General features: G+C 57.9%; 92 protein-coding genes, 1 tRNA gene and 1 other RNA gene (2 of these 94 cut by a window edge). 49 read left to right on the forward strand and 45 right to left on the reverse strand.

Going from position 1 to position 115,343, the window contains the following annotated elements:
• Positions 1-28 carry the final stretch of an ABC transporter permease gene (locus tag M9Q49_RS17440; RefSeq protein ID WP_254510085.1) on the forward strand. The gene continues 1,085 nt to the left of window position 1, outside the view, so the window shows 28 of its 1,113 coding nt (coding positions 1,086-1,113); the start codon falls outside the window, past its left edge; its stop codon occupies positions 26-28.
• Positions 29-33: 5 nt separating this feature from the next.
• Here M9Q49_RS17440 and M9Q49_RS17445 read toward each other — a convergent pair whose 3' ends face one another.
• Genes M9Q49_RS17445 through M9Q49_RS17465 form a run of 5 tightly spaced genes read right to left on the reverse strand, consistent with a single transcriptional unit; the run spans position 34 to position 5,132 of the window.
• Complete coding sequence (locus M9Q49_RS17445; RefSeq protein WP_254510086.1) at positions 34-693, reverse strand: hypothetical protein; 660 nt, start codon at positions 691-693, stop codon at positions 34-36.
• 24 nt (positions 694-717) lie between these two features.
• Positions 718-1,299, reverse strand: a complete 582-nt coding sequence (locus M9Q49_RS17450; protein WP_254511892.1) for a hypothetical protein — start codon at positions 1,297-1,299, stop codon at positions 718-720.
• Positions 1,300-1,328: 29 nt separating this feature from the next.
• A complete protein-coding gene (gene surE, locus M9Q49_RS17455) occupies positions 1,329-2,102 on the reverse strand; it encodes a 5'/3'-nucleotidase SurE (RefSeq protein ID WP_254510087.1) in 774 nt (257 codons plus the stop codon).
• Between the two features lie 56 nt (positions 2,103-2,158).
• Positions 2,159-2,755 carry a VWA domain-containing protein gene (locus M9Q49_RS17460; protein WP_254510088.1) on the reverse strand — a complete coding sequence of 199 codons (597 nt, stop codon included), beginning with the start codon at positions 2,753-2,755 and terminating at the stop codon, positions 2,159-2,161.
• 10 nt (positions 2,756-2,765) lie between these two features.
• Positions 2,766-5,132 (reverse strand): CehA/McbA family metallohydrolase, encoded by a 2,367-nt coding sequence (locus tag M9Q49_RS17465; protein ID WP_254510089.1) that lies wholly within the window; start codon positions 5,130-5,132, stop codon positions 2,766-2,768.
• A gap of 202 nt (positions 5,133-5,334) precedes the next feature.
• Between M9Q49_RS17465 and M9Q49_RS17470 the strand changes: the two genes are divergently transcribed.
• The 4 genes from M9Q49_RS17470 (at position 5,335) to M9Q49_RS17485 (ending at position 8,743) form a co-directional block, all read left to right on the forward strand.
• A complete protein-coding gene (locus tag M9Q49_RS17470; RefSeq protein ID WP_254510090.1) occupies positions 5,335-5,928 on the forward strand; it encodes an anthranilate synthase component II in 594 nt (197 codons plus the stop codon).
• Positions 5,925-7,142 carry a molybdopterin molybdotransferase MoeA gene (locus M9Q49_RS17475; RefSeq protein WP_254510092.1) on the forward strand — a complete coding sequence of 406 codons (1,218 nt, stop codon included), beginning with the start codon at positions 5,925-5,927 and terminating at the stop codon, positions 7,140-7,142. Before M9Q49_RS17470 ends, M9Q49_RS17475 begins: the two co-directional genes overlap by 4 nt.
• Before the next feature lie 26 nt (positions 7,143-7,168).
• Complete coding sequence (locus M9Q49_RS17480; protein WP_254510093.1) at positions 7,169-8,191, forward strand: alcohol dehydrogenase; 1,023 nt, start codon at positions 7,169-7,171, stop codon at positions 8,189-8,191.
• Positions 8,192-8,269: 78 nt separating this feature from the next.
• Positions 8,270-8,743 (forward strand): FKBP-type peptidyl-prolyl cis-trans isomerase, encoded by a 474-nt coding sequence (locus M9Q49_RS17485; RefSeq protein ID WP_390844264.1) that lies wholly within the window; start codon positions 8,270-8,272, stop codon positions 8,741-8,743.
• 98 nt (positions 8,744-8,841) lie between these two features.
• Here M9Q49_RS17485 and M9Q49_RS17490 read toward each other — a convergent pair whose 3' ends face one another.
• Together M9Q49_RS17490 and M9Q49_RS17495 are read right to left on the reverse strand one after the other, a co-directional pair.
• On the reverse strand, positions 8,842-9,267 hold the full coding sequence (locus tag M9Q49_RS17490; RefSeq protein ID WP_254510094.1) for a hypothetical protein: 426 nt from the start codon (positions 9,265-9,267) through the stop codon (positions 8,842-8,844).
• Positions 9,268-9,294: 27 nt separating this feature from the next.
• Complete coding sequence (locus M9Q49_RS17495) at positions 9,295-10,860, reverse strand: AI-2E family transporter (protein ID WP_254510095.1); 1,566 nt, start codon at positions 10,858-10,860, stop codon at positions 9,295-9,297.
• Between the two features lie 188 nt (positions 10,861-11,048).
• Between M9Q49_RS17495 and M9Q49_RS17500 the strand changes: the two genes are divergently transcribed.
• Complete coding sequence (locus M9Q49_RS17500; RefSeq protein ID WP_254510096.1) at positions 11,049-11,645, forward strand: hypothetical protein; 597 nt, start codon at positions 11,049-11,051, stop codon at positions 11,643-11,645.
• Here the strand turns inward: M9Q49_RS17500 and fbp are convergent, their stop codons facing one another.
• Positions 11,646-12,641, reverse strand: a complete 996-nt coding sequence (gene fbp / locus M9Q49_RS17505; RefSeq protein WP_254510097.1) for a class 1 fructose-bisphosphatase — start codon at positions 12,639-12,641, stop codon at positions 11,646-11,648.
• Between the two features lie 132 nt (positions 12,642-12,773).
• Positions 12,774-13,286 (reverse strand): CinA family protein, encoded by a 513-nt coding sequence (locus tag M9Q49_RS17510; RefSeq protein ID WP_254510098.1) that lies wholly within the window; start codon positions 13,284-13,286, stop codon positions 12,774-12,776.
• A gap of 52 nt (positions 13,287-13,338) precedes the next feature.
• Here M9Q49_RS17510 and rlmN point away from each other — a divergent pair, with 52 nt between their 5' ends.
• Entirely contained in the window at positions 13,339-14,376 is a 1,038-nt protein-coding gene (gene rlmN, locus M9Q49_RS17515) for a 23S rRNA (adenine(2503)-C(2))-methyltransferase RlmN (RefSeq protein WP_254510099.1), read from the forward strand.
• Here rlmN and M9Q49_RS17520 read toward each other — a convergent pair.
• From M9Q49_RS17520 to M9Q49_RS17530, 3 genes are all read right to left on the reverse strand, one after another.
• Entirely contained in the window at positions 14,373-14,705 is a 333-nt protein-coding gene (locus M9Q49_RS17520) for a hypothetical protein (RefSeq protein ID WP_254510100.1), read from the reverse strand. The genes rlmN and M9Q49_RS17520 overlap by 4 nt on opposite strands.
• 144 nt (positions 14,706-14,849) lie before the next feature.
• The gene (locus M9Q49_RS17525) at positions 14,850-15,104 is read right to left on the reverse strand and encodes a hypothetical protein (RefSeq protein WP_254510101.1); all 255 of its coding nucleotides are present in this window, start codon (positions 15,102-15,104) and stop codon (positions 14,850-14,852) included.
• A 252-nt stretch (positions 15,105-15,356) separates the two neighbouring features.
• Entirely contained in the window at positions 15,357-16,739 is a 1,383-nt protein-coding gene (locus tag M9Q49_RS17530) for a bifunctional folylpolyglutamate synthase/dihydrofolate synthase (protein ID WP_254510102.1), read from the reverse strand.
• 137 nt (positions 16,740-16,876) lie between these two features.
• On the opposite strand from M9Q49_RS17530, the gene M9Q49_RS17535 reads away from it, so the two are divergent.
• From M9Q49_RS17535 to M9Q49_RS17560, 6 genes are all read left to right on the forward strand, one after another.
• Positions 16,877-17,299: a YbaN family protein gene (locus tag M9Q49_RS17535; protein WP_254510104.1), complete on the forward strand. Its 423-nt coding sequence runs from the start codon at positions 16,877-16,879 to the stop codon at positions 17,297-17,299.
• Positions 17,300-17,392: 93 nt separating this feature from the next.
• Entirely contained in the window at positions 17,393-18,886 is a 1,494-nt protein-coding gene (locus tag M9Q49_RS17540) for a sialate O-acetylesterase (protein ID WP_254510105.1), read from the forward strand.
• A 132-nt stretch (positions 18,887-19,018) separates the two neighbouring features.
• Entirely contained in the window at positions 19,019-19,474 is a 456-nt protein-coding gene (locus tag M9Q49_RS17545) for a hypothetical protein (RefSeq protein WP_254510106.1), read from the forward strand.
• A gap of 121 nt (positions 19,475-19,595) precedes the next feature.
• Positions 19,596-20,054 (forward strand): tetratricopeptide repeat protein, encoded by a 459-nt coding sequence (locus tag M9Q49_RS17550; RefSeq protein ID WP_254510107.1) that lies wholly within the window; start codon positions 19,596-19,598, stop codon positions 20,052-20,054.
• A 39-nt stretch (positions 20,055-20,093) separates the two neighbouring features.
• On the forward strand, positions 20,094-20,411 hold the full coding sequence (locus tag M9Q49_RS17555; protein WP_254510109.1) for a hypothetical protein: 318 nt from the start codon (positions 20,094-20,096) through the stop codon (positions 20,409-20,411).
• A complete protein-coding gene (locus M9Q49_RS17560; RefSeq protein ID WP_254510110.1) occupies positions 20,365-20,832 on the forward strand; it encodes a TA system VapC family ribonuclease toxin in 468 nt (155 codons plus the stop codon). Before M9Q49_RS17555 ends, M9Q49_RS17560 begins: the two co-directional genes overlap by 47 nt.
• Before the next feature lie 13 nt (positions 20,833-20,845).
• Here the strand turns inward: M9Q49_RS17560 and M9Q49_RS17565 are convergent, their stop codons facing one another.
• On the reverse strand, positions 20,846-23,338 hold the full coding sequence (locus M9Q49_RS17565) for an ammonia-forming cytochrome c nitrite reductase subunit c552 (RefSeq protein ID WP_254510111.1): 2,493 nt from the start codon (positions 23,336-23,338) through the stop codon (positions 20,846-20,848).
• Between the two features lie 196 nt (positions 23,339-23,534).
• On the opposite strand from M9Q49_RS17565, the gene M9Q49_RS17570 reads away from it, so the two are divergent.
• The 3 genes from M9Q49_RS17570 (at position 23,535) to M9Q49_RS17580 (ending at position 25,681) form a co-directional block, all read left to right on the forward strand.
• On the forward strand, positions 23,535-23,999 hold the full coding sequence (locus M9Q49_RS17570; RefSeq protein WP_254510113.1) for a hypothetical protein: 465 nt from the start codon (positions 23,535-23,537) through the stop codon (positions 23,997-23,999).
• Positions 24,000-24,149: 150 nt separating this feature from the next.
• Entirely contained in the window at positions 24,150-25,373 is a 1,224-nt protein-coding gene (locus M9Q49_RS17575; protein ID WP_254510114.1) for an exo-alpha-sialidase, read from the forward strand.
• Positions 25,370-25,681 carry a hypothetical protein gene (locus M9Q49_RS17580; RefSeq protein WP_254510115.1) on the forward strand — a complete coding sequence of 104 codons (312 nt, stop codon included), beginning with the start codon at positions 25,370-25,372 and terminating at the stop codon, positions 25,679-25,681. The genes M9Q49_RS17575 and M9Q49_RS17580 overlap by 4 nt, the downstream gene beginning before the upstream one ends.
• 29 nt (positions 25,682-25,710) lie before the next feature.
• On the opposite strand, the gene M9Q49_RS17585 is transcribed toward M9Q49_RS17580, so the two are convergent.
• Positions 25,711-28,338 (reverse strand): hypothetical protein, encoded by a 2,628-nt coding sequence (locus tag M9Q49_RS17585; RefSeq protein ID WP_254510117.1) that lies wholly within the window; start codon positions 28,336-28,338, stop codon positions 25,711-25,713.
• Between the two features lie 435 nt (positions 28,339-28,773).
• Between M9Q49_RS17585 and M9Q49_RS17590 the strand changes: the two genes are divergently transcribed.
• The gene (locus tag M9Q49_RS17590) at positions 28,774-29,070 is read left to right on the forward strand and encodes a transcriptional regulator (protein ID WP_254510119.1); all 297 of its coding nucleotides are present in this window, start codon (positions 28,774-28,776) and stop codon (positions 29,068-29,070) included.
• Between the two features lie 23 nt (positions 29,071-29,093).
• A complete protein-coding gene (locus tag M9Q49_RS17595; protein ID WP_254510120.1) occupies positions 29,094-29,399 on the forward strand; it encodes a hypothetical protein in 306 nt (101 codons plus the stop codon).
• A 10-nt stretch (positions 29,400-29,409) separates the two neighbouring features.
• Here M9Q49_RS17595 and M9Q49_RS17600 read toward each other — a convergent pair whose 3' ends face one another.
• Positions 29,410-31,248 carry an Nramp family divalent metal transporter gene (locus tag M9Q49_RS17600; protein WP_254510121.1) on the reverse strand — a complete coding sequence of 613 codons (1,839 nt, stop codon included), beginning with the start codon at positions 31,246-31,248 and terminating at the stop codon, positions 29,410-29,412.
• 193 nt (positions 31,249-31,441) lie between these two features.
• On the opposite strand from M9Q49_RS17600, the gene M9Q49_RS17605 reads away from it, so the two are divergent.
• Positions 31,442-31,762 (forward strand): hypothetical protein, encoded by a 321-nt coding sequence (locus M9Q49_RS17605; protein ID WP_254510122.1) that lies wholly within the window; start codon positions 31,442-31,444, stop codon positions 31,760-31,762.
• A gap of 78 nt (positions 31,763-31,840) precedes the next feature.
• Here M9Q49_RS17605 and M9Q49_RS17610 read toward each other — a convergent pair whose 3' ends face one another.
• On the reverse strand, positions 31,841-32,527 hold the full coding sequence (locus M9Q49_RS17610) for a Crp/Fnr family transcriptional regulator (protein WP_254510124.1): 687 nt from the start codon (positions 32,525-32,527) through the stop codon (positions 31,841-31,843).
• Positions 32,528-32,877: 350 nt separating this feature from the next.
• On the opposite strand from M9Q49_RS17610, the gene M9Q49_RS17615 reads away from it, so the two are divergent.
• Positions 32,878-33,108, forward strand: coding sequence for a hypothetical protein (locus M9Q49_RS17615; RefSeq protein ID WP_254510126.1), 231 nt, complete (start codon positions 32,878-32,880; stop codon positions 33,106-33,108).
• Position 33,109: 1 nt separating this feature from the next.
• Here the strand turns inward: M9Q49_RS17615 and M9Q49_RS17620 are convergent, their stop codons facing one another.
• A complete protein-coding gene (locus M9Q49_RS17620; RefSeq protein WP_254510127.1) occupies positions 33,110-35,662 on the reverse strand; it encodes a M1 family aminopeptidase in 2,553 nt (850 codons plus the stop codon).
• A 335-nt stretch (positions 35,663-35,997) separates the two neighbouring features.
• Between M9Q49_RS17620 and M9Q49_RS17625 the strand changes: the two genes are divergently transcribed.
• The 7 genes from M9Q49_RS17625 to M9Q49_RS17655 all read left to right on the forward strand — a co-directional run bounded on the left by M9Q49_RS17625 (position 35,998) and on the right by M9Q49_RS17655 (position 48,634).
• The gene (locus M9Q49_RS17625) at positions 35,998-39,399 is read left to right on the forward strand and encodes a PQQ-dependent sugar dehydrogenase (protein WP_254510129.1); all 3,402 of its coding nucleotides are present in this window, start codon (positions 35,998-36,000) and stop codon (positions 39,397-39,399) included.
• A gap of 528 nt (positions 39,400-39,927) precedes the next feature.
• On the forward strand, positions 39,928-43,335 hold the full coding sequence (locus M9Q49_RS17630; RefSeq protein ID WP_254510130.1) for a PVC-type heme-binding CxxCH protein: 3,408 nt from the start codon (positions 39,928-39,930) through the stop codon (positions 43,333-43,335).
• 135 nt (positions 43,336-43,470) lie between these two features.
• Positions 43,471-44,583: a c-type cytochrome gene (locus M9Q49_RS17635; RefSeq protein WP_254510132.1), complete on the forward strand. Its 1,113-nt coding sequence runs from the start codon at positions 43,471-43,473 to the stop codon at positions 44,581-44,583.
• A 379-nt stretch (positions 44,584-44,962) separates the two neighbouring features.
• Positions 44,963-46,468: a glycoside hydrolase family 88 protein gene (locus M9Q49_RS17640; protein WP_254510133.1), complete on the forward strand. Its 1,506-nt coding sequence runs from the start codon at positions 44,963-44,965 to the stop codon at positions 46,466-46,468.
• A 95-nt stretch (positions 46,469-46,563) separates the two neighbouring features.
• Entirely contained in the window at positions 46,564-46,755 is a 192-nt protein-coding gene (locus M9Q49_RS17645) for a hypothetical protein (protein ID WP_254510134.1), read from the forward strand.
• A gap of 424 nt (positions 46,756-47,179) precedes the next feature.
• Positions 47,180-48,214 carry a DUF1559 domain-containing protein gene (locus M9Q49_RS17650; RefSeq protein ID WP_254510136.1) on the forward strand — a complete coding sequence of 345 codons (1,035 nt, stop codon included), beginning with the start codon at positions 47,180-47,182 and terminating at the stop codon, positions 48,212-48,214.
• A gap of 33 nt (positions 48,215-48,247) precedes the next feature.
• On the forward strand, positions 48,248-48,634 hold the full coding sequence (locus M9Q49_RS17655; RefSeq protein ID WP_254510138.1) for a hypothetical protein: 387 nt from the start codon (positions 48,248-48,250) through the stop codon (positions 48,632-48,634).
• Positions 48,635-48,795: 161 nt separating this feature from the next.
• Here M9Q49_RS17655 and M9Q49_RS17660 read toward each other — a convergent pair whose 3' ends face one another.
• The 5 genes from M9Q49_RS17660 to M9Q49_RS35480 all read right to left on the reverse strand — a co-directional run bounded on the left by M9Q49_RS17660 (position 48,796) and on the right by M9Q49_RS35480 (position 53,843).
• Positions 48,796-49,626: a hypothetical protein gene (locus M9Q49_RS17660; RefSeq protein WP_254510140.1), complete on the reverse strand. Its 831-nt coding sequence runs from the start codon at positions 49,624-49,626 to the stop codon at positions 48,796-48,798.
• A 151-nt stretch (positions 49,627-49,777) separates the two neighbouring features.
• A complete protein-coding gene (locus tag M9Q49_RS17665; protein ID WP_254510142.1) occupies positions 49,778-51,313 on the reverse strand; it encodes a sugar ABC transporter ATP-binding protein in 1,536 nt (511 codons plus the stop codon).
• 12 nt (positions 51,314-51,325) lie between these two features.
• Positions 51,326-52,552, reverse strand: a complete 1,227-nt coding sequence (locus tag M9Q49_RS17670; RefSeq protein WP_254510144.1) for an ABC transporter permease — start codon at positions 52,550-52,552, stop codon at positions 51,326-51,328.
• Complete coding sequence (locus M9Q49_RS17675) at positions 52,549-53,673, reverse strand: substrate-binding domain-containing protein (RefSeq protein ID WP_254510145.1); 1,125 nt, start codon at positions 53,671-53,673, stop codon at positions 52,549-52,551. The genes M9Q49_RS17670 and M9Q49_RS17675 overlap by 4 nt, the downstream gene beginning before the upstream one ends.
• A gap of 47 nt (positions 53,674-53,720) precedes the next feature.
• Positions 53,721-53,843 (reverse strand): hypothetical protein, encoded by a 123-nt coding sequence (locus M9Q49_RS35480; protein ID WP_261365068.1) that lies wholly within the window; start codon positions 53,841-53,843, stop codon positions 53,721-53,723.
• 225 nt (positions 53,844-54,068) lie between these two features.
• Here M9Q49_RS35480 and M9Q49_RS17680 point away from each other — a divergent pair, with 225 nt between their 5' ends.
• Entirely contained in the window at positions 54,069-54,914 is an 846-nt protein-coding gene (locus M9Q49_RS17680; RefSeq protein WP_254510147.1) for a serine/threonine protein kinase, read from the forward strand.
• Positions 54,915-54,927: 13 nt separating this feature from the next.
• Here M9Q49_RS17680 and csrA read toward each other — a convergent pair whose 3' ends face one another.
• Entirely contained in the window at positions 54,928-55,128 is a 201-nt protein-coding gene (gene csrA / locus M9Q49_RS17685; protein WP_254510148.1) for a carbon storage regulator CsrA, read from the reverse strand.
• Between the two features lie 604 nt (positions 55,129-55,732).
• Here csrA and M9Q49_RS17690 point away from each other — a divergent pair.
• The gene (locus M9Q49_RS17690; protein ID WP_254510149.1) at positions 55,733-56,161 is read left to right on the forward strand and encodes a toxin-antitoxin system HicB family antitoxin; all 429 of its coding nucleotides are present in this window, start codon (positions 55,733-55,735) and stop codon (positions 56,159-56,161) included.
• A 69-nt stretch (positions 56,162-56,230) separates the two neighbouring features.
• On the opposite strand, the gene rnpB is transcribed toward M9Q49_RS17690, so the two are convergent.
• Positions 56,231-56,735, reverse strand: an RNA gene (rnpB, locus tag M9Q49_RS17695) — RNase P RNA component class A.
• A 285-nt stretch (positions 56,736-57,020) separates the two neighbouring features.
• Here rnpB and M9Q49_RS17700 point away from each other — a divergent pair.
• Together M9Q49_RS17700 and M9Q49_RS17705 are read left to right on the forward strand one after the other, a co-directional pair.
• A complete protein-coding gene (locus M9Q49_RS17700; protein ID WP_254510150.1) occupies positions 57,021-58,259 on the forward strand; it encodes a S1C family serine protease in 1,239 nt (412 codons plus the stop codon).
• A gap of 406 nt (positions 58,260-58,665) precedes the next feature.
• Positions 58,666-61,692 carry a PVC-type heme-binding CxxCH protein gene (locus M9Q49_RS17705; RefSeq protein WP_254510151.1) on the forward strand — a complete coding sequence of 1,009 codons (3,027 nt, stop codon included), beginning with the start codon at positions 58,666-58,668 and terminating at the stop codon, positions 61,690-61,692.
• Positions 61,693-61,776: 84 nt separating this feature from the next.
• On the opposite strand, the gene M9Q49_RS17710 is transcribed toward M9Q49_RS17705, so the two are convergent.
• From M9Q49_RS17710 to M9Q49_RS17750, 9 genes are all read right to left on the reverse strand, one after another.
• On the reverse strand, positions 61,777-62,871 hold the full coding sequence (locus tag M9Q49_RS17710; protein WP_254510152.1) for a protein-glutamate methylesterase/protein-glutamine glutaminase: 1,095 nt from the start codon (positions 62,869-62,871) through the stop codon (positions 61,777-61,779).
• Between the two features lie 9 nt (positions 62,872-62,880).
• On the reverse strand, positions 62,881-63,273 hold the full coding sequence (locus tag M9Q49_RS17715) for a response regulator (protein ID WP_254510153.1): 393 nt from the start codon (positions 63,271-63,273) through the stop codon (positions 62,881-62,883).
• A gap of 78 nt (positions 63,274-63,351) precedes the next feature.
• Positions 63,352-63,840: a chemotaxis protein CheD gene (locus M9Q49_RS17720; protein ID WP_254510154.1), complete on the reverse strand. Its 489-nt coding sequence runs from the start codon at positions 63,838-63,840 to the stop codon at positions 63,352-63,354.
• A 43-nt stretch (positions 63,841-63,883) separates the two neighbouring features.
• Positions 63,884-64,516: a chemotaxis protein CheC gene (locus M9Q49_RS17725; RefSeq protein ID WP_254510156.1), complete on the reverse strand. Its 633-nt coding sequence runs from the start codon at positions 64,514-64,516 to the stop codon at positions 63,884-63,886.
• A gap of 20 nt (positions 64,517-64,536) precedes the next feature.
• Positions 64,537-67,419: a chemotaxis protein CheA gene (locus M9Q49_RS17730; protein ID WP_254510157.1), complete on the reverse strand. Its 2,883-nt coding sequence runs from the start codon at positions 67,417-67,419 to the stop codon at positions 64,537-64,539.
• Positions 67,419-68,294, reverse strand: a complete 876-nt coding sequence (locus M9Q49_RS17735) for a CheR family methyltransferase (protein ID WP_254510159.1) — start codon at positions 68,292-68,294, stop codon at positions 67,419-67,421. The genes M9Q49_RS17730 and M9Q49_RS17735 overlap by 1 nt, the downstream gene beginning before the upstream one ends.
• Positions 68,295-68,367: 73 nt before the next feature.
• On the reverse strand, positions 68,368-70,242 hold the full coding sequence (locus M9Q49_RS17740) for a methyl-accepting chemotaxis protein (RefSeq protein ID WP_254510160.1): 1,875 nt from the start codon (positions 70,240-70,242) through the stop codon (positions 68,368-68,370).
• Between the two features lie 227 nt (positions 70,243-70,469).
• A complete protein-coding gene (locus M9Q49_RS17745; RefSeq protein WP_254510161.1) occupies positions 70,470-70,973 on the reverse strand; it encodes a chemotaxis protein CheW in 504 nt (167 codons plus the stop codon).
• A 210-nt stretch (positions 70,974-71,183) separates the two neighbouring features.
• Positions 71,184-71,984, reverse strand: coding sequence for a phosphoribosylformylglycinamidine synthase subunit PurQ (locus M9Q49_RS17750; RefSeq protein ID WP_254510162.1), 801 nt, complete (start codon positions 71,982-71,984; stop codon positions 71,184-71,186).
• Between the two features lie 181 nt (positions 71,985-72,165).
• Between M9Q49_RS17750 and M9Q49_RS17755 the strand changes: the two genes are divergently transcribed.
• Positions 72,166-72,239: transfer RNA gene (locus M9Q49_RS17755), tRNA-Val, on the forward strand.
• A 559-nt stretch (positions 72,240-72,798) separates the two neighbouring features.
• Here the strand turns inward: M9Q49_RS17755 and M9Q49_RS17760 are convergent.
• The gene (locus M9Q49_RS17760) at positions 72,799-73,254 is read right to left on the reverse strand and encodes a hypothetical protein (RefSeq protein WP_254510163.1); all 456 of its coding nucleotides are present in this window, start codon (positions 73,252-73,254) and stop codon (positions 72,799-72,801) included.
• A 159-nt stretch (positions 73,255-73,413) separates the two neighbouring features.
• Between M9Q49_RS17760 and M9Q49_RS17765 the strand changes: the two genes are divergently transcribed.
• On the forward strand, positions 73,414-74,541 hold the full coding sequence (locus M9Q49_RS17765) for a leucine-rich repeat domain-containing protein (RefSeq protein ID WP_254510164.1): 1,128 nt from the start codon (positions 73,414-73,416) through the stop codon (positions 74,539-74,541).
• A 236-nt stretch (positions 74,542-74,777) separates the two neighbouring features.
• Here M9Q49_RS17765 and M9Q49_RS17770 read toward each other — a convergent pair whose 3' ends face one another.
• On the reverse strand, positions 74,778-80,117 hold the full coding sequence (locus M9Q49_RS17770) for a dockerin type I domain-containing protein (RefSeq protein WP_254510165.1): 5,340 nt from the start codon (positions 80,115-80,117) through the stop codon (positions 74,778-74,780).
• Positions 80,118-80,276: 159 nt separating this feature from the next.
• Positions 80,277-81,761 (reverse strand): protein adenylyltransferase SelO, encoded by a 1,485-nt coding sequence (locus M9Q49_RS17775; protein WP_254510166.1) that lies wholly within the window; start codon positions 81,759-81,761, stop codon positions 80,277-80,279.
• Between the two features lie 114 nt (positions 81,762-81,875).
• Here M9Q49_RS17775 and M9Q49_RS17780 point away from each other — a divergent pair, with 114 nt between their 5' ends.
• Positions 81,876-82,448 (forward strand): GNAT family N-acetyltransferase, encoded by a 573-nt coding sequence (locus M9Q49_RS17780; RefSeq protein ID WP_254510168.1) that lies wholly within the window; start codon positions 81,876-81,878, stop codon positions 82,446-82,448.
• The gene (locus M9Q49_RS17785; protein WP_254510169.1) at positions 82,448-82,792 is read left to right on the forward strand and encodes an SdpI family protein; all 345 of its coding nucleotides are present in this window, start codon (positions 82,448-82,450) and stop codon (positions 82,790-82,792) included. Before M9Q49_RS17780 ends, M9Q49_RS17785 begins: the two co-directional genes overlap by 1 nt.
• Before the next feature lie 6 nt (positions 82,793-82,798).
• Here M9Q49_RS17785 and M9Q49_RS17790 read toward each other — a convergent pair whose 3' ends face one another.
• On the reverse strand, positions 82,799-83,929 hold the full coding sequence (locus M9Q49_RS17790) for a YcjF family protein (protein WP_254510170.1): 1,131 nt from the start codon (positions 83,927-83,929) through the stop codon (positions 82,799-82,801).
• Positions 83,930-84,241: 312 nt separating this feature from the next.
• On the opposite strand from M9Q49_RS17790, the gene M9Q49_RS17795 reads away from it, so the two are divergent.
• The 3 genes from M9Q49_RS17795 to M9Q49_RS17805 are packed head-to-tail and all read left to right on the forward strand — an operon-like array spanning position 84,242 to position 91,283.
• Positions 84,242-85,483, forward strand: coding sequence for a trypsin-like peptidase domain-containing protein (locus tag M9Q49_RS17795; RefSeq protein WP_254510171.1), 1,242 nt, complete (start codon positions 84,242-84,244; stop codon positions 85,481-85,483).
• Positions 85,484-85,485: 2 nt separating this feature from the next.
• A complete protein-coding gene (locus M9Q49_RS17800) occupies positions 85,486-86,676 on the forward strand; it encodes a hypothetical protein (protein ID WP_254510172.1) in 1,191 nt (396 codons plus the stop codon).
• Positions 86,673-91,283, forward strand: coding sequence for a hypothetical protein (locus M9Q49_RS17805; RefSeq protein WP_254510173.1), 4,611 nt, complete (start codon positions 86,673-86,675; stop codon positions 91,281-91,283). Before M9Q49_RS17800 ends, M9Q49_RS17805 begins: the two co-directional genes overlap by 4 nt.
• Before the next feature lie 34 nt (positions 91,284-91,317).
• Here the strand turns inward: M9Q49_RS17805 and M9Q49_RS17810 are convergent, their stop codons facing one another.
• Both M9Q49_RS17810 and M9Q49_RS17815 read right to left on the reverse strand, forming a co-directional pair.
• A complete protein-coding gene (locus M9Q49_RS17810) occupies positions 91,318-94,431 on the reverse strand; it encodes a M56 family metallopeptidase (RefSeq protein WP_254510174.1) in 3,114 nt (1,037 codons plus the stop codon).
• Positions 94,432-94,462: 31 nt separating this feature from the next.
• Positions 94,463-94,846: a BlaI/MecI/CopY family transcriptional regulator gene (locus M9Q49_RS17815; protein ID WP_254510175.1), complete on the reverse strand. Its 384-nt coding sequence runs from the start codon at positions 94,844-94,846 to the stop codon at positions 94,463-94,465.
• Positions 94,847-94,965: 119 nt separating this feature from the next.
• On the opposite strand from M9Q49_RS17815, the gene M9Q49_RS17820 reads away from it, so the two are divergent.
• Positions 94,966-95,412, forward strand: coding sequence for a hypothetical protein (locus tag M9Q49_RS17820; protein WP_254510176.1), 447 nt, complete (start codon positions 94,966-94,968; stop codon positions 95,410-95,412).
• A gap of 53 nt (positions 95,413-95,465) precedes the next feature.
• Here the strand turns inward: M9Q49_RS17820 and M9Q49_RS17825 are convergent, their stop codons facing one another.
• Positions 95,466-96,956 carry a hypothetical protein gene (locus tag M9Q49_RS17825; protein ID WP_254510177.1) on the reverse strand — a complete coding sequence of 497 codons (1,491 nt, stop codon included), beginning with the start codon at positions 96,954-96,956 and terminating at the stop codon, positions 95,466-95,468.
• Position 96,957: 1 nt separating this feature from the next.
• Positions 96,958-99,330 (reverse strand): type II secretion system protein GspD, encoded by a 2,373-nt coding sequence (locus M9Q49_RS17830; RefSeq protein ID WP_254510178.1) that lies wholly within the window; start codon positions 99,328-99,330, stop codon positions 96,958-96,960.
• Positions 99,331-99,642: 312 nt separating this feature from the next.
• Between M9Q49_RS17830 and M9Q49_RS17835 the strand changes: the two genes are divergently transcribed.
• Complete coding sequence (locus tag M9Q49_RS17835) at positions 99,643-100,581, forward strand: IS30 family transposase (protein ID WP_254508056.1); 939 nt, start codon at positions 99,643-99,645, stop codon at positions 100,579-100,581.
• Positions 100,582-100,738: 157 nt separating this feature from the next.
• Here M9Q49_RS17835 and M9Q49_RS17840 read toward each other — a convergent pair whose 3' ends face one another.
• A complete protein-coding gene (locus tag M9Q49_RS17840) occupies positions 100,739-101,218 on the reverse strand; it encodes a hypothetical protein (protein ID WP_254510179.1) in 480 nt (159 codons plus the stop codon).
• 328 nt (positions 101,219-101,546) lie between these two features.
• Here M9Q49_RS17840 and M9Q49_RS17845 point away from each other — a divergent pair, with 328 nt between their 5' ends.
• The 9 genes from M9Q49_RS17845 to M9Q49_RS17885 all read left to right on the forward strand — a co-directional run bounded on the left by M9Q49_RS17845 (position 101,547) and on the right by M9Q49_RS17885 (position 110,812).
• Complete coding sequence (locus M9Q49_RS17845; protein ID WP_254510180.1) at positions 101,547-102,383, forward strand: type II secretion system protein; 837 nt, start codon at positions 101,547-101,549, stop codon at positions 102,381-102,383.
• 201 nt (positions 102,384-102,584) lie between these two features.
• Positions 102,585-103,355: a type II secretion system protein gene (locus tag M9Q49_RS17850; RefSeq protein WP_254510181.1), complete on the forward strand. Its 771-nt coding sequence runs from the start codon at positions 102,585-102,587 to the stop codon at positions 103,353-103,355.
• Between the two features lie 117 nt (positions 103,356-103,472).
• Positions 103,473-104,066, forward strand: coding sequence for a prepilin-type N-terminal cleavage/methylation domain-containing protein (locus tag M9Q49_RS17855; RefSeq protein ID WP_254510182.1), 594 nt, complete (start codon positions 103,473-103,475; stop codon positions 104,064-104,066).
• 6 nt (positions 104,067-104,072) lie between these two features.
• Positions 104,073-104,924, forward strand: a complete 852-nt coding sequence (locus tag M9Q49_RS17860; protein WP_254510183.1) for a type II secretion system protein — start codon at positions 104,073-104,075, stop codon at positions 104,922-104,924.
• A gap of 2 nt (positions 104,925-104,926) precedes the next feature.
• Positions 104,927-106,339 carry a PilN domain-containing protein gene (locus M9Q49_RS17865; RefSeq protein ID WP_254510184.1) on the forward strand — a complete coding sequence of 471 codons (1,413 nt, stop codon included), beginning with the start codon at positions 104,927-104,929 and terminating at the stop codon, positions 106,337-106,339.
• Positions 106,336-107,016, forward strand: coding sequence for a hypothetical protein (locus M9Q49_RS17870; protein ID WP_254510185.1), 681 nt, complete (start codon positions 106,336-106,338; stop codon positions 107,014-107,016). Before M9Q49_RS17865 ends, M9Q49_RS17870 begins: the two co-directional genes overlap by 4 nt.
• A gap of 10 nt (positions 107,017-107,026) precedes the next feature.
• Positions 107,027-108,223, forward strand: coding sequence for a type IV pilus twitching motility protein PilT (locus tag M9Q49_RS17875; RefSeq protein ID WP_254510186.1), 1,197 nt, complete (start codon positions 107,027-107,029; stop codon positions 108,221-108,223).
• A 2-nt stretch (positions 108,224-108,225) separates the two neighbouring features.
• On the forward strand, positions 108,226-109,254 hold the full coding sequence (locus M9Q49_RS17880; protein ID WP_254510187.1) for a GspE/PulE family protein: 1,029 nt from the start codon (positions 108,226-108,228) through the stop codon (positions 109,252-109,254).
• Between the two features lie 19 nt (positions 109,255-109,273).
• Complete coding sequence (locus M9Q49_RS17885; protein ID WP_390844291.1) at positions 109,274-110,812, forward strand: Hsp70 family protein; 1,539 nt, start codon at positions 109,274-109,276, stop codon at positions 110,810-110,812.
• Positions 110,813-111,550: 738 nt separating this feature from the next.
• Here the strand turns inward: M9Q49_RS17885 and M9Q49_RS17890 are convergent.
• The 3 genes in view from M9Q49_RS17890 to M9Q49_RS17900 are tightly spaced (at most 53 nt apart) and all read right to left on the reverse strand, a layout consistent with a single transcriptional unit that may run on beyond the window.
• Positions 111,551-113,677 (reverse strand): hypothetical protein, encoded by a 2,127-nt coding sequence (locus tag M9Q49_RS17890; RefSeq protein WP_254510190.1) that lies wholly within the window; start codon positions 113,675-113,677, stop codon positions 111,551-111,553.
• Positions 113,678-113,684: 7 nt separating this feature from the next.
• Complete coding sequence (locus tag M9Q49_RS17895) at positions 113,685-114,809, reverse strand: hypothetical protein (RefSeq protein WP_254510191.1); 1,125 nt, start codon at positions 114,807-114,809, stop codon at positions 113,685-113,687.
• A gap of 53 nt (positions 114,810-114,862) precedes the next feature.
• Positions 114,863-115,343 carry the final stretch of a hypothetical protein gene (locus tag M9Q49_RS17900; protein WP_254510192.1) on the reverse strand. The gene runs 668 nt beyond the window's last position, so 481 of the gene's 1,149 nt are visible here — the last part of the coding sequence; the start codon falls outside the window, past its right edge; its stop codon occupies positions 114,863-114,865.

The raw sequence follows: 115,343 nt of genomic DNA on the forward strand, positions 1-115,343 counted from the left end.
CACGCTGCAAATGAAGAAACGGCTGTAATGCAACTAGCGGCGCATCACGCCCGGAGCACCCGGCGGTCCCTGCGTGCTCCACTCGGGCAGCAGGGCCAGAAAATCCGCCGCTGCGCCGGTCAGCCAGACGCAGTTCCCTTCCATCTTGCTGCAGCCCACAAGGTTGACTGAGCCCGCAGCGGCCATGTAGATCAAACCACCAAGACCGGTGAGCATGCCAAGCAAGGCGGGGATGCCGATGAGGTTGCTCAATTCTTGTTGACGCGGATCGAGCGACAACATCGCGACCAGGCTGAGCAGAAAAACCGCGCCGCCGCCCAAAGCAATGAATAATCCGCGCCGCGAGTGCTTTTTCTTTTTCGCGAGCCAATCGTTGCTGATCGGCAAGTTCAGCTGCAGTTGCCGGCCCATCGTGGCCTGCGCGATGGCGGCGCCGATCACGCCGAACATGAGTGTCCAAGCGATCGAATGCGGCACGAACTTTACCGTGTGCGCTTTGGGGACCAGGTTCTGGTCGCTGCCCGTCATTACGCAGCAGGGCGGAAAGACGAACTGATTTCCCACCACGACAATCTGCTTGCCGTCGCGAAAGAGATTCAGCGAGTTGAGCGGCTGAGCCTTCGTGGTGGCAACCGGCGTCGGGATGGCGCCACTGTAAGCGTAAGGATTATCAGCGAAAGGATTGTCAGGCATGACGTTCGTCTCGAGAAAGGAGAGCTAACTCTTTGGCCGTTTGACCATCAGTTGCTCCTCTTCCGCATTCCACTCGTAGGTGTGACCTGGCGGCAACGGCGGGAGCTTGATCTTGTTGGGATCGAGAATGTTCTGCTTGAACTCCTCGAAGGTTTGCGGCAGCGTGTTCTCGGCTTTGTAGAGTTGAATCGCTTGCGGAATCTGGATTTGAAAAACCACTTTTTCGCGCACGGCGAAATAGGCTTTCGCTGGCGTGACGAGCATTCCCTCGTGCTGATCGAGCGTGCGACCCGCGGCGGCGACCCCGGCTTGGGCCTTCACGGTTTCGGTGGGGGTGGCCGGTGGTTCTGGTGGTGAAGCGGGGAGCGCGATGGGCGCTGCGGGATCGGTTGGAGTCGCGGGCTGCGGAGTTTGCGGTGCGACTGCCGGCGGAGGGCCGGGTATAGTCGCCGGAGGTCCAGGAATCGTCGCAGGCGGGCCGGGCACGGTCGCGGGTGCAGGCGTTGGCGGCGCGGTCGCGACGGGCGGAGGCGATGAACCGCAGCCGCCGATCGCCAATAAACCGGCGACCAGCAAAGCTTGCGAGGACCAGGTTCGGCGATTCATCGGCGGATTTCCTTGGCGGTGATTCGAGCTTACGTCGGCGGCACTTGCAGCGGCCACTTTTCCATTTCGGCCAGCATGGCGTGCCGAGTCATATTGTATTGCAACGGAGTGAGCGTAAGAAAGCCTCGTTCAATTTCCGTGATATCGGTTTCGTACCCCTCGTGTCGCGGCGGCGGATCATTCGTCGCCCAGTAATACGTTCGCCCCTTGGGGTCGACTCCCTTGGCGAAATGCTCGCCGTAGCGCGCCACGCCCATCGGCACGACTTTGATTTCGTTCTGCTCGCGCTCGGTCGCTGCCGTGGGAATGTTCAGGTTGTACAGGACCGGCTCGGGGCCCTTGTTGGCGAGAATCTGCTCGATGACACCGCGGCACATGACGGCGGCCTTGCGATACTGCGCGTGCTCGTGGAACTCGAGCGAACAGGCAATGCTCGTGATGCCGAAGAAAGCCCCTTCGATGGCAGCCGCGACGGTGCCGGAATAGAGCACGTTGATGCCTGCGTTCAGCCCACCATTGATGCCGCTCACCACCAGATCTGGCGGCCGATCGCAGAATTCAAAAATGCCGAGCTTCACGCAATCGGCAGGACTGCCATCGACGGCCCAGCCGCGCAGGCGATCTTGAGCGTCATACACCTGCTTCGGCACGAGGGGCCGCAAGAAGGTAATCGAGTGGCCGACGCCGCTTTGCTCGGTCGCCGGCGCAACCACGCGGACCTCGGCAATCTTGAGCAGTTCTTCTTCGAGCGCTCGGATGCCCGGCGCGTAAATTCCGTCGTCGTTTGTCAGTAGAATAAGCATGCCGCCACAATATCGCCCTCTGCCATTTTGCGAAAGTACGCGGCGGTGATTGCGACTTATTCAGCCTTCAAATTGCTCGGGTCAACGCGTTTGTATTCGCCCCGATTCTCCTCGGCCAGCTGTCGGAGCGACTTTGTTTCGCCGGCCTTCTCGCTGGCGATGTCGATAACGTGAATCGCCGCGACATTGTCTTCGCGAATCTTTTTCAAATCCCGCGCCGAGATGCCAGGATCGCTGGCGTCGGTCAAAAAGAAGATCACATCGGGCCCGAGCCGCTTTGCCGCTTGCAACGCTTGTAGATGATCGGTCCCTCCGGTCGCGGTCATGCTCGCCACGAAGGTGCGAGCATCGGCGAGGCCGTTTTCATCCGCAAATGCCATGCGGGGCATCGAGCGCGAGCGCTCGTTGTAAAACACGATTTGAAACTGGTTGGTTCGCTTCAGCTTTTCGAGCGCGACGAGGACTTCGCGCTTGGCAGCAACCAGCGGAGCCCCTTCCATGCTCGCCGAGCAATCGACGACGAAGACGAACCGCGAGCCTTTAGCAGTCAAGCCGAAGAATTTGGTTTCGCCGGCGGTATTGATCTGCCCCGCAGCTAGCGCAGCCCAGCCGAGGAATAAACAACCGAGCAAGAGGATTTGGATGGATTTCATAATCTGTATTCTACTTCGCTCGATCGTCGTACGATTCTTTCAGGATCTTTTCATACGCCTTGCGTGCCACTGCGTAAGCTTCTTCGGCGGCAGCTTTTTCGCTATCGCGAATCTTCGGCGATTTCTGTTTCCAGCATTGCGCGACCGCGTCGATGCACCACTGCGCACTGCGCTGGCTGGCGCGAATCGGCTGTTTGTCGACTTCGACGAACACCGGATTCGTATGGCAGGCCGGGAAGATGCGAACGGCAACCCAGCTGGAGCGTTCCGGTTTGCAGTCGAACGTCACGTCACTCACATTACCATCGGCGGCGATTTCCTTCTTCTCGACAACTTGGCCGTTCACGATTAGCTCGACCGGCACTTTGTTCGAATCGCCGATGCGAGCCCGTTCGATGTGCCAGTAAGGCTTCGAACTGAGCGGCTGACGGCGAATATCTTCGCGCGGAGCATCCTCGAGCAAACCCGCCGCGCGACAACTAATTTTCAATGCTTCGCCGGCCTTGATCGCTAGGAAACTCTTTCGGCCGTTGTCGCCAACTTCGCCTACGCCCAGGTTATTCACTTTGAAATCGAGCAGATGGCTCAAGCCGTCGCAGCAATACGACCTGCCGTCCTTGATGCCATCGACCCAGCGATCGAAATCGAGTTGGCCTTGCGCGGCCTGCTGTTTGGCGACGATCGGATTCGTCAGGCCGAGCTTCACGGCCTCTTTCGTAAGTGGCGGCGGCCGATCCATCTTTACATAGACGCGCCCCAAGCCGACACGATCGCCGTAGATACACGGAAAATCCGTTTCGCCGCTGATCCGACAGGTGTAACCACAATTGAGCGTGTGATACCAAACGCTGAGTTCCCAAATGATGGGCGTGTCGACGGCGGAAATAAAATCGCAGACGTCGTGTACGACATCAACGACATACTCATTCGCGCCAATACCATCGAACGGCGGCAACGCGTAGTTCGGCAACTGATCGCCGGGAACCATCAGTCCCCAACCACTGTGCGAAAAGCCGACAACGCCACCCTGCTCCTTGCCCCATTTCAAAACCGGCAGATCCCAACTGGGCCAATCTTCGATCACCTTCGTGCCGGGATAATCGTCTTCTTTGAGTCGCAGCAGACAGAGGTGCCCGGCGTGCGAACTCGGGAAGCCGCTCACCTCGACGTCGTAGCGCATCAAATAGTCTTTGGTCGAGAGCTTGTTGATCGTCCCCTCGAAATATTGCTTCTGGTAATACCAGCAGGGACCCCAGGAGAGAACGCAACCAACGTTCAGATCCTCGCCGAGGATGTGCCGCATCATGTCTTCTGGTGTAACCCCTTCTGTCGGCGCTTCGTAATGTTTGCAACCGGCGGCATGCACATGATGATCGCCGCTGACCCAGCCGAGATCGCTGATCTTGATCCACCGTTTCAAGCGGAACGACTCGCTGTGCTCCTGCGTCTGCGGCACTTGAATCATTCGTTTCTGAATCCGGTATTCCGGCCCGCGCGTGTAAATCGCTTCGTAGCTGCCAGCCGGCAGTAACACTTCTTCGCCGTGATGACGATAGACCTGATCGTGGAAATAAAAGTCCGGCGCAAGTCGTCGCGCTCGCGCGGGATAAATCCGTCCTTGCGGATCTTTGAAAACAAACTGCCCGGTCGTCGGTTTGCCGTCGTCATCGAGCACATCGAGACGAACCCGCACGGCAGGCTCGCAAGAGAAGACAACGGCTAGTTCATTGCGGAAACCTAAATCCTGCGTTCCCTGGCCGATGTCGAACTGCAGCTTGGCTTCGCGTTTTCCTTTGTCGCGGCTGTAAACCTGAATGAGGCGATATTCGAGCTCAAGGCCGGTCAGCGTCTTTGTCAGCGGCTGCGAATCGTAGGCGACGAGATCCATCCACCGATCGGAAACGTCGTTGAGTGTGATTTTCAATTCGGGCTTGGGCGCACCCGTAGAAGTTTTCAACATCGCGGCCGCATTCGGACTATTCACCCGCAGCGCAGCCGTCACGCCCGCTTCGTTGTGAACCTTGATCAGAAACACGCTCCAGCCTTGCTCATTCAGTTCGGCCTTGGCAGCGCCACGAACAACGCTTACGCGACTTTCTGAATTGATATTCACGCCCACGAGCGCGCGGGCGTCGAAGACTTTTTGAATCGCTGCGAGCGACTTCGTGGCGTTCGTTTCGGCAAGGGCAGCGTCGAGTTGTTCCTGCTCGCTTTTTGTCAGCGGCTCGCCGAGAAATTTCAAAGCGTCGACGATTCGCTTCGCCTGCGATTTCACCGGCTGGATATCGACAGCCTTAACCAATTCCAGTTCATCCGCGAACGCCCAACTCCTCGCCAGCAACACAGAAATAACGAGAACTTGCATCAGCCGTCGCATGCTGAACACTCCTGTAGCCACGTCCTGCCCAAGCGCAGGTTGCTGGCCGGACCCACGGTCTGCCGACCGTGGCTACCTCGCCCCATTGAATGAATCGCCGTTTCACGCGAACCTATCATGTAGCTGGCTTGTCCCCCTTGGCAAGCAAAATACTCTCCCTGGCCCCCACTTCTGCGTTCTGCCATCTACTTTCTGCCTTCCCATGATTTTGCTGATCGATAACTACGACTCCTTCACCTACAACCTCGTGCAACGGCTGGGTGAGGTCGATTCGACGCTCGATATTCAGGTTCACCGCAACGATCAGATCACTTGCGACGAAATCGCTCGCCTCAAGCCGACGCACATCATTGTTTCGCCAGGTCCGTGCACGCCGACCGAAGCGGGCATTTCGGTGGAGTGCATTCAGCGGTTCATGGGGACCGTGCCGCTGCTCGGAGTTTGCCTCGGCCATCAATCGATGGGCCAAGCCACGGGCGGCGTCATTGTGCGGGCGAAGCGACTGATGCATGGCAAGACCGATCAGATTTATCACGACGGCCAAGGCCTGTTTGCCGGACTGCCAAACCCGGTCACGGCGACGCGCTATCACAGCCTGGTAATTCGGCCCGACACGCTCCATCCCGACTTCATTGTCTCGGCTTGGGCAGATGCTCCCGATGGCTCGCGCGAAATCATGGCCATTCGCCACAAGACGCTGCCGCTCGTCGGTGTGCAGTTTCATCCGGAGAGTTTTCTCACGGAATATGGCCATCAGATGTTGAAGCAGTTTCTCGACATGCGGGCCGCCCAATGATCAGCGTCGAGCAGGCTCTCGAGTTTGTATTGCGACATGCGCGGCCGATCACGCGCAGCATTCAAACCGAACTTTCTCACGCACTCGGTTGCACGCTGGCCGAAGACATCGCGAGCGACATCGATTCGCCGCCGTATGACAAAACGCAGGTGGATGGTTACGCGATTTGTGAAGCCGATTTGGCGAACCGCAAGCCATTGCGAGTGCTCGAGCGTGTCGTCGCCGGCGAAGTGCCGCAGCACAAGCTCACGCCCGGAACCGCCATTCAAATCATGACGGGTGCGCCCATCCCTGAGGGATGCGCTGCCGTGGTGATGGTCGAAAAAACGGAAGCGAGCGAAAACGGTGCTGCTGTGACGATCCTCGACGAGCGCGTGCGAAATGGCATGAGCATCATGCGCCGTGCCACTTCGATGAAGCGTGGCGAGGTGGTGCTGACGAAAGGAACCAAGCTCCGGGCCATCGAAATCGGCTTGCTCGCCGAAGTGGGACGGAGCTTGGTTTGGACAATGCTCGATCCTGCGGTTGCGATTTTGCCAACCGGCGACGAGATCGTCCCCTGCGACGAAGTGCCGACGGCGGGGAAGATTCGCAATAGCAACAGCAGTCTGCTCGGCGGGCTGGTGACGCAAGCCGGCGGTTATCCGACGGAATGCGACATCGTCCGTGATGAGCCGGAAGCCTTGCTCGCGGCGATTCGGGAGAATCTCGAGCACGATGTGATTCTGCTTTCCGGCGGCGTGAGCGCGGGCGTGCATGATTTGGTTCCTGCCGCGCTGGCCCAGGCCGGCGTGAAGCAGATTTTTCATAAAGTGAATCTCAAGCCCGGCAAGCCACTGTGGTTCGGCTTTTTCGACCGCGGCGAATTTTTGCCGCCGTGCCTGGTGTTTGGTTTGCCGGGCAATCCAGTGAGCGGCCTCGTTTGTTTTGAATTGTTCGTTCGCCCCGCATTGCAAAAGCTGCGCGGCGAACCGGCCGTGGGACTCGAACAACGCACCGCGACACTCGCGCAAGATCACCCGCACCGCGGCGATCGCCCTGCCTATTGGCCCTCTCAGTTCGACGCGACGACGAGCGAAGTGAAACCGCTGGCCTGGCAAGGCTCTGGCGATTTGCGGGCGCTAGCGCGCGCGAATGCCCTCGCCCACTTTCCCGGCGGCGACAAGATTTGGTCCCCCGGCGAAGAAGTGAACGTGTATCTGCTTCCCCATTGAAATGAACCAACAGCAGGAGCAACCACATGTCGACGATGCGTGCGATTCAGATTTCGAAAAAGAGCGGTCCGTTGGAGTTAGTTGAGCGGCCGATTCCCGAGCCGATTGCTGGAACCGTTCGGGTGAAGGTGCAAGCTTGCGGCATCTGTCACAGCGATCTGCTGACGAAAGAAGGTCAATGGCCAGGGATCACCTATCCGCGCGTTCCAGGACATGAAGTGATCGGCGTGATCGACGCGTTGGGCGCCAACGTGCCGCCCCGTTGGCAAGTCGGTCAGCGCGTGGGAATCGGCTGGCATTCGGCCCATTGCGGCTATTGCGATATGTGCCGTCGCGGCGAATATTTTGCCTGTCAGAACGGCGTTGGTATTACCGGCATTTCGATTGACGGCGGCTATGCCGATTACATGCTTGCGCCGGTAACCGCGCTCGCCATGGTTCCTCAAGAGCTGTCGCCACTCGATGCCGCGCCGCTGATGTGCGCAGGCCTGACCACGTTCAATGCTCTTCGCAACAGCGGCGCTGGTCCTGGCGAAGTGGTCGCCATTCTCGGCATCGGCGGGCTCGGTCATCTCGGCGTGCAATATGCAGCGAAGATGGGTTTTCAAACGGTGGCCATCGCGCGTGGGCAAGACAAAGCGCCGCTAGCCAAGCAACTCGGAGCGGTGCATTACATCGATAGCCAGAACAGCGATCCCGCCGAAGAGTTGCAGAAGCTGGGCGGCGCCAAAGCGATCATCGCGACGGTGACGCATGGTCCCGCGATGGCCGCGACGGTCGGCGGACTGGCTCCCTATGGCAAGCTGATGGTAATCGGCGCGGTGCAATCGCTCGAAGCCCAACCGATCTTTTTGCTGGCCGGTCGGCGGTCGATTACGGGTTGGTATTCCGGCACCTCGATCGATTCAGAAGACACGCTCGCCTTCAGCCAGCAAACGCAAGTGCGCTCGCACAACGAGGTCTTTCCGCTGGAGCAAGCCCCGGCGGCCTTCGAGCGGATGCTGAGCGGCCAGGCTCGTTTTCGAGTGGTTTTGTCGACCGGCCAGTGATAGCAGCCCCTTTGCTGTTATTTCGGCGTGCTTTAGAATCGCCCGTCTTGGTTTTCCCCTAATTCAAGGAGGGCATTTATGTCACGACGGAATTTGGCAACGGTTGCTGGTTTGATGTTCTTTTTTCTCTGCGGAGGAGTTTTCGTGAGCGCTCAAGATGTTCCCCTTCCCACGCTCCCCGCCGGCGCTGGTGCTGCCGACAAGGATGCGCCGAAGACCTTCACGGCGACCCCCTCGGGCCTGAAGTACCGCGTGCTCCGCAAGGGAACCGGCGTGCAGCCGAAGGCCACGAACAAAGTGACCGTGCATTACCACGGCTGGCTCGACAACGGCAAGGTCTTCGATAGCTCGTACGACCGCAAAGAGTCGATCGCCTTCGGCCTCGGCGAAGTCATTCCGGGCTGGACCGAAGGAATGCAGCTGGTCGGCAAGGGTGGCATGATCGAACTCGAAATCCCCTCGAACCTCGGCTACGGCGATCGTGGCGCTGGCGGCGTGATTCCGGGCAAGGCGACGCTTCACTTCCTCGTCGAACTGCTCGACGTGAAGTAAGCGATTGCAAAAATCTGATTTTCTCTCAGGGCGGCAATCCATTTGCCGCCCTGTTTCTTTTGGCGGATAGGTTTGCCGATGAAGAGGGCGGTAACGCTCTACATCAATGCTGCCGCCGCCAGAGCCGCTACACCGATGAACGCGACCGTCTCGATTTGAAAAACCACGAGGGAGGCGAGTAGCTTCCACTGGGTTCGACTGGATGCAACGGTTAGCACCATCGTGAAGGCCAGCAGTGCCAGATCGCGAACTGCTGCGTGAATGGCAAACGGCAGGAACCAAATCGCCAAGGCAACGAGCGCCAGCCAGGCTGGGGCCGCGCAACTCAGCAGTCCAATGAAGACGAGTCCCATGATCGAATATGCCAGCCGCCGTGCTAGGCTGGCAAGCTGTGGTTTCAGCTCAAGGTCAAATCCGAGAACACTGGCCGCGTGCATCCACCACGGACCAGAAACTGCTTTATCGTCGGCGCTACGCGGCGCGTCATTAATCGCATCTGGTTCTAGGTCTTCGTCGGTTTGCATAAAGACCCAATCCACAGCGTTACCGCCTTAACGTTTTTTCTTCGGCTTCGACCTTTGTACCGGCTTCGCTGGCGGCGAGCCATTCGATTTTGGTTCGGGGGCCGCTTCGATCGGAATGCCAGTCGCCGGATCGACAGGCGAGACGGTAATCTCAGTTGAAGTAGTTGCTTCCGCAGGCCTAGGACCAAATGCCGGCAGTTGCACGCCAATGGCGGCGGCGGCCGCGGTGAGCTTGTCCATGGTGATCAGTTCGCGTTGCAGAATTTTGAGCAGGGTCTGCAGGAACACGACGACCATCGGCCCGACGAGAATGCCGATCGGGCCGAGCGATTGAATGCCGCCGATAACGCTTAGGAGCGCCAGCAGCGGATGCAAATTGGATTGGCCGTGCAGCACCATCGGCTTGATAAAGTTGTCTGCCGTCGACACGATCAGCGCGCCGTAAATGGCCAGGCCGACCGCCGGACCGAACTGCCCCGCATAGAGCCAGATGTACAAACTGACGGGAACCCACACCGTGGCCGCGCCCGTGAAGGGAACCATCGCGAGGACCATCGTCAACAACATCAGCAGCGCAACGGATTGTTGCAAACCGGGGACATAAAAACCGGCGATGTAAAAACCAATGCCGGCGAGAATTCCCTGCGCGACGGCAGAGAGAAGCGTCGCGGCAACCACCGCGCGACAGACGCGATCAAACTCATTGACGAGTTCGCGCACGTAACGCTCTTCCAGCGGCGAAAGGCGAATAGCACCATCGAGAATGCGCGAGCCTTCGGCGAATAAGAAAAAGAGCGTGGCGATCACAACGAGAATGCCCAGCACGACTTTGCCGACCAGGACCGCGGTTTCTTTGCCGCGCGAAATGATCGGCTCGTAATAATCCTTCATCAGAGCATCGATTTGCTCATCCGAAGGATTCACGAGCTCTTTGACAAACGCTTGAAAGCCGCCGCCGAGGAGATCGCGTTTGTAGATGCGGAACTCAGCAATCGCATCGAGCAGGGCCTGGTCGGCTTCGGGGGAATCGGCATCGGCGGTTTGCAATGTTTCGAGTTGCTTTTGCAGCGATTCTGGAAAGGCGATCAAGCCGAGATCCTTACCCTTCCCAGCCGTCCGCCACTCTTCAATGGCGGCCAGGCGGGTGTAGGCATTGTGGATTCGTTTGTAGTTCGGCGTTTCGCCACGTCGCAGGAATTCTCGGTAGGAATTGAGAGTGGCTTCGATTTGTTGCAGGTGGTCGCGGCGAGGAATATCGAGCGAATATGCGGCCCGCAGTTCATCGAGCTTCTCTCGCACATTGGTGCCGCGAACTTGCGAAGCGAGCGAAGCCCCCTGAGCACCGGCGAGCGTGAACACAAGGGCAGCCGGCGCGAGAACGCACAGCATGACCATGATCGTGGTCAGCGTCGCCGCCACGTAACGCTGCTTCCAACAGCGTTCGAGCATCCAGGTGTAGAGAGGATGAAAAACGACGACGAGCAGCGCAGCCAGGAACAACGGCAGCATGAACGATGCCATCACGCGGAAGAACAACAGCGCGATGAGCACCAAGATCAGCAGTAGAACCAAAAAAGAAACCAGGCGTGCCATGCGATGCTCCAGCCTCCTGCATCATCGCGAAGAGGAGACGCCGAGACGTATCAAGATAAATCCATCCGCCCGCATTCTATCGGCAGCAAGCGGCTTCGCGTAGGTCAGCCGGGTATCGCCAGCTCGTGCGAAATCGCATCCAATGCTGACAGAAACAGAGGTATTTCGTTTTCTGCGAGAAAGTATTGATGAGTGCTAACCACTGGCAGGGGATCACCCGCACGTTTGCCGCGGCTGTGGCGATTTTTCTGATCGGGGCGGTTTCGCCAATCGCTGTGTGGGGACAAGGTGCGCCGGATTGGCGGAAACTCGACTTTGCGAAGGGCCGCAAGTTGACCAAAATCCGCGTCGTCGTTCAGGACATGGGCTTCGCGGCTTCCCCAAAAATCAAAGCGGATTTCTCGATCGATCAGCCAGAAATACTCGAACTCTTGCAGAGCGCACTCGCCGATTCGCATATGCCGGTGCCCAGGTCGGAAGGCGGCTTCGCCGGTGCACTGCCGAAGATGCGCATCGAGGCAGTCACCAATCAAGATCGCTTTGCGATCCAAGTGTTCGAACGCTCATTCAATTTGAACGACAAATCGGAGTCGTACGACAGCGACCGAGTGTTCTGGTCCCCCGGTCTGGCATGCCTGCTGGAAGTTCTCCTGGAGAAGAACTCGGAAATTCGCTTGCCGCCGGTAGAGGTCTCGGCCTTGGCTGGCGAGCGACACATCGCTGGGGACCTGAAGCAATTTCGGGAGAAAATCGCCAAGGTCCCTGCACTCCAGGACAAGCCTTGATTACTGCATGATCTTCGCCAGCAGCGCCATTTCCTCCCGGCTGCCGACGACCAGCGGTGTGCGCTGATGGAGCGTCGTCGGCTGGATTTCGAGGATTCGTTTTCGCCCGTCGGTGGCCATGCCGCCCGCTTGTTCGGCGAGCATCGCGATGGGGTTGGCTTCGTACAGCAGTCGCAGCTTGCCGGTCGAATGCGATTTGGTCGGCGGATAGATGAATACGCCACCCTTTAGCAGCATGCGATGAAAATCGGCGACCAGCGAGCCGATGTAGCGTGAGGAATAGGTCCGGCCCGTTTTGCCCGAGCGGAGAATCGAGAGATATTCTTTGTATTCGTCTGGAAAGCTGTCGTAGTTGGCTTCGTTGCAGCTGTACTGCTTGCCGCATTCCGGCATCGTGATCTTCTCGTGGCTGAGCAAGTACGCACCGATCGACGGATCGAGCGTGAAGCCAGCCACGCCGTTGCCGGCTGTGTAGACGAGCATCGTCGACGAGCCGTAGACGACATATCCCGCCGCGATTTGCCGATAGCCGGGTTGCAGTACGTCGCTCATGATGTCGCGCGTACCGGTCGGATCGGGCTCACGCTTCAGAATCGAAAAAATCGTGCCCACGCTGACGTTGACGTCAATGTTGCTCGAGCCATCGAGCGGGTCGAAGACGACCACGTGCTTGCCGTGCTTGCGATCGCGCTCGACGACCACCGGATCGTCATCTTCTTCCGAGGCCATGATCGCTACGTTGCCGCGATTGCCGAGAAACTTCATCAGCACCTGGTTGGCGATAACGTCGAGCTTCTGCTGCACTTCGCCTTGGACGTTTTCATTGTCCGTCGCTCCCAGCACATCGGCGCTGATCCCCGCTCGGCGAACCTGAGCCGCGATGATCTTCGTCGCCAGCGTGATGCCCGACAACAGCCAGGAAAACTCACCGCTGGCCTGCGGATGATGACGGCGTTGTTCTTCGAGAATGTGCTGCTGAACGGTTTGAAGAAGCATGGGGGGAAGGGGCTAGAGGTTAAGGGCCAGGGTGAGGGGTTGAAGCGGTTCGACTTGCTTTTGCACTTTCAGTTATCGTAGCGGAAGCAAAGAAGAGTGCAGAAGATGAGACTGGCCAAGTTTGAATTTCTTTTACCTGCCGCTCACTTCCAAATTGCTTGCCAGAAAGTCCAATGCACCCGCCACCGCCATTTGCTGTCGCTCAATTCGGGCCAGCGGCGGAAGGTGCAACTTTTTGGTCCACACTTCGGCTGATTCCTCTCCCTTGCGCGCTCCCACGGCCAGCCACACCACGCCATCGAGGTCGGCTGGCGCATTCGGGCCAAGATGCCCAGTAATGGCGATCGAGACATCGGCTTCCGGAATTTTTGTCAGCACGCGTTGGGCCATCTGTTGAGCGACAATTTCGCTGACGGGGCCCGGATCGGCGAGCAGTTGCTGGGAAATATCGAGCAGCGCGTGCTTCGTTTCGTTTCGATAAACAATCACGCCGCCGCACAGCCGGGCCGAAATTCCCGCCACGGCGGTAAGTGCACCGGCCACCAGTCCGCCGGTGCAACTTTCTGCCGTAGCCACTTTTTTTTGTCGCGTCGCCAAGAGTTGAGCAACACGGCGGGCCTGAGCGTTGATCTCGGAAGTATCCATCTCTTCAAGATACCACGTCTGCTTTTCCTGCCGTTGGCTACAATAGTGCGGAATGCATAATCTTTACGACCTCACGCCAAACGACCTGACGCAACTCCTCACCGAGTGGGAATTTGCTACTGCGCACGCGCGGCCGTTGTGGCGGCATTTGTATCGCGATCTGGCAACCGAGCTTGCCACGATCGCCGAGTTGCCGCCGAAGTTGCTCGCGCGATTGCAGGCCGAAGCGACACTGGGGCACCTTACCGCCGCGAAGAGTGTGCAGTCGCAGGATGGCCGCACGAACAAGTTTCTGCTGAATCTGCGCGATGGTGAACAAATTGAAACAGTGCAGATGGAGTACGGCGAAGGTCCGCAAACGCGCACGACGGCCTGCCTGAGTTCGCAGGTCGGCTGCGCGCTGGGTTGCGTGTTCTGTGCGACGGGGCAGATGGGATTTACACGCAATCTAACCAGCGGCGAAATTGTCGCGCAAGCTCTCTATGTAGCTCGTCGTTGTCGCGAGCAGGGGCAGCGGCTGAGCAACCTGGTGCTGATGGGAATGGGCGAACCGCTGCTGAACTACGAGGCGGTGATGACCGCACTCGAGATCCTGCACAACTCAGCCGGTCTCGCCATCGGCGCAAAGCAGATAACAATTAGCACGGTCGGCGTCATTCCCGGCATCGTGCGATTGGCCGATGAAGGACGAAAATATTCGCTGGCTGTTTCGCTGCATGCGGGAAATCAACCTGAGCGATTGGCGATGATTCCAGCAGCGCACCCTTGGCCGGTTGCGGAATTGTTGGCGGCCTGTCGCTACTACACCGAGAAGTTGCAGCAGAAGATATTTTTCGAATGGACGCTCATCGCGGGGAAAAATGATTCCACCGACCAAGCTCGCGAACTAGCCGAACTGCTGCAAGGAATTCCCTGTCAGGTGAATTTGATCCCGCTCAACCCGACCGTCGGTTTCGACGGTCAAGCCGGAGACACCGCGGCGATCGCAGCATTTCGAAACATTCTCGCAGAGCGGCAGATCCCCAGCAGCGTTCGCCAGCGTCGCGGCATCGAGATCGCAGCGGGCTGCGGACAGTTGGCCGTGACTTAGGCACTCTTCTTCTTGGCGGTCTTTTTCTTCGTCGCCCGTTTCTTGCGAGTGGCCGCGGCCTTTTTCGCTGATGCTACTCGCGCCGACTTTGGTCGAGCTGCCGATGCAGCGCCGCCGAGCTTGCCACCCTTCTTAGCCGGGGCTTTGTTCACTTTCTTGCCGCGGCCGGAGCCGGACTTCTTTCCACCGCCGCTCATCTTGTTGACCGTGGCCCAGGCCCGCGCCTCGGCGGTCTCTTCGGAGACGCCGCGGTCCTCGTAGCCTTCAGCGATATGCTCGGCCTGACGTTTTTGCTTATCGGTGTACTTGTCCTTGTCGCCGCGTGGCATGACTTCGCTCCAGAGTGAAGTGCAGAAACAGAACTACCCCGCGATGGACGAGGGATCGCCATCGCGGGGCAGCACGGTTTGCGTCACGCTCGGCACATTCTCGGGGAGGCGTGCCAAGTCGCATCGCGAATATTAATTGCCAGCTTACGGGACGGCCGGCGGCGGATTGGTCTTTTCGACTTCCTTGTTGATGGCGTCGTTGGCTTCGCGCTTCTCTTGGAGAATCTTCTTTCCTTCTTCCATCTTCGTGTCTTGGAGCTCGCGCTCCTTATCGGTGATCTTCTTGGCGGCGTTCTTCTCGGCGTCGTGCACGTCCTTGATCTCGCTGTTCACGCTTTTTTGACAGCCAGCCAAACCGAGCCCCGCGGCCAACATCAAACCTAAGATGATTTTCTTCATTGCATGTACTCCAACAGATTCAGCTGCCCGTTCGAGGCAGGCGCACAGCCGAGTAGGTAGTTGATCTATGCCTCGTCTGGTCGGGAGCGTTGAAGCTCACTAACCAACTGCGATGGCCTTAATGCAAAGTGCGGGCCAGACCTGCGAAAGATGCAAAAACAGCCTGTTTTCCAGCGAGAATCGCGGTTCGCTAGCCAGCAGCTGGTGCGAGCACAAGCAAGCTGCCCGCGCGACGATCAAGAAAGATGACAATCACGATACGCACTGCGAGCGCAACTCTGCAGCGAGAAAGAACGAGCCAGTGATGCAGATCAAGTCGTTGTCGCTGGCCAGTGAACGAGCCCGTTGCCAAGCCGCTTGCGGCTCGGCGGCGAGTTCCACTTTTTCTCCGGCTCCTAACGAGTGGGCAAGGTCGCACAGTTCTTCGGGTTCTACGGCGCGAGGATTGTTGACGTACTTCGTCACAATCACACGATCGAATTTAGGGAGCAGCAGTTTCAGCATGCCCGTGGGATCTTTGTCGCGACTGCTGGCGAAGAGCAGAATTCGACAACCGCCGTTTTGCTTCGCCGGAGGAAAACGCAAATCGAGCGCAGCGAGCAAGGCTTCGATCGAAGCCAGATTGTGCGCGACGTCGAGAATGACCGTCGGACTCTCGCGCACGACTTCGATCCGGGCAGTGCAGCAGGCTTCGGCCAGGCCGACGCGGATGTCGTCTTCGCTGATTCGGAATTCGCGTTGCGGCTGCAGCGCACGCACGACGGCGATGGCCGTCGCAGCATTGGTGGCCTGGTGTTCGCCGAGCATGCCGACCGGAAATGGCCCCAGCTTCGTTTTGGGCGATTCTGCAGGTTCGCGATACTCGACCTGCATCCTTCCCGCCGCATCGGTCTCCACGCTGAAATCAAAATCGATTCCCCGCTGCAGCAGCGGCGCTTGTTGCAGGATCGCTACCGATTCGATTGCGTTGCGCGGCTCTTCTTCGCACACGCCGCACACCACCGGTACGCCCGGCTTGATGATGCCCGCCTTCTCGCGAGCGATGGCAGCGAGCGTGTTGCCGAGCTGCTTGACGTGATCGAAGCTGATGCTGGTGATCACCGACAGCCGCGGCGTGCAAATATTCGTCGAATCGAGTCGGCCGCCGAGCCCAACCTCTAGCACGACCGCTTCCGCCCCCGAGCGGGCAAAGTGCAACAGCCCCATCGCCGTGGTGATTTCAAAAAACGTCGGACAACGATTGAGTGGCTCGCGCTCTTCCAGCTTGAGTGTCGCCGCTTCCAGATCGGCGGCGAGTTGCACGAACTCTTGTTCCGTACAAAGCTGACCGTTGATGACAAAGCGTTCTTCCAGTCGCTCGAGATGCGGCGACGTGTAGAGGCCCGTCTTGTATCCAGCCGCTTGTAGGATGCGGGCGATCATCGTCGCCGTCGAACCCTTACCCTTGGTGCCCGCGATGTGCACGATCGGATAAGCCCGATGCGGATCTCCGACCAGACGCAGCAGCGCTTGCATCCGTTCGAGCTTCAGCCCGCCGGTACGATACGGGATCTGCGTCGTCCGCTCATAATTGATGCGGCTGAAGAGAAATTCGAGGGCCGATGTACGATCGACAACGGCGAACGGGGCGGGCATGAATCACCGGAGCTAGGTCAAAAGCAAGGGTGTCATCCTACCTTTTCGGCCGCCCGTTGTGTCGGACCTGGACGCTGCCAGCACCAAGAAAAATAGTTTGCCTAGTAAAAATCGACCAACTGCCGATAATGGCAAGCATGAAGCGTGCGCTCCTGATCGTCGTCGGCTGGCTGAGTGTCGCACTCGCCGTGGCCGGCGCGGTGTTGCCGGTGCTCCCTTGCACCCCTTTCGTCCTGCTGGCAGCCGTTTGCTTCGCACGCAGCAGCCCGCAAGCCATGCGGCGCCTCCGGCGGTCTCCTCTGCTCGGCCCCATCCTCCGCGATTGGCAACGCCAGCGCGGCATGCGCCTGACGGCCAAAATTTCGGCCGTGGTCGTGGCCATCGCCGCTCCGGCGATCACTTTTGCCGTGCAACGGCAGTTGAGCGTTCCGTTCTTCATCTCGCTGGCCGGTGGAGCGGCGGCAATCGCCATCGTCTGCTATTTGCCGACGGTTCGCCCGACAGAAACTTCTGAGAATGACGAAGAGCCGGCCACGGAAAATGTCCGCAGCGCTGCCTAATGCCGACGTTCGTCGTCGCCTCTTGATTCTGCTGCGTGCAGCTATTCAACTGATGAGCCGGTTTGGATCGGTTCATTTCTCCAGGAATCCGCCATGAAGTTTAATGTTCGTTACTACCTCGCCGCAGCGCTTGCGCTCGTTGGCGTTGGCTCGGCGCAGGCCGAAATCAAATTGCCCAAGCTGTTCGGCGACCACATGGTGCTGCAGCGCGAGACCGAAGCCAACCTCTGGGGCTGGGCGGCTCCGGGTGAAGAAGTGAAGGTCTCGCTCGGCGAAGCCACCGTCACCACCAAGGCCGACGACAGCGGCAAGTGGAAGACCAAGATCAAGACCGGCGCTGCCGGCGGTCCGCACGAGCTGAAGTTCAAGGGCTCGAACGAAGTGACGCTGAAGGATGTCTACCTCGGCGAAGTTTGGATCGCGTCGGGTCAGTCGAACATGGAATGGACCGTGTCGAGCTCGCTCAATCCGCAAGAAGAAGCCGCCAACGCCAAGCATCCGCTGATCCGCATGATCAAGGTGCAACGGATTCCGGCCGAAAAGCCCGTCGATGATATTCCGGTTGATCCCGGCACGAAGAAGACCACGCCGACCAGTGGTTGGGCTGTTTGCTCGCCGGAAACCGCCCCCTCGTTTTCAGCCGTTGGCTACTACTTTGCCCGTTACTTGAATCAAGAATTGGCCGGTGTGCCGGTCGGCATTGTCAACGACAACTGGGGCGGCACGGTGTGCGAAGCTTGGACCAGCAACGAAGCTCTCGCGGCTGTTCCCTCGCTGAAGTATTTGGCGGATCGGAAGATCGAAAATCTGCCGGAACGGCCCGATCCCAAAGATCCCACGAAAAAGCTGCCGCCGAAGTTCGATGCCAATCAACCTGCCGTGCTCTTCAACGGCATGCTGGCTCCGGTCATTCCGCTGAGCATTCGCGGCGCGATCTGGTATCAAGGTGAATCGAACGTCGGTCGTGCGCATGAATATGCGACGTTGTTCCCGACGATGATCGCCGATTGGCGCGCCCGCTTCGGCCAAGGCGATTTCCCGTTTCTCTTTGTGCAACTCGCTCCCTACAGGTACAACAGCAGCCCGCGCCTGGCCGAGCTCTGGGATGCGCAAAACAAGACGCTGGCGACCTCACCGAACACCGGCATGTGCGTGACGACCGACATCACCACCATCGGAGACATCCACCCGAAGAACAAGCAAGACGTGGGCAAGCGGCTGGCCTTGTGGGCCTTGGCAAATACCTACGGCAAGAAGGACCTTGTTTACTCCGGCCCGCTGTATGACTCGTCGGAAGTCGAAGGAAACAAGATCCGCGTCAAATTCAAGCACGGCGCTGGTTTGACTGCCAAGGATGACAAACCTCTGACCTACTTCCAAATCGCTGGCGAAGACGAAAAGTTCGTCGATGCCAAGGCGACCATCGATGGCGAAACCATCGTCGTCACCAGCGAAGAAGTGCAAAAGCCCGTCGCCGTTCGCTTCGCCTGGAACGAACTCGCCGAGCCGAATCTCTTCAACAAAGCCGGCCTGCCTGCTTCGCCGTTCCGGACCGACTCGTTCAAGTTGCTCACGGGACCCAAGTAGTCGTCTGTCTCTGTATTTGCATTCACTCCCTCTCCTCGGTACGCCGGGGAGAGGGTCGGGGTGAGGGGCTAACCTTCAAACAGCCCTTGCCCTTCACTCGCTCCCCATTCCCAGCTTCAAGCAAGGAACATCATGACTCGCATTCTCACCGCCGCCTTCATCCTCACGCTGATCTCGGCCTCGGCCGCGTTCGCCCTCCCGCCGATTCCAGACCACGTGCTCGAGCATTACGGCCCCGATGCCAAGATCACGGCCACGCTCAAAGCCCAAATGGGCAAGTGCGGTATGTGCCACATCCCCGGCGCCGACAAAAAAGCCAAGGGTCACGGCCTGAATGATTTCGGCAAGGCCGTGCACGACAACTTCAAGCACAAGGACTACATGGCCGAAGTCGAGAAGTCGAAGAAGGAAGGCGCCGCCGATGCCGACAAGGCCGCCGCGAAAGCCAAGGCCTTGCAGATTCTCGGCGACGCCCTGACCAAGGCCTCGGAACTAAAGAATGCCGACGGCAAAGTCTTCGGCGATCTCATCAAGGCCGGCACCATGCCCGGCACTAACCCGCCGCCAAAGCCGGAAGAAAAGAAGTAGTTCTTCGGCTATTGAATGCGAAGCATTCCCCCTTAAACTCCCTCTCCTTGGTACTCCGGGGAGAGGGCCGGGGTGAAGGGCCGCCCCGCAAAATATCTCAGCCCCCGCAAGTATCCTCATCATGGCCGAACCTCCTTTTGACCTCGCCAAAGCCCACCGCTGGTTCGCCGTCGAACTCAACAACCAAGCCTGGGATCTGCTCGAAAAAGCCGATCGCACGCCCGACGAAACGGAGCGTCTGATCCACGCCGCCCACGCGGCCTGCTTCCACTGGCTGCACGCCGGCAACTTGCTCAATCATCTTCGTGCGCAAAACTTGCTCGCCACGGCCTACGCCCGCTCTGGCTTGGGCGAATCCGCCGTTCGCCACGCAGAAAAATGCCTCGCCTTGAGCAACGAAGCGGGCGATACGCAAACACCTTTCGATCTCGCCACCGCCCACGGATGCGCCGCTGCAGCCTACCGCGCCGCCGGACAACCGACGCAAGCTACCGCGGCCCAACAACAAGCCATCGCCGCAGCAAACAAGTTGACAGATCCCGGCGATCGGCAAGTGTTTGATTCGCTGTATGCGGGCTGAAAACTTGACTTCTCGCGTTTGCGGTCGCAGACTTAATTCATGCTCACGAACATCAATCTTGCTCCCGAACTGGAATCCGCAATTCAGCTGCGTGCGACAAGCGAGGGCCGCGCAGTGCAAGATGTCGTTGCTGACCTGCTAGTTGCGGGGCTCGGGATAACAAAACCGCTCGCGCCGTCGGCACCTGTTCCCAAGGCGCTACCAGTTCTCAGCGGCCGTCTCGATCCACTTGCGAAACCAACTGAACTCAATCCGCAAGAGTGGAGCGAATTACTGAAGAATGCCGATCTCCAACTAGAAATCGAGCGGTATGAAACGGCTACTGGACATCAACACGTGGATCGCTCTGACAGTTGAAACTCACCCGCATCACCTCCTTGCCCGCGGCTGGTACCAAGATGTAACTCTGCATGCCGGAGATCTGGTTTTCTGCGCGGCGACGGAGATTGGCTTCGTCCGCCTAATTACTCAAGCCGCAGTGATGAAGCAGTGCAGCCTTTTGCCCTTCACCAACGCCGAAGCAATCGCATTTCTGGCGAACCTTTACAACGATCTGGCGGTTTCGCGCGAGAGAGAGCCCCCGAATGTGCGCGACCTGTGGTTGTCTTTCAGCAATGTGCAAACAGCATCGCCGCATAAGTGGATGGACGCTTACCTGGCAGCTTTTGCGATCGGAATTTCCGCGGAAGTCGTGACCTTCGATCGCGATTTTCCTCAATACCAAGCCAAAGGTCTGCAGGTCCGTATCCTGCAAAGTAAGCCGCAGGTCGAAACGTAGGCCGGAGCGACGGTTAATTCCGCGCCGGCCCTGCCGGCCGTTGCGAGCTCAATTGCTGTTTGAGTTCGCCCTCGAGTTGTTTCAGATGCACCGGCGCTTCGCGGTCTTTCGTCGCCGTGGAGATAATTTCCAAGGCCTTTTCGGGCCAACCCGTGTCGCGATAGAAGATGGCGAGGGCGAAGGTAGTTTCCGGTGAATGAGGATCGAGCAGCCAAGCCGTGAGGAGCGCGGTGGCCGCTTCTTTGCGCCAGTTTTGCGTGTAGCGGGCAAAGCCTAGCTGCTGTTGCATCACGGCTTCTTCGGGGATGAGGGCGGCATCGCGTTCGACCAAGCTCAGTTCGTCCTGGCGGAGTTTCTCGACTTCAAAATGCAGCGAAGGAATCGGCCGCAGCGCTTCGTCGCGAGCGACGACATTCCCCTGCTGAGAAGCCTGCTCGGCTTGCTCCTGGGCTTCTTGAATCATCCGCTCCAGCAGCATGGCGAGTTGGCCGCGGGGCCCGGTGAAGCTCGGTTGTACGCGAATCGCCGTTTCGTAATGACGCTGGGCATCGCGCAGTTGATTGCGACTTTCGGCGAGTACGCCGAGTTGCAAGTGACCTTCGGCGCGATCGTTCATGATCGACGCGCCGGCTTCGAATTCTTTCCAAACCTCGCGTAGTCGTTGCAATTTGTCGCCGCGAATGTCGGCGTCGGGAATCCTCGCCAAGATTCGCGCGGCTTCGGTTCGTACCAGTCGCGACGGATCATCAATCATCGGCAGCAACAACTTCCGAACCATCGGATCACTGGCGCCTTGCAGGGCAAGAATACACGCCGCGCGAACCTGAATCTCCGAATCCTTCAAGCCATCGGCGAGCGCTTTTGTTACGCCCCCTTCGCTCTGCGGATTGAGATAGGTTCGCAGCTCGAGTGCCGCCGTCGCCCTCGCGATGGCGGGCATCGTGCGCGTGCCGAGTAGTTTGACGAGTTTTTCTTCCGCGCCCGGTTCATTCTCACGGGCCGCATGCAAGGCTTCGGCGAAGTGCGGTTCTTTCTTTCGCTGCTTGCCGTACCATTTTTCGCAGGCGTCGTCGGCCCACTTATCGAGACGATTCAGTTCGGCTTTCACGGTCGCGTCGCCGCGCTCGGCCGCTTGTTGCCAGGCAGCGTACGATTTCAATTCCTTCTGCTCCAGCTTCGGCTTGGTCTTTTCATCAAGCTTCAAATGGCACGCCGTGCAGGCGTTGCCCGTACCGAGTTGCACGCTCAGATCGGGCCGCGGAATTCGCAAGCTGTGGTCGCGGCGCGGATCCACTTCCATGTACGTCGTCGCCGGCATGTGGCATTCGACGCACGAGGCCCCGGTCGAACCTTCCTTGTGGCGATGATGGTTCGGCGTGTCGTACTTCGCAGCTGGATGCTGATGACAATTGGTACAAACCTTGTTGCCGTCGGCTTTCAGCCGGACCGAGTGGGGGTCATGGCAATCGGTGCAGCGAATTCCCTTGTGAAACATTTTGCTCTGCACGAACGAACCATATTCGTACACTTCGTCCAGGATCTGGCCGTCGGCGTGATAGATGTTTCGCGGCAGCAGCTCGTTCGCAAAATAATCGTAGTAGCCGCAGCCCGCCTGAAAATTCGGCGAAATGCCACGCCGCCGCGAATGGCAATTCGCGCACATCTCGACCTGCGGCTTGTTGTCGGTCCCCTTGAGCTTGGCCAGTGCGTGGCCATGCTTGCGATCCCAAAACGGCGAAACAGCCGAGGCCAGTTGCACGTGCAAACTGCCGGGGCCGTGGCAAGCTTCGCAGCTGACGTCGATCTCGGAAAACGTTGTGTGATAGACGCCGGTCGCAACGTCGTAGTTTTTCTGTAAGTTCGTCGAATGGCAGTCGGCACACATGTGGTTCCAGCACTGGGCGAAACCTGTCCAGTGGAGCATGTCATCCGGCGCGAGCTTGTCTTTCACATCGGGCGGATCGAGGTGAAACCATTTTTTCTGAATCGTGTCCCACGACACACGCAGCACCTGCAATCGAGCAATTTCGTTTGCCGGCAACTCGGCAGGCCGATCGAACTCGACCATGTATTGCTGCAGCGGCGTGACGCCGAAGACGTACTTGATTTCAAAATCGGCGAGTTTGCCGTCGGGGCCTTCGGTGTTGATGAAGTACTTGCCATCGCGGCGAAACATTTTCGACGTCACGCCGTAGTGCGTCAGCTGCGCGTCATCGAAATCGGCGAGGACCGTTTTCTCCGTCGCCAGGTCCATGGCCAGATCGTGGTGCGAACCGGTGAACTTGGCGAGTTCCGTCTGATGACATTTCGCGCACGCTTCGCGACCGACAAATTTCGCCTGCTGACTATCAGGAATGCCGAACCAATAATCGGCAGCCAAGCCACCGACGGCCATCATCACGACAGCGGCGGTCGAAAGCATGATCCAAAAGCCGCGCGCCGGCGGACGCCGCACGAGAGCAGGGGCGATTGAAACAGCATCTTTGGCAGAAGGACGGCGGGCCATGCGAACTCGATGATCGATGAAAGGGAGTCCTCCATTCTAGTCACGAAACCCGCAGCGTGGTTATTCTGACGATGCCAAAATCAGACTGTACTATCAGCCGCCGGACAATAACCTCCGGCTTAGACCGCAATGCCTGAGAAGAGCCGGGGGCTAGCGCCCGGCGGCTGATTTCGTCTACCTAAACGCTTGGTGAGCAATGAATGCCGACGATCCGATCGCGTATTTCATCACCTGGTCTGTGTATGGAACTCATTTGCGAGGTGACGTGCGCGGCTGGCGCGAACGTCGCAAGGGAAATCAACTTCCGCAACCACGCCTCGCAGAATGGCATGACGAACGGCTAAATCACGCGGTAATCTTGCTTTTGCCCGAACATCGCCAAGCGGTTGAAGCTGAATGCCGGAAGCACAGCGATCATCGAGGTTGGCACTTATGGGCAATAAATGCACGCACAAATCACGTACATGCCGTGATTTCGGCTACGCAACACGCAGGCAATACCGTTCGAGACCAATTGAAAGCGAATTGCACTCGCCGACTGCGCGGGGAATGGAATGATTTCAGCGATCGGCCAGTTTGGTCCGTCGGAGATGACTGGGAATGCATCAATAATATTGACGATTTAGAGTCAGTTTGTTTTTACGTCCGCGAATTGCAATAAATCGAATCAGCCGCCGGGCGCTAGCCCCCGGCTTTCATAGCGGCATCAAAGCACAAGCCGGGGGCTAGCGCCCGGCGGCTGATTAGGTGGATCATGCAACGGCGAATGTTCGCAAGTCTGGTGGGATTCACTCTCGCGTACCCTAGCGTTGTGAGAACCGCAGAAGAGAAAAATGAAAGTCGCAGCGACGCCTACGCACTGACTCGTCACTCGCCGACGAAGTTTTATGACGGCAAGACTTGCTGGGTGCATCCGCGGGCCGGCATCGTGCCGGGCGCTGGGAAGGATGGTGTGCCGCGGGTCGTGATGACGATGAATACGCTCGATGTCTCCGGCAGCGACGTGTTCAAAGCCGTGCTCTCGATGCACACCGATGATCTCGGCAAAACGTGGACGGAACCGAAACCTCAGGCGTCACTCGCGCCGATCACCGAGAACATCGACGGCGAGGATCGACCGGTGGCCCTGAGCGACTGCTGGCCGACGTGGCATGCGGCGTCGAAGACGTTGCTCGGCACCGGGCACGACGTGGTCTACACCAAGAACTGGAAGGTGCAGAGTCCTCGGCCACGGAGCACAACGTATTCAATTTACGACCCGGCGATCGACAGTTGGTCGAAATGGCAGCGAATGAAGTTGCCGGGCGATCAGTTTGCCGATGCGGGTCCTGGTTGCGTGCAGCGGTACGATAAGGAGGATGGCTCGATCTTGCTGCCGATTTATTTTCGGCCAGCGGGGAAGAACTCACGCGTGATCGTGACGTGTTGCCGCTTCGATGGGAAAGAATTGGCCTATCAAGAGCACGGCAACGAACTCTCGATCGACGATGCGACTCGCGGCTTGCACGAACCGTCGCTCACGCGGTTCCAAGGCGAATACTTTCTCACGTTGCGCAACGACAAGCTCGGTTTCGTTTCGCGCAGCCGAGACGGCTTGCAGTTCAGTCCCATTCAGCCGTGGAAATTCGACGACGGCACGGATCTAGGGAACTACAACACGCAGCAGCATTGGGTGACGCACAGCGACGCGCTCTATCTGGTCTACACACGCAAGGGCGCCAACAACGATCACGTCTTCCGCCATCGCGCGCCCCTCTTCATGGCACAGGTCGATCCGAAAACGCTACGCGTGATTCGCGCGACCGAGCAAATCCTCATTCCCGAACGCGGCGCACGCTACGGCAACTTCGGCGTGACGCAGGTTAGTCCGCACGAGACCTGGGTCACCGAATCCGAATGGATGCAAACCTGGCCGCCGAATACGATCATCCCGGTCGACAACAAGTACGGCGCCAACGGCAGCGTGTGGGTGGCACGCATTCGGTGGAGCAAAGAGAATAAGAATTTCACCAATAGTGAGAGGAGGCCGCTATGAGTAACCTTAGTGATACAATTGTAACTTGCTCAAATACGAGCGAATTGATTGCCGCCGCCAATGCTATTGTTGACCGACTCGGAGGCAGCTTAGGACGCAGGTTCGGCCGCACGATCGGTAAGTATTTGTCTGCGGATTTCGACAATGCACACTTGCAGCTGAATGGACGTTCGGTTGCAGAAATCTTGCAGAGCGATGCAAATGATCGATCTGAAGTTTCCGACAACACCGTCGTGCAAGGTGAAGTTGACGGATACCGGTTCAGCGTGACGAAACCACCGCACGAGCGCCTGAACAGTTGCGACTGAATAGCTAACAACGGCGGGCACCGCGCACGTCAATTCCCGCGAGCCACTTCTCGAATCGGATCAGGATCGAGCAAGTTCACCTGCACGTCATCGATCCAGGCTTCGCCGAGGCCGGTGAGGGCGAAAGTGAGGACGAGGTCGCCGCTTTCGGGAACTGCGCGATAGATGGTGAACTGCCGCCAGCCGCGGGTCAGACGCATGCGATCGGCGAGATCGGGGCCGCCGAGCGAATCGAAGATCATCAAGCCATCGTGGCTGCCGACGATTTGTTGCGGCACATAGGCCCAACCGGTGATGCGGGCGATTTGCTTTTCGCGCACGGGCACCGGACTGCTCGTGATCCAAACGAGAGGCCGTTCGAGCGGGCCGGGCATTTTGCGCACGTCGCGCGGAGCGGCTGCGAGACGGAGTGCACTGCGGCCGCTGTGCGGATTGACGAGCGATAACGAGACTTCGGTTTTTATGTCGTCTGGCACGCGGTCGTAATTCTTCCAGCCGACCTTGGTCATGACGTCGAGTGATTCGAAGTCGCCGGCGCCTTGTGCGTTTGCACTCCAGGTCGCGCCGCGAAGCTTGTCGGCCAACTGCCAGTGGAGCGGCAACGTCGTGAACTGGGCCACGCAGGGGCTCGCCGCAGGGGCATGAAAGCCAACGGCCGTTTGTTCCCAGTGGCCGCGACGGAGACGTGCTTGGAGTTGTTCAGCTTTCACCACAAAGCCGAGCGCGGCAGGAAAGTCGCCGGTCGAGAGCATCCGCTGCGCCTGCGCCAAATTGCTTTCTGCATCGCGCAGCCAGCTCGCGCTTTCCTTGAGAGGATGGCCGGCGGTGCTCAACCGTTGATCGACGTCGGTGATCTGCGACTGCCGGCGCACGGCGAGGTCGTGACGAAGGCGGGTCGAGTCGGATTTGATTTCGGTGATCGTGCGATTCAAAAAATGGATCACGAGGGGATCGTGTGTGACGACCACCAGCGAAGCTGTCGTGGCTTCATCGACGATGATCCGCAACCCGCCCGTCGCGAGCGAAGAGCGAAGTTGCCGCAGCCCCGCCGTCGAAACTTGATAGGCATAGCTGCCGGCTGGCACACCAGGAATGAGGAGCGTGAATTGATTGCGCGGCGCGGGGGGCGTCACGTACTGTTGCGATGCGGCTCGCTGCGTGATGAGCATCAGCCGCGAGCGTTCGGTCTGCCAAACGGCGGCATGCACGCCCGATTCGGGCGACGAGAGTTCATCGCTCAATTGACCGCCGCTGATCCAAGGCTCGACGAGCCGCAGTTCATAGTTGAGCAGTCGCAGGGCATCGGTACGCATCGCGGCAGGAACCGAATCAATACTAAGCGCCGTTTCCGAAGGAAACAAAATCCCGCGCATACCGGCCGCGAGATTCGTATACATCGCGAGCCGCAGCTGTTCGAGATCGGTGTCGTTGGGATGCGTTGAATCGCGGCCGAACAGGGCCAATTGTTGATCGAGAGCGGGCGAGGGTTGCGAATGCACGACGCCCCAGCAAGGAGTGCCCGGACGGGCGATCTTTTGGCGATCCTTCAGCCAATCGCGCTGTTCGCCCAGTTCGCAGCTTGTCGCGTTCGTGCGGCGATCGAGCAGCAACAGCGTTGCCAGACGGCTGTATTCAGCCAATTCGCAATCGGCGCCGGCAACAAGAGGCCGTTGCCGTTGCGGGTCGATGCTGCGAACTTCCGACGCCAGGTCGCGCGTGAAAGGAACATCGCGATCGACCAGGTGGTTGCCGAGGCTCCACCCGAGAACGGATTGAAAGACTTCCGGCGGCGGAGCAGTCGCATCGGCGAACGGCGGCGGCGCGACGATCCACAGGCCGAGGCGTTGTGCTTCTTTGAGCAGTGCTGGCGATGGCGAGGAGTTAAACTTCACCGCGTTGAAGCCCAGCGATTGCAGCCAAGCGAGTGGCTCGCCCTGATGCTGAATGATCCGCGGCATGAACGGCCGACCATGCACCATGAGCATCGAGCCTTGCACTTCGGCGCCGTGAGCCGGCGACGACGGCGAGGGGGCGTTCGGGTCATCATTCAAACTGTTGACGAGCGGCCGCGCCGCATTCATGGCGGTGTTGTCTTGATTGACGAAGCCCTTAATCTCGACATCGTCGATCCAGAGCTGCAAGTTGCCCGGATTGCTGTAAGCATTGATCACCAGCAGGTCGATCTGCGCGCCGCGCACATCAACCGCGGGGCCGAACTCGCGCCGCAAGCGGATGAGCTCCGGACCATCGAGTCGGCGCAGAATTTCTTTCACGTGCAGTTGCTGCCACCGACCGACATCGGAATAAGTGTCGCCGCTCAGTAGAGTCGTCAGCGGTTTGCCGGTGCCACGGTCGGTTGTCCGCGGCAGAACGACGCGGACCATCAGCTGCAGGTTGGCTTTGTCGGCTTTGACCCACAGCGAAGGTTCGAGCTCGGCAATGACCGGCGCTTTGCCGGGCGAGTACGTCAGATGGACGAACGTGCCGTTGCCGACCATCAGCCGAAGGTATTCGCTGCCGCTGCCGGAGCGGGATTCCTTGAAGGTCCGGTCCTGTGCGAGAACTTTTACACCCGCGTCGGCGGCAGCGAGTGTCCAGGCGGGTTGGGTGGATTCGAAGGTATCGCGGAATTGAGCTTGGGCAGCATTCGCAACCAAGAGAGAAATCAGCGCGCAGGTTAAGGCAGTTAGGAGTCTTCTCAAAATGGAAGTACTACGCCGCATCAGCCCCTCAACCCAGCCCTCTCCCCGAAGCGGGGCGAGGGAGTTTTACTCGGTTGCTTCGCAACCGCCTTTTTGTCTTCCCCGTCTCTAGTCTCCTGCCTCTCGCTTCTTCCCCCTACGTAGCCTTTCGGCAACCTGTCGCCGGGAGTGTGGCAATTGCTGTAAGGTGGCCTTGTATCAAGTGTTGCGCGCACGAGCCAGAGCAAACGTGGCGAAAGGGGAACGTCGAAGGTAGGCCGTCGGCAAGGAAGTGATTTGTCCTAAATCGCGCAGTCGTCTAAACTTGCGTGTAATTGAAATAACGCCGCCCAGGGACTGGTACGCCGGCTGCTTTATCTGCCAGCAACAACCACCTGGGAGAAATCACTGATGTCGACGACGCCGCGGATCACTGCCACAGCCACCGAAGAACTTCCCAAGGACGTCGCCGACCTGGCGGCTGCCGTCGCCGCACTGCCGGCCGAAGTTCGCTCGCGACTGGAGCCGCTGATGTTCCGCGTTGTCGACAGCACCAAGCGTCGCCGGCGGATTCTCAATCTCGTGCAGGAAGCTCTGAGCCAACTGCGGCTCGACATGAAGTACTTGGTCTTCGATCTCGAAGCCACCCGTCGCGAACGAGACGCTCTCAAGCCGACCACGGACGAAGGTCCCGGCGGCAACGAGTAGGTTTCCAATCCTACGAACGAAAAATGGTTGGCGGCCCCGAACTCTCGATCCTCATGGTTGGCGCAATCGGCGCACTGGTCGGGTTCCTTGTGGGCCGCGAGTATTTTCTACTAGCCGGTTTTGTAGGAAGTCTTGTCGGCGCAGTGCTCGGCGGTCTGCTGGGAGCGTGCGGTTGGGGATTTTGCGATCACTGTGGCGCCAAGTGCAGACAAGCGATCGACGCGCGGCATCCTTTCGCGGCAGTCGGTTGGTTCGTCGCGGGACTGGTCGGTTTGTTGCTGTGTTTCTCCAGCCCGCTATGGTTGCTGTATCTCCTGGCGCGAAGCTAGTGACTTGAACTCACAACGAGACCCAGCCGATCTTTTGCAGTTGATCGAGCACCGCGACGATCCCCAGGATCCAAAAGAAAATCCCGCCGGCAATCAAGCCGAGATTGGGAAACAGCCCGGGACGAAGCGGGCGCGGTAAAAGCAGATTGTTGATGGCCACCGTGTGCCAACAACTAAATCCTAGGGCGAAGTTGAATCCGAGCGTCGCCCAGGTGATGAGTTGCACCGGCTTGTTGAGCCAGAGCATCGTCACGCCGAAGATGCCGTAGCTGACGAGCACGGCAAAATAAACGTAGCGAATGTTCTCTCCCGGCATCGCGCGCAGCCGTGGGCTGGCGGTCCAAAAGACATCTACCCAGCGGCGAATCAGCCCGTCCATCGTCGTGATCATCGTGGTGATGAGGACGAGGAACCCGCACAGCAGCGTGAGGGCCCAGAAGATATTTCCCCAGGCCGGGCCAGACAGATAAGGGATCAGGCCGAGACGGCTGACGAGCACTCCGGGCGGTGGCGTCGTCACATGCTGACGCACGCCTTCCGCGGTGAGCACGGCGGAGTTCCAGTCGCCCGCTTCGGTGCCCCGCTGCAGGAATTCGATCGAGAGCATGCTGGGGAGTGCGACGCCGATCAGGCAAGCGGGGAGCCAGATCATCAGCTGATCGCGCAGCAAGAAACGATACCAACCGCGCCAGCGCACGAGCGATTTTTCGTTCGGATCAAACACCGCCCCGACGTGAGTCAGCTCAATGCCGTGACCGCCGACCATGCTCGGAATCGCGCCTACGCTGTGCCCCATACCCCAGCCTTGGTCGCGCACGTAGTTGCTCATCGGCGTGTTCGACAACCCGCCGTTGCCAGCAATGGCGGCCAGACCGCAGATCAGCGCGACGAGTGAAAAATCGAGCTTCGGAAAGCGACCGCGTTCCTTCAGTTCGACGAACAGATTTTCGACATTGTCGCCGTCGCGCTTACCATCGCCGTCGATGTCGCGCCATTTGATCGGCTTGCCGGCGGCATCTTTTTCCCACGCATCGGGGCGGCCGTCGCCATTGGTATCGATCGTCGGAGGCAGTGCTTCGACCACATCGAGATGGCCGTCGTTGTCCCAATCTTCGCCCGGATCAAGCACACCGTTGCCGTTCTGATCTTCACCGCGTTGCACCGGCAGATTCCCAATCTGCACAAAGCCGCGACCGATTTCGGACCAGGTACCGAGGCTCGAAAAGAGGAGCCCGAGAATCAGCAAAAAACTAAACAGCAGCACGAGCTTGGCGCTAGTCAAAACGCGCAGGCTGTTAAAGATTTTGCCGCCGAAGATCAGGGGCGTCATGCCGAGGAGAAAAATCGCGGTGGAAAGAATTTTGTTAAGCCACCAGTGATAGGTGTTGTGGTCCTGATCGGGAATTTGTCCGCCGAGCAGAATCACTTGCACCGGCACGGCAGCGCTGGCCGCGTGATACGAAAACACCGCACTGAAATCGAGCACAAGATAAACGGCGAGCCAGAACCAAGGCCCCGGCAGCGTTCGAAATTTGCCGCTGAAAATCGGTTCGCCGCAGTAGAGCGTGTAGCGGCTGATCTCGATGTTGTAGAGCGCCTGAAAGATAATGCTGGTCGCGGCCAGCCACATCAGCGCGCCGCCATACTTGGCCGTCACCGTGGGACCGAGGAGCCATTCGCCGCCGCCGATCGCCGAAGCGGCCATCACCACGCCCGGGCCGATCATCGCCAGAATGTTCCGCCAGCCGACGATGGGAACCGGCGGCAGTTCACCCGTTTCCCAACGAGGCATCGAAGCAGAGCCGGGATGCGGCGCCGTGAACTCCGCGGAAGGGGCGAGTTGGGACATGAGGAGAGGGAGCGGGAGAGGTTGGAAGCGGTTGGTGGCGGCGTTAGTATGCCGGTTCGCTAACCTCAGTTCAAACGTTTCCCAGAAAGTAACTGAATTCGCCAGAATTCAGCCCTGGCAACGAGACGCATACTGCTGAATTCTGGCGAATTCAGCTACAGCCGAGAACCTCATTCCTCAACTCGGAGCACCGATGAATCGCGTTGATGACAAAGCGCTCGATCGCGTGTTGTTACTAGCAATGAAGGCGCGCACCGCGCAGAGCAACAAGTGCGATGTCATCCTGCGAGCCGCCCTCAAAGCGTTGGGCCGCTACGACAGCGAACGATCGGAACTCGCGCTTTGCAACGGAGGCTACGAGGATGTTGAAGTTGGGCGCGCGTACGATGCACTGCGCCAGTTAGTGAACCGAGGTCTGGCCGAAGGTAGGGGAGACCTCAAATCTCCCGCTGGACCGCGGTATACCGAATGCGAGATTAACTCAGCAGGTTTGCGGAGTTTGGGAGACGACTAGCGGGTTTTCTGGAAGGGAAAATTGTGAGGTCGTGTTGGACCTGCTTCTTAGACGGACCAATGGGTCGTCCTACTGGGATCAGCCCATGAGTTTCGCGTATTCATCGCGGACTGTGCGATAACATTCGCAACTTTGAGCTTCCAACTTATCGCGGTTCGCGATGGTGATCGAACCACGGCTGTACGTGAGCAAGCCACTCTCCTGCAACTCTTGCAGGGTCTCGGTCACGCCGGGGCGGCGAACGCCTAGCATCACCGCAAGAAACTCGTGGGTTAATTTGATTTCATCGGCATCGGCGCGGTCGTGCGTCATCAGCAACCAACGGCAGCAGCGCTCACGCAGAGAATGCAAACCATTGCAGGCCACTGACTGCGAAATTTGAAATTGGTAGGCACTCTGATAACGGCCAAACAAATCCTGCAGTCGCGCGCTGCTTTGCAGTTTCTTCTCCAACAATCGAGACTGGATTCGCAAGCCCTCGCCTGGAACTTGCACGAGCACTCGATTCGCGGAAATGGCGGCACCGACAGGCATGGGAAGGCCAACCGCTCCTTCATTGCCGACGGTCGCCACTTCGATCATCCGGCCATCGAGCATGACCACGACGGCCGACAAGCTTCCTTGGAGCGGAAAAAAAGAGTAGTCGATTTTTGCTCCGGCTTCATACAACACCGCCCCTTGCTCGAATCGAAAGGGCTTGAGCGAGCCCTGAAGATCCGCAGCGTCCGCGGTGGAGAGCCGGGCAAGAATCTGATTTACAGCCATCTAGGGCGTGGTCCTCTGGCGATGCTCAGAAGGGACCACGGATGAGCCGGAAACTGCCGGTACAAGGTGATGGATTCTAAGAAAGGCTTGTGGTGCGAAATCCTCGGAGTGAGCAATGCGGTAAAACGACAACCTTTGTTCTACGCTGCTGTGCCCCTACACGCCAAGGAATAGTACGGGCTTCCACAAGATAGCGAAGGAAGCAAGCGGTTTCCGTCCGGTATCGGACAGACAATCCGGGGGATTGCAAGCAAAATGCTGCAGTCGTCCTGCGGCGTCGTACTTCTACGCTCGACTCACTTCGCTGACCCGGCAGGGGGCTGGCGGGAGCTAACTCCCAGCCGAGACCCATGAAACCCCCACGCTTCAATTGGCACAAGCCATCCGATTTGCCAGATCGCGTGGAATTGGTCGACTCGCTCAATAACCGCAGCGTGGCCGTTGTCATTCAGGCCGGTGAAGAGTGGAGCTGGAAAAGGAATACCCTGACCCTGATTCACGGCGCACCGGGAGCAGAAGGACTTTCCGATTCGCTGCTGCAGGCCAAAATCAAGGTTCTCGAAGGCTTGCACAACGAGTGAGCTATTTGCCGCTCTTCTCTTCTAGTTTCTTCAGCCGCTCTTCGAGCGCTTGATTCTGCTTGCGGAGTTTTTCGACTTCGCTGAGGAGCGTATCGGTCACCTTTTGTTTGTCTTTGATTTTGGTGACGGCTTCATCCAGGTTGCGAACCATGCGGGGCATGACCTCGCTGCTACGGCGATTTTCCAGAACAGCAATCGACGAAGCATCGGCAACTTGCACCAGTGCGTCGATCGCCGATCGGCGGACCGAGATCCGCTCGTTGTTCAGTTGTTCGTGGAGCAGCTTGAGCGCGGCCGCATCGCCGGGCTTGAGTCGGGCAAGTGTGCCAATGATTGTCACACGTCGCTCGGGTTCGAGTTGCTCGTCGAGCATCTTCGTGAGCGCGGCAACAACGGTCGTATCCTTGGCTTCGATCAATTTTTCCACGGCAGCCTTGAGGATGACTTCCTTGTGACTGTCTTGGGTGAGCGCATTGCGGAGAAGTTCGCGGCTCCCTTCTTTGTCGATGGAAGCGTAGGCCTTGAGTGCTTCGGCGACTGCGTAATAAGACTTGTCCTTTTCGATGGCGGTCTTCAAGGCAGCCTTGGTGTCGTCGTGCGAAAACTTGGCCAGGGCCGAGAGAGCATCGCGGCGGACGAACGATTTTTTGTCGACGGCGGCCTTGATCAGTGCTTTGCGAACATCGTCACCCTTCAGTTTGCCGATGGCTTTCACGGCATCCTGGCGGATGCCCCAGAATTTATCGTTCGTCGCGGCGGTGACGAGAGCAGCAGCGGCTTCTTTGTCGTCTTCGATGGCGGCCAGACCGGCGATCGCTTGCGAGCGTGGCATCAGGTATTCGCAGTTCGTCAACTGATCGAGCAGCTCATCCTGATCTTTGTTGAACGTCAGCTTTTTCAGAATCCAATCCTGAGGATCAAAGACGACCCGCGTCGGCCGTTCGTCGGCATCGAAGTGGAAAGTCTCTTCGGCTTTGGTGATGGTGACGCGACGGAGTTTTGATTTCTTGCCGTGGCCGATTTCGAATTCGGCGCTGGTGCGAAATAGTGGCGTCGTTTCGTCAACCTTTTGCGTTTGCTTGACGGTGACGCGAACTTGCTTGGCCGCAGCGTCGTAATCCCAACTGACGTTGAACTCGGGGTGGCCACCCTTGTAGAGCCATTGGTCAAAGAACCAGTTCATGCCCTGTCCGGTCGCTTCTTCAATCGCGGTCCGCAGATCGGCGGTTTCGACCGTGCGGAAGTGATTCACTTCAGCGTAGCGGCGAATGGCCTTCCAAAACATTTCGTCGCCAAGCTCGTACCGCAGCATGTGCAGCACACGACCACCCTTGGGATAGGAATGGCCGTCGAACATATTCTCGGGCGAGCCATAGCGATAGTTGACGATCGAGCGGCGGTAACGGGCGTCTTCACCTTGATAGTCGCGAGCTTCGGCGGCGCGATGCCAGGTAGCTTCGTCCCAGCCCTCGTCGTGTTCGGTCCAGAGCGTCGCGAAATAAGTCGCGAAACTTTCGTTCAACCACAGTTCGCCCCAGTCTTTGCACGTCAGCAGATCGCCCCACCATTGGTGAGCTAGCTCGTGCGCGACAAGGCCGATGCTGCTGACGTCTTCGTGGGCCCGCTCATCGTGGAGCGTGTCGAGATTGAGAGTCGTGGCCGAGGTGTGCTCCATGCCGCCCCATTCGTATTCGTCGACGCAGATCTGAGCGTACTTCGGCCAAGCGTAGCGATAGCCGATCTTCTGCGAGAAGTATTTCACCATCGCAGGCGTTTTGTCGAAGCTGCGGGCCGCATCGCCGAGTCGACCGCGCGGCACATAGGAAAGAACCGGAATTCCGTCCCAGCTGTCTTCGAGCACTTCGAAGTCGCCAGCGACGACCGACATCAAATACGGAACGTGCGAGCGAGCCTGCGTCCAATGCCAGGTCGTTTCGTTGCCGTTTTCCTTTTTGCTGGTCAGCACGCCGTTCGAGAGAACGACATACTTGCTCGGCACGGTGGCCACGATTTCGCTGGTGATGCGATCGCCGGGAGCATCGACGCACGGCAGCCAGTAGCGAGCAAACTCGGGCTCACTCTGCGTCCACACCATCCTCGGCTGCGACGGCTCGGCCGCATCGGGCACGACAAAGTGAAAACCGTTCTTCGGTTTGGAGATGGAGTAATCGATTTCGATCGTCAGCGCGGCGCCAGCGGGTTTTTCACTCGGCAAGTCGATCGTCAGCTGCTTGTTGCGATGGTTGTACTTGAGTTCCTTCCGTTCGACGGCAGCGCTTCCTTCCTTGGCTTCGATCAGCGTCACTCCTTTGATCTGCATATCGGCTGCATCAAGTTCGATCGACTTAGCCGCTTTGAAGAGCTCGAGCTTGTGCGTCGCCTTCCCCTCGACCGACTGTTTCTCGAGATCCAACTTCAAATCGAGGCGAATGTGCTGCTGATCGATCTCGCGCGTGCGGAGCGATTTCGGCGGCGCGGTGAACGGGCCGGGGCGCTGAGCAGCGGCATGGTGGAAAGTTACTAAGGCAAGCAGCACAGATAGGAAGTAACGCATGATGTCGCTGGACGCTCGCGGTGTTTCAGCTGAAGGAGCAGACTTACGAATGCTACAGCCTAAATACGGAGCAGGCGAAATGACAGCTCACGTTGAGGAAGCCCTGAAACATTCGAAAAATTAAGCTTCGGAACGGGCTGGCTTGCATTACGAAAAGTAGTATCACGTGCGCCGGCAACTATACTGGATTCCCTACGCCACCCGGGGCCTTCCCTCCTGCGTGTGCGTTTATTACGACCTTGCGACGGGCAGGGATCTCCGTCGGGCCGCGATTCTCTCCATCGCGTTTTTTCGGCCCGTGAGTGCATACACATTGGTTCGCAGAGGAGCCGTGGATGATTCCGCGATCGGAACGTTTTCGCCCTGGTCACTTGACGCGCAGCCGGCGCTTGCGGCTGGAGCAGTTGGAGTCGCGCCATTTGCTCAGCACTCTGCCTGCGGGGTTTCAGGAGGATTTGGTGGCCGGCGGCTTGTACGAGCCGACGTCGATCACCGTCGCGCCCGATGGTCGCATCTTTGTGACCGAAAAGCCTTACGGCGTGCGGGTCATCGAGAATGGTCAGTTGCTGCCTACGCCGTTTGTTTCGCTTGATGTGGAGCGGGCGGGCGAACGTGGTGTGGAAGGCTTGGTTTTCGATCCGAACTTCGCGCAGAACCGCTATCTCTATGTTTACTACACGCACGAAACGGCAACTGGTTCGTTCGACCGGCTCAGTCGCTTTACGGCCAGCGCGAGCAATCCCAATGTCGCCGAGGCGAACAGCGAATTCGTATTGATCGATGGCATTCCGACCAGCGAACCGGGCTTTCATAACGGCGGCGTGTTGCAGTTCGGCGCCGATGGCATGCTGTATCTCGGTGTCGGCGACACCGGTAACACGGCGCTCGCGCAAGACCTCAGCAAGTTGCAAGGCAAAATCTTGCGATTGAACGTTGGGAATGGAGCGAACATCATTCCCAGCGACAATCCGTTCGTGAACACGTCTGGCGCGCGGGGCGAGATCTGGGCTTACGGTTTTCGCAATCCCTTCACCGGCGACATGGTTCCTGGCACCAATCGGCTAATCATCGGCGACGTCGGCAGCGACGATTGGGAAGAGATCAACGAAGTTGCCAAGGGGAAGAACTACGGCTGGCCGCTCGCGGAGGGTGTGGTTTCGGATCCACAATTCACCAACCCACTCTATGCCTATCCGCACGCTGGTGATGGGGCAGCCATCGTCGGCGGCGAGGTTTACAGCGGGACGAATTTTCCCGCCGCCTATCAGGGGAAGTATTTCTTCGCCGACTATGTGCGGAGCTTTATCAAGACGCTCGATCTGACGACGAAGACCGTCGAGACGTTCAGTCCGGATGCGTTCATTCCCGTCGACCTGGCCACTGCGCCCGATGGCACACTCTACTGGGCCTCGCTCGGCTACGGCTCGGATACCAATGGCGCTGTCTATCGCATTCGCTACGTCGGCGGCAATCGCGCACCGATTGCCGTGGCCGGCGCTAATGTGACCAACGGTATTGGTCCACTCGCAGTGCAGTTTTCCGCGGCAGGGAGCAGCGATCCGGATAATGACACTATAGTTTCCTACCAATGGGATTTCGGCGACGGCACGACGGGCAGCGGACTGACGCCAACGCATGTTTACACTTCGACGGGGCAATATTCGGCAGTGCTCACCGTCAGCGATGGCCATCTCAGTGGTAGTTCGCAACCGCTGGTGATCACCGTGGGCAACACCGCGCCGACGCCGGTCATCAACTTGCCGGTCATTAACTCGACCTATCGCGCCGGCGACACGATCAGCTTCAGCGGCAGCGCGACCGATCCGCAGCAAGGAACGTTGCCAGCCAGTTCGCTCGACTGGGCCGTCGAGTTTCATCACAACACGCACTTCCATCCAGGAATCGTTGCGCAAGGAACCGCCAGCGGCAGTTTTGTCGTGGCGCTCACTGGTGAAGTCGATCCCGACCAGTGGTACCGCATCAAACTGACGGCTACGGATGCGGGCGGGCTGAAGTCGACTACGTTTCGCGATGTGTATCCGGTGACGTCGACTTTCAAGCTCGAGAGCAGCATTGCGGGAGCATCGCTGCTGCTCGACGGTCAGCCGACGGCGGCTGGTACGACGATCACGGGCGTGGTGAATATGTCGCGCACGCTAAGCGCGCCGCCGACCCAATTGATCGGCGGCAAGATGTACAAGTTCACCGGTTGGAGTGACGGCGGTGCTGTAGAGCACACGATCTCGACGCCTGCGACAGCGACCACCTATCGCGCCAACTATCAATTGATGCCACTAGCCGCGACGTATGCAGCAACCGCCCCTGCAGCGGTTCTCAAGGGTCAAACGGTCACGTTCGCGCTGACAGTCACCAACGTCGGCACCGAAACGTGGAGCTATCTCGGCACGAATCGGGTTCGCCTCGGCGTTTATTTTGATGGCACGAGCGATGCGGTCGGCGCGTGGGCCAAGGATCCTCTGCGTTTCACTCTTCCCAAGAACGTCGCGCCGGGACAGTCGGTGACGATCAATGTTTCGATTCCAACGCCGGCGACAACTGGAAACGTGGTGCTCCGCGCTCGCCTGGTGAAAGAAGGAACGACACCAACCTGGTTTGAACCGTTGTTGAAAACGAACGTGGCCGTGCAGTCGCTCGGCGCATCGTATGCGGGCAATCCGCCCACCGATTGGAATACGAATCAAAAGCAAGAATTCCAGGTCACTCTCACGAACACCGGCACGGCAACCTGGAGCAACACGGGCAACGACCGAGTGCGGTTGGCAGCCTACTTCGGCGCTGCCGACACTCCTGCCGCTGGCGCGACCGTGACGCGCATCGAGTTGCCGCGCGCGGTCGCTCCTGGCGAATCGGTGACGGTCACCGTCACGCTCGCCGGGCCAACGACGGCGGGGAGCACGACGCTGCGTACCCGTCTGGAAAAACTGGGGGTGGGAGCAGGTTGGTTCGACACCATGCTCCGCACTGCCATCACTGCGCAAACGTTTTCTCCTTTCTTCAGCGGCTCGCCACCGACCACGTGGCAGGCTGGAGAACGAAAGACGTACACGATCACCGTCTACAACTTGGGTTCGACGACTTGGAACGCAACGGGCACTAACCCGGTGCGGCTCGGCGTTTATTTTGGTATCGCTAGCGATACGGCACCGCTCACGAGCGAGCCCGTCCGTTTTGTGTTGCCCAAAAATGTCGCTCCGGGGCAATCGGTGACGATGACCGTGACCATGGAAGCACCGAACGTGGCCGGTTCGCTCGTCCTCCGCCATCGAATGGTGCGTGAGAACGTCGGCTGGAGCGACCAGATGCTCAAGACGACCGTCAATATTCAAAAGACACTAGCCGCGACTTACACCGGCACGATTCCGACAACCTGGGGGGCCGGCGAAACCAAGACGATCACGCTGACCGTCAAAAACACTGGCACGCAGGCCTGGAATGTCACCGGCGCGAATCAGGTTCGGCTCGGCTTTTACTGGGGTGGTGACAACGATGACGTTGGTGCCGGACTCGGTGAACCTGAACGCGTTTATCTCTCGTCGGGCAAGCTCACCACAGGCGCTGCCGTGACGACATCGGTCGCGCCGGGCCAATCGGTGGTCCTGACCTTCACCGTCAAGGCGCCGCTGACACCCGGCCTGTATATGCTGCGGAGTCGCATGGTGAAGGAAAACGTTGCCTGGTTTGATGATCTGCTGCGGACAGGGGTCACGGTTTCCTAGAGGATGCCTGATCTCGGCCCAGGTAGCGGTTCACGCTGAATTTTGGCGGCTATAGTCGAATCGTGGTAACATTCTGGCATGTTGCTGGAGCATTTAATTCGACAGTCCGTATCTGGCAGTGGCAGCCAACGGCTTTTGGAATTTGTTTCCGATCCACATCGTGCTTGCCTTGGCAGTCTCGACCCACTGCCTGATGCTCTGCCGTACTACGGCCAGGAGTACGATGATTTGATGACATTCTATCCGAGTGAATTCACTCGCCGGAGCTATCCTCACATTTGGAGGCTTTGGCGAGCCCACGGATAGCAGTGCATAAGACAACGAACACAATCCAAAGATTGTCGCCAGCTCTACTGCAACCGGCAGGCACCATATTTGACGCCCACCCCGTCTCTAGCTATCGTGGGCCGTTTCCTCCCCGCTAAAATGCAACCGCTGGCGGGGATCCCGCCTGTTGTCGATTCACACCTTTCCACCGGCAGTCCGTTCGTGGCGCTGCTCGGTATCCGACGTTCGAGGAGTTGAGTGATGTCGCTTGTGAAGTACTCCCTTTCCCTCTGCCTGCTGGCCCTGCTGCCAGTCTTGGCGCTGGCTGCCGAAGACGCCAAGCCGAAGAAAATCATCTTCCTCGCCGGTGGGCAGAGCCACGGCTATGGCTCGCACGATCACCTCGCCGGCTGCAAGTTGCTGGCGGCGTTGCTCGAAAAGAGCATGGGCTACAAGACCGAGGTTCACTACAAGACTTGGCCGAAAGAACTGAGTGCTTACGACGGCGCCGATTGCGTGGTGATGTATAGCGACGGCGGCGGCGGACATCCGGTGAACGGTATTCTCGAGACGATGAACGAAGTCGCCAAGCGCGGCACGGGCATCGTTTGCATTCACTACGCGGTGGAAATTCCCGCCGGCAAAGGTGGCGACGCGTTTCTGAATTGGACCGGCGGTTATTTCGAAGCCAATTGGTCGGTCAATCCACACTGGGTCGCCAAATTCGAAAAGCTCCCCGATCATCCGATCAGCCGCGGAGTCGAGCCGTTTGCCGCCGATGACGAATGGTACTACCACATGCGGTTTCGGCCCGACATGAAAAATGTCACGCCGATTCTTAGCGCTCTGCCGCCGAAGGAAACGCTCACCCGCGCCGACGGCCCGCACAGCGGCAACCCCGACGTCCGTCGCGACGTGCTCGAGAAGAAAGAAATTCAACACATGGCCTGGGCCGGCGAACGCGACAACGGCGGCCGCGGCTTTGGTTTCACCGGTGGCCACAACCACTGGAACTGGGGTGACGAAAACTTCCGCAAGGTCGTGCTCAATGCCATCGTCTGGTGCGCTCACGGCGAAGTGCCGAAGGGTGGCGTTGGTTCGGAAGACGTTACTTTCGAACGCTTGACCGAAAACCAAGACGAAGCCCGTCCTGCCAATCTCGACAGCAAGGGAATCATTCAGAAGTTCCACCTGAAGTCGACCGGCAAGGAACTGCCGCCGGCCACGCCCGATCTGCCGAAGAGCAGCGCTGCGCCAGCCGCCGCGCCAAAGAGCAACGTGAAGCCGATCTTTGAAAGCAAGGTCGTCGATGCCGGGACCAAGGGTCACGCCGTCGAGATCGATCTCGAACTGAAGGGCGCGAAGAAGCTGTTCCTCGTTGCTACCGATGCCGGCGACGGTTTTGGTTGCGACTGGGTCGATTGGGCCGAACCTCGGCTCGTGGGTGACAACAAAGAACTGAAGCTGACCGAACTCAAGCCGACCATGGCTGCCAGCGGTTTCGGCACCGTGCAGATGAACAAGAACTGCAACGGCGAAGCGCAAAAGATCAACGGTCAGAGCGTGGAATACGGCATCGGCTGCCATGCCGTTTCGGTGATCGCGTTCGACCTACCGGAAGGTTACAGCCGTTTCAAGGTTCGCGCCGGTCTCGATGACGGCGGGACCAAGCAAGGCTGCGGCTCGACGGTTCAGTTCTTCGTTTACGATCAGAATCCGGGCACCGTTGCTTCGACGCAAGGCGCTGTTGCCGGTCGCAACGATGCCTCGCGCGAACCAGCCGAAGCGGCCAGCGGCCTCGATGTGGCCGAAGGGCTCGAAGCCAAGCTCTTCAGCAGCGAGCCGCAGATCTCGAACATCACGAACATCGACATCGATCACCTCGGCCGCGTCTGGGCTGCCGAAGTGAAGAACTATCGCAAGTGGAACAACAGCCGGCCCGAAGGTGACCGCATCCTCGTGCTGGAAGACACCGATGGCGACGGCGTGGCCGACAAGCAAACGGTCTTCTATCAAGGCCGCGACATCGACTCGGTGCATGGCATTTGCGTGCTGCCGACGCTCGATGGCAAGACCCGCGTGATCGTGTCGGCTGGCGACAAGGTCCAAAGCTTCTTCGATGACGACGGCGACCTGAAGAGCGACCGCAAGGAAGTGATGTTCACCGGGATTTCCGGCGTGCAGCATGACCACGGCATTCACGCCTTCATTCCTGGTCCCGATGGCAAGTTGTATTTCAACTTCGGCAACGAAGGCCGTCAGTTGAAGGACAAGGATGGCAAGCCGGTGGTCGATGCCGCTGGCAACCAGATCAACAACAGCCGCAAGCCTTATCAAGAAGGCATGGTCTTCCGCTGCGATCTCGATGGCAGCAACATCGAAACGCTCGGCTGGAACTTTCGCAACAACTGGGAAGTGACGATCGATTCGTTCGGCACGCTCTGGCAGAGCGACAACGACGACGACGGCAATAAGGGCGTGCGGATCAACTTCGTCATGGAGTTCGGTAACTACGGTTACAAGGACGAAATGAGCGGCGCTGGCTGGCAAAGCAAGCGCGAGAACATGGAAACCGAAATTCCTCGCCGCCACTGGCACCTCAACGATCCCGGCGTCGTGCCGAACCTGATCCTCACGGGCCAGGGTTCGCCGACCGGCATCTGCGTGTATGAAGGCACGCTCCTGCCGAAGATTTTCCAGAACCAGGTCATTCACTGCGACGCCGGCCCGAACGTGGTTCGCGCTTACGTGGCGAAGAAGGACGGCGCTGGTTACTCGGCTGAAATCGTCAACGTGCTGCACGGCAAGCGGGACAACTGGTTCCGCCCCAGCGATGTGTGTACCGCTCCCGACGGCTCATTGTTCGTCGCCGATTGGTACGATCCGGGCGTGGGTGGCCACAACCAACAGGATGTCGACCGCGGCCGCATCTTCCGCGTGGCTCCGCCGGGCGTGAAGTACAAGACGCCGAAGTACGACTTCACCACCCCAGCGGGTCAACTCGAAGCCCTCGCCAGCCCCACGCTGTGTGTGCGCTTCATGGCGTTCCAAGCCATTCAAAAGAGTGGCGAAGCGGCGGCACCTGGATTGATCAAGTTGGCGCGAGACAGCCAGGATAATCCTCGTCTCGCGGCTCGAGCACTCTGGGCGCTGGGCAAGTTGCCGAACCAGGGTCGAGTTGCGGTGAAGCAAGCTCTTGCCAGCGGAAATCCTGATCTGCAGATCGTCAGCATTCGTCTGTCGCGTGAACTGGGCGTCGATGTCGTCAGCTTGCACCCTCTGGCCAAGGATTCGTCCCCCGAAGTTCGTCGCGAACTCGCGCTCGGCTTGCGTCACAGCAAGTCGCCCGATGCTGCCAAGATGTGGGCCGAACTGGCCTCGCAATACGACGGCAAGGACCGCTGGTATCTCGAAGCCCTCGGCATCGGCGCTGGCTTGAACTGGGATGCTTGCCTCACCGCTTACCTCGCCAAAACTGGCGACAAGTGGGACACCGCCGCCGGCCGCGATATCATCTGGCGCAGCCGGGCAAAGCAAACGCCGACGCTCCTCGCCAAGATCATCAAAGCCGACGCCACCAAGGAAGAAGAACAGCCCCGCTACCTGCGAGCGCTCGACTTCCTCAGCGGTCCTGAAAAGGAAGCGGCCCTGAAGGCGATCCTTGAGTAATAAGTGGTTTAAGGCAGCAGTCTTGAAAACTGCCGTATTCCTCACTCCCTCTCCTCGGTACTCCGGGGAGAGGGGTGGGGTGACGGGCCGACCCGCAATCTACCTTCCCATCGCATTGACTGTCCGAGATTGAGAATGCTCCGCTACTCCCTCTGTTTCGCGCTTCTTCTCTTCGCCTCGCAAGCATTCTCCCAAGAAGTCGACGAAGCCACGCGCGCCAAAGACGCCCGCCGCGTCAAAGCTCTCCTCCGTCTCGAAAACGTCGATCTCGACACCCTCCCCGAAGCCAAGGCTTCGCTCGTCCGGCACTTGGAGACGATTCAAGGAACCGACGAATATCTCGAACTCATTCGCCGCTTCAAACTGAAAGCCGCGGTGCCGCAACTCGTCAAACTCGCCATCGACAAAGGCGAAGAAACCCTCGGCGTCGAAGCGGCCAAGACGCTGCTCGATTTCGCTGCGTCCGACGCCATCGATAACGAACTCGCCGGCAAGGATTCTGCTCGCGCTGCCAAGCTCATCGCCGCCATCGGCCTCGCCGCCGATCCGCGGGCCAACGATCTGCTCGAAGCCACCGTTCAAAACGAAGAACGGGCCATGCCCATCCGCAGCGCGGCGGCTGCCGCGATTGGCTTGAATAAACCGGGCAAAGAAAAGCTCTTGAAGATCGTCGAAGCCGGCAAGCTGCCGAAGGAACTCAATTTCGTCGCTGCCAATCTCCTGCTGAACGATCCAGCCCTCAAGGATCGCGCGAGCAAATTCCTCACGCTCCCCGCCACGGCCGACAGCAAGCCGTTGCCGCCAGTCGCCGAACTGGTGAAGCGCACCGGCGACGTCGCCGCCGGCAAGCAGTTGTTCAACACGACGGGCACGTGCGTGAAGTGCCACAAGGTCCGCGGCGAAGGCAAGGAAGTCGGCCCCGACCTCTCCGAAATCGGCAGCAAACTCTCGAAGGATGCGTTCTACGTTTCCATCCTCGACCCGAGCGCCGGCATCAGCCACAACTACGAAACTTACACCTTCCTCCTCGCCGACGGCACGGTGCTGAACGGCATCATGGTCAGCCAGACCGACGCCGAGTTTCAGGTGAAAACAGCCGAAGCCATCGTCCGCAAAATCCCGCGCGACGAAGTCGAAGAATTCAAAAAGTCGCATATCAGCCTGATGCCGGCCGATCTGCAAAAACTCCTCACGGCTCAGAACCTAGTCGACGTGGTGGAGTATCTGACGACGCTGAAGAAGCAGTAAGATCACGGGAATCGTTCTGCGCAATCTGGCACAACACCAACGGCTGCGCGCGCGAACCCCCTGGCTTGCGCCGCGGGTTGTGACAGCAAGCCTGACGTCCTGACTATTTTTGAGCCTTCGAGCCAAGAGGCAATGCATGTCGCGTTGGTTTCTCAAATTCCTTGTCGCGTTGCTTGCGATCTCGCCGGCATTCACAACTCGCCCAACGTGCGCGGAGCAGCCCGCTCCACAAAAATGGACGCCAGCTGCCATCGGTGTGACTGGAACCGGAACTGAGATTCCAGCCTGGTTGAGCGCCCACGCCAGGCAACTGAACGCGTCAGAAAATCGGATCGTGGTAATTGGAGGGCATGATAACTCGGGCGCTTCCACTGACTTCGTGAAGAAACTGCTAGAGCGGGCCAAAGTGGCGAGTCCCAGCGTCCAACACAACGATGTCTCGTTCATTCCCGAGGTGTTCCCTAGTGGCTTGCCGGCAGACCTGGCATTGATCGCAGGTGGTAAATATCCGCCGCCAAGCAAAGGATTCTACGACGATAAAGTTCTTCCCGAGCAACGTTACCTATGGCGGTGGGTTGCGATGTATGGCGCAACTTTGGTTATTGATGTTCGCGCCGCTGAAGAGCCAGGACATTGGGCGTCTGAGGACGTCAGTTCTGATCAATTGACAAAGTTGCTTGAAGGCAGTCCCCTCGTAAAAAAGCTGGAAGCGCCTCGAGCGGATCATTTTGTTCGGCAAATCGCCGAAAAGGGAATCGAAGACGTCGGTCAGGTTCCAACACTGTTGATAAAGATCACGGTTGGATCAGTGCCGGCTGAATTAGAGGCGGTTGAAAATATACTGTCTTCACCACCTCCCACAAAATCTTCAGCCCTGAAAGAGCTCAAGCGGCGTGAAGCGCGCACGCCGCGAGACCTCGCCACCGATTTAACAGTCGTCTACGGCCACGATCTCAAACAGGTCGCTTACATTCCCGTGCTGGCCGTTATCGGGCGATTGCGCAGCGCGGAGGCCACCAAAGATGAGAAGGAACTGTCTTCACTCCAAACCTTGCTGAGCCCGTTTGCCAAAGGGGAGCAAAACCCCGTCCCCCGCTCCGGCAGCGACCAGGCCGGTCACTTGCTCTTCGCCGAAATGGCGAAGCGCAGCGAGGGCAAAGAGCGCGAGCGCTGGATTGAATTATGCAAAGCGGCCGCCGATCAGGCGTTCTTCAAAAATGGCGAGCCGCAGCCACTCATGCCTTATCACAACGAGATGAGCGATGCGGTCTTCATGGCCACGCCGATTCTGTGTGCGACGGGAACGTTGACTGGCGAGAAGAAGTATTTCGATGCGGCTGTCGTGCATTTTCGCAACATGAAGAAACTGTGCCTGCGCGAGGACGGGCTCTATCGTCATTCGCCGCTCGACGAAGCAGCGTGGGGACGTGGCAATGGTTTTCCCGCGTTGGGACTCGCTTGGGCGCTGAGTGAGTTTCCCGAGGATCGCGCTGAGTTTGCGGAATTGAAAAAAGACTTTCAGAATCACATTGCTGCGTTGCTGAAGCACCAAGACCATTTTGGCTGTTGGCATCAGGTAATCGACAAGCCGGGGAGCTATCGCGAGTTCAGCGCGACGGCCATGATTGGTTGGGCGATGAAACGGGGTATCGATCGCGGCTGGCTCGACAAAAAAGAGTATCAGCCGGCGCTCGACTGGGCCTGGCAAGCCGCGAAGCAACGGATTGTTCCCAAAGGCGTGATCGTGGATATCTGCACAGGCACGGGCAAGCAAAAATCACTGCGCGACTATTACGACCGCCCTGCGATCTGGGGCGTCGATGCCCGCGGCGGCGCGATGGCGCTGATGTTTGCCACCGAGATGATGAACGCAGAGAAACCTTAGCTCCGCGAAGCTGGCCTGCCGGGCAACAACAAAATCGCTGCCGATGGTAAACTCGTAGATGTTTGCTGAACGACGCCCTTTCCAACGAGCATGAAATGACCGATCCAACCGGACAACGCGGCGGCTATCGCTCGGCGTGGTCGAGCCGCGCCGCGATCATCGGCCTGGGCGTGACGCTCGGTCTCGGCGCCAAATGGATCCGGCAGACCTGGGAATATCTGGCCCATCCGCCAGCCGCGGTAACCGCGCCGACAGAAGGTACGCCAGTGAAGCTGGAGCGCAAATAATTGACAGCGCCGATAATTCGTCGACGAAACAAAAAAGGCTTTTGCGCTGCTATATCGGGTTATGGCGGGGTAATAATCTCGAAGTCGGAAAATAAGGGGTTACGCGACGGCGCATTGCCGCAAAGCTCTTACTGCACGGTAGATACCGCGTCGACAGAGGCCGCAAGAGCTGAAAATGCGAGGCTGCCGAGTGGTTATAAAAAGCTTCCCAAAAAACCAGCAGACACTGACCTAAGCCGATACAGAGCAATCGCTTACGACTCCATCGACAAATTCGCTCAGGTGTTATAGTTTCGCGACCGAGGAAAAATTAGCGGTGGTGTTCACACGGCCCCTCGCAGGAAGCTTGTGACGGAACTCCGTGCGAGCTAAGTTGTTCAATAGTCACGTTCTCTTCTCTCCACGTTTGACTACTGAGTGGGCGATGTCATTTTCCTCTCGTCGGCAGGGGTTCACACTCGTTGAACTCCTGGTTGTGATTGCCATCATTGGCGTGCTGGTCGCGTTGCTGTTGCCCGCAGTACAAGCCGCTCGCGAAGCCGCCCGGCGGATGCAATGTGCCAATCATCAAAAGCAACTCGCGCTCGGGATGCAGAATTTTCATGACACGCTGCGGCGGTTGCCGCCAGGCGGAGCCATGGATCAAGCGCCCTTCGGCACCGATTTGTCGGTAGCCCCGATCACGCCGCGGTGGGGCAGCAGTTGGTACGTCTATATCCTGCCGTACATCGAACAGCAGCCGTTGTTCGACAAGTGGCAATTCACCGGTTCGTCGGGAGCATTCAATACGACCAACAACACCGCCGCCACCGGCGTAGTGATCAAGGTATTCTTCTGCCCCAGTTCACCACTGAAGATGAAGGCCCCAGACCGCCAGACTGGGTCGACGTTCGCCACGTATGTAGGCGTGAGCGGCGCCGTAAACGGCCTCATGCCTGATTTCAACGAAACACGTGTTAACCCTCTGAGCTGCGCCGGCATTGTCAGCGGTGGCGGTGTGTTGATTCCCAACGGTGAACTGAAGTTTGGCGACATCAGTGATGGCAGCAGCAACACAATGTGCATCAGCGAGCAAGGGAACTACTTGAAGGATACAAGCGGAGTGCGGCAAGAGTGGAGAGCGTCTCAGACATGGGGCTGGTACTTGGGCGTGAAGTCGCCCGGTGTACCGCCAAACTTTGATAATACCGGCGGCGACAACCGCCAGCCGAACATGACCACGATCCGTTATCCGATCAATTACGCGCCGGCAGCCGGTTGGACCAATGACGTCGCTGGCCTGGGTGTGGGTATCAACGTGAACTGCGTGGGTGCCAATGTGCCGCTCAGCGGTGGCCATCCGGCCGGCGTGAATGCGGCGTTTGCGGATGGCTCGGTGCGGTTCGTCACCAACGCCACGCCGCTGGCTATTCTCGCCAACATGGCCACGCGCGACGACGGCGTGCCGCTGTCGCAGTAAGTTCAGTTCCGCCGTCTCTAGAAGTGACTTTCCATGCAACGTTTTGTTCTGGTCTTGATGCTCGCGCTCGCGTTTTGCACCGGCTGCGCAAAGAAAGGGCCGAAGTTTTTTCCCGTCAGTGGCACGGTGACGCTCGATGGTCAGCCGCTGCCGGAAGGCACGATTCACTTCAAATCGACGGCGACCGGCGGCTTGCCGGAATCGTTGCCGGTTAAAGACGGGAAGTTCGCCGGCAAGGCCGTGGAAGGAGCTTGTCGCGTGGAAGTGACCGCCTATCGGCAGATTCCGATCGCAGGCGAAATGGGCGGCTCCGTGCAGGAACCGTTGATTGCGTCACGGTTCAATTCGCTAAGCACTCTGACGGCGGAAGTGAAGGCTGCCGGGCCGAATGCTTTTGATTTCAAGGTCGAGAGTAAGTAGCTACCGTCGTCGATCCGCTCCGCGGTCGATGAATGGAGCTGGTTACTGTGTGATCAGCGAGGCTGCAGACTCAACCCGAATTAAGAATGTAGTTACTGAATTTGGTGGCTACCGGATAGTGACTTTCGGTCATCGACCGCGGAGCGGATCGACGACTGCCACTAGGGAGTCGGCTTGAGCATCTTGTCGAGCAGCGACATTACCACGCCACGGTAGACTCGTTCGAGCAGCGGGTTTTGCTTGATCAGCTCAAAGGTCTTGAACGCCGATTCGCCTTCGGCGGCGGGAAGCTCAGCTTCCTGCGTGCGGCCGGCGGCGTCGATGAGAATGGCGATGTATTTAAACGTGCCGTCGGCGAGCATCTCGCGGCGAACATCGTGCAGCTGAGCGGTTTCAGTATCAAACTCGCCGGGAACCGGCTCTTTGGACGGCGTCGTCGCGCGGGCGCCAGTGCTGAGCAGTTTGCTGAGGTGAGCGCTGACTTGCTCGACCGACTCGGCCGTGGCGACCTGATTGAGTTGGCCGGTCATTTCCTTCAAGCGGTCCTGGTTTTCTTCAGCCGAGTGCTGATCGGCGCTGGTGATCGATTCTAGAAGCCGGCCCGTCAGAAACTTTTTGTCAGCGGCGAACTCTTCCGAGGTTCGGCTGTCTAGCTCGGTGTTGGTAAGCGATTGCCAGCGTGGATCGTCTTTAGCGGCTTCGTTCGAGGCTTCCAAATTGCTAATGTCGGCGGCGTCTTGGGCGAGGAAATCGCCCGGCGGTTTTTCGAACGGAGTCAGCTCGAAGGCCTCGGGTTCGGCGGTCCCCTCCTGCCCAGCAACCTGCGGCAGACCGGCGGGCGCCAGCGGAAACTCGGGCGGCACGACGGCGACATAGAGAACCTGGGCCGCGATCAGGGTGAGCAGGAACGCTCGCCCCCAAACGTACGTACGCAAGTTCCAGCCCGTGCGGGGCTTGGTGGGCTTCGGCGGTCGTTTGCGAAACCAGAACATGTGCGTGCGTACGGCGGCTCGGAAATCGCCCTGAAATAATCGATAGAGGTAGCTTAACTCTAGGCGGGGACCCGTCTGGATGCAATGTCGGCCGGAGAGAGGCAGACCTTTAAAAAGACGACGTTAAGATTGTGAGACCGAGATGGCCAACTTAGCTCGCTTTCGCCCGGCCCATGGTGGCAGCTTCGAGAATCTTGTGCTCGGTCGCCTCGGCCCGCTGGAACGAGGCGGTGAGGTTGCCTTCGCTGAGGACCAGAATGCGATCGCAAACGGTGAGGAGTTCCGGCAGTTCGCTGCTGGTCATGATCACGCCGATGCCCTCGCGGCAAAGCTTGTCGATCAGACGATAAAGCTCGGCTTTGGCGCCGACATCGACGCCGCGCGTGGGATCGTCGAGCAGCAACACGCGGGGATTCGTGAGGAGCCAGCGACCGATGATGCACTTCTGCTGATTGCCGCCGCTGAGACTGGTGATGGCAGCAGAAAGACCGGCAGTTTTCACGGCGAGACGCTGACTCACTTCGGTGGCCATCGCCCATTCGCGTTTGCCGTCGATCACACCCAACGCGCCCGTTTTGTCGAGCGTGCAGAGGGAAATATTCTGGCCGACATTCATCGCGGCAAAGATGCCGAGACGCTTGCGGTCTTCGGTGACGAGGGCAATTCCCTCCCGGCAGGCATCGACCGGATGACGGAGCGAAAGCTCGCGGCCGAGGAGCTCAATGCTTCCTTGCGGACGAACTTCCGATGCGCCGAAGAGGCATTCCAGCAGTTCCGTTCGCCCTGCACCCATGAGGCCGGCAAAGCCGAGGACTTCGCCGCGGCGGAGCTCGAACGAAATGTCTTTCAAGCGATAGCCGCGAGCATGACCGGGCCACGGCAACGAGAGATTGCTGACCTTCAGCAGCACTTCCTTGGTTTGGCGCTCGCCGCCGAAGTCGATGGCGTCGATTTCGCGGCCGACCATCAGATGCGTGATCTGCTGAGCGTTCGTTTCGCTCTTGTTCAACGTCTTCACCGTCTTGCCATCGCGGAGCACCGTGATGCGATCGGCCAGATGAAAGACCTCGTCCATCTTGTGCGAGATGTAGAGGATGGTCACGCCGCGTTTGCGGAGGCGTTCAATCACGCGATACAAGCGACTCACTTCGGATTCGGTGAGAGCGCTCGTCGGTTCGTCCATGATCAGGATGTCACTCTGCAGCGACAGGGCCTTGGCGATTTCGAGGAGTTGCTGATCACCGACGCGCAGCTGACCGGCGAGCGTGCGCGGGTTTACATCGCACTCGAGCTCGCGCAGGAGCTGAGCGGCTGCTTGCTCCATCGCTGCGTCGTCACGCAGGCCGAGCCAGCCGCGGATTTCGCGACCGAGAAAGACATTGGCCGCGGCGGAAAGTTGTTCGACGAGATTCAGCTCTTGATGAATGATGCTCACGCCGGCCGCTTCGGCATCGCGGGTGCTGCGAAAGCGCGCCGGTTTGCCGCCGAGGAGCAGCTCTCCCTCAAATTCGGCGATCACGCCGGAGAGGATTTTCATCAGCGTGCTTTTGCCCGCGCCGTTTTCGCCACAGATGGCGTGCAATTCGCCGGGCAGGATCTCGAGCGAAACATCTTGCAGCGCGATGACGCCAGGAAAACGCTTGGTGACCTGACGAATGGCGATGATGGGCTGTGCGGGCGTCGGCATCGCTCACCTTTGTTAGTTGCGCGGCGTGCGGGCAAAAACGCTGCGTACTTCGGCGATTTTTACACCCACGAGCAGCAGCAGCGTCGCACCGCCCACAATCAGACCGGTGCGTGTGCCCAGCGTGATCATGGCGACAATTCCACTGGTAAGGGCCAACGTGGGAATGGCGCACAACCCTCGCAGCCCAGCAAACAACTGTCCGCCGTTGGCGAGCAATTGCCGGATCTGCGTCAACGTCACGGCCAGCACCACGACGCTGCCGACGATGAAACCTTCCCAAACATCGCTGTTGGTCTTGATGATTTTGGCAACGGCGTCGATGACGACGCGGAGAAATATCACGCCGAGCACAGTTCCGGAAACAGTGCCCACGCCGCCCGCGAGCGAACAGCCGCCAACGACGGCTGCCGCAATCGCGTTCAGTTCATAGCCACGGGCCAGAGTGATTGGATCCACCGAGCTGACGTCGGCCAGATAGAAAATAGCCGCCAGTCCGCCAGTGAAGGCACTAAAACAATAAGCGGCCCATTTGAGGTTCTCGGTGCGGATGCCACTGAGCCGAGTGGCCTGCTCATTGCCGCCGAGAGCGTAAAAGTGTCGGCCCAAAACGGTGCGCCGCAACACAAACCAGGTGAACAGAGCAAGGACCAGAAAGACCGTGACCGGCACCCAGACATTATCACGCAGGTAGTAGAAGAAGCCGTCGTTGACATAGAGCTTCGATCCGCTCCGGCCTTTCAATTCGTTGACATACTCACACAGCGCGTGCGCCAAACTGCGCAGGCCCACGAGCGTGGCCAGCGTCGCAATAAACGGTGGCAAACGAATGGCCGTGATCAACCACGTGTGCAAATTGCCAATCAATATTCCGGCGAGCAGACTGGCAAATATCGCCGCCCCCACCGGCAGCAAACCCGCCGAAGCTCCCAGTGGCAATTCGTTGGGGGCCAGCAAGGTGTAGACGCTCGCGCAGACGGTGGCGGAGAAGGCAATCGTGGAACCGCCCGAAAGGTCGATGCCGCCGGCAATAATCACCACCGACACACCGAGGGCAAGAATGCCCAAGGTCGACGCGCGGTAAGCGACCAATTGCAAGCTCGGCCCAGGTCGCTTGTAGTAGGTGTGCTTGTTGTCGGCGAGCGCGGTAAACGAAACAACCAGCGCGATTGCAATCAGCAACGCGACTTCGGTTGTAAACCAGCGATAACGGCCGGAGCCAGATTGACCGACTGAATTCATGAGCTGGGTAGGCCGTACTTCTTGAGCCAATCCTTCAGAGTAGACAGCGGCATAAACTCCAAGCCCTTGTAGGGCCCCGCCGGTTCTGCAGCGGCCTTTTCGGCAACGGCTTTCAGCGGCGAGCCTTCGTCGGGATAGACCAACTTCAAAGGAGTGGTGTAAAGATCGCCGTCGGGATCTTTGCCGAAGTTGGGAAACAGCTCATCGATGGTGGCTTGATCTTTGGTGTGCATCGCCTTGAGGAGACGAACCGAAAGCCGGCCCATCTCATAAGGATTTTGCACGCACATCGCATCGAGATTGCCGCCAGCCATCGCGAGAATCGAGTTCTTGTCGGCGTCGAACGTGACGAGCGTCAAGTTCTTCCGGGCATCGCGTTGCTTGGCAATCGTGCTGATGGCCGGGCCGTTGTAAGCCCAGATGCCGACCAGCGCGACCAGATCGTCGTGATTGGTCAACGCATTCGAGACGTTGTCGTTCGCGCGGCCCAGGTCGGTATCGTCGGCCATCCGATCGCGTTCGGTGAAATCACTCCCGAGGCCGGCCTTCACGCCGTCCATGCGGTTGCGAGCGTTGTCGCTATCGGTGAGACCAGCGAATTGGACGTAGGCGCCCTTTTCAACCTTGCGTTCGTTCAGCAGGGTCTTGGTCACCGTGCCGAGCAACTTGCCAGCTTCAAAGTTGTTGGTGCCAATGTAATAAGGACGGGCGTCGCGATACTTGGTCCGGTTCACGTCGTTGTCGACCGTGATGACTTTAATTCCTTGCGACTGCAACTTTTTCAGTTGCTCGATGATCGCTTGGTTGTCGGGCTCGGTCACCGTCAGCGCGACACCCACGATGTCGGTCTGCGTGCCAAACTGCTTGAGCTTGTCGATCTGCCCCGACGCCGTGCCGTCGTTCGATTCCATCGAAACGCTGAGCCCTGACCCGGCCAGGTCGAACTCTTTTTCTCCGGCCACTAGTCCAGCCTTGCATGCATCCCAGTAGGGATTCGGCACGTTGATCAAGAAGACAAATCGCTTGGTTGCCGATTTGTCGTCCGAAGAATTGCACGCCGCGAATAAGAGAAGGGTGACCGCCAAAAGTGCGACACCCGAACGGAGCATCTTGCTTAGCATGGAAAGAGAACCCTGGAGAGGAGAGGGCCAACAACCCAAACAGCGAACTACTTCTTGCCTTCTTCGGTCGTGTTGGGCGAACCGCCGCGGCCGCTATCCGGAGCACAGCCCGCAATCGCACCACAAGTGACCGCCAACAACATCGTCCACAGCAACCAGTTACGCAACATGTCAAACTCCAAAAACGCTCGATGAGCAAAGTGAGGTAGGCAAAACCCAAAATCTTAATAGGGCCTTGCCAGCAACGCAAGCGACAGCAAACCAGACCGCAACTCGTCGTCAACTTCGCGGCCGACGAATGCCGATGCTATGCAAAGGAGACCCCGCCGCTCCACCGAATATTCCCGCCTTATCTGCCTGCCTACTCTTCTCTTCTGCTCGACCCTGGATCCCCTATGCCTTCGCTGTTGCGTGGCCCCGCGCGCGTTTCGTCGCCGTTGCCGGCCGTTTCCGGATATGAATTGGTGCGACTCCTGTCGTCGGGCAACTGGTTTCAGCTGTTTCAAGCTCGGGCCGCAGGACAGGGCTCGGCGGCAGACTATGTTATTAAGCGTCTCCGCGACAACGGCGGCATGCCGCGAGCAATCTTGCTGCGCGAAGCGCAGGTCACAAACTCTGTTTCGCACGAAAATCTCGTCAGTTTGCTGGGTGAGGGGCTTGGCGAAACTACTCCTTATATTGTGCTGCCGTTTCTGCCTGGCATGAGCTTGGAGCAGGCGCGGCAATCTCCTGGCCAAACCTCGGTGCCGCAAGCCCTGTGGTATATCCGCCAGGTTGCCGCCGCATTGGCAGAGCTGCATGCCGCGGGGTGGATCCATTCTGACCTGAAACCGTCGAACATCATCGCTTCGGAAACAGGGCACGCCACGCTCATCGACCTTGGCCTGGCCCGCCGCCTGGGCACGGCCGAATGCCATGCCGATCGCTGGCTGGCGGGAGATGCCAATTACCTGGCCCCGGAAGTTTTTCAGCCCAATCGGGAATTAACTGGCGCCGCCGATATCTATCCGCTGGGCTTGGTGCTGCTGCGATTGCTGCAAGGAGCCAAGGGCAACCCGCAAGAGCCAGTCGAACTCCGTCGCACGCTCAGCGACCTGAGAAGTTACCGGCCGGACGTTTCGCGCGACGTGGCCCACTTGCTGGGAAGAATGCTAGCCCAGGAACCTTTGCGGCGGCCTGCTGCGAACGAACTCGTAGAGATTATCTCGCGACTCGAGATCGAGTCGCTGATGCAGTGGTGAAGCGAGAAGCTGCTTACGATTTCTCGGGCTCAGCAGGCGGCAGCGTTTGATTGTGCCGCATGATGGCTTCGTAAACTTCTTGCCGATGAACGGCCACGTCAGCAGGGGCCTGTATGCCGAGGCGCACCTTATCGCCGCGGATATCGACGATCGTAATCACGATGTCGTTGCCGATCATGATGCTCTCGTCGCGATGTCGTGACACTACCAGCATGGGCCACCCGCTGTCTGCTTTCTCCCGCCTCGTGGCGACGCTAATCCAGCAATTCTAGGCGGCAGGTCGCAGCGGGTAAGGGCAGAAGCGGTGAAAAGCGTCAGCAGCTGAAATGCAGAGGCAGCCGAATCCCTCGCTGCATGCCAGCAAGTTTTTTCGCGCCTGACTCACAACGGCCGAGTGCTAGCAGCAGGCCATTTGCTGTCCGAATTTTCGCCCACAAACTGCTCTCGCGTCACTACTGGCGTTTTGGTAGCTATTCGCCCGTTCCCAGCAGGACGAATTTACTTAAATCGTCTTGCCCAGTGTGAAACTTGGCGAAAACCGAAGACCTCGAGCTAGACACTTAGGGAATTGCGAAAAATGCGATTGCCTGAATCTTGTGCAAACAAGCGACTGCCCGCCGATCGAGCAGCCGCGACAGATTTTGAGCAATTGCCCGCGATCGCTGTAAGTGCAAGCATTGCAATGACATTGGTGCTGACCTTGACGTCGGTCGTATGTTTCCTGCAAAGCCGCGACGTCGTGCTGGCAATATGCCGGTACGCCGCGGGACCCGTATCTGAATAGTCCGTTTACTAGTTTGATTTGGAAGGAGCCGGCAATGGAATTGACCGCTGTTTCGCCCACCCCCACCACCACTACTGCCACCACGCCCGAAGAACGCCTGCAAACCGCCACGCGGATCGCAGACAAGATGTTCCAGCAGCAGCCTGACTGGATCACATTCTTCCGCGAGGTCCTGGGCGTTGACGGCCTGGTCCGCAAGCTCTTTACCACGCCGGAAGAGCTCGCCGAATTCGAGAAGACCGCCCAGTACGCCGAAATCCAAGCGATGGTCGCTCGACTCCGCGAAAAGTCGGGTGCTGCCGCCGAAGGCAAAGAACCGACCCGCGTGATCACGGTTCGCCTGCCCAAGAGCTTGCATGAATCGCTCCGCGCCGAAGCTCACGATCGCAAGACCAGCATGAACCAACTCTGCATCAGCAAGCTGCTGCAGGTCATCGACGAACAAATGGTCGTCAGCGAGTAACCCCTCGCAAAGCCCAGGTGTCACCCAGGCTTGCTAGCAAGCACTGCGCTCATATCGCGCGAAAAAAGTCTTGATAGCAGGCCTGTAAGCCGGGTTCTGTCATGGCGTGTTCCATTTGGCTGCACGCCACCGACGGTCATTTATCTAGGACGGCGATTGCTCGCCGCCTCGAGCAGCCTACCCGAGCATTGGCCGGACCAGGCGGGCCCGCGCGCCGCAACCAAACCGCCAGCGACAAGTCGCTAGCGGCCGAGCCCGCGCGTATGCTCTGTTTGGCTTTGCTCCGGATGGGGTTTGCCGAGCCAGCGAGTCGCCCCGCTGCTGGTGCGCTCTTACCGCACCGTTTCACCCTTACCGCGGCAGTTTTGACGGGGGCTCGAACCCCTGCCGAAGCGAAGCCTTTCGGCCATCGCTTGACAGAGAAAGCCCGCCGCGGCGGTCTACTTTCTGTTGCACTTTCCCGAGCCTTGCGGCCGGTCGACGTTATCGACCATCCTGCCCTCTGGAGCCCGGACTTTCCTCCCGCTGCCACCGCCTTTCGACGCCAGCAACCGACGACCGTCCGGCCTGCTATCAAGACATTTTCAGCGTATCAGCTTTCCTTTCATTTCGATAGAGACGGCGAGCGCGGCTGAAGTTCGCCGCGGCGCGCGAAATCTAAAATCGCGATATTCCCGCAGAAACCACACTCGCAAATGCACTCAAATTGCACCTGCGTCACGCAAATGCAAATTAAGTGTATTTGCTGGCCGTGCTCGCGGCACACCTCCATCGGCACTTGGCAATTGCCAAACTCTCTTCCCGCTCCTTCCGCCGCCGGATAAAACAGACTCTCAGGAACAGGATCTGGAGCCCTCGTATGAACCGTCACACTTCCATCGTTGCCGTCGTCGCCATGCTCTTCGGAGCCGTGGTCGCCACGCTCTGGCAACACACCGAAAACCGCCCCACCCTGGTCGCGCAAGAAGGGCTTCCCGGCCTGCCGCCTCCTCCCGGTGTCCGCGCTCCTCCACCGCGCGTGCCTGCGCTGCAACCGCCCATCAATCAGTTCAATGCGCCGCCGATGCAGGGCGGTCCGCCGCCGGTGATCGTCGCCAACGATCCGCTCGCCGACCTTACGCCCGAAGAACGCGTGAACATTGCCGTCTACGAAAAGTGCAATCGCCACGTCGTTCACATCACCACCAAGAGCGCGCGCGCCGAACTCCTTATTCTGGAAGTCCCCACGGAGGGAACCGGCAGCGGCTCGGTGCTTGATAAGAACGGCCACATTCTCACCAACTACCATGTCGTCGAAGGTGCGAACGAAATCAAAGTCACGCTCTACGATAACGAGACCTACACCGCCAAGCTCATCGGCCACGACGCACCAAATGACATCGCCGTGCTGAAGATCGCGGCGCCGGTCGACTCGCTCAATCCGGTCGAGTTCGGCGACTCGGCCCGACTGAAGGTTGGCCAGCAGATCTATGCCATCGGCAATCCCTTCGGCCTCGAACGCACGATGACGACCGGCATTATCAGCAGTCTCAATCGCTCGCTGCCGTCGAAGAGTGGCCGCACCATGAAATCGATCATTCAGATCGACGCCGCCCTCAACCGCGGCAATTCCGGCGGCCCGCTGCTCGATAGCCGCGGCCGACTCATCGGCATGAACACTGCCATCGCCAGCAGCACCGGCGAAAACACCGGCGTCGGCTTTGCGATCCCCTCCGACACCATCGGCCGAGTCGTGACGCAGCTCGTCGCCAACGGCAAAGTGGTCCGCCCCGAAACGGGCATCACGCGGGTTTATCAATCCGACCTGGGCCTGGTCATTGCCACGCTGCAACCCGGCGGACCTGCCGAGCGCGCCGGCTTCCGCGGCTACCGAATCGTCCGCGAACAAAAACGCCGCGGCCCGTTCACCTATGAAGAACGAACGATCGACCGCACCCAAGCCGACATGATCGTGGCCGTCGACGGCGAAAAAGTCGTCACCGCCGACGAATTCCTCGGCCGCATCGAGCGCCACCTTCCCGGCGAGCAAGCCATTCTGACCGTTATCCGCGCCGACCGCCGCGTCGACATTCCGATCCTTCTCGGCGCGGGCGAATAGCCACAGAGCCGGTCGGATTTCGAGGGTTATAATATAACCGTTATTACGTTTTCGCGATTTGCCGAACCCGTTGCCGGCTCGGCAGTTGCGAAAAACTGATGCAGATTTGCTATAACCTTTTATAACCATTTTGCATCACTTTATAACCACGCTATAACGACCTGCCTCAGCTCGATAGCAACGTTCGTCGCTGCCATTCATCACTCAGGTTTTTCCGACCGCGCAGCGACAACCGACCTCCGCAGACGCGCTTTGCCTGCGGGGTGAACTTGAATTTCGATATGTGATCAACTGTATACGTGTCGCAGTTGGCGGTCAAGCTCTTGTTTCGCGCAAACTTCTCGGCGAACATTGAGCGGAGTTCAGCAGGCTCTCCTGCCAGATTTCATCGCAACGGCGGATCGACATGCAGCGCACCACACTCCTCCGCGGAATTCTCCGCTGCTTCGTCGTCGCCATCGTTTTCGCAGTCGCCGCTTGCGCGGTGCAACTCAATCGCGCCCAAACGCAACCGTCAGCACAACCTCCATCGCCTAAAGAAGCCACAGTCGACGAACCGCTGCCGCCGCTCGAAGCCGCGCGGACGATGCAGGTGCCGGAGGGTTTTCAAGTCACCCTCTTCGCCGGCGAGCCCGACGTCAAACAGCCGATCGGTTTTGCCATCGACGACCGCGGCCGGCTGTGGGTCGCCGAGGCCTACAACTATCCGGTGCACGGCACGAAGGCGGGCGACCGGATCGTCATTCTCGAAGATACCGACGGCGATGGACGGCATGACAAACGAACCGTCTTTTACGACGGTCTGAATTATGTCACCGGCATCGAAGTCGGTTTCGGCGGCGCGTGGGTCATGTCGCCCCCCTACTTCTATTTCATTCCCGATCGCAACGGCGATGACAAACCGGACGACAAACCTCAGGTATTACTCGACGGCTTTGGCAATCACGCCAATTCCCACAACCTGGCCAACGGTTTTGCCTGGGGACCCGACGGCTGGTTGTACGGCACGCATGGCCGTACCAACTGGTCGCTGATCGGCAAGCCGGGCACGCCCGAGAAGGAGCGCGAGCGGTTCGACGGTGGCGTGTATCGGTATCATCCGACGCGACACGTCTGGGAACCCTACGCCGACGGCACGACGAATCCGTGGGGCATCGATTGGAACGACTACGGCGAAGCCTTCATCACCAACTGCGTCAATCCGCACTTGTTCCACGTCATCTACGGCGCGCACTACGAGCCGTGGCGCAATCGTGAGTCGAGCCAGTACGCCTATCAGCGAATCGACACGATCGCCGATCATTTGCACTTCGTCGGCGCGTGGAATGTGCGCGACGGGTTGAATTCATCTGCCGAAGATCAAGCCGGCGGCGGCCATGCCCACTGCGGACTCATGATCTATCAGGGGGATAACTGGCCGGAGCAATATCGCAACACGCTCTTCACCAACAACATTCACGGCCGACGAATCAACAACGACATTCTCAAACGTTCCGGCTCGGGCTACACCGCTTCGCACGGCAAGGACCTGATGCGCTCGAAAGATCCGTGGTTCATGGGCGTCACACTGCAATACGGCCCAGATGGCTCGGTGTTTGTCATCGATTGGTCCGACACTGGTGAGTGTCACAGCGTGCGTAACACGCGGCGCGAGACGGGGCGGATCTACAAAATCTCGTACGGCAAGCCGAAGCCGTTTTCTGGCAACATCGCCAAGTTGAGCGACGCTGACCTCGTCAAATTGCAGACGCATCACAACGATTGGTTCGTGCGACACGCGCGACGAGTTTTGCAAGAGCGTGCCGCAGCCAAGCAAGATCTTTCGTCGGCGGTGAACGATCTGCGCGCGACGTTCGAGCAGCAAACCAACATTCCGCAGAAATTGCGTTCGCTCTGGACGCTGCAGGCGCTGGAGCAGTGGGAAATCGAAGACTTCATTCGCCTGCTCCGCTACGAAGACGAATACGTTCGCGGTTGGGCCGTTCGACTTCTCTGCGAAGAGCCTGAGTTATCGCAATCTGCGCTCGAACGACTTGCTCTGGCCGCACGCGACGACGAATCGCCGCTCGTGCGGATGCACATCGCCAGCAATCTGCAACGGCTGAAGTTGGCCGGTCGTTGGAACATCGCGACGGCCCTGCTAAGTCATGACAAAGACGCTAAGGACGAAAACATTCCGCTGCTGGTTTGGTATGCCGTCGAGCCGCTGGTCACGGTCGATCCGCAGCGATTCGTCGCCTTGGCCGGTGAAGCAAAGTTGCCATTGGTCGCCCGCTTCATCGCCCGCCGGGCTGCCTCGCTCCCCGATTCAAAAAGTGAATTGGCCGCGCTCGTAAAAATGCTCAGCAGCACGAAAGGTGAAGTGCAAAAAGAACTCCTCGCCGGAATCATCGACGGCCTGGCGGGACGACGGACCGTCGCGATGCCCGAAACCTGGCCGAACGCCTACGCGAGTTTGAAAGTAGTGAACAGCGATTCGCTCGTCGAGAAGGCGCTGCAACTGGCCCTTATTTTTGATGATCCGCGAGCACTCGCCGACTTGCGCGCTCAAGCAAAAGATCCGAAAGTCGCAGCGGCAATTCGCAACCGGGCGATTCAAGCGCTCGTGGCCAAAAAAGCAAAAGGACTCGATGCCGAGTTGCTTGAACTGATCGGCGATACCCCGGTTGCGAAAGCAGCCCTCCGTGGCCTGGCTGAGTTCGAACATGCCGGCACAGCCACTGCGATCCTGTCGCAGTACTCCAAACTCGAGCCCAACACCCGTCAAGATGCGCTGCAAACGCTCGCCTCGCGCGCGGCCTGGGCCTTGCCGCTTGTCGCTGCCTTGGAGAAGAACGAAGTCCCTCGCGCCGATGTCACAGCCTACACCGCGCGGCAGATGTTCACCTTGAACAACGAAGAACTCACCACGCGACTGAAAGCAGCCTGGGGAGAGTTACGCACCAGTCCCGCCGAAAAACAGCAGCAGATTGCGTCGTTCAAGAAACGCTTCACGCTGGACGCGATTCAGAAGTCGGACCGCAGCGCCGGCCGAGCGATCTTTCAAAAGACCTGCGCCAACTGCCATACGATCTTCGGCACCGGCGGCAAGATCGGGCCGGATATCACCGGCTCGCAGCGGACCAATCTCGATTACTTATTGCACACGCTCATCGATCCTTCGGCCGCGGTCAACAAGGATTATCAGATGCACGTGATTCAAACGGTCGACGGCCGAACGATCACGGGACTGATTGCGGAAGAATCAAAAACCGCGCTCACCATGCAAACGGTCAACGAAAAGATCATCATCCCCGCCGACGAAATCGAGGAGCGCAAACTCTCGCCCGTCTCGATGATGCCCGACGGCTTGTTGCAAAATCTCAGCAATGACCAGGTCCGCCAACTACTGGCCTACTTGATGGGCCCCGACCAAGCGCCGCTGCCGAAGTAGAATTCGAGCGTGAAAAGTAGCTGAATTCGCCAGAATTCAGACAGCACCGTTCGAAAGCCATCTGCTGAATTCTGGCGAATTCAGCTACTTGGCGCGTGCGAGCGATGTGCGGCCGAACAGCCGCGCCGAGTTTTGCACGATAAGCCCCGGCAATTCCGGCAGCGCGAATTGCCGGTCGACGTCGCCATTGATCGCAGCCACGCGATTCATGCCGTAGACATCCGAGGTGGCTTGATCTTGTCCCAGCACGTAACCGCCGGCGGCGCGGATCGCGGCACAGCCTTGCGCGCCGTCGTAACCCATGCCGGTCATGATGATGCCGAGACAACGACTGCCGAAGGCCGCGCTCGCGTCGCGCATCATCACATCGATCGAAGGTCGATGGCCGCTCACAGGATCGCTATCTTCGATCACGGCGACGACTTCGCTTCCTTGGCGTTGCAAACGTAGATGCCTGCCACCCGGTGCTATCAAGACCTGATTGTTCCGCAGCACATCGCCGGTCTCGGCTTCCTTGATCGACAGCGCCGAAATCGTATCGAGCCGCCGCGCAAACGGCCCAGTAAAGTTCGCCGGCATGTGTTGCACAACCACGATCGGCGGCAGCGATGGCGCGAGCGATTGAAATAGCTCACTTAGCGCGGGCGGTCCGCCCGTCGAGATGCCCAAGGCAATGCAGCAGTCTTGGTAAGCGTTGCTGATACCGGCAGATGGCCGCGCCACTTGTCGAACTGTCTGTTGCGCGCGGGCCTGACGAATCCGCAGCACGCGGTCGACGTCGGCGCCGGCCATCGCGCGCAGTTTATGCAGCAATTCATCGCGAAATGGCCGATGAGCGGCGCTCGGATTTTCCGGCTTCGGCACATAATCGAGCGCGCCGCAGTCGAGCGCCTGCAGCGTGATTTGCGCCGCGCGCTGCGTTAGCGAGCTGACCATGATCACCGGGATCGGCCGCTCGGCGAGGAGCGCAGCCAAGGTTTGTAGCCCGTCCATGCCGGGCATTTGAATGTCGAGCGTAACGATGTCCGGCCGCAACTCGACGACTTTGATCAACGCCTCGGCGCCGCTGGCCGCGGTGCCGACAACTTCGATGCCGCGCTCATTCGTCAGCACGTCGCGGATCAGTTCGCGCATCAGCGGCGAATCGTCAACCACGAGAACGCGAATGATCTTGTCCATTGTTGTCCGCTATACCAATTGCGGTTCGCGCTTGGCCGTGCGAGCCGCGATCTTTTGCAGTGCGGCCAGCAGTCGTCCCTTGTTGAACGGCTTGGCGATGAAATCGGCTGCGCCCGCGCGGAGCGCTTCTTTCAGAATCTCGGCTTGATCGAGCGCGCTGACGATCAGCACTTGCGCATCGCGGTTCAATTGCTTGATGCCGCGGAGACCATGCATGCCGTCGAACTCGGGCATCACCAGATCGAGCGTCACCGCGTCGGGTTGGAGTTTTTCGAATTGCTCGATTCCCTCCTGGCCGTTCGTGGCGTGACCCACGATTTCCCAGCCGTCCTCGCGGGCAGCGTCTTTGATCATCTCGCGGATGATCATGGCGTCGTCGATTACCAACAGTCGTTTTGTCATGACAGCAATCTCTCTACTTCCGTCCATCAACCACTTGGGCAGGTAACAAATGGGTCCGTTGAATGTTCGTTGAATCGTTTACAGCACTACGCTCGGCGAACCGGCCATGTCGACTTGCAAGTCGCCGGTCGCCGAATCGAACGTGATCCGCCGACCGACCTTGCCCCCCACATGTTCGGCCATGATGGGAATGCGCAGATTCTTCAGCAGTTGAATGACAATGGCGTGATTTTCTTTGCCGATTTGCAGCGGTCCCGAACTGCCGAACATGTTGGCTCCGCCGGCCACCTTGGCCACGAGGCCGGTGCGCGGGATGCCGTTTTCGGCGAGGATGGCGAGCATTTCTGGCAGCGCGGTATCGGCAAATTTGCCAGCCGGGCCAGGGCGATCCTGACCTTGCGGCAACACGATGTGCGCGACGACGGCTGTTTTGCGCAGTTCGTGAAACAGCACGAGGCCGATGCACGAGCCGAGCACGGCGCGAGCGATCTCTCCCTGGGCGACCAGGGCGATCTGGGCCATGCCGACATTCGCTTCGGCTCTGCGCTCAGGTGCGGAACAAGTCATGTGAGTTACTTTTCGTTCGTGAAGTTCAGGCGTTCGCAGGATTTCAGGCGTTCGCTGCGGAAGTTTGCACGGCGGTGAGCAAGGTTTGCAGCAATTCCTCGCTGGGAACAAAGAACAAACTCCAATTGACCTGCCGCTGGTCGAATTCAAACCTTGTGCGGCAGATCAAGGCTCGATCGCCAGCCAGCGATTGCCCGGCCAGCACTTGAGCGAGCACGCTGGCGCCAAAGTCCTGCACGAAGAACGGCGCCGAGGGAATCAACTTGCGGCGCGTCAAACGCGTCAGTTCGTTGAGATAAGCCGAGGCTAGAATGTTGCCGGTTTCCATGACGGCCGACTGATCGAGTTCCGACCATCCGGCATTGGCGACGACTTCACGGCCAAGCAAGCTCGCAGCGAGAGTGCGACCGTTCTCGTCGTCAAAGGCGAGAATGAGTTGGCCGCCCATTCCTCCTTGCACGCCGTCGCCCTGCACGCCGAGGACGACCATGGTGAGCAGGTCGTCGCCCATGTCGAGTTCGGCCGAGACTTCTTCGAGCGGCGCTTCGCGCAATTCATCGAGCGAGAGCGAGACGCGGCCATTGGTCCATTGCGACATGGCCAGCGAGGCGTGCTGCGTCGCCGCGGAGAAAAAGTCTCCGAGCAAAGCGGGATCAAAAGGTGCGGTGGCGTTCACGTTTATTCTTTCTGCTGAAGCTAAGCGGGTTCGAGTTCATTTGCTGCGGTCTTGCGACCGGCCAGGCTGATGAGCGACGACACATCCAAAATCAAGGACACTCTGCCGTTGCCGAGGATGCTGGCCCCGGCCAAACCGGGCACATTGCGGTAATTCTCGGCGAGCGATTTGATGACGATGTCTTCTTCACCGAGTAATCCGTCCACGGCGAGCCCCATCTCGTGACCGTCGGTGCCGACGATGACGAGTGTGCGTTCGCCGTTGGTGGATGTCGCGGTTCGCAACGAGCCGTCGGCCCATTGCAACAGATTGTTGAGCTCAACGACCGAGATCACGCGGCCGCGAACGCGAGCAGTGCTCAGACCATGCACCGTCGTCAGCGACTTCTCGCTCACGCGGACGATCTCAACGACCGACTCGACCGGCACGGCAAAGACGTCGCCCGAAATCACGGTAAGCAGGCTCGGCAGGATGGCCATCGTGAGCGGCAGCTTGATGGTGATTGTCGTGCCGACGCCGAACTGGCTGTCGAGCTCGACTACGCCGTTCAGCGATTCAATCTTGGAACGGACGATGTCCATGCCCATGCCGCGGCCGGAGATCTCCGTGACCTTTTCCGCGGTGCTGAAGCCCGGTGCCCAAATGAGTTGATAGGTCTGCTGCGTCGTCAGCCGTTCGGCATCGAGCGCGCTGATCAGACCTTTCGAAACCGCTTTGGCGCGAATCTTTTGCGGATCGAGACCGGCGCCGTCGTCGCGCACCTGAATCACCACGCGGTTGCCGCGGTGAAAAGCGTCGAGCGTAACGGTGCCTTGCGCTGGTTTACCGGCCGCGATGCGTTGCGCGGGAGACTCGATGCCGTGGTCCGCCGAGTTGCGCACCATGTGGATTAGCGGATCGCCGAGTTCATCGACCATACGCTTGTCGAGTTCGGTCTTTTCGCCGCGAATTACGAGCTGAATGTCTTTGCCGTTGCTGCGGGTGATGTCGCGAATCACGCGTTTGAACCGCCCAAACAGCGGGCCGATCGGCACCATGCGGGTGTCCATCACGCTCTTTTGAATGCCATCGGCAATGCGGTCGAGCTGATGCACGGCTTCGGAAACGCCGTTGACCATCGTGCGGGCCTGGCAGAGTTGTTCGAGATCGGTGCGAACGACTTCGAGGTCGCCGCGAATCTGCTGCACGTGCCGGCGAACGATTTTCATGAACGGGGTTTCGGCACCGGCGCCACTGGCCTGGTCGGCCTCGCTGAGGATATTTTCCAGCAGCGTGCCGACATTGGCGAGCGAATAGACCGATTGCTTGCGCGTCGACAGACTTTTCAGCTGATCGCCCAGCTGCGCGAAGCGGGCTTTGTTGATCACCAGCTGCCCGGCGAGGTTCATCAGCTGATCGAGGCGTTCGATATCGACACGAATCGTTTCGGCGGGTTTGTCTTTGCTCGCGGCAGCATCGGCCTTGTTGCGGCCGTTGTCTTTGACCCCTTCGCTCTTCACTTCGGCTTCGTCGTGATCGCCAGAAGCATGTTCGGCAACCGCTTCGCAGCGTTCTGGCTTGGCAGCAACACTCGGTGTTGTCTCGGCCGGCGATGTACACATTGCGTGGACGATATGTTCGAGCTCGATGCTACGAATGCCTTCGAGATCGATCTCGCGGCGGATCGACTTCTCGGAAATCTCGGTCGCGACTGCGAACACGAGCCGCTGCAGATCGACGGCGGTATCGAGTTGCTTTTCCGAAGGTTCGCGGAAGAACAGCTCGCCCAAGCAGCCGAGGCGATCGAAAATAACTTGAGCTTTCAGCTCGGCGAGTTGCAACCCCGCCTCGAGCATCACCACGCCGCCGATCACGCGTTGTTCGAGCGGAGCGGCCGCGATGATCTGAGCGCGCTCTGCATCCGTAAAGCTGGCAACTTGAATGATCGCTGGCGGAGGTGGCGGTGGCAGCGGCTTGGCTTCCATCGCGGCAAACGCCATGTGGCGAGCAGCGCGGAGCTTCGGATACGCCTCGTCGTACGAGTCTGGACTGCGCTGGCCGGCTTGCAGGACGACGACAAAGGCCCGCAGCGAATCGACGGCAATCAGCAGTGCATCGGAGAGTTCCGGCGTGATCGAGCGGCGCTCTTCACGCAGCACCTGTAGCAGATCTTCCATCGCGTGCGCAAGTTTTGCCGTGCGATGCAATCCGATCGAAGCAGCCGAGCCTTTGATGCGATGGCAGAACACCAGCAACGCATCGACGTCGGCTTCCACGCCGTTGACGAGGAGTTCGGCGAGGGCGTCGAGTGTTTCTTCGGTTTCGCCGATGAAAATCGAGAGGTACTTCGCTGGCACGTCGGTTTCATCGACGACATCGCCGAAGCTATCGACGGGCACATCGATGACGGGTTTCACAACCGGTGGAGCAGCAGGAATACTGATTGGCGCGTCGCTGACTTTCGCCGGCGCACCGCTCGAGATTCCGGCGCCGGCCAGCAGTTGCTGAATGGCGGCGACTTCTTCCAGGCAGGCGACTTCCGGCGCGTCTTGATCTTTCAGTCGATCGACCATGCCGGTCAAACGATCGAACGCTTGAAACATCACATCGATCACCGGCCGCGAAATGGTCAGGTTGCCATGGCGGGCGGCGTCGAAGACGTTTTCGACTTTGTGCGTCAAGCTGTTGATGTCGGTCAGCTGCAGCATCGCCGACAGCCCCTTCAGGCTATGGGCGTCGCGAAACATTTCGTTGAGCAGTTCAGCATCGGGCTGCAACTGCACATCGTCGCCCAGCGCGCGAGCCAGTTCGTCGAGCGTGAGGAGATTTTCGTTCAGGCGCGTGAGATATCCCTGCGACTCATCGAGGAAGTCGCTGAGCATCGTCGCCATGAAATCGTCGTCCAAACCCAGGTTGTTCGACATTAGGCAGTTCCTTGAGCGAGACCTTGGGTGGTGCGCAGCTCGGGCTTGCGATGCAGCCACGACTGCAGCCGTTCGAAACCGCGAGTTAAATCCGCGACACCTTCGGCAGGGCCGGTCACCAGCATGCCGCCAGGCTTGAGCGCGGCCTCGACGTTGCGCATCACCGGCTGCTTCGAGTCAGCGTCAAAATAAATCAGCACGTTCTTGACGAAGATCACGTCGAAGAGCGCGGCCCGCAGCGGTTGCAGCAGGTTGTGTTGTTTGAACGAAGTCCACTGCGTGAGCACCGGTTGAGCATCCCAACCATCGCCCGCTTGTTTGAAAAATCGCGTGCGGCAGTTGTCGGGAACCAAACGCATCGCACGCACACCAAAGTGGGCACGCTTGGCTTGATCGACCGCATCGACACCAATGTCGGTGCCGACGATATCGATCTTCCATTCGCGATAGTTCGAAATCTTGTCGGCGATGCAACAGGCAATGGTGTGTGCTTCGTCACCCGTGCTGCACGCAGCCGACCACACTCGCAGGGTCTTCGCGCGCTGGCCGCGACGCACCGCGTTTTGAATCTCGGTGAGATAGGTATTGCTGAACCAATCCCACTGATTCGCGTCACGAAACAAATACGTTTCGTGGGTGGTAATCTCTTGCAGAAACGCATCCCACTCGGCGTGATCGGCAGACAGCTTGCGCAGATGATCGAAATATCGATCAAAGCACGTGATGCCGGTCGCCTTCAGTCGCCGCCGCAAGCGGTTCGACAGCAGCGTCTTTTTCTGAGCGGAAATGCGAATGCCGGTCCGTTCATAGATCAGATCAGCGTAACGGCTGAGCTGAGCATCGGTGACTTGCTGAGTTAATGCGGCGGTGGTCATGACAGGCGGGTGGGATGGAGGAGGCGGGAAGATCCGCGGGCCAAATTGCCCGCGGAGTTAGTGGCAGACGGCCTTAGGCACGTTGCGTAACGGGCCGTTGAACCGAACCGGTCGAGCGACCGCGGGCCAATTCGACTTGAGGCTTGCTATACGACCGTTGTTCGGTCGCTTCCACTTGGAACCGGCCCACCAGGTCGCGCAGGGCAGCCGCTTGAGCGCCCAGCTGTTCGCTGCTCGAAGCCATTTCTTCGCTGCCAGCGGCCGATTGCTCGGTCACTCGCGAGACTTGCTGAATGGCGTTCGACACTTCGTTGGCGTTCTGGGCCTGTTCGACCGTCGCATCAGCGATCTCGCCGATCCGCTTGGCCGTTCCCTCGACACCTTGAATGATCTTGGTCAACGAGCCGCCGGTTTGCTCGCTGAGCTGAGCACCTTCTTCAACGCGTTGCGTCGATTCCTTGATCAGCTTCGAAATTTCCTTGGCCGCTTCGCTCGAGCGTTCGGCCAGCTTGCGAACTTCATCGGCCACCACCGCAAAGCCAAGGCCATGTTCGCCAGCTCGAGCCGCTTCGATGGCAGCGTTCAGGGCGAGCAGATTCGTTTGGCTGGCGATCTCCGAAATCACTTGAATGATTTCGCTGATCTGGCTCGACGAAGTCTTGATGCGGGCCATGGCATCGATCGACTTCTTCACGGCAGCGCCACCTTCTTCGGCCAGGCTGCTGGTTTCTTTGGCAACTTTATTGGCAGCGCCGGCGTTTTCTTTGACGGCTTCGATGCTGCGGGTGAGTTCTTCGATCGAAGCACTCATCTGTTCGACCGAGGCGCTCTGCGTTTGAGCACCTTGAGCGAGCGTCTGAGCACTCTCTGAAACGACCCGCGAGCCTTCGGTGAATTGGGCCGAGCCTTCGACGACTTGCGAGATCACATCACGCAGATCGGCGAGCATGCGACGCAAACCATTGGCGAGTTCGCCGATGGCGTCGTCACCGGTGACGGTCACTTCGCGAGTCAGATCGCCGGCAGCGGCGGCTTGAACGACGCCGAGGAGTTGATCGACCTTGTTACGCAGGTCTTCTTGCTGTTCCCGTTCGCGGCGTTGATTCTCGAGTGCGGCGGCGCGAGCGCGAACCGCATCGGTAATATTCGAAGCGTACTTGATGACCTTGTACGTCTTACCGCTCTTGTTGAGCAGCGAGCTGTAGCGCGCTTGAATCCAGACTTCGGCGCCGCCCTTGCCGAAGCGTTGGAATTCGCCTTCTTGCGATTCGCCGCGGCCGAGCTTGTTCCAGAATTCGCGATATTCGCCGGTCCGGCTGTATTGTTCGTCGACGAACATGCGGTGATGCTTGCCGCGGATTTCGCTCAGGTTGTAACCGACTGTCTTCAGGAAGTTTTCGTTGGCCGTGATGATCGTGCCATCGATTTCGAACTCGATGACGGCTTGAGCCGAGCTGATGGCGGCGATTTGATTTTCATAATCGAGGGCTTGCTCGCGGCGACGCATGTCTTCGGTGATGTCGCTGGCGTACTTGATCACTTTGTACGTTTCGCCGTTCGCGTCGATCAGCGCGCTGTAACGAGCTTGAATCCAGATTTCCTTGCCACCCTTGCCGAAGCGTTGGAACTCACCACTCTGCGATTCGCCACGGCCGAGGCGAGTCCAAAAGTTGCGATATTCGGGGCTGCGTGCATATTCCGCGTCGACAAACTTCTGGTGATGCTGGCCTTGGATTTCGGCCAGCGTGTAGCCCACGGTGTTCAAAAAGTTTTCGTTGGCCGTAATGATCGTGCCATCAGGCTGAAACTCGATCACGGCAAAGGCAGCGCCGATGGCGGCGAGCTGGGCTTGCGAGTCGAACAGCAGCGCCGAGTTGTCGGCAGCCGCAGTTTTGGTGGTTTTGGTAGCGGTCTTTTTGGCGGCAGGTTTCTTGGAATTGGCAGTCATGTGCAGGGCCTCGTAACTGGAAGGAAGTGTGCGTGCGGTAGTGCGAAAGGTTGGATAAAAGCGCAGGGGAATCGACACGCGCTCATCCAAGCGCGCAGTTTTGTTGCTGCGAGTACGCAGATTTCTGGCTGCGAAGACGCAGATTTTTGCCGCGAATACGCAGGGGTACTGCGAGTGCGCAGCAACAGGCGGGAAGCAAAGGCGGGAGTTGAAGGATCTCGGCAACGCTAGCGCGCCGCCGGCTCGCGATTGATGTCTTCGAGCACGATCTTTTCGATATCGAGCAGGATCAGCAGCCGATCCTTGAGCTTGGCCAGGCCCACGAGATACTCGCGGCCCAGCCCAGCCACTGTCGGTGGCGGCGGAGCGATTTGTTCCTGCGAAATTCGCAGGACTTCGCTGACTGCATCGACGATGACGCCGATGGTTTTGCCACCAACGTTGGCCACCATGATGCGAGTTTCGTCGGTCGGCTCGGTTTCCGGCAGACCAAAACGCAGCTTGAGATCGATGATTGGAATCACCGTGCTGCGAAGATTTATCAGACCTTTGACATAGATCGGCGTCTGCGGCATCCGGGTGATTTCACCAACCAGGATGATCTCGCGGACCTTCTTGATCTCAATGCCATACTCTTCGTCGGCCAGGCGGAAGCTGACGAGTTGCATCGTCCCTTCCGTCTCATTGCCTGATGGCGCGCGCGTCGGCGCGTCAACCGTTGCAATCGACATACTTACTGCCCCCAATAAGTTCGAATGTTGTGCGGGTTGCACTTACATATTTACGATGCAAATAGGCAGCACGCCGGCAAACACGGGGGGATTTGTCATTTTCGCGGTAATTGGCACGGCTTCGCCAGGCAGCAAAAAGAGTACTGCTGCCACAATTTGACAGAACACTGCCGGAGCATGCGGAATAACTATTCCGCGGCGCGCGACAGTTTACGCAAAATAACGAACGGCGTTTTCAAACACCGCCAAGCCATCGCCGCGTTCACGCTGTTCGCGCGTCCAGCGGGGATGATGTGTCGGATCGATGTGCCGTTCGGGATGCGGCATGAGGCCGAAGACGCGACCAGTATCGTCGCACAGACCGGCGACATTCAATTGCGCACCGTTGGGGTTCAACGGATAAGGAAGCAAACCGTTGCTGGCCAAGGCGACATTCGCCGCACTGCCGTCCTGCGGCAGATCGTAACGCAGCGCGAGTTGGCCGTTCGTTTCGAGCTGAGAGAGCGTGGCCGCATCGCGGGCGATGAACTTCCCTTCGGCGTGCGCGATCGGCAGGTACATCGATTCGATGCCTTGCAGAAAAACACCTTTGCTGCTGGCCGTGCGGAGCGAAACCCAGCGGTCTTCAAATTTGCCGCTGTCGTTGAGCGTGAGCGTGGCTTGCGGCTCATCGGCCCGATCGGGGAGGAGAATGCCCGATTTGATCAGAATCTGAAAGCCGTTGCAGATTCCAAGAATCAACTTCCCCGCCGCGCGAAATTCCTGCAGCGTGTCGCGCAGGTGATGCCGAATTTGATTGCCAAAAATGCGACCAGCCGAAAGATCGTCGCCGTAGCTAAAGCCACCCGGAATGCCCAGGATCTGAAAATCGGCGGCGAGCGATGGTTTTTCCAGCAGACGATTCAGATGAAAAACTTCTGGCCGCGCGCCGGCCGTTTGAAACGCAAAAGCGGTTTCCTGATCGCAATTGCTTCCCGGAGCCCGCAAAATCAATACACGCGGCGTGGCCATCGACCTTCCCTGCGCAAGAAGAGTGTTTCTGAGTGCAAAAACCTGAAGGATTTCCCAAGGTAACAGGGGCCAGGGGCCAGAGCATAGGGGCCAGGACGGTTGGATTCGCTCGACATCGCCACGCAATTTGCCCGCCCCTAGTCGCGCGCCAAATCATGTTGTAGATTAGACGTACCTCTTCGGGCGGCTAGCTCAGTTGGTTAGAGCACCATGCTCACACCGTGGGGGTCGCAGGTTCGAATCCTGTGCCGCCCACTCTGTTTTCTACTGCACTCTGTGCTGTAGAAAGCGCGCGACCCTGAATCAGGCTGCGAAGCGCTGATTTCAGAATGATTAAAAAGCGACTCCTTGTGGGTCGCTTTTTTTGTTCTTCAGTTCAGTGCATCCACCTTCACCGTGCTGCTGCACTTCATTTTGCGTCACTCGTGCGCCGGATTTTGCGTCACCCTTGGCTCCTCGCTGGTAGTGACCTCGGTGATTTGGAGGTAGTGCTTCGTCGCCACCAGCTGGGAGTTACCCGGCAGAGCTTGAGAAATGGTATCTCAGCAAGTGGTGGTCGATTCCTATCTCTATCGCATTCATCGGCCTGCCCGCCATCGTCGAATATGATTCAGCAGGTGTTGCAATGGCTGGGCATTTTGGAGAAAGCGGAATGAACTACATGATCAAGTTTGTCGGTGGGCCGCTTGACGGTACTTACGAGTTTCCGAACTTCTCGCCGAGGCACGTTCCCCATAGCAATCTGAACTGGCGGAATAGGGCGTCTTCATGGGGCATATTTTAGGCGGAATTGAGGTAAGCTGCGTACCTTTCCTCATGGCTGCGCAGTCTCCTTAACGCCAGGAGGTTTAGCTGGATAATCCTTCACGACTGGCTTGATCACCGTGCCGTCCATGAGCACCACAAGCCGCAGGTTATCCCGAGGACCGCTTGAGCCCCCCTTTTGAAACACGGCTTCATACTCGACCAGCCAAAACCATTTGCCCTCCACCGCCGCCGGTGTAAGGTTAGCCGACATGAGATACCATTTGGAATCTTCGTCGTCTTTTACAAGCGACTCTTTCAGGCCAGCTGCCAATGCAATCGCCTTCATAGCACTCAGCGGCGGGTTTTCATTCCCGGTTTTCCATTGCGGAGACCTTTCCAAAGCCTCAGTCGTCACCGAAACATCGTATTGTTTCGAGAAGGCATAGCTGTGGAACGTTCTTGCCTCGCAATGAGAAACGCCCCAGATAGCAAGCACTAGTGCGATCGCGAGTGTGCGCATCATCGGAACTCCTCCATTGATAACTTGGGTCGATTCAGCACGCACTGTTCGTGTTTAATTCGCCACCGCTATCCAGCGAAACTTTGCCAATCGCAGTTGCTAGTCAAGTATACTTCGACGAGAGGTCTACCTGCCAACCCACCGCGCGGCCAAGGATCCAAGATGAAGTGGCGCTTAAGCTATCTGCAGTTCAGCCTGCGTTCGTTTTTGATCGTCGCGATTCTTTTTGGCATGGTCCTGGCCTGGATCGGCAAAGTGCGGCATCGGGTCCAGCAGCGGCGTGTGGTAACCCAGCTTCAATCGCGTGGTGCCGGAGTCGGATATGACTACCAGGTTGCCAGCGGATGGGATTCCGCGAAGTGGTCTCCACCAGGCCCCAAAGTTCTGCGGATGTTGTTGGGAGACGATGCGTTTGCCGAGGTGGATACCGTTTGCCTCGTGGGGCGTCGGGGGTCCTACCCTTCTACTCCCGATGATCTTGCGTCCTTAGCCGCGTTCCCGCGGTTGCAAGTGCTGCACATCGGCGGGGCGTCGTTTGGCGACGGGAGCCTGGCCGAAATTGTCCGCCATAAGGAGCTGTTCCGACTTGGGTTCGAGAATACGAAGGTCACTGCCCGCGGGCTGCGCGACTTGCGACCGCTGGAACGGCTATCGGCGCTTGAACTTTGCGGGCGAGGAATTGACGATGAAGCGCTCGACGCTGTCAGCGAGCTGCAGCATCTGGAACGTCTGCAACTGTACCATACGAGCATTTCTTCGGGCGGCTGGGGAAAGCTCGCCGATCTCCGCACGTTGAAAAGCCTCGATATCTATCCAGGGAATGTGATCGGTGACAATGAGCTCGCTCACATCTCTCATCTGAGCCAATTGGAAGCGTTGCGACTCTTCCAAGGTGCCGTTTCGGATGACGGCGTGCGGCACCTCGCCGGCCTGACTCATTTGCGTGAATTACAATTGAATCGAACTCGAGTTAGCGATTACGGGATTGAGATGATCAGCCGTCTACCTCGACTCAAGCGATTGGAGTTGGATCACACCACGATTACCGACGCGGGCATCACGCACCTAGAGAAAGCTGTTAAAGTCGAGTGGTTGAGAGTGGACGGAACTCAGGTTACAGATGAGGGGATTGCAAAGCTCAAGTCGTTGCGCGGACTGAAGGAGCTTTGGGTAGGGCCGCATGTTACTAAGGGGGCGGCCGAAAGGCTGCAGCAGCAATTGCCGAAGTGCAACATCCGCGGCTGGGACTCTGCCGGGCTCGAGCGCTTCTCGTTGCTGAAGAAACCTTAGATTGCCGGCATTGCTCAGCAATACCGTAAAGGATGAGATCGAGGTCCGGAAGCAACAGCTAATAAAAAAAGCGACCCACAAGGAGTCGCTTTTTAGTCATTCTGAAATCAGCACTTCGCAGCCTGATTCAGGGTCGCGCACTTTCCACCGCACAGAATGCAGCGGAAAGTAGTGGGCGGCACAGGCTCAATTACAAACGACGCAACCGTAGACTGTGAAACGCTTTCCCACATTGGCTAAATGCCAAAACCATGGTCGAAGAGATTTCCGACAACCTTCGTCAGGGCTATTTGCTTAATGCGGAGCGTGTATTCAAGCTCGTAACTTCCCACGCCCCAGATCATCAGCAAATACTTGCCGGCTTTTGGTGCGGTGTAGGCAAAGGGAAGGCTTAGGTTATTCGACGAGCCGACCGGGCCATTGGGATGAGTCGGATCGAGCAACAGCCAACGGCCGGCGTTCGGCGATAACAGGGCAGTTGTCTCGACATAGACTCGCTCGTCGGCGTCCAGATCAATATTGAAGAGATTATATCCCGGCGAAGGCGACAGCTTGCCGCTGACGAGAGTATCCAGCTGAATGGGAGTCGCCAGCGCTGGGTCGGATATCAAGGCAGATGTGGTTAGCGGAGCACTCAGTGCTGATCCCTTCAGCGCCAAGTAATGTCGGCCCGTTTGCGTGAAGGTGGTAACCTGCGGTGCATTGGTCCCTCCGGAAATAGACGACGTGCCATCGGGCATTCGCAGGGAGAGGTTGCCGATAAAGCTAGGCGTTGCATACAACCGTTGATCGCCGACGGTGACATCCAAGGGCCAGATGAGCGTTTCGTATGACTGATCGAGCGTGACGGTGAACGGCGCACCGACGGTGATCGGCGGGAGATTTTCCGCATTGATCAGCCGAAATGAATAAGGCGTAGCGGAAAGTCCGCCCCTTAGTTCGAGGCGATAGTTCCCGCTAAACGGCAACGACAACCAGCCGTCCTGATTAATGCTCGATGTGACGACAACATTACCGGGGCCATACAACCGAGTTGAACCAGGGAACGTCGAACGTTCGAGTAGATCCAGATAAACCTGCTGTCCTGCATTGGCAGTAAATTCGACATTCGCCGCCAGGTTCTCTGGAATCGTGCCGTTGTACGTTTGATCCAGGCCGCTGCTGATCACCGGCGTTTGAACAATCGAGTTTACTTGAAAACTGTAATTGATTACGCCCGCTGGGGCGCGCAACGCGAGCAGATAGTCGCCGGTCTCCGTCAGGGTGACGGTTTGATCGCCAGTGGCAAAGGCAACGTCAAATACCTTTGTCCCTTGTGGACCGTAAAGTAGCCAGCGCGCGTTGGAGGTAGCGCCGCTCAAGGATTGCGAGTCGAAATTGAATCGCTGACCTGCTGTTGCCGCCAAGTGGAAGAAGCGTGCGTCGACGGCCGTCGTGTTGCCAGTGACAAGAGTACCGAGCGGCAGCTGGGTCTGAGCACTGGGATCAAGCAGATAGAACTGGTACGAGACAGGCGATGACGATGTCACCCGCACGCGATATGTTCCTGTTTCCGGCAACAGGTAGCTGTAATCTCCCGCGATGGCCAAGGTCGTATCGTCAGGTTTGATGAGCGTGATGGTCACGGTGCTATTTACCGGGTCGAGTTGAATCCGTTGACCGCGCGCACCGGTGAAGGTGTATTCATCAAGCTCAGTTTGGTCTTCGATTCGCCCCGACGCCAAAGAACCAATCGCGATGGGTAGAGTGTTGACATCGGGAGTGCGAATGCGAAGGTCGTAGTTAAAGGCAGTCGCCCCACCTTCAGCGACGAGGTAATGCACGCCAGCGTCACCCGCCGAGGCGCTAAAGTCGTTGTCGACAGTCGCGATCGTGAAGCCGCCGTTCTGGCCGTTGGGGCGATAAACCTGTAGCCGACTTTCAAAGCGCATCGCCGCTGTCGCGTTGCTGTCGATAAACAGTTTTTGAGACTCGCCGGCCTCGAACCGCCAGATGGCGGCCTGGCGGTCGCCGGCAATGCTGCCCGTAAAGTTGGTGTCGAGTTGCACAAGGGGCGCATTACGGACATCGACCACGCGGAAATGAAATGTGCCGACATTATCGGACAGAATCAACGCATAGCTGCCGGTTCGCGGCACTGCGTACATGAATTTTTTACCGGTGGTCAACGAACTAATGGCTGGTCTGAAGTCGCTCATTTCGCCAGTCGTCTGATCGATGATGCGAAACCGCGCTTCATTTCCTAGCGGATCCATTCCGTCAAAGTACAACAGCTGCCCTTCTTCGGCGGAGAAACTGAAGATCTTGTGTTCACCCTCACTGGCCAGCGTGACGGTTTGCGGCAAATCAAAGACCAGCGGTGTGGCTGGCGATGTCGAATTCAGCGGCGTGGCGACGAAGCTAAAGGTTTTCGTTGAGCTGCTTATATTCTTGAAATAGAGGTACTGTTCGCCTGTCTTGCGGATGTTAAGAACCAGCGGGGTGTTGGGACCAGAGTAATTGACAGGTACTCCTTCACCAAATCCAACTTGGACGGAGTTGTAGGGGAATGCCGAAACATAATCGACGAAAAACTTCTGTCCAGCTTGGGCTGGAAACCGGAAAAGTTTGCCCTCTTTCGCATTCAAGGTTACTGAGGCGGTCGTGCCAAAGGGAAAGATTTCCGCATGCTGCATCAGCTCTGTTTTTATCGTCAGCGGCGTAGATGCGCTCGTGAGTTGTTCGATCAGGATGTAATGTTGCTGCGAAGAAGTGAACTCCATGATCCAGCGGTCGTCATCGGTCGTGTAAGGAAAGTCGACTGCTTGTTCTCGGTAGACCCGCACCGTGGCATCGGGTTCTTGGTACGTTTCGCGTAGTGAATCGATCTGTAGGCGATCGCCGATCTCCGCATCTACACGGCGAGCCAAGGTGCGAAACCCAGTGAGCGTGCCGCTGATCGTATCTTCGGGGGAAAGCAGCGGAACCGTTGAGAGGTCGACAATCCGAATCGCATAGCCGCCGGCGGAACCGGGGTTGGTGAGTACGATCTGGTGATTGCCGGACTGCGTCAGAGTAATGATGTTCGAATCTTTGGTATTGGGCGACCTGGTCAACGAAGTTAACTGTCCATTCGGTTCGCGCAATTGCACTTCAACCGTGGTCGAGGCCATTGGATCGATTAGCCAATCGACAAAGATGGGCGTCCCTGCCGATGCCGTGAACGGAATGCTGGTCGACTGGCGAAAGCCCAGTGATCCTACGTACTCCAAGTCGAAACCGCTCGCCGTTACGCTGCCTGCCAGCGACAAACCAACCGTGTAACTATAGAGATGAGTCTCCGGGGTAGCGGCATTTCTGCTGATCCGCAGTAGTCCGTTGCCGGTTTCCGCCAATCCGTAGCTTAATGGGGCGGTCGGCGACAATAACTGGCCTGACGCCCCTGTCACATCGACCACGAAAACATCGGCATTGCCCGGCGTGAGTTTCAACCGTTGGCCAGCGACCATCGGAATGCGAAAAAAGTCGGGTTCTGCCGCAGAGACCGTGCCATTGAGCAACATTCCATTCGTCAACACAGGCAGGTTTTCGGCATCTAGCACGCGGAAGCTAATGGTGCCGGGCGCGGCCCCTTTCACAACCAGTTTCCAAGCGCCGGCCTGATCGAGCACGATCGGTTGCTCTTGAGGAACCGGCAGCACCTCGCCCAATGGATTCATCAAGGTGATCTCTTCGCCGTTCTGCAACAACGAATCGATGATGATCTGCTGATTGCGTGCACCGGTGAACGAATACTCGTGTCGCTCGGCAAAAGTGTTCATCGTGACTGTCAGCGTCGAACCCAGCGTCAGTGCGTGAGCGACAACGTCAGGCGTGCGAACGGCGAAATCATAATTGGTTATTGCCGTACTGTTATCTGGCGGAGAATGGATCAAGTAATACCGACCGCCGACAGGCAGCGTTAGTTCGTAGTCCCCCGCGACTAGATTCGCAAAGCCGATCGTCGTGCTGTCTGCACTCATCAGCTGCCATGTCCCAGTTCGTTCGCCGGGCGGCAGCAAATTGTCGATAACGATTCGACTGCCGGCCAAGCCTTCGATCGCGTAGACCTGCGGGCCCAATTGATAATCAAACACTCCCCAGCGTCGGTCGCCAGGTTGCAGCAACTCGACAGTTTCCAGGTTATGCACTGCAAAGGCAAAATCGCCCGGACCCTTCGCCGTCAGCTGCAGTTGATATTCTCCAGACAGCGGCGAATCGATCGGATAAAAAGGACCGGCCAAACTGGTCGGCGTACCGGCAATGACGACGTCAAACTTGTTGACGAGGCGAATCGTCGGCGCCGGAGTAGGAACCCGTATCGGCACCACAAGAAAATCTTCGTTGGCCTGCGCAGCAAATTTCGCGAAGTACTGCTCACTAGTGTCGGTCAGCGTGCCGCTGAAAATGCCGAACTTGGCCATGTCTGTGGTGACGGTACCGCGCGCCACAGCAAATAAATCCAATGGCTGATCTGCCGGCAATTCGAACTCGATCTTGAGCCACGGACTGGTCTCTTGTGGTGCTAACTGACCGCTCGTCGGCACGCCGGCAAAACTCCAATACACTTCGCCTCCTGCGGTACCAGAGGCGTTCGTAGAGGTGACTCCCGCAAGGCGTGGAAATGAGATGCTTGCCGGATTCAAGGTCGACGTCGACTTGTTCACCACACGTGCTTCCGCCGAGAACCGCCCGGTAGCTGCCTGGTAGGAGATGTTGGCCAGTTCAACATTCAGATCGGGAAGGACGATCAGCGAACTCGTATTGATCTCCGTACCCGGCGTTAGCGGCTGTGGACGATCGGGCCCAGGCGCTAGTGGCACACCGGTCACATCGAGCTTGTTGCTCCATGGAATTACCGTGACCCGCGTGCCGCTGTCGCTGTCTGGGTTTAACAATTGAAATCGGAGTTCCAGAGTGTCGGTTGCGTTGAACTGCGACAGATCCAACGTCAAGAAAGTTCCATCCCACTGCACCAGACCGGAATGCAACTCCGCCTCGGTTCCCGCCAAGGAAAATAGCGCGCCGCCACGCGTTCCGGAATTAATCAGCGTTTCGCCAGTGCGTGGATCGATCAGGTAAGCCAGAAATACATCCTCCGTGGCGGAGAATTGATCGCTGAGATCAAAGTGCGGCTCCACCTTGAATTGATACAATCGGTTCCCCGCTGTAACTCCCCCTGTAGTAATCGTGATTGAGTATTCCTGCAGCAACGCACCCGACTTCTCGATCAGCTGCGAGGTCGGATAAGCCTGCGCGGTATTGAGCAGGTTGATCACCGGAATTACATCGAATGCCGAAACTGTGCCGTTGCCGTTGAGATCCAAATAGGGCGAGTCGGCTGGCTTCGACAGCGGCAGCGCATGGACGCCGTTTTGATTCAATTCGTTGATGATGGCGATCGCATCAAAAGCCGTGACCATCCGATCATTATTAATATCCAACGAATCGACGGGATTGCGCCAGTCGGCGGCGAGAAGTTGTCGATCTTCAAGCGACTCTAAGAAAAGACGACGAAAGCGCGGTCGCGCTGGCAAGCGAGGGGTGGGAAATGGCATGGAGGATGAGGGGCATGAGAGAAAAGCAGACAGCCGGCAGGCCGGGGACTATTCTGCCATGCCAATAGCGGCCAAGCCACTACTAAATAAATGCAGGAAATATCACGATTCCCGCGGAAGAGGCAGCGTCACTGTGTGTCACCAGAGCCACTCCAAATCTCATGTGCCACAGAAGGTTTGATAATTACATTCGCTCTCTGGCGGCGGTTCTCGATACGGCGCGGACGCGGCCACTTCATCAAACGGGTGTTGCAGCACTTCCAGCAATCGTTGTAGTGGCAACAAATCGTCTGATTCCTCGGCGGCAGTCAGCGCCTCCTCGACTCGGTGATTGCGAGGAATGTAAGCCGGATTGACGCTCTGCATTGCCGCATAGATTGCGGCGCGTGGTTCGGTTTCACGACTCAAGCGTTCCTGCCATTGCGCATACAACTCTGCAAAAGCGGGCTCGGAGTAATTTTCGCCGGTGGGCATGACGCCCATCGAAAGATCGCGCCAGGTGTTGGTGTAGTCAGCGCCGGTTTGTTGCATCCAGTCGAGTAGCGATTGCAAGAGTTCTAGGTCATCTGCCTCCTGCGTCTGCAGGCCCAATTTGCGTCGCATGGCAGCGAGCCAGTGGCGCTCGAAAACGGCCGGAGACTCGCGCAGGATTTCTGTCGCAATGGCGATGGCCTGATCGGAGTCTGTAGCGAACAGCGGCAAGAGTGTTTCGGCAAAGCGGGCTAGGTTCCAGATGGCGATCTGGGGTTGATTGCCGTAGGCGTAACGGCCCGCATGATCGATCGAGCTAAAGACCGTGCCCGGATCGTAGGAGTTCATGAAGGCACACGGGCCGTAGTCAATCGTCTCGCCCGAGATGGCCATGTTGTCGGTGTTCATCACGCCGTGGATAAAACCGACGGCTTGCCATTTGGCGATGAGGGAGGCCTGGCGATCGATCACGGCTCGCAAAAACTCTCGGTACTTGTCGGGAGTGTTTGCAATCTCGGGGTAATGCCGCTGGATCGCGTAGTCGGCCAAGAGTTGCAGGCTCGCCTGGTCCCGCGTCGCGGCCACGTATTGAAAAGTTCCGACTCGAATGTGACTCGCGGCAACGCGAACCAGAATCGCGCCTTTGCGAACCAATTGGCGGTAGACTGGCTCACCGGTGGTGACGACCGCCAGGCTCTGCGTGGTGGGAATTCCGAGCGCGACCATGGCTTCGCTGATCACATATTCGCGCAGCATCGGCCCGAGCGCTGCTCGTCCGTCACCGCCGCGCGAGAACTTCGTTCGTCCGGCGCCTTTCAGTTGAATGTCAACCAAGTCACCGGCCGGCGTGCGATGTTCGCAGAGTAAAATGGCCCGGCCGTCGCCGAGCATCGTGAAGCCGCCGAACTGATGGCCGGCGTAGGCCTGCGCAATCGGCTGGAAGTTGCTGGGCAACTGGTTGCCTGCGAAGAGTGTCGCCAGCGTTTCTGGTGTGGCCCCAGCCAAGTTGAGCCCGAGGCGTTCGGCAAGCCGGTGGTTCAAAATGGAAACGTGCGGGTCTCTTACCGGCACTGGCCGACTCGCGGCAAAGAGAGTTGCCGGCAGCTGCGCATAGGTATGTTCAATCTGCCAACCGAGATCAGAATTCGCCGCAGGCGGGATCAACGTAGACATGTCACTCCTGTTTCACTAGTTCTCGAATTGTAGACGCTTACTCGAATCGAGAAGTTGCGGCTCAGCGCGTTTTTTGTTTCTGGCGGCTATAGTGTCTGTTCCAACGAGAGGCTGATGAAAGTGATGCTTGAATTGATGTCGCCCCGGTTGCGTCTGCGTCGGCTAAAACCCGACGATGCGCAGGCAATCTACGCGTACCGATCGCTGCCGGAGGTCGCTCGTTATCAGTCGTGGGGCTCGTATACGCTCGATGATGCTGCGCGACTGGTAGCCGATCAGCAAATCATCACGCCAGATACGCCTGGCACTTGGATCCAGCTGCTACTGACGAGCCAAGCGGATGAGCAGGCCGTCGTTGGAGACTGCGGGATTCACTTTCTCGCTGGCGATGGCCAGCAAGTTGAACTGGGGATCACGCTGTCGCCCCGTTACCAAGGCCAAGGCCTGGCAGCCGAGGCAATCGCGAGCGTGCTGCAATACGTCTTCGGTGTCTTGGGCAAGCATCGCGCTCATGCAGTGACGGACGCTGAGAATCAAGCCGCAGCGGGCCTGTTTCGGCGTCTGGGTTTTCGGCAGGAGGCGCACTTCATTGAGAACGTTTGGTACAAGGGAGCGTGGGGGAGCGAGTTTGTGTTTGCGCTGCTACGGCGCGAGTGGCAAGCAAGACTGCCGTCGAGAAAAAACTAATGGACCCAGTCGCGATTATCGTCGGCGCGAGTTGGTCGCTCGCGGGGCTGTTGTGCATCGGCCTCGCCATTCCGCTCGTTTACAAACGGGTGCCGCGGAATGCGTTTTACGGGGTTCGTTTTCCCGAATCTTTTCAATCAGACGAAGCGTGGTTTGCCATCAATCGATACGGCGGGAAACGGCTGATCATCTGGTCAATCCCGACCATTTCCAGCGGAATCGTCTCGTTCTTTCTGCCACTCCAAGCTAACCCGAGCCTTGCGCTGGCACTCGCCTTTCTGCCGCTCGTCTTTGTGTTGATCCCGGCTTGGGAATCGTGGCGGTTTGCCCGGCAGTATCGGTAGCAGGCATCACTGAGCAGCGGTCGATTTGCCTCCCAAACGCTTGCGGAGTTCTTCCAAAACCTCTTGCTGCGTCGGCGGTTCGCCTAGGTGTTTGGCGAAGAGTGCATCGAGCGCGGCGATGTAGGCTTCGCCGAAGGCGCTGGTGACTGCGGCAGCAGTCGTTGCTGAGATGGCTCCGCCGACCACCGACCCTACGCCCGGAATCAGCTTCAGTAAACCACCGACAATCGCGCGGCCGGTGAGCGTGGCTGCCGTGCCACCCACCATGCTGGCCACCAACGTGCTGAGAAAGCCATCCGAAAACGCTAGGCCGTAGGTCGCCGTGATGCCGGCTACCATGGCGATTTGCACGGGCACGAGCATGGCCGCATCGGCAAACGGTACGGGCATGGCGCCGACTCCGGCCGCCGAAGAGGCCGTGGTGGCCACGATCAGATGAGAGCGCTGCCGCTTAAGCGCCAGGTCGGCTTTTTGAGCGGCGACAAACGCCCGCTTTTGCCCCTCGGGAAACAATTCCATGGTGAGTTGAACGAGCTCCACGAGTCCCATCGGCGCCAACGTGTGGCCGTCGTCAAATTGCGCCGCGATGGAGCGAGTGCGAACGACGTTTTTGGCCGCGGGCAGCAATCGCTGCACCTCGGCGCGAAAGCCTTGATCTGCCCGTGCCTTGGTGATAACAGCAATCACCGGCATGAACTCGGCGAGCATCGACGCCAGGTCCGTCTCTGCTTGCTCGACGCGGCGCAGATCTTCGACGATGCAGATCCAGGCGACGTGAATCTGCTTTTTCTCATCGCGATCTCGGTGGCGTTCGACAAGAAATGCCTTGAGCGACTTGGTGCTCGAGAAGTCCGCCAACTCCAAACCACGTGTATCAAAAATCGACAGCGGAATGCCTTCTTTGGTGATCTCCCGCGTGTCCTGAGTAACGGGTCTGCCTTGGCCCGTGGTAGCCAGATTGCCCTGAAAAACGCTGTTGATCAGCGTGCTCTTGCCGACGCCAGTTCGGCCGGCGATGAGCACGTTGGCATGCCCTCGCTCACGCAGCGCTTCCTCGAGCGCGTTCTTGGCGAGTCCACCAAAATTGATCATGTCCATCGTCGGCACCAGCGAAATGAGATTGAAGCCAGCGTTCATTACACTCGCTCGCTGCGCAAAAAGCACCCCCGTTGATTTCGCAGCTCGGAGTACGTGCGGCTGGTGGATCTCGCTGCGAGGCTTGCTGTAGAAGCTGAATAAAGCGGCAAGCTGCTTCAATAAGTCGTCCGCGCCGCGTAGGTGCCAGAATCGCAGTACACAATGAATCATTACGATCCAAAACCGCAGTAAATAAATGCAAGGTGCTGCGCAAGATGATATTAATTTATTAAACAGCGCACGATTGTGACAAATCCTGTCACCGCCAGGCCGCTAAACCTTTGAGCTTCTAATACTGCTAGCAATTTTTGCTTGATCTTACTGGTCGTGAAGGGCTATCTTTACCACCTGAGTGAATGGGGCCTCCTATTCACCGCACAATTGCACGCCCCGGCTACGTGTGTTTCTCAGGAGTTTTTGGAAGTGATGTTCGGCGCCGATTTCAAGGCAATTCGTGAGGCAATCGTTCAGGGATACGATGAAGACGAACTCAAAATCGTCCTTCGTGATCTGATGGATTTGCGTTTTGCCAATATCGTGGGTGCAGGGAATTTTTCTACCAAAGTATTCGAGTTGCTCGAATGGTCTGAGCGCGAAGGCCGCGAAGTCGAATTGGTTCGCGCGACAGCTCTGGCAAGACCGCGCAACCCAAAGCTCCAGGCGGTCTATCAGAAATACGGGATGGCGATTCCGGTTTACGTTGAGCGGGCGGGAGCGACCGTGCTCGATAGCCCTACCGATGCCACGCAAGTCGGGCTGGAACGAACCGTTCGCGACCATCTTACTTTCGCCGACTTCGGGCTCTGGCGAGAACGGATGATGGCCGTGGAAGGACGAGTTTGCCAAATCGCCTTTCGTGGGGCTGCTGCGGGAACCGGTTTCTTGGTAGGCCCGCAAGCTGTTTTGACCAACTATCACGTGATGCAGCCTCTGCTCCAAGAACCGGGCAGAGTCGCGGACGTGGAGTGTGTCTTTGATTTCAAAATCTTGGCCAACGGCGATCGCTTGCGCACTCCCGTCAAGCTACATCCAACCGAATGGTCCCTTGATTCGAGCCCATTTTCCGCCGGCGAGGCTGTCGGCAAGCCCGACCAGACCTTGCCGACCACCGATGAGTTGGACTATGCCTTGGTCAAACTTGCACAGCCGTTCGGAACAATGCCCTGGGCGGCAAATCCGGGTCCAGGCGCGCCTCAGCGAGGCTGGATCGAAGTTTCGCCCAACCCGATCATTTTCAAATCGCCGATGGGTGTGATCATTGCTCAGCATCCCAATGGCTGGCCCATGAAGCTGGGCATCGACACAAACTCCGTGGATCAAACAGCCAATCCCCCGCTCTGGGTCAATGCCAACAGAACTCGGATTCGTTATGCGACGAATACCGAAGGGGGCTCAAGTGGATCACCAGTCTTTGACCTGGATTGGAATCTGATCGCCCTGCATCACTACGGAGATCCCCATTACGCCCATCCCCGCTTCAACCAGGGTATCCCTATCGATTCCATCCGCCAACGAATGGCGGAGTCGGGCGCAGACAAATACTTGGGAGAGTAGTTATGAGTCTAGTTGCAATTGCCAGTCCAAGTCCTAATGAATTCAGCGGTGCTCAACTCAAATCGTTGCGCGAGCTGGTATCCATTAAGACTAACAGCGACGAATTAAGCGTTTTGGTACGAGAAGAGCTTGATACTCGGCTGGACCTGCTCGCCAGCGTGGATAAGAAATTTGACGTTGTCGTGTTCCAGATGATTCAAAGCTTGGAGCGAGACGACAAGTTGGTCAGATTCATCGAAGTCCTCTCCGTACGCAAGCCACATCTGCAGGCTTGTCTGACCGCAATCCTTGCCGGCGACAGCATCCAGCCACCAGCCGCTTACGATATACGTCGCCTGGAAGATTTGCGCAAAGAGTTTGAGAATCGCCGCGAGAACTTCAAGCACTTGAAAGCCTACAAGAAGCTGCATGATACGCTGCATGCCGTTAGTGGCGTCATGCCTCAGGTAAAGATTGAGCATAAGTCGCGCGTAACAGACCAAATGCCGATTTCTGACGTAATCGTTGACACACTGGAAGACTGGAAAGATGACATCGAAAAATCCTGGAGCAGGACCGAAGATCCTGATCCGCCACCAGGCTGGGTAACCAAATTTCAGACTGCAATCGACCAATTCCTCGGTAACGATCCCAGCAAACACGTGAAGGCGTTGGATGGTATCGAAAACATCCCTCAACAGCAGCTCCGCTCGCTCAACGAGAAGCTGGTGTCGTGCGCGACCAAACTAGAAGCCCAAAAACTGGTCGGCATGATCGATGCCATGCCGACACAAAGCCTCGGATTGACCGGCGAGGTGGCGAGATTTCGAAATCCTTGCGACCGGCTCGTCGCGCTGGTTAGCGACCACAAGTTGTGCCAGAGAATCAACGACGAACTGCAGTCGGCCGCTGCAGCAGCAGCCAGGTTGTCTCTGTACTCAGTGGAGGAGATCGACGATTGGCCCGAGATGCAAAGGTGCCTGCAAAGGTGGGCTGGGCAAAGCGCTTTAAAAGAGGTGGTGCGTACGCAAGGAGCCGCGGACCAATTTAAGAGCTCTCCCTCGGCTGCCACATTCAGGAGCCTGATCGAAAAGTTTTCGAAGCTGTTCAAAAAGACAGACGAGAAATTGCTCTCCCTTACGGAAGACCTGTTTGACGCCTCTCACGAATTGCACGCTTCTCTCGAGAAAAAACTGAAGGAGGCAACAAGATGAGTGCTGCGACCAAGAACGCAAACCAAGCAGAAGATCAAGCCGAAACGGGATTTACCTCACTGGCGGCGCTACAGTATGAGCATGCGCAGATTCAGGCAGAAATCCGCAAGAAACGTGACGAAGGCCAGCCTGCGGATGGTCACCAGCGAACCATCGAAGAAGTGATTGCCCTTGATGCGGCAATCGCCTCCCGATTAAATCAACTCGTTCACAAGGCAGTTCTCACAGGCGTCAAGCTCGATCATCCTGATGATCGACAATCCGCCCAGGGGATTATTAATTGCTGGATTTCACGAGCAGTTCCCGCGGCCAGCACGAGCGCGACCGCCGACAATCTTATTGCCGAACCAGAATTCGATTCGCTCCTGGCAGATTTTGATCCAACCACGCTATCTGAGGCCACGGCAGCTGTCGATCGTTGGTTGGAGAGCAATGACGCCGCCGAGGCGCTCGCGCGGACAATCGTTCTGCGTTTGATGCGGCTGCGTGACGACGACAAGTTCGAGCCTGTTTCAGCCACAACTTCGATCTATGACGATCTGGGGCCGCCCGAAGCCGCCCGCGAAGTTGTGAACAAGCTTGCCAAGCTGGGCATCGTTCGCTTCACGGCAGATGACGCGGGTCGCCGAGCGATCGCGCTCTGTTCATTTGATTTGCTTCACAGTTGGCCCCGCTTGCAGAAGTGGCAGGCCGAACGACGTGAATTTCGTTCTTTGGCGAATGCCTGGTCGCGAACTGCCGAGCAGGGGACCGCGGTCACCCAAACCTCGTACGCTCGCTTCAATAGTGCCTGTGAAAGAGCCACGCTCCGCATCGGCGACTGGCTCATGCAATGTGCGCTGAAGGTGTTCGTGCCACTGGGACTGTGGAGTCCCAGCAAAGATATTTTTGACGACAATCGCTATGAGGAAGCTGAGACGTATCGCGACATGAATGCGATCGAACTCAAGCTGGTCTATCAAAAGCGGCAACTCGATCGGCAAGAACTGGAAAGTCGCCAGGCTCGGGCCACCGTCTTTGCATTCGCGATGATCGTTTCGCTGGTACTGCTCGTCGTTGCGCTCTATTTACTGGGCGTGGTAAATAACGCACGCGGAATTGCCGTTGAGCAAAAAGCAATAGCCGATACACAAACAGCTGCTGCCCTTAAAGCGAAAGAAAATGTCGAAGAGGAAAAAGAGAAAGCAGAAACTGCACGCAAACAGTCGGAGCTAACCGTTGCCTCGTTACAATTCGAGAAGAGCGCGGAGTTGCCGCTGACCAATCAGGACCGCTCCGGCTCGCTTCTCTTCCAGACAGTGGCGCTGGCCAGTTTCGATGAGACCGCAATGGGGCGCGACCCAATTCAGGCCGAGCGAAACCAGCTGCGTAAAAGCTATCTCCTAGGCGTGGGAATAAACCATCGCCAAATTTCTGCTTTATCGGCGCTAGCGTATCACCCCGATGGCGACCCTCGTACCGTAGCCGCCAGTTCACTCAATGGAGAGGTGGCGTTGACGGTGGGAGCTGAGGAGTCGAGCGAAAAAAGCGACTGCAAGCTGGTTGCTCGAATTTGGCGGCGTGTCGCTGATGGCACGTGGCAACCTGAAGAATTGACACAGCCTCTGGACAAGAAGCCGGTAAAGTTGTCCGCCTACCTTAATTTCGATGGTCGGGTTGGCGCCGTTGTTGTGCAGTGGGATGAGCGAGTCGAACTCTATTCCTTGATCATCCCAACTGATCAAGGCAGCTTCCAAATCGATCGTGCTCCGGAAAAATTTACCGGCGACGGAAAACTCGGCGACGCGAAGTTCAGTCCCGAGGGAAACTATTTCGGGATTGTGATGAACAATACCGAGAATGTTGACGGCAGCAAATCAATATCGAAGTTAAAGTCCAAGACGACTAGAAATATCGTCACGGTTTGGAATGTGAAGGCGTCGAAGTGGGAGACGTGTGGGCCCGAGGATGGAGCCGTTGCCTGCATCGCCTTGAGTGACGAGCCGGCGCGCGTGGCAGTCGTATTGGGCTCAGAGACGCAGACCAAGACCGTTTGTCTGGAATGGACAATCGGCGGCGCTCTCGCCCCCAGTCGTTACGATGTGGAAACTTTGCTGTCGGATCGACCATCGACCACCGACAATCGCGAAGTAACGTTTGCCACGTATGGTCCGAAGAGTAGCCACCTGCTTTTTGTAGCCCGCACACAGCGTGGTCAGACCGCAAACTGTGCCTGGATTTTTAACACTGATAAACACACCAACGTTGCCTTGAGTGATTCGTTCGGCGGGGCAGAATCCAGTCGAATCACTCATGCCGCATTCAACCCTTGGGGTAACCGGCTGGCAACTGGTGGCGACGATGGGAAGGTCACCCTCTGGAAAGTGCAGGGGGAATCAGACTGTTGGGTACCGTACTACCGGCGCCCGGCACACAGCGAGCAAGTTTTCTATACCAGTTTTAGTTCCGACGGCAACCAGTTGGTCACGGCTAGCCGCGATCGAACCGCGTTGGTCCACAACGCTCTTTCCGGCGAATTGCTGTATTCGCCAATTCGGCATAGCGGCAGCGTGACAGGAGCGGTTTTCGCTGCCGATGGGCGCGAGGTCGTCACCGTCAGTACCAGCGCGGTATATCGTTGGGTACTTCCCGCCCTGGAATCGCGGCCGCAGTCCTTCGGCATACCGGTGTCTGGAGGCATTGCCAAGATCGTTACTTGCGATGCACTCGATTCAAGCGCTAGTCATTTTGTCTTGGGAGGCAGCGAGGGAAACGAAAAGGGATGGCTTGGCATTTGGAATTTCGAGTCGGCCGGGGCGCAGAAGGATTTGCATTTTGCGTCGCCGGTGCAACATATCTCGATTGCTCCTCAACACTCCCTGATCTGCGCGACAATGCGCAGCGGCGCCATCACAGTTCTAAACAGAGAAGCTGAGATCAAATGGGAGCAGCCTACCTGCGAGCAGGCCGCCGTCTTCACCGCCTTCGCAAAACGAGGCAATGACCTTTATTTGGCAGTGCTCGAGCGGGAATTTCAGAATGTCACCGCCGGCGTTAGCTCGTTGCGCGTCTTTCTCATCGATCCGATTTCAGGAAAGGGTAAGTTGACGGAGCTTGAGTTTGAAACGTGCGCAGCTTCTCTCAGCGGCCTGGTAGTCAGTCCAATGGGTGATTACGTCGCGGGATACTCTTCGGGTATCGGCCCCGGCTGGGCCGCCGTCTGGGATTTGAGTACGGGCAAATGCGAACGATTGTTGCGGGATCGCGGATCGGCTCATCGCGAACCAATTCTTCACGCCAAATTCAGCGCCACCGGACTGCAACTCGTCACGACCAGCAGCGACGATTCGACAATTATCTGGGAGCGAAAGGAAGGCAACTGGACACCTTACTTGTTCGAGAACCAGGAAGGTGACCAGATTATCAACCACACGGCGGATGTCTTAGCCGCCGACTTCGCTACGAAGGGCGAGCGTGTGGTCACTGCCAGCAGTGATGGCAGAGCCATTGTGTGGGAGTGGAACAACCGTTACGAGCCAATCATTCAACTCAAGCCGGAATCCAGCCAGCAAGGAGTTACGAAAGTCGAGTTTATCGATGAGTCAACCATCCTTACCCTCACCGCGGACGGGACTTTGTGGCTCTGGTATGTGGATTTGGATCGCCGCAAGAGCCACCTCATCGGCACGCACAAACATCCTCAAAGCGTTCGTCACTTTTGTCGCACGAAAAATACAGGAGGCACAGGAGTATTTTCCGTAGGTTGGAATCAAATAGCGCAGCTTCCGGTCGCCCACCAACTGTGGCTAGGCGTCATCATGACTACGGAGTGGCGGCTGGAACCGTTCGACGAAAAATCGATGTCGGTGGACGATGTAAGTGCGCTGGCGAAAATTGCTGCTGCGCGCGAGATATTTCAAAAACAGGATCCACTTCGAGCCAATCCTTTATCGCTAGTTGGCGTCAATTCGCTGTGGCAAAAGAATCGCAATTCGGCCAGTGGGAGCCCTGCTTCCGAAGAATTAATCAGTTGGCACCTTAGCGAAGCAACAGCATGTGAATGTGCAATTCCGCCGGATTGGCGCGGCGCCAGGTGGCACTGGAACAAAGTGATCGATCTCGCTGCCGCTCACAACTCGAAAGCAGACTTCTTCGCTCGCCGGGCATTGGTTCACAGCGAACTTCAAAGCTGGGATGAATCAAATCGCGACTTCGCCCTGGCGGAAAAAGCCACTGCTGCGGTGCGCAACCCAAGCTATTTGAACACCTACGGAACCACGCTCTACCGCGCCAACAAATTCGATGAAGCGATAAAGCAATTGGAAAGTGCCACTAAACTGCGACAGCAGCTATATCTCGATTCAGATAGCAAGACCTATGGCGACGTACTCGACTTGCTGTTTATTGCGATGGCAAATCATCGTCTCTGGCGAGACAAGTCGTCTCAAGCAAACCGGGACGCATCTTTGACGGCTCTCGAGTCGGCAATTTCCAAGATCAAACAATACGAAACTACTCCGAAAAACGACCAATCCGGAGTTGCCTTCATGGGACCATTCTGGAATCGGCTGGAGATTGATATCATCCGGCGAGAGGCAGAAAACTTGATCTCGCCAACTCAAGAGTGAACGGGGGTGCGTCGCCTATTTGTGGCCTGGCCGCCTAAAATCCCTTGGCTCGCTTCGCCACGCCATCCTCCGACCTGAATACCTCGGCAGTAACCATCAGCAAATGGCGATGCTCTCCCTTGGACGCACTGCCTTCGCCCGCCCCCTGCAACATGTTGGGAGTCACGAGCTTCGAATCAGCGCATTGCCAGTCGGTCCGGTCGAGATCCAAGAAGAGCGTTTGAGTGCCGTTAACGTATACAGCGCCAGTGAGGGAAGGAAGCTTCGCATCGATTCCCGGATTCGTTTGCGGAGCGATGTTTATTCGAACGCAATTCCGCTCCCCAATCACAGGAACAAGATGTAGCGTGCGGAGTTGATTCGCAGCGACCTTGCCATCTTCACCAGCAGTAGCTTCCACAGCTACCAATTGGCCGTTGTAAGTGATGGCCTTGGTTGCGGCGCAGAGCTTGCGAGTATCGTGCTTTAACAGGGCAACTGTTTGCTCCGCGTTGAACTCTTGAAAGCCTTGCCACTGATCGATGGCGACGATGTTTTGCTTGTGCTGCGCATCGGCAGCCATCTTTTGCCACTCGGCGGTTGGAATCCAAACTTGCCGCAGGTTGAGCACGACGGTTGTCGCTCTGGCAAGGCGGAGCTGTCCCAGCAAATCGGCGATCTTTTGGTGAACCCATTCGTAATTGGTGACCAGCAAGCTCCCTTGTTGTGGAGCAAATTCCACCGTTCCTTCGCCCCCCACCTCGCTCCACGAGTCGGGTTCAATCGTCGAAGTAATCAATTCGATGAGCTTGTCGCTACCCAGTTCGGGAGTCTTGGCCTTCTGCACTTCCAGCAGACCGTGAGCGTGCGTGCGGACGCGAACCGCCAACTCAAATTGTGGTTTCTGGCTGGAGAGCCTGGCCAGCGTTTCCTCGACCGACAGGTCAGCGACGCTGTATAGCTTCGTGACCTTCTCCGGTTGCACACCCTGGTTTTGCAGCTCGCCAAATTTCCGCACGGCCGTTTCTTTTTTTGTTGTACTGCTCTCTTCGCGGAGTTCGGCTTCATCGATTTTACGAACCGTGATCAACAGCCAGAGATGTGCATTTTTGTCGGACTCATGCAACGACTTCAGACCACCAATTGCATAAGTGTGTTCGGGGCTCAGCTCAATTTGCGTTTGCAGCCGATTGACTGCGACTTGCGGAATTTGCACGTTGACGTTGCCCGGCAATTCGCCGATGTCGACTTGGCTGATTTGGCTCTCGGCCCGGGCGAAATCGACTTTGATTTTGCCGTTAGCGAGTCCGCGAGCTCGCAAACGCATCTTCCAACCAGCATCGACGACGCGAATTTCTGGCTGAAATGTTCCTTTCTCGACTTCCTTCACCGCGACGACGAACGGCCGGCGTTCAAGCGATTCGATGCGTACCGCTTGCCCATTGAACGTAGTAACCTTCGGCGCACAGACAAAGCTCATTTCCTTGTCGGCTTGGGCCGCTGTCATAAACGTCCGCATTTGTTGCTCATCGAATGTCGCGGCGATCACTGGTTGCTGACGATTCATTGTCGACTGCAGGCCTTCCGCTCCTTCGCCATCCATCGCGATTTCGAAGCGGCCCAAATCAGCGTCCGGCTTCGGTTGAATCGCTTGCCACTCTGCCTGCACTGCTTGTTGCAATCGAGCAGGAGCTTGCAGCAGGCGAACTTCAAACACGTATTGAGCAAAACCAGATTGCCTGTAAATGTCGAGATGCTCTGCGACGATCCGCTGTCCCGCTGCAGTCGTCCGCACCACGAACTGACCGTTGTGCCAACCAAACGACAGTTCATTTTTCTTTGTCAAATTTCCGCTGAGCGCCGATTGCAGTAAATCTTGTAAATAGCGCACCGCCTGTTCGGAATCGTCGACGATATCTTTTTGAATGGCCGTGATCAGGTCTTGGACGTCGTACGTCGCAGTAATCAATTCGGCCGGCGAATCCAAATCAGCAAGTTCCTCGCCGATGACCGCCGTTGTGATCGCTAGCGTAGTGGCTGGAGTTGCGGAACCCTTCGCCCGTGGATCTTTTGCCCGGACGAGCAGCGCTGCGCCAGGCAGCGTGATCAGAGCGAGCACGGCCATGACAGCCCAGCACCACCAGGGAGTATTGCGGCGACATCCTTGTCCCAATTGCATGATTCTCTCCAATCGTTGCTTCGTGACATCCACCGGTCGAACACCGGGAAATGCGGGTACGGGCTGCAGTTGTTGTTTCAGTTCGAGCAGGTTCAAAAGGCTGCGGGCATACGCGAGCGGCGTGCAGCCGAGGTGGCCGATCACTTCTTCGTCGCAGCTGCGTTCGGTTTCACGCGTCAGCCATTGATTGGCCCAGCGCACCAGCGGATGAAACCACCAGAGACATTGCACAACCAGCTGCAGCATCGCGATCCACAGATCGCCGCGGCGAATGTGCACCAGTTCGTGCGCGAGCAACAGCTCGATGTCTCGTATTTGTTTTTGTTCGACGACTGCGTTCGGCAGCACGATCGTTGGTCGCCACAGTCCGACGACCGCGGGGCCGACGGCGCTCGAGGTGATCAGCAATCGTGCTTTTCTGCGGATTTTTAGACGCTGCTGCAAATCACTGAGTAGCTCACTCAATTCCGCAGACGGTTCTACTTGGCCGGTGCGAATCTGCCGCCAACAAGCTTGCCAGCGGCGGAACATCCACATGCTGCAAGCGAGCAACCCCGCGAACCAAGCCAACACGAGCGAGGTTGCGAGCGTGCGCGACCAGTTGATACTCGCAGCAGGCACCTCCGCTGCGTGCGGCTGAAGCGTGGGATTTGGCGTGATGGGCGATTCTTGCGTTGCCGCATGCGTCCTTAGTCTGATCACGATGTCGTCGGCATCTCGTGGAGTTGCGATCAACGTGGAGTCAACCGGCGAGTCTTCCACGACCGCCACCTTCGTGAACGGCTGCAACCAACAAAAGATACCACTCGGACTGCTCCACACCGGCGGCGTCACACACTTCACAATCACCAGCAGCCACAACACGCTGGCTAAATTCGGCCGCGACCTGCCGAAGCACCAGACTAGCCCACCGACAAGCACGACTAACAGCGTCACCTGCCAACATTGCATCCAAGCGATCCGCACGAACTGATCGAACATCCCATCCATTGCCCGTCTCCTTGGCAATCAATCCTGTGCACTATTTGCCTTCGCCATCCATCCCGTCAATCAGTTTGCGCAGCTCCGACAAATCATCGGCGGTCAGGCCGCGCTCTTCGATCAGATGACGCATCAGTGGCAGCGCTTCGCCGCCGAACAAGCGATCGATCAGATCGTCAATCGTGCGGCCAATCACTTTCTGTGGCTTCACCTTGGGCGAATAGACACGTGTGCGGGCCACGAGCTTGCCCGTGACATAACCCTTTGTTTCCAACCGCCGCAGATACGTTTGCACAGTCGCAAAATCGATCTTCCGGTCGTCCGGAAACGCGACGTGCACCTCGCGCACTGTCGCGTGCCCCAGTTCCCACAGAATGCGGGCGACTTCCATCTCACCTTTCGAAAGCTCCGGCCGATCCGTCATCCGTGCCTCCCGCGCGCACACCTCTCAAGTACAACTGTACGCGGATTGTACGTACATCTGTACGTGGGTCAAGCACAGTTGTTGGGATCAGTTGCAACCCTGGCAGCTATCCGCGCAACGTGCAGTCGGTCGATATCGACCGCAACGGCAAGCTTGACTTGGTAGTCAACAACGTGGGCATCGGCCCCGACTTCAATGGCGATGGGCACCCCGATCTCGCCACGACGCAGGTGTTCGATGCTCCAGCGATCCATGTGATGCTGAACAACCATCAAGGCAAAAACTTGCCGCCCACTTTCGTCAATCCACCCAGCGCCGAAGTGAAAGAAAGGACTGCGCAACTGAGCGTCATCGCCGATGACGACAGCGGCGAAGCGAAGGTCACCTATACCTGGTCAACCATCGGCCCCACACCGGCGCCCGTGACCTTCAGCGTCAACGGTAGCAATGATGCACAGAACGCCCAGGCGACGTTCACCAAGAGTGGCAATTATATCGTGCAATGCAAAGCGACCGACAAACAAGGCTTGTCGGTAATCAAACTCGTCGTCGCAAAAATTCCGTAATTGGAGTTACATTCCGCGTTCGAACGGGAACAAATCGGTGTTGATGCGATTGCTCAGCGAATGCCAGCGATCCGCGTTTCGATTTCGTTGACGCGGGCGTTTTGTTTGCGAACCTTCCAGTATTCTTTTTCGTTTTGCAGGGCTTGGGCGAGGCGGGTCATTTCGCCTTGCGATTCGAAACGCTCTTGGGCGCTGTGGAGGCATTGCAGGCCGGTCTTTTCGTCGCCGCGCATCAGGCAGGCCAGCGCATAGTCGGCTTCGGCATCGGCTTGGCCGATCCAACCGTTGAGTTGTTGCGATTGCATCGCTTTATTCAGCAGCCGATAGCCGGAGTCCGAGTCGCCAGAGTGACACTTGATCGAACCGAGGCAAGCATTGGCCGCGGAGACCAGCGCAGGATTTTCGTTCGCCATGCAACTGGCGAGAATCGCCGTGGCAGCCGACGATTGTCCGACGCGGGCCAGTGCGTTGGCTTCGGCGAGGCGGAGCCAATCGCGAACTTGGGGATTGGTAGCATTCGTCTCCGCCCGCTTGAGAGCGAGGAGCGCCGGCTCGTGATCGCCGCGATCGAGCAAGCTTTGGCCGATGGTGCCCCATACGATTGCTTCCCCATCGGTGCCGGCTGCATTGATCAGCAGCACCGGGACGGGAGACAGAGGAACCAGATTGCGAACCGACTCCGCGGGCCAATCGAGCTTCACCGGCCGCAGATAGGATGCCGTGTCCCAATAGCCAGGATCGAAGAGCGGAGGTTGCAGACGGCGAGTTCCAGCAGCGCGTGTGATCGATGATGTCCACGCTTGATCGGCAGCATCCAGCCGGTTGGCGCGACGCAAGGCATCGCTTTGCAACAATCGCAGTTGAAACTCCTGATACGAATCGCACTTCGCGGCAACATTGCAGGCCAAGTCGAGAATCGTTGCTGCCTGCTCGGGCTGCAGTGCCACCAGATGAGCAATCGCTGCCGTGCGAGCTGCATCCAAGCGAATCATCGTTGGTGATTTGCCGGAGGCGAAGGCAGCCACGGCATCGATTTCACTGCGTGGTGCACCACTCTGCAACTTGTCGAGCAACTGCCGCCGCGCTGCCAGATAGCTGGCCGCTGGTTGCGATTCTCCCGCTGCATACAACTTCGACCAACCGTCGGCAGGTTGCAGTTGCAACCAGCGATCGTACTCGGCTGCAACAAATTTCAGCGTGGTTGTTGGCCGTTGATCGAGGCCGTTGCGGAGGGCTTCGAGCGTCAGTTCCGGATGACGATAGATCAACTGCCGAGCCGCGGCTTGTTCGCCGCCGGCGAGCAGTTTTTCTAATCGCGGCAAAAACGTTTTGGTTTTCGCCGTCGCGACCTGCGGCGCGTGAAAGGCCAGGCTAGCGCCATCCACCTTCACTTGAAACGGCGCGGCCCCCTTGGCGGTCGACGGCTCATCATCACCAATCGGCAGCTTGGCAAAGTTCCAGTTGGGAGCTTTGACGCAGCCGGAGAGCGAGAGCGAAACCGCGATGGCCAGGAGCAAATTCGACGTGACAGAGAATCGAGACATATCAGTAGGCCTTCGGCACCAAACTGTGGAATCGGAAGATGGTCTGCAATTGGTTCTCTGGCGGATTGGCTCGTAACGTTTCGCGCGGCAGGAAACTGTTCATGGTTCCCACAGCATCGGGTGCATGCGGATGAATGCTCAGGGCGCCGATCAGCTCATGCGACAGGGCAGCGCTCTCGTGCGGTGTGTTGAAAATGTAAGGTCGAATCATCACGACCAGCTCGCGTCGCGTTCGGCCGGTTTGTTGCGAACGAAAAGCGATTCCGATGATGGGAAGCTTTCCTAGAATCGGAATTTGATCGCGCGAGTCACGCAGATCTTCTTCGATCAAACCACCCAGTGCGACCGTCAAGCCATCTTTGGCAACGATAGTTCCCGACACCGTGGTGCGGCGAACGACATCGATCGGAGCCTGCTGAATATCACCGTTGGCATTCGGGATCGGCACATCCACAGTTCCGTCGAGCGCTGAGTTTTCCTGAGCGACCCGCAAGGTGACACTCCGGTCCGCATTGATGTTCGGGGTAATCAGCAAAGTTTGTCCGATATTTTGCAGCGTCGTATTCGGCACTGCGGTCGACCCGGCGACCACGCCGCCAATGGGGTTTGCCAAAGTGGTTCCAGCTGTAAAGCCAGTCGTGATCGGAATGGTCCGGCCAATGAAAATACGACTCACTTCGTTGTTCGCGGTTAGCAGCAGCGGTGTGGCCAGCTGCGTCACGCGATTCTTTGATTCCAGCATTTGCAGTCGAGCGCGAAAGTGTCGGCTGACAACTTGAAAGGTCATGTTTTGTGCGGGTTGAGCAGCCAACGTCGCACCCGGCGCGATCGGTTCGAAGCGTGTGACACCACCTTGATCGGCAGCCGGCGGCAGGATATTCCCCGTCGTGAATCCCGTCGTCGGATCGAGGTTATTGATGAAGCCGCCCGCGATCGAGTTGCCATCGGTGAATTGATAATCAAACGCCGAAGTGAACGTGTCGTCTAACTGCAGCGCCAGCACCTGCACTTCGAGCAGCACCAACGGCGTGGGAACGTCGAGTTCGCGAATTAGTTCTTCGATCTTCTCCATGCTGGCCGTGTCTGCGGTGCGCACGATCAATTGGTTATTGCGCGAGACAATCGTGACAAAGATGTCGGCCTTGCGCGCTCGCAGCAAATCATCGACTGCTTTGCCGCCGAGTTCGATGGCTTGGATTTGTTCCGCAGTGAGATCCTCCAGCTTCTTGGGAGGATCACCTTCTTGGCTTTGTTGATTGTTGTTGTTTTGTCCGACGTTGCCGAACCCACCGAAGCCGGAGCTGCCATAGCCACCACCACCGCCAAATCCGCCACCTCCGAAACCACCGCCACCGCCGCCGATACCACCTAATCCACCACCAATTCCGCCGCCGCCAAAACCTCCGATCCCGCCACCTATGCCTCCGCCAATACCACCACCACCGAAGCCGTTTCCGCCGCCGCCGTAGCCGCCGTTTTGACCGCCGAGGACGCGTGACTGTTGATCAACGAGTGAGAACCGCGCAAACCGCTGCACTAGATCCTGCAAGATTTCGCCGTTCACGGCCTGGCCATTCAGCGAGAGTTGCACGCGATCGCCAAAAGCTCCCGAGATCGCGTAGGCGACTTCCATCGGGTTGGGATACAGCATCGTGAAGACACGAGTTTGTTCCTCGCGAAAACTGCCGAGGTCTTTTTCGTATTCATCGGTCGTGAAGATTCGCACAATGCCCGTGGCGGCGTCTTCGCGATAAAACAGGCCGTGCGCTTTGGTCAAAGCATCGAGCGCCACGCCCGGCCGCACGTCGCGCAGATAAAGCGTCACCAGCACCTTGCCAGCCGTGGATGAAGGAACGATCTTCAAGCCCGTCTGATCCGCGAGCAACTTGCACGCTTCATGCAGCGGCGTATCGCGAAACTCGATGAGCTCCATCGGTGGATCAGCCCGCTCGAGCAGTCGCGGCACGCGAATCTCGCGAGTGATCGTCGCTGTGCCAGGCAACTGCTCAGGCCCCATGCGACGAACGGTCGGCGGTGTGGGAATGTCGGGTGTGGGCAACTCATCCGGCACGGGCGGCAGTTCCGACTGCACACGCGGCAGCGGCTGCTTGAAAGCTGCCGGAATCGCTGGCGTCGGCGAAACATCGCGCAACGTGCTGATGCGAGGCTCTTCTGAGGAGGTCTCAAAACGAAGCGGCGTGGTCGAGGGAGTCAAACTTTCCAGCAACGGCGGCGCGGCGTTCGGCACCTGCTGATGCGGCGCCGCTTCCTGGCCGACGACAACCGCGATCGCGCAGCACGCGGCTACGAAAGCCCCGAGGGCAAACTTCAGCCCACGGTTTTGCTGGAGTGAACATACCTGCTTGAACAACATAGCCGCACGTCCCTGCGCTGGATAAATCCGGGGTAGGTAGCGAGGCGGCGCCTGGCGGTACGCATGCCTGAGACTCTTCCAAAATTACGATGGAGGGCGGGACTCTAATTGGACGACCGCGGCCCGGCAAGAGCAGATTTTGGGCCGGCGTTCGTCTGCCCGCAACCTACAAGGCGGCGTCCATAATGGAACGCGTTGCTAGCATTGAGTTTCGGGCATTTTGTGGAGGGGTGGCTGATTGAAAACGCCAACGCTGGGGCGGTTGAATAGAGGTTGGAAAACGACTTCTCGATTCAAACCGGAGACCCAGCGATGGCAATTCATTTTACCGTGAGCGAACGCCAGCAGTTGGCGGCATTGGTCGCGTTGCGAGTTTCGAAGATCGCGATTGCGCGCCGGTTGCAACGTGCCCCGTCCACCATCTTTCGTGAGCTCAAACGCAATTGCGGTGACACGGGTTACCAGGCGGGCTCGGCTCAGCAACAGGCGGTGATGCGGCACACGCACCGTCATCGCAAGATGGATTCTCCGGAGGTGGCCGAGTATGTGAAGTCGCGACTGGAGCTGCGCTGGTCGCCAGATCAGATCGATGGCCGAACCAGACGGGACTTTCTCGACGACCGCCTGCGGCGGATCTCGCGGCAAACGATCTACAACTGGCTGAAGCAACCTGCAGGGAGCGAGCATCGCCAATACCTGCGTTTTTATCGGGAAAAACCGCCACTTCGGCGTCGCGTCGATCCTGCTCAGACGCTCCCCAATCGGCCCGCCATCATCGGCCGCCGCGAACGCTTCGGCGACTGGGAAGGCGACACGCTCGTCGGTCGCAAAGGCATCTCGAAACCCGTGCTCTATAGCATCGTCGAACGGGTGAGCGGTTATCTCGAACTGGCGCGTGGCGAAAACCGTGAAGCCGACACGGCCAATCGCATCCTTCGCCGTCGCCTCAATCAGTACCCACCCAACTGGCTGCAGAGCTGCACCTTCGACAACGGCGCCGAGTTCGCCAAGGTCGGCGAGCTCGAAAGCGTGTTGCAAATCGAGGTGTACCACACGCAACCCTACAAAGCCTGGCAACGTGGGACAAACGAAAACACCAACGGCCTCATTCGCCAATACTTCCCCAAAGGAACCGACTTCCAGCAAGTCAGCCAAGCGGAGCTGACCACGGCTGAAAGCCAACTCAACACCCGCCCTCGCAAACGGCTCGGCTACCAGACTCCCCAAGAACTCAAAAACAAGTACTGCTAGCCACGCAATCCATTTTGGACGCCGCCCCACAACACCTTTGCGCACTTTTTGAGAATTTCGTAAGTCATTGCCAATAAATAACCTGCGGCCGTATTCGCCCGCAAAGCCACAAAATCCCACAATAGCCAGATTGGGTGGGCGCAACTGCCACTGCCGACTAGGGCAGAATCATCTGCCGCTTCTCTGGCAGCAGCTCCAGCGTGATGCCTTCGCGCTTGATCGAGACGACATTCAACATCCGGTCTTCGCCGGAGAGGAGATGATACGTCTGTCCCTCGACCACTTGATAGAACCGCTCATAGCCAGCGTTGTTGCCGGCATTAGCTGGGCTGCCGAGGGTGATGAGCGCGCTCGCTTGCCCCTTTTGGCCGATGACTTTGGCTCGCACACTGATGGCCGGCAAGGGAGGCGGGGCAACATAGGCAGGTGCGACCACGCCGGGTCTGTTTTCGGCCTGCGGTTGTAGCAGCAGTCGCAATTCCCCCTGCGGCACGGTCGGATCTCGCTGAATCGCCGGGTTCGGCGCTGGCGCGGGAACGGGGGCTTCTGGCGGCAGTTCGGCTGGTTGTGCGGCAGCGGCGGTTCGAATTGCCAGGGCCAATGCCAGACCAGCCAGTGAGAAGGCAATTCGACGCATACAACACCTCTTCAGGAATACTGATCCCGGCCAATTTCTCACGTTACTCGGGATCGGAAATCCTGCAAGCACGAACCCGCATATGTCGGCTCGTGCGACACGAGCGGCGGTAAATTCGACATTTTTCATTTCAAAAACGTTATGCCTCAGTCGAATGAAAAGTTCGTAATGTTTCTTTCTATATAACTTTACGGTAATGCTATCGTAATGTTCAGCCGCGGCATTGTTCTTGCTTATGGCGGCAACCTCTTGCAGCCGCTGTGGTTGCAGACTTGGCCGATTATCACGGCCATCGGCTTTGTTTTTTTGATTTTCTGGAGATGCCGCAGTGAAAAGCCCCCTTCTCTATCGACGCGCCGCGTTCACACTCATCGAACTCGTGGTCGTCCTCCTCATCCTGGCTGCGATCGCTGGCTTGGTAATTCCGAACATCAGCATGCTCGGCCGGACGACTGACATGGCCGTCAGCGCCAAAACGCAAGCCGACGTCGCTAACCAAGTCGGACTCTTCTTTGTGCTCCAGAAACGCTATCCGCAAGGGATGGACTCGCTGCTCGACACCACTGGTGCTGTTTACGCGGCCGATACGACGAATGGTGACACTCAGACCAAGGGCTTGCCGTATGCCGGCGCCGATGGCTCGCGCATGCAATCGCAGTTGACCCCTGCCACGCTCACCAACGCCACTAATGCCGAGTATCTGCGGTCGCTGACTCGTGCTGGCGTCGATTGGGTTTGGGATCACGACACCGCCGCAGTGAACTCCAATCTCTCCAACACTGGCTTTCGTGCTCTGGTTGCGGGATATTCCTCGCCAGGCATTCCCGATACCGCTGGTGTGGCCGGTGCCGCAACAGTCGCTGAATTGAACGCCATAGCACCACTCGTGGTGAAACTAAACGGCAAGCCTCTCGTGGCAGGTGAACGTGTCGTCGCCTTCGGCTTCGGCCAAAAGAACTCGGCAATGGGCAAGACCACGACGACCGTGCCTCTGTATCCCGGTGCCGACAAGACTTACTACGGCCGTTATATCGTGTTTTTGAAGATCTATGCCTCGGGCGAGCGGGCTACGCTTCTGGGCGTTTCCGATAGCTACGGCCGTACGCCGGACTACACCCAACAGCAGTTCAACGAATCGCTGCCGGACGGTAGCCGCCAAGGCTAGCCCTCGGCTGAATTTCGCATGGAGCTGGAGAGGCTCACATGGAAGCCGCTCCTTAATGCAAAATAATTGCATTTGCACTAATTGACAGAATGCCATTCCGTTTTAGAATCGGCCCGTGATGCAATTGATTTGCATTTGCGATTCTAGTGCGGCTCGCGAGGCACGAATCGTTTTTGTTCCTCGCGAATGGCAGGTGCTCTCATGCGGAATTCATTGCGGTTAGCTCGGATCGTTTCCGGACGTACGCGGCGCGGTTTGACTTTGATCGAACTCGTCGTGGTGTTGTTGGTTCTGGCGGCGTTGGCAGGAATGCTCGTGCCGGTCGTCCAGAACATGGTGCAGAAAAGTCACGGCTCGGCGGGGGCGACGAACATCGGCGAAATCGCCAAGGCGATTGGGCTGTTCGAATCGCAAACCGGTCGCCACCCCGACAACTTCGACGCGCTGTACGACGGCACCAATTTGGTGATCACTGCAGGCAGCGGCCTCACCGCAGCCGCCATTGATGACGACGACTTGGAATCGCTGAACACGATTGGAATCAAGGCTTACATGGTTCACGACCCGGCGACGACGAACAAGACCTTCGAGCCGTACGCGCTCACAGCCGTCCCGACGGTGCTCGCCAGCGGCAGCCAAGTAGCGATCCTTTCGGCAGCCAATGTTCAAGCGCTCGGTTTGCAGCCAACTGTGCTCCGCACGGCGACGACCGAGCCGGCCTCATCGCCGGTCAAGTACATCGCCTTCGGAGTTGGCCAGCGAACCACCACCATCGGCAAGACGATGCTCGATGCTCCCGTTCACTTTCCCGAAGCGGGCGAAAACCCACTGACCACGTACAGCCGCTTTCTCGCCATCTATGCCATTCCCCGAGTAGGCCCTGCTCGCCTAGCGTCGGTGGCTGCAGCTCATGACGACGGCTTGTCGGGAGTCGGCGGACACATTGCCGAATATTTTGAGACCCAAAACTAACGTCGTCGAAAAAGAACACGCGGCTTGGCAACAAGCCGCGCAGTCCCGGGTGAATGTCGATCTGGCGGTCGGTTCACTCGGGACGTTATTACCTTCAGCTGCCAGAGCAAAGGTTCTATGAATTCGAGCAGCCGTCATCGTGGCTTAACGCTACTAGAGCTCATCGTCGTCATCACCATCCTCGCGGTATTGGCCGGGTTGGTCGTGGTGTCGGTTAGCTCGGTGATGGAAGACTCGCGCGAACAGCTTACCTGGGCCTCACTGCGTGAAGTGCAGAAGGTTATTGTCAATCGCTATCAGATCGACATGGCTGGCAAGGTGCCGGGACCTGATCCACAGAATCTCGGCGGTCGGCAATTGCATCCGCAATTGCATTTTCTGTTCGTCAATCCTTCAACGTCGACGTTCGATCCAATTTCGGGCCTCGGATGGCGCGGGCCTTACATGCTCACATCGAGCGCTGGCCGCTATCCGGGTTTGGATCCCGACGAGAACGCAGTTTCACGCGGCTTTACGGCGATTTTTGGAAAATCGCAATCCGACCCGCCTACGCCGGACGCAGACCATGCGGTTCTCGACAGTTGGGGCCGCCCGATCATCCTCCGAACCGGAAGTTCGAGCGATGTGTTCGAACTCGTCTCGGCTGGCCCCGACGGCGTCCTGGGAACGCATCTCGCTCCTGGCGATGACCTCATTCAACCCTTGCAATAGAAACTCATGTTCGCTCGCCGCCAGATTTATCTTCGAAGCGCCTTCACCCTGGCAGAAATGCTGGTGGTCATCGTCATTTTGGCGGTGCTCACTTTCGTCGCCGTGGAAGCGCTCCGGCCGATGGCGAATCAGGGAAGATTCGAAGCGACTCGCAAGACGCTGCAGAATGTGAACAACGCAATCGCGGGCAACGACACCGCGGCCACGCGCGGCTTTGTCGCCGATGTCGGCCGCTTTCCGGCTTCGCTCGACGAGCTCTTTGGCACCACGCTACCCACCGACTGTGTGCCTTATCTTCCGCGGCTGGCGCCAGCGCCGTACGAATCGATCGTCATCACCAGCGGTTGGCGGGGACCTTATTTGCTCGCTCCTTCGGGCTCCAACTTGGCCGCGCAAGCGATTCAAGACGGCTGGGGAACCCCGTTGCTCGCCGAAGCGGTTGCGAGTTCGGCGCGCGAAGCAGTGCGCGTCTATAGTCCACCGACCGAGCGCAACGTGGCAGCTCCTGAATACGAACTGAGCGATCTGTCGACCATCGTCGAATGGCGTCCCGATTCGCTCACGGTGTGGCTTTATAAAGTGGAAGCCGGAACCAAGGGGACACCGACGGAAACTGGAACGTGGCGCGTGGCGGTGCTCGGTCCGGGCAGCGTGGCGGAAAACGGCGTGCATGTCGTGACTAGCGACATCGTGGCCGACATGGATACCACCAATCTGCAATTCACTTTTACGAGCGCTCAGCTGATGGCTGGGCCGCATGTCATTCAAGCGTCGCGCGACGGCACGCTGAAGGGACCGGCAGTGCACATCGATCTGCGCGGTGGAGTCGCGCACAACGCGGAAATCAAAGTCGAGTAATCATGTTCGCCCGCAAAACCACTCTCCTGTTCATCGCCCGCGACCGCCTAGTGCGGATGGATATCGACGCGCGCGGCCAAGCGATCGGTTTGTGGCAGCGCGAACGAGGAGTGACGGCGGAGTTGCCGGAACTGATCGATACCGCTGCTCGTCTCGATCGGACCAAGCCCGGCAAGACTTGGGTGCTCGCCGAGGACTTTTGGGCGCAGAAGTTGACGGTCAATCAGGACATGCTGGTCGGCCTCTCACATGCCGATGCAGCGAAGGCCCTGGGCTTTGAAGCCGAGAGTTTGTCGGGGCAATCGGCCATCGACGCCGATTTGAATTTCGTTCGCTTGGAAGGGACGCGCGAGCGATCGGAATATTGGGTGCTGCAGGTTCCCAACTGGGTCCGCGATCAAGCCGAGAACTCCATTCGCCGCGCGGGTGGTCAGTTCGCTGGCTTGCTCCATCCGGGCGGTTTGCCCACGCCCATCGATCGCAATGCTACCGGCACCTGGGGCCGCATCGAAACCTGGAGCGGCATCACGCTCGCCGTGGGACAAGCCAGCGATAGCCGTATGAAACTCGCCATCGCCGCCGGCGACAGTCGCGCGACGGCCTGGCAGCGGGCGATGGAATCCTGGCTGTCGTCGCTTGGTCCCACGTCCCGTTTGCAACATCTGACCGAACGACCACAGACCTTGCCCTTGCCGCAAACGGCCGAATCGCTGAACTTGCACGACCGTCATGTGTTGGAAGCGTGGCTGTTGCAATGGGCTGCTTTCTTGCAGCGCAGCGAACCAGCCGTGCCGCACATCCTGCCGGCGAAACGGCCGATGTCGCAAGGGATGCGCGTGGCCATCGCGATCACTCTGCTGCTAATCGTGTGCGGCATCGCGGCCACCGATCAAATTTTGACTCGTTTGCAGATGGCCGTTTTGAAAGCGGAGATCGCCGCTTATCAAAAGACCGATCAAGATCAGGCCGCGGCTAAGAAGCAGGTGGACGAACTCGAAAAGAAAATCAAGGAAGAGCAGAAGCGCGTCGATCGACTCTCGGTCGCCATTCCGCAAACCGAAGCAGCTGTCGATATCTTTCGCCGCCGCTGGACAGAGTTGCTGGGGATCCTGTCGCGAGCCTGTCCGCAGGATGTGGTCGTGCAACGAATTCGCCGTGAAGGAAACAGTGTGCGCATCGAAGGGAAGAGTCTCGAGCAGCCGCCTCTCAGTGATTTTGCTGTCGAGCTCGGCCGCCAACTCGGCCCGCTCGGCTGGAGCGTCGCGCCGGAATACGAAATCAAGCCGGAGTTTTTGAAGCACGGCAAGGTCTATGCGTTTTCGCTGCAGCTCGTCGATCGGCAGCCGAATCCCTCGCGACCGCCAACGAACACCGATGACATTGCCTCCATGTCGAACCGGGAGGTGGGCCGATGAATCCGAATTCCAAACCGAGCTGGTTGATCATTTGCTTTCCGGCGGTCATCGTCGCCGTCGTCATGTTTGGCTATTTCCGCCCGACGACACAGCTGGTCGGCTTGCACCGCTCGGCAGCCAATCTGCGCGGCGTCGGCAATCGCGAATTGATCCTGAAGAGCACGCGCGCTCGCGCGAGCGAACTGCAAGCCGATCTAAAAGATCTGGAAGCCGAGCGCGCCAAGCTGGTCACCCGCTGGAACGAACTCCGCAAAACCGTTGGCGAAACGAACAACCGGCCGGCATCCCTCACCAGCCTGACGGCTGTGCTGGCGGCGAACAATTTGAACATCAAATCGAAGCAATTCAACAACGCCAACTTTCAGGTCAGCGTGATCTGGCAAGATGTCGAACGAAAGTTGAAGCAGCCGATTGAAACCGCTTTTCCCGAGCTGAAAACGCCCGCCACTCCCACGTCTACTGCCTCCGCGGAACTTCCAGCCGACGCGAACCCACTTGCCGATCGTGATCGGCGGATCGTGTGGGAGTTAGAGCTGATTGGCACTTATGAAGATGTGGAATGTGCACTGCGCGAGATGATCAAAGTCGATCCGGCCGTGACTCCGCTGGGGATCGAAATGGAAGAGCCTGCTCCGGGCCTCCGCTCGCGCGTCTGGAAACTGACGCTGGCCTTTTGAGTGAATTGCTGTGACATCGAATTCGAATGACGACAATGCGACCGCCGCGCTCCTTGATCGGATGCTGGCGCAATGCACGCGCGATGATGCCAGCGACGTGCATCTGTCGCCCGGGTTGCGTCCGTACTTTCGGATTCATGGCAAGCTCGGCCCCGACGCCAGCTATGAACCACTGACGCCGGCAACGTTGGAAGCGATCGCGCGCGAACTCGCGGCCCGCTGCCGCCGCAAACCCCTCGGCGACATCGGTTCGCTCGATGGTGCCCTAACGGCAGCCGACGGCGCGCGGTTTCGTTTGAACATCTACCGCCGCGGCACACTCATCGGCGTGGCGCTGCGGCGCTTGGAAGAAGAGTTTCGCACGCTGGCGGACCTGGGGCTGAAGAACGAACTGTATAGTCTGTGCAACCTGACCGACGGGTTGGTAGTCGTTGCGGGTCCAACCGGCGCTGGCAAAAGCACGACCCTCGCGTCGCTGTTGCATCGCATCAATCAAAGCCGCGCCAGTCATATCGTCACGATCGAAGATCCGATCGAGTATCTGCACACGTCGTTGCAAAGCCTCGTCAATCAGCGACAAGTGGGCACCGATACCGAAAGTTTTTATGAAGCCCTGGTTGCTTCGCTGCGGCAAGATCCCGACGTGATTCTCGTCGGCGAAATTCGCGATCTGAACACGATTCGCACGGCGATCGCTGCCGCGGAAACCGGGCACCTGGTCTTCACTACCGTTCACGCGGGTGACTGCGTCGGCACGATCGAACGCCTTGTTTCTGTCTTTCCTGCCGACGAGCAAGCGGGGATTCGCCGTCAACTGTCGCTGGTGCTGCGCTGCATCATCGCGCAGCACTTGATCATGTGCGACGGAACGGCCATTCAACGCGAGAGCCGCGAACTAGCAGAAAACAACGCCTTGCCGCTGCAACCAACGCGGCGGCGCGTCGTGACTAGCGAAGTGCTGATGGTGAACTCCGCCGTGGCGAACTTGATCGCCACCGGCAAAAGCTCGCAGATTTATTCCGCGCTCGAAACCGGTTCTGCCCTCGGCATGCACACGCTCGAAGAAGATCTGGCTCGGCTGTGGCATCAGGGCTTCATCGCCGAACAAACCGCACTCAACATGGCTCGCAATCCCAACATCGTCCGTGACCGTCTGGCCGCGCGACGGATGGCTCCGAGCCTGACATCCGCCGGAGGGAGGACGTAGCCATGAGCGATGTCACCGCCGAACTTTTGGATTGCAGCCTGGTGCGGATCGATCCGGCCTGGGCCCTGCGCATTCCGTCGTCACTCGCGCTGCGGCGCATGGTGCTGCCATTTGCGGCGAACGACGAATTTGTGTTTGTCGCCTGCGCGAACATTCACGACTCTGCCGCGCTCGAAGCCGTCGAACGCTTCGTCGGCAAACCAATCCAAGCTGAAGCCGCCGATGTCGATTCGCTACGGCAAGTCTTGCAGCGAGTGTATGGATTGCAATCGGCGGCGAGTGGCGAAGGACGATCGCCGCTCATGCGGACCGACTTTCGCCAAGGGGGCGAGCTCGATCCGAATGATGCTGTCGCGCTGTGCGATGAATTGCTGTTCGCCGCGCTGGTCCGCGAAGCTTCCGATATTCATATCGACCCCTGTCCGGACAACGTCATGGTTCGTCTGCGCGTCGATGGCGAGTTGGAAAAATATCGCACGCTGCCTACAGCGGTGCTCAACGGTCTGATCAGCCGATTCAAAGTGCTGGCTGGGATGGACATCGCCGAGAAGCGAGCTCCGCAGGACGGCGCTTTCACGCATCGCTTCGGAGCGGCTTCGACCAAGATCGACATTCGTGTTGCCACGTTGCCGACGAAGCATGGCGAGCGCATGACATTGCGACTTTTGGCCACGCAAACCGAAACACTGACGATCGAACGCCTCGGCATGGTTGGGCACGATCAAACCATTTTCGAACAAATGGTCTCCAACCCTCATGGCATGATCCTGCTGACGGGACCAACGGGGAGCGGCAAGACGACGACGCTTTACGCCGCGCTTCGCAAGCTCACTGCCGCCCAAGTTGGCAATGTCATCACGATCGAAGATCCGATCGAGTACGCCATCCCCGGAGTGGCTCAGGTCGAAGTCGATTCCGCCGACAAGGTCAGCTTCGGCCGCGCGCTACGATGCGCGTATGAAGAATCGCAGACCACCTGTGCTTGGCGTCGACTTGGGAACAAGCACTTGCCTGGCGTGTACACAACTTGATGACACTGGCCGGCTGACGATGATCAAGCCTGATGATCAGTTCACCTCGGAAGTGATGCCATCCTACTTCTGCTGGAATGGCAATCGCGCGGTGGTCGGCGAAGAAGCGCGACAAATGATGAGTGACGAGCGCTTTCAAGTGATTCGTTGCGTCAAGCGCTTCATGAAGGCCGGTCGAAACCATCTCTTCGAGTCCGGTCGACGGCACTTCAATCCAGTCGATGTTTCCAGCCATTACTTGAAGTATTTGAAGTCGAGAGCAGAGCAACAGTTGCAACTTGATTCGGGCGCGCTCTCCGGACTTGTGGTAACAGTGCCAGCGTATTTTGGGCACGACGAGCGAATGTTCACGCGCCAGGCAGCAGTCGACGCAGGTTTTGCTAGCGAGCAAGTCCATTTGCTGGATGAACCGATCGCCGCCGCCTACGGCTTGCGACTCCACCAGCAGCCCGGCGCTAAACTTGTTATGGTTGTCGATCTGGGGGGCGGCACCTTAGACGTAACCCTGCTGCTCGTCGGGGCCTCGGTTGCGGAGGAAGTCGAAGGTCCAGACGGCAAAAAAAGTATCTACCAAGGGATGTATGAACTAGGCCGCGAAGGCGATCCAAAATTAGGCGGCGACTGCTGGGATCGGGTCATTGCAAAACTGCTGATGTTCAATAAGAAACTAGAGCGAAATCACGAATTCCTCGATTACACAAACGTGTTTCTGTATGATGCCTGCGAATTGGCAAAGCGCCGGTTTGCGGAAAGCGTGATCACAAAACAGCAAGTGTCGTTCCTGGACAATGTCTCCAAAGAAATTGTTTCAGTTGATATTGGCCTGGAGCAATACATTCGTAGTTCCGACTATTTAGTCAAACGCTGCGGGCTGATTTGCAGTCGCTTGTTCATGTCAATACCGCAGGAAGAAGTGGAAAGAGTATATCGATATCGCACTTCCTTCCTGGGCAGGTTTTGGAAGTCTACCCCGCGTGAACTAACCTGGCAGGATGTTGATCAGATTTGCCTGGTCGGCGGTGGCAGTAAGCTGCCACAATTCAAGCAATGCATCGCCGATTATTGGGGAAAGCAGCCTACAGTGGCGAGTTATCCGCAACATCAGGTCGCATACGGTGCGGGGCTGATCGGGTATGACGTGAGCCGGAATTCAGACTTCTTCGAGCGTATGTTGCTACGGAGTCCTTATTCTTATGGGTACTACTTTTATCGCAATGGGCCCGGCAGCAAGCCAGAGTTCTATCCGTTAATACATCGAAACCAGCGCGTACCAGTCCAGGTGACTCACGAAGTGAAGGTAATTGGCGATCCCAAGGCGAAAGCGTTTAAGCTCGAAATCCTCGAGGAGCGTGACAGCTTTCCTGAGGATTTTAGCAATGAAACCGAGCGCGAATACCGACTTTTGGGACGAATCGTCATTTCAGATCTGCCCAACGCAGCATCAAGTAAAACGGAGTTTGCGACAATTGTCTTGCAGTACTATAGCGACCGAGAGATGTCTATAGCGGCAAAATTCCGCGGTAAAGATGTGAAGGTGGATCTAAATATCGGATCATAGAATGTTGAGCCTCAGGGTCGCGTCGATATCCGACCGCGAATGGGGCCAGCGTAACAGCGACGCAAATCTACGGTTGTCCCCGGAGTTTTCCTGGGCGATCAACGTGGGTCAACGGCGAAGACTTGCGCAACTGCAGTAGAAATAAGAAGTACCAGAGGCCGGACTTGAACCGGCAAGCCCTTGCGTGCACAGGATCTGCTGAGTGACGCCGGCCGCCAAGGAATCGAACGTGAACTCTCGTTGCTTTCCATAAGACTTGTTTCCCACCGATACCGTTGCGCTTTTTTGGCAGATCTAGACAGCTCAGACGAAAACGATAACGAGGCGTTATCTGAACAGATGCACCAGAGCTTACTCGAACGCTGTTTCCAGTGGTCAATGATCTGACGTGATACGAACCGCTGCTGATTTGCACTTCGATCTGTCCGGGTGCGTTCACGGTAACGTCGTCCAGACTAGTGGGTATAAGGTCGGTATTGTTAAGATCGCGCGCTAAAGTCGGCATTCACCACTTGGGCCGATCGGAGAACAAGGACAACCATCACAGGTTGCCAACAGCGAGATCTTTTTTGGGCGACTCGGCCGACCGGCTTTCTGCCAGTCGACCGAGTTGTTTGCGCGCCGCACTAGCGCCGCGGCGTTGATAGGAGAACTGAATATCATGGATCGTTGTGGATGAACCAGCACATTCCGATGGTCACGTCCCGATCTGCGGCATCTCGCGTTTAAGAGATCACGCTACTTCGCAACCGAAGTCCAGCCCAGCTGAAGATCTCGAATCTCAACCGTTCCCTGGCCGTGAAGCACTACGGCCAGATAGTTGACTACCTGCTTCGGTGGCAATGGCACGAAGCCCCGAATCTTTCCTTTGTCCGCGGCATTCGCAAATTGCACGTTCCCGACTACGCGATCGTTATCGAAGAGCAAGACTGAAGCCACGGTTTTCCCAGCAGAGATTTCGCGCTCGAAAGAGAGTTCCACGTCCAATCCATGCTTCCTGCCTGGCGCGGCACCGTCTACAACGATATCAGGCTGATATGCAACAGGCCCGCCGACACCAATTATTGCGTCGCCGTTGGCGCTAAACTTGATCGGCTTCTTGACTCTGGAATCTCCCGGTGTGTATTCCAGCAAGGCTTTGTCGTTGCTGCGCCACCAACGCTGTGGAATCCAGCGTTCATTGAGCGGAATGCTCAGCTGTGCCTCTTCCCAATTCTTCCAATTATCGATGGTCTCTCCCTTCAGATCGTAAAAATCCGCCAACAACATGGGGCCAAGGGTTAAGCTATCGTTGGGTCCCCAACCTTTGTCATTAGGTCCAAAGTTGGCATTGACGGGTGAGAGTGAAAGTCCGTGATTAGCGTCATCCGGTACGAAGAAGCCAATTGGTGGGGAAATCCGATATCTTTTCGGGAAGCCGCCCTTTAAGTCGCACGACTTCAGCACACCGCGTCCAACCTGAGCAAGGTCAACCATATTCAGGAATTGAACCTGATTCGGGTTGTTCGGGTCATTCCGTTGAAAGGAAAGTTTCATCTCCGCCGCGCTCACCATTTCGACACACAAAACCTTGCCAGACAAGGGAATATTTCCGCTCAATAGCTGCTGGCAATTGACGGCTGCATAGGGCCGTTTTAGATCCTTACCGTTACCTTTAATAACGACTCGCCGGACATCCCTATCGGAAATAAAGCTGATTCCGTCGAACAATGCCGGCGCAATGTCTCGCGCTGGATCAAAGTTTTCGATAATGCTGATGGCCGGTGCAAGGAAGACATACTCCGGATTTGTCGAAGCAATGATGTGGAACGGAGTGATCGCCGAAGGATTGGAGCAAATGTCGTATTGGCGCTGCTCAACTTTCATTCCAACTTTGCTGGGCTTCGTGGCCGCTACCGACATTCGCTTTACTAGGTGCATCAATCGGAGATTCTGATTTTCGCCGGTACCACCTTTTAGGTTCTGAACGAACTGATTCTTGTTGTTCAGCTCAAAAGCACTTCGATAAGCTTCGAAGAAGAGGCCATCGTCTGGTGCCATTGTTCCCGGATATGCTGATGCGATGCGACAGACGATGTCTTCCTTGTCATTGTTCTTGGCCCAGGCCGTGGGCAATGCCCCACCGGATTTTGAACCCCGGACGGCAAATTCTGCGATGTCATCCGCATCTGCTGCGACGCCAATTGGAACCGTCGGAACTTCGATGCCAGGTACTTCCTTGCCAGCATCTTCGTCCGAGTGCACAGCACAAAGATGCAAAACGGAAATCAGTGGAAAATGAGCTTTGCTGCATTTTCGCTCAACCTGCGACACATTAAAAAGATCCTCTGCGCAGCGCAGGCAACGGTCTTTTTCCGCTGCCATTTCTCCATGCCCGATCACGATCAAGTATGCGAAGGGGGTCATCGGCCGGTTTGTGAGATCCGGAGTGCAATGGAAGTCAATCCAACTCTCTACCAACGAACTGGCCGCGGCCCCGCTGTCGAAAGAAACTGCAGTGACCTCGGCCTTGCTCTTCTTGGACTGCTGAACGAGCATGTCGACTTGTGCCGCGAGGTCACGATCGCCGGCATGATAGTAGATCACCACGGACTGCCCAACCGAGTTGTGCGCTTCAACGGCATTGGTAAGATTGCCTGCCCAATGTGGCAATTTCTTATCGAGGGGGCGTCCCATTGCGTCAAAGGGACGACCACTCGGATTGATCACAATCGCGACCGGTGGGCGGGGTGACTTGGAAGCGTGTGCCTTCTTAGCGACGCCCTGCATCGGCTTCTTTGCACTCTGGGCGCCAGTATCTGAGTTTGAGGCAGCAATCACCAGCAGACTTAGACAAGCAAGCGTTAGGCGTTTAGCTATTGCCATTTTATCCTCATTTCGAAGGGGTTATCACGGGTGGCTTAGAAATCGTCCGTCTTAGCACCGAAACCGTCGACAAGCCTCGAGTGCATTTACACTTGTCAGCAATCTCGGAGAAGATTGCCGTTACCTGCTTACCGCTCTTGTCCTCTTTCGCGAAACTTTTTTCCTGGAGGCGAGATAGCACCTCCGGCGTTAATCCCGTTCGCAAGCAACTTAATAATTCTGGGCACTTTTCATTTGTTGCGACCGAGATGACGTAAGCGTAATCGGAATCCTGCTTGCTTGGCGTCCGAAATGAGCCGCCAGGACCACTTTTTCCCGGCAGCCCTTCAGTGACCTGCACGATCCCTTGGCGATCACAGAAAAAAACTACCCAATGGGAATGACTCTCTAGCGAGGTCGCAACGTGATCGGTAGTAGGTTCCAACCCTTCGCCAGATGCCAGCGGCAACTGATCTTTCCGGTCAATAGTTACCAATACTGCTGGAGGCCGAGTCGACGGCGCAAATTCCAATGAGTATCGCAACAACCCTGCAACAGCGATGAATAGCACCGCAGCAATCGCTACCGCCGCCATCAAAAACGTGCGACCTCCGGAAGCAATCGTTACTTCTACATCGCGAATCTCGACCCGGATCAGCTGCGACTCCGGATCCACACCAGGGACTCGAAACCAACCGCCATCGCGGGTAGCGGTCCTGAACTCTGTTATCTCACCTCCGCGCTCGCACGTTACACTGACTAGCCAACCGTTGGCCAAGTCGCGCGTACACCAGTATCTGGAAGCAGCTGTGTAGCTCTTGTACTTGTCCAGCACATGCAGGGGCTCAGCGCTTATATTATCTGGAGCGGCTGCCAGATCGCCGGCAAAAATCGCGAGTTCTTCTTCTGTGAAGCGGTCGTCTTCACAGAGAATTGCATTGAAACTCAAATGGCCTGTCAAAACGCCAGTAGCGTCCGGTTGCGATTCGTTTTCTGCGAAACGCATGGATACGCCAGTAAGCAGATCACTACTCTTAGCCGACCACCCCCAACGAATTTCGCCAGCAGGATATTGCTTGCCCATTTTCTCAAGCGATTTCAACACTTCCGCACGGGACAGCCTTGTTGGAGCGATCTTAGTATTACTATTCATAGTATCAATCATTGAAATGGATTGTCGTCGTTTTGTGATGGAGATAAAACTCGCTACGCCCTCGCCCGCGGTGTTGCTGCTCCGGTCGACTTGTAGCCTTGAGAGGCGCGATTGGAGATTTGGCCGACACACTCATCATTCCGGCAAACTCCTTTTTTGAATCGTCCCAATTCATGCGGAACAAAACAAAAGCCGCAGCTTCTTGTCACCTTTGGGTCGTCAACGATGCAGCGATAATAGGCGACAGGAGCAACACTGCCGGCGTCAAGATCTACGATGACGTAGCCGCGCAGGTAAGCATCACAGTCAGCGAAGTTTTGCAGTGGGCCACTTAGCAACCAGACATAATTTAAAGTCGGCGCATCCTGTTGCTGCTGGAGCAGCGAAAACAACATTCCCTCCTGAAGTCCCTTCAACTCGAAAGTGAACGACTTGCCGTCCTCGTGGAACAGTTGCTTCTTGCCGCCAATAACCGCTGTTCGCAGAAAGTCGCTCAACGAAACAATCTTTTCGGCCTCAACTAGTCTGGCGCAA

This window comes from Anatilimnocola floriformis (assembly GCF_024256385.1).
Classification (GTDB): Bacteria; Planctomycetota; Planctomycetia; order Pirellulales; family Pirellulaceae; genus Anatilimnocola; species Anatilimnocola floriformis.

Excerpts from the sequence above, each read along its gene's own strand:
- M9Q49_RS17445 (WP_254510086.1), bottom strand. The coding sequence starts at position 693 with ATGCCTGACAATCCTTTCGCTGATAATCCTTACGCTTACAGTGGCGCC.
- M9Q49_RS17450 (WP_254511892.1), bottom strand. The coding sequence starts at position 1,299 with ATGAATCGCCGAACCTGGTCCTCGCAAGCTTTGCTGGTCGCCGGTTTA.
- surE (WP_254510087.1), bottom strand. The coding sequence starts at position 2,102 with ATGCTTATTCTACTGACAAACGACGACGGAATTTACGCGCCGGGCATC.
- M9Q49_RS17460 (WP_254510088.1), bottom strand. The coding sequence starts at position 2,755 with ATGAAATCCATCCAAATCCTCTTGCTCGGTTGTTTATTCCTCGGCTGG.
- M9Q49_RS17465 (WP_254510089.1), bottom strand. The coding sequence starts at position 5,132 with ATGCGACGGCTGATGCAAGTTCTCGTTATTTCTGTGTTGCTGGCGAGG.
- M9Q49_RS17470 (WP_254510090.1), top strand. The coding sequence starts at position 5,335 with ATGATTTTGCTGATCGATAACTACGACTCCTTCACCTACAACCTCGTG.
- M9Q49_RS17475 (WP_254510092.1), top strand. The coding sequence starts at position 5,925 with ATGATCAGCGTCGAGCAGGCTCTCGAGTTTGTATTGCGACATGCGCGG.
- M9Q49_RS17480 (WP_254510093.1), top strand. The coding sequence starts at position 7,169 with ATGTCGACGATGCGTGCGATTCAGATTTCGAAAAAGAGCGGTCCGTTG.
- M9Q49_RS17485 (WP_390844264.1), top strand. The coding sequence starts at position 8,270 with ATGTCACGACGGAATTTGGCAACGGTTGCTGGTTTGATGTTCTTTTTT.
- M9Q49_RS17490 (WP_254510094.1), bottom strand. The coding sequence starts at position 9,267 with ATGCAAACCGACGAAGACCTAGAACCAGATGCGATTAATGACGCGCCG.
- M9Q49_RS17495 (WP_254510095.1), bottom strand. The coding sequence starts at position 10,860 with ATGGCACGCCTGGTTTCTTTTTTGGTTCTACTGCTGATCTTGGTGCTC.
- M9Q49_RS17500 (WP_254510096.1), top strand. The coding sequence starts at position 11,049 with ATGAGTGCTAACCACTGGCAGGGGATCACCCGCACGTTTGCCGCGGCT.
- fbp (WP_254510097.1), bottom strand. The coding sequence starts at position 12,641 with ATGCTTCTTCAAACCGTTCAGCAGCACATTCTCGAAGAACAACGCCGT.
- M9Q49_RS17510 (WP_254510098.1), bottom strand. The coding sequence starts at position 13,286 with ATGGATACTTCCGAGATCAACGCTCAGGCCCGCCGTGTTGCTCAACTC.
- rlmN (WP_254510099.1), top strand. The coding sequence starts at position 13,339 with ATGCATAATCTTTACGACCTCACGCCAAACGACCTGACGCAACTCCTC.
- M9Q49_RS17520 (WP_254510100.1), bottom strand. The coding sequence starts at position 14,705 with ATGCCACGCGGCGACAAGGACAAGTACACCGATAAGCAAAAACGTCAG.
- M9Q49_RS17525 (WP_254510101.1), bottom strand. The coding sequence starts at position 15,104 with ATGAAGAAAATCATCTTAGGTTTGATGTTGGCCGCGGGGCTCGGTTTG.
- M9Q49_RS17530 (WP_254510102.1), bottom strand. The coding sequence starts at position 16,739 with ATGCCCGCCCCGTTCGCCGTTGTCGATCGTACATCGGCCCTCGAATTT.
- M9Q49_RS17535 (WP_254510104.1), top strand. The coding sequence starts at position 16,877 with ATGAAGCGTGCGCTCCTGATCGTCGTCGGCTGGCTGAGTGTCGCACTC.
- M9Q49_RS17540 (WP_254510105.1), top strand. The coding sequence starts at position 17,393 with ATGAAGTTTAATGTTCGTTACTACCTCGCCGCAGCGCTTGCGCTCGTT.
- M9Q49_RS17545 (WP_254510106.1), top strand. The coding sequence starts at position 19,019 with ATGACTCGCATTCTCACCGCCGCCTTCATCCTCACGCTGATCTCGGCC.
- M9Q49_RS17550 (WP_254510107.1), top strand. The coding sequence starts at position 19,596 with ATGGCCGAACCTCCTTTTGACCTCGCCAAAGCCCACCGCTGGTTCGCC.
- M9Q49_RS17555 (WP_254510109.1), top strand. The coding sequence starts at position 20,094 with ATGCTCACGAACATCAATCTTGCTCCCGAACTGGAATCCGCAATTCAG.
- M9Q49_RS17560 (WP_254510110.1), top strand. The coding sequence starts at position 20,365 with ATGAAACGGCTACTGGACATCAACACGTGGATCGCTCTGACAGTTGAA.
- M9Q49_RS17565 (WP_254510111.1), bottom strand. The coding sequence starts at position 23,338 with ATGGCCCGCCGTCCTTCTGCCAAAGATGCTGTTTCAATCGCCCCTGCT.
- M9Q49_RS17570 (WP_254510113.1), top strand. The coding sequence starts at position 23,535 with ATGAATGCCGACGATCCGATCGCGTATTTCATCACCTGGTCTGTGTAT.
- M9Q49_RS17580 (WP_254510115.1), top strand. The coding sequence starts at position 25,370 with ATGAGTAACCTTAGTGATACAATTGTAACTTGCTCAAATACGAGCGAA.
- M9Q49_RS17590 (WP_254510119.1), top strand. The coding sequence starts at position 28,774 with ATGTCGACGACGCCGCGGATCACTGCCACAGCCACCGAAGAACTTCCC.
- M9Q49_RS17595 (WP_254510120.1), top strand. The coding sequence starts at position 29,094 with ATGGTTGGCGGCCCCGAACTCTCGATCCTCATGGTTGGCGCAATCGGC.
- M9Q49_RS17600 (WP_254510121.1), bottom strand. The coding sequence starts at position 31,248 with ATGTCCCAACTCGCCCCTTCCGCGGAGTTCACGGCGCCGCATCCCGGC.
- M9Q49_RS17605 (WP_254510122.1), top strand. The coding sequence starts at position 31,442 with ATGAATCGCGTTGATGACAAAGCGCTCGATCGCGTGTTGTTACTAGCA.
- M9Q49_RS17610 (WP_254510124.1), bottom strand. The coding sequence starts at position 32,527 with ATGGCTGTAAATCAGATTCTTGCCCGGCTCTCCACCGCGGACGCTGCG.
- M9Q49_RS17615 (WP_254510126.1), top strand. The coding sequence starts at position 32,878 with ATGAAACCCCCACGCTTCAATTGGCACAAGCCATCCGATTTGCCAGAT.
- M9Q49_RS17620 (WP_254510127.1), bottom strand. The coding sequence starts at position 35,662 with ATGCGTTACTTCCTATCTGTGCTGCTTGCCTTAGTAACTTTCCACCAT.
- M9Q49_RS17625 (WP_254510129.1), top strand. The coding sequence starts at position 35,998 with ATGATTCCGCGATCGGAACGTTTTCGCCCTGGTCACTTGACGCGCAGC.
- M9Q49_RS17630 (WP_254510130.1), top strand. The coding sequence starts at position 39,928 with ATGTCGCTTGTGAAGTACTCCCTTTCCCTCTGCCTGCTGGCCCTGCTG.
- M9Q49_RS17635 (WP_254510132.1), top strand. The coding sequence starts at position 43,471 with ATGCTCCGCTACTCCCTCTGTTTCGCGCTTCTTCTCTTCGCCTCGCAA.
- M9Q49_RS17645 (WP_254510134.1), top strand. The coding sequence starts at position 46,564 with ATGACCGATCCAACCGGACAACGCGGCGGCTATCGCTCGGCGTGGTCG.
- M9Q49_RS17650 (WP_254510136.1), top strand. The coding sequence starts at position 47,180 with ATGTCATTTTCCTCTCGTCGGCAGGGGTTCACACTCGTTGAACTCCTG.
- M9Q49_RS17655 (WP_254510138.1), top strand. The coding sequence starts at position 48,248 with ATGCAACGTTTTGTTCTGGTCTTGATGCTCGCGCTCGCGTTTTGCACC.
- M9Q49_RS17660 (WP_254510140.1), bottom strand. The coding sequence starts at position 49,626 with ATGTTCTGGTTTCGCAAACGACCGCCGAAGCCCACCAAGCCCCGCACG.
- M9Q49_RS17665 (WP_254510142.1), bottom strand. The coding sequence starts at position 51,313 with ATGCCGACGCCCGCACAGCCCATCATCGCCATTCGTCAGGTCACCAAG.
- M9Q49_RS17670 (WP_254510144.1), bottom strand. The coding sequence starts at position 52,552 with ATGAATTCAGTCGGTCAATCTGGCTCCGGCCGTTATCGCTGGTTTACA.
- M9Q49_RS17675 (WP_254510145.1), bottom strand. The coding sequence starts at position 53,673 with ATGCTAAGCAAGATGCTCCGTTCGGGTGTCGCACTTTTGGCGGTCACC.
- M9Q49_RS35480 (WP_261365068.1), bottom strand. The coding sequence starts at position 53,843 with ATGTTGCGTAACTGGTTGCTGTGGACGATGTTGTTGGCGGTCACTTGT.
- M9Q49_RS17680 (WP_254510147.1), top strand. The coding sequence starts at position 54,069 with ATGCCTTCGCTGTTGCGTGGCCCCGCGCGCGTTTCGTCGCCGTTGCCG.
- csrA (WP_254510148.1), bottom strand. The coding sequence starts at position 55,128 with ATGCTGGTAGTGTCACGACATCGCGACGAGAGCATCATGATCGGCAAC.
- M9Q49_RS17690 (WP_254510149.1), top strand. The coding sequence starts at position 55,733 with ATGGAATTGACCGCTGTTTCGCCCACCCCCACCACCACTACTGCCACC.
- M9Q49_RS17700 (WP_254510150.1), top strand. The coding sequence starts at position 57,021 with ATGAACCGTCACACTTCCATCGTTGCCGTCGTCGCCATGCTCTTCGGA.
- M9Q49_RS17705 (WP_254510151.1), top strand. The coding sequence starts at position 58,666 with ATGCAGCGCACCACACTCCTCCGCGGAATTCTCCGCTGCTTCGTCGTC.
- M9Q49_RS17710 (WP_254510152.1), bottom strand. The coding sequence starts at position 62,871 with ATGGACAAGATCATTCGCGTTCTCGTGGTTGACGATTCGCCGCTGATG.
- M9Q49_RS17715 (WP_254510153.1), bottom strand. The coding sequence starts at position 63,273 with ATGACAAAACGACTGTTGGTAATCGACGACGCCATGATCATCCGCGAG.
- M9Q49_RS17720 (WP_254510154.1), bottom strand. The coding sequence starts at position 63,840 with ATGACTTGTTCCGCACCTGAGCGCAGAGCCGAAGCGAATGTCGGCATG.
- M9Q49_RS17730 (WP_254510157.1), bottom strand. The coding sequence starts at position 67,419 with ATGTCGAACAACCTGGGTTTGGACGACGATTTCATGGCGACGATGCTC.
- M9Q49_RS17735 (WP_254510159.1), bottom strand. The coding sequence starts at position 68,294 with ATGACCACCGCCGCATTAACTCAGCAAGTCACCGATGCTCAGCTCAGC.
- M9Q49_RS17740 (WP_254510160.1), bottom strand. The coding sequence starts at position 70,242 with ATGACTGCCAATTCCAAGAAACCTGCCGCCAAAAAGACCGCTACCAAA.
- M9Q49_RS17745 (WP_254510161.1), bottom strand. The coding sequence starts at position 70,973 with ATGTCGATTGCAACGGTTGACGCGCCGACGCGCGCGCCATCAGGCAAT.
- M9Q49_RS17750 (WP_254510162.1), bottom strand. The coding sequence starts at position 71,984 with ATGGCCACGCCGCGTGTATTGATTTTGCGGGCTCCGGGAAGCAATTGC.
- M9Q49_RS17760 (WP_254510163.1), bottom strand. The coding sequence starts at position 73,254 with ATGATGCGCACACTCGCGATCGCACTAGTGCTTGCTATCTGGGGCGTT.
- M9Q49_RS17765 (WP_254510164.1), top strand. The coding sequence starts at position 73,414 with ATGAAGTGGCGCTTAAGCTATCTGCAGTTCAGCCTGCGTTCGTTTTTG.
- M9Q49_RS17770 (WP_254510165.1), bottom strand. The coding sequence starts at position 80,117 with ATGCCATTTCCCACCCCTCGCTTGCCAGCGCGACCGCGCTTTCGTCGT.
- M9Q49_RS17775 (WP_254510166.1), bottom strand. The coding sequence starts at position 81,761 with ATGTCTACGTTGATCCCGCCTGCGGCGAATTCTGATCTCGGTTGGCAG.
- M9Q49_RS17780 (WP_254510168.1), top strand. The coding sequence starts at position 81,876 with ATGAAAGTGATGCTTGAATTGATGTCGCCCCGGTTGCGTCTGCGTCGG.
- M9Q49_RS17785 (WP_254510169.1), top strand. The coding sequence starts at position 82,448 with ATGGACCCAGTCGCGATTATCGTCGGCGCGAGTTGGTCGCTCGCGGGG.
- M9Q49_RS17790 (WP_254510170.1), bottom strand. The coding sequence starts at position 83,929 with ATGAACGCTGGCTTCAATCTCATTTCGCTGGTGCCGACGATGGACATG.
- M9Q49_RS17800 (WP_254510172.1), top strand. The coding sequence starts at position 85,486 with ATGAGTCTAGTTGCAATTGCCAGTCCAAGTCCTAATGAATTCAGCGGT.
- M9Q49_RS17805 (WP_254510173.1), top strand. The coding sequence starts at position 86,673 with ATGAGTGCTGCGACCAAGAACGCAAACCAAGCAGAAGATCAAGCCGAA.
- M9Q49_RS17810 (WP_254510174.1), bottom strand. The coding sequence starts at position 94,431 with ATGGATGGGATGTTCGATCAGTTCGTGCGGATCGCTTGGATGCAATGT.
- M9Q49_RS17815 (WP_254510175.1), bottom strand. The coding sequence starts at position 94,846 with ATGACGGATCGGCCGGAGCTTTCGAAAGGTGAGATGGAAGTCGCCCGC.
- M9Q49_RS17825 (WP_254510177.1), bottom strand. The coding sequence starts at position 96,956 with ATGTCTCGATTCTCTGTCACGTCGAATTTGCTCCTGGCCATCGCGGTT.
- M9Q49_RS17830 (WP_254510178.1), bottom strand. The coding sequence starts at position 99,330 with ATGTTGTTCAAGCAGGTATGTTCACTCCAGCAAAACCGTGGGCTGAAG.
- M9Q49_RS17835 (WP_254508056.1), top strand. The coding sequence starts at position 99,643 with ATGGCAATTCATTTTACCGTGAGCGAACGCCAGCAGTTGGCGGCATTG.
- M9Q49_RS17840 (WP_254510179.1), bottom strand. The coding sequence starts at position 101,218 with ATGCGTCGAATTGCCTTCTCACTGGCTGGTCTGGCATTGGCCCTGGCA.
- M9Q49_RS17850 (WP_254510181.1), top strand. The coding sequence starts at position 102,585 with ATGCGGAATTCATTGCGGTTAGCTCGGATCGTTTCCGGACGTACGCGG.
- M9Q49_RS17855 (WP_254510182.1), top strand. The coding sequence starts at position 103,473 with ATGAATTCGAGCAGCCGTCATCGTGGCTTAACGCTACTAGAGCTCATC.
- M9Q49_RS17860 (WP_254510183.1), top strand. The coding sequence starts at position 104,073 with ATGTTCGCTCGCCGCCAGATTTATCTTCGAAGCGCCTTCACCCTGGCA.
- M9Q49_RS17865 (WP_254510184.1), top strand. The coding sequence starts at position 104,927 with ATGTTCGCCCGCAAAACCACTCTCCTGTTCATCGCCCGCGACCGCCTA.
- M9Q49_RS17870 (WP_254510185.1), top strand. The coding sequence starts at position 106,336 with ATGAATCCGAATTCCAAACCGAGCTGGTTGATCATTTGCTTTCCGGCG.
- M9Q49_RS17880 (WP_254510187.1), top strand. The coding sequence starts at position 108,226 with ATGAGCGATGTCACCGCCGAACTTTTGGATTGCAGCCTGGTGCGGATC.
- M9Q49_RS17885 (WP_390844291.1), top strand. The coding sequence starts at position 109,274 with ATGATCAAGCCTGATGATCAGTTCACCTCGGAAGTGATGCCATCCTAC.
- M9Q49_RS17890 (WP_254510190.1), bottom strand. The coding sequence starts at position 113,677 with ATGGCAATAGCTAAACGCCTAACGCTTGCTTGTCTAAGTCTGCTGGTG.
- M9Q49_RS17895 (WP_254510191.1), bottom strand. The coding sequence starts at position 114,809 with ATGAATAGTAATACTAAGATCGCTCCAACAAGGCTGTCCCGTGCGGAA.